Annotated in this window: 81 protein-coding genes; 50 read left to right on the forward strand and 31 right to left on the reverse strand. The window is 69.6% G+C overall.

What is annotated here, in order from left to right; translation table 11 throughout:
• Window positions 1-124: 124 nt before the first annotated feature.
• From AAG801_RS01755 to AAG801_RS01770, 4 genes are all read right to left on the reverse strand, one after another.
• On the reverse strand, window positions 125-1,027 hold the full coding sequence (locus AAG801_RS01755) for an FAD:protein FMN transferase (RefSeq protein ID WP_341886884.1): 903 nt from the start codon (window positions 1,025-1,027) through the stop codon (window positions 125-127).
• A 64-nt stretch (window positions 1,028-1,091) separates the two neighbouring features.
• Window positions 1,092-2,171 (reverse strand): hypothetical protein, encoded by a 1,080-nt coding sequence (locus tag AAG801_RS01760; protein ID WP_341886885.1) that lies wholly within the window; start codon window positions 2,169-2,171, stop codon window positions 1,092-1,094.
• 16 nt (window positions 2,172-2,187) lie between these two features.
• On the reverse strand, window positions 2,188-3,435 hold the full coding sequence (locus tag AAG801_RS01765; RefSeq protein WP_341886886.1) for a glycoside hydrolase family 6 protein: 1,248 nt from the start codon (window positions 3,433-3,435) through the stop codon (window positions 2,188-2,190).
• Between the two features lie 298 nt (window positions 3,436-3,733).
• Window positions 3,734-4,666 carry a glycoside hydrolase family 5 protein gene (locus AAG801_RS01770; RefSeq protein ID WP_341886887.1) on the reverse strand — a complete coding sequence of 311 codons (933 nt, stop codon included), beginning with the start codon at window positions 4,664-4,666 and terminating at the stop codon, window positions 3,734-3,736.
• Window positions 4,667-4,674: 8 nt separating this feature from the next.
• Between AAG801_RS01770 and AAG801_RS01775 the strand changes: the two genes are divergently transcribed.
• Window positions 4,675-4,902: a hypothetical protein gene (locus tag AAG801_RS01775; protein WP_341886888.1), complete on the forward strand. Its 228-nt coding sequence runs from the start codon at window positions 4,675-4,677 to the stop codon at window positions 4,900-4,902.
• 36 nt (window positions 4,903-4,938) lie between these two features.
• Here AAG801_RS01775 and AAG801_RS01780 read toward each other — a convergent pair whose 3' ends face one another.
• Genes AAG801_RS01780 through AAG801_RS01805 form a run of 6 tightly spaced genes read right to left on the reverse strand, consistent with a single transcriptional unit; the run spans window position 4,939 to window position 12,627 of the window.
• Complete coding sequence (locus AAG801_RS01780; RefSeq protein WP_341886889.1) at window positions 4,939-6,111, reverse strand: DUF3570 domain-containing protein; 1,173 nt, start codon at window positions 6,109-6,111, stop codon at window positions 4,939-4,941.
• Window positions 6,098-6,328: a DUF4266 domain-containing protein gene (locus AAG801_RS01785; RefSeq protein ID WP_341886890.1), complete on the reverse strand. Its 231-nt coding sequence runs from the start codon at window positions 6,326-6,328 to the stop codon at window positions 6,098-6,100. Before AAG801_RS01785 ends, AAG801_RS01780 begins: the two co-directional genes overlap by 14 nt.
• Window positions 6,329-6,358: 30 nt before the next feature.
• The gene (locus AAG801_RS01790) at window positions 6,359-6,856 is read right to left on the reverse strand and encodes a TlpA disulfide reductase family protein (RefSeq protein WP_341886891.1); all 498 of its coding nucleotides are present in this window, start codon (window positions 6,854-6,856) and stop codon (window positions 6,359-6,361) included.
• The gene (locus AAG801_RS01795; protein ID WP_341886892.1) at window positions 6,853-9,321 is read right to left on the reverse strand and encodes a choice-of-anchor D domain-containing protein; all 2,469 of its coding nucleotides are present in this window, start codon (window positions 9,319-9,321) and stop codon (window positions 6,853-6,855) included. Before AAG801_RS01795 ends, AAG801_RS01790 begins: the two co-directional genes overlap by 4 nt.
• A 4-nt stretch (window positions 9,322-9,325) precedes the next feature.
• Window positions 9,326-10,816, reverse strand: a complete 1,491-nt coding sequence (locus AAG801_RS01800) for a hypothetical protein (RefSeq protein ID WP_341886893.1) — start codon at window positions 10,814-10,816, stop codon at window positions 9,326-9,328.
• Entirely contained in the window at window positions 10,813-12,627 is a 1,815-nt protein-coding gene (locus tag AAG801_RS01805; protein ID WP_341886894.1) for a DUF1592 domain-containing protein, read from the reverse strand. The genes AAG801_RS01800 and AAG801_RS01805 overlap by 4 nt, the downstream gene beginning before the upstream one ends.
• A 324-nt stretch (window positions 12,628-12,951) precedes the next feature.
• On the opposite strand from AAG801_RS01805, the gene apbC reads away from it, so the two are divergent.
• The 5 genes from apbC to AAG801_RS01830 are packed head-to-tail and all read left to right on the forward strand — an operon-like array spanning window position 12,952 to window position 17,867.
• A complete protein-coding gene (gene apbC / locus AAG801_RS01810) occupies window positions 12,952-14,043 on the forward strand; it encodes an iron-sulfur cluster carrier protein ApbC (protein ID WP_341886895.1) in 1,092 nt (363 codons plus the stop codon).
• 13 nt (window positions 14,044-14,056) lie between these two features.
• Complete coding sequence (locus tag AAG801_RS01815) at window positions 14,057-14,542, forward strand: DUF3305 domain-containing protein (RefSeq protein WP_341886896.1); 486 nt, start codon at window positions 14,057-14,059, stop codon at window positions 14,540-14,542.
• A gap of 7 nt (window positions 14,543-14,549) precedes the next feature.
• Complete coding sequence (locus tag AAG801_RS01820; protein WP_341886897.1) at window positions 14,550-15,167, forward strand: DUF3306 domain-containing protein; 618 nt, start codon at window positions 14,550-14,552, stop codon at window positions 15,165-15,167.
• The gene (locus AAG801_RS01825) at window positions 15,064-17,235 is read left to right on the forward strand and encodes a 4Fe-4S dicluster domain-containing protein (protein ID WP_341886898.1); all 2,172 of its coding nucleotides are present in this window, start codon (window positions 15,064-15,066) and stop codon (window positions 17,233-17,235) included. Before AAG801_RS01820 ends, AAG801_RS01825 begins: the two co-directional genes overlap by 104 nt.
• Window positions 17,232-17,867, forward strand: coding sequence for a molecular chaperone TorD family protein (locus AAG801_RS01830; RefSeq protein ID WP_341886899.1), 636 nt, complete (start codon window positions 17,232-17,234; stop codon window positions 17,865-17,867). The genes AAG801_RS01825 and AAG801_RS01830 overlap by 4 nt, the downstream gene beginning before the upstream one ends.
• A 9-nt stretch (window positions 17,868-17,876) precedes the next feature.
• On the opposite strand, the gene AAG801_RS01835 is transcribed toward AAG801_RS01830, so the two are convergent.
• Window positions 17,877-19,868: a cache domain-containing protein gene (locus AAG801_RS01835; RefSeq protein ID WP_341886900.1), complete on the reverse strand. Its 1,992-nt coding sequence runs from the start codon at window positions 19,866-19,868 to the stop codon at window positions 17,877-17,879.
• 26 nt (window positions 19,869-19,894) lie between these two features.
• Entirely contained in the window at window positions 19,895-21,298 is a 1,404-nt protein-coding gene (locus AAG801_RS01840; protein WP_341886901.1) for a sigma-54 dependent transcriptional regulator, read from the reverse strand.
• Between the two features lie 271 nt (window positions 21,299-21,569).
• Here AAG801_RS01840 and AAG801_RS01845 point away from each other — a divergent pair, with 271 nt between their 5' ends.
• From AAG801_RS01845 to AAG801_RS01875, 7 genes are all read left to right on the forward strand, one after another.
• Window positions 21,570-21,776 (forward strand): formate dehydrogenase, encoded by a 207-nt coding sequence (locus tag AAG801_RS01845; RefSeq protein ID WP_341886902.1) that lies wholly within the window; start codon window positions 21,570-21,572, stop codon window positions 21,774-21,776.
• Window positions 21,777-21,835: 59 nt separating this feature from the next.
• On the forward strand, window positions 21,836-24,811 hold the full coding sequence (locus AAG801_RS01850) for a formate dehydrogenase subunit alpha (protein ID WP_341886903.1): 2,976 nt from the start codon (window positions 21,836-21,838) through the stop codon (window positions 24,809-24,811).
• A gap of 20 nt (window positions 24,812-24,831) precedes the next feature.
• The gene (fdh3B, locus tag AAG801_RS01855; protein ID WP_341886904.1) at window positions 24,832-25,464 is read left to right on the forward strand and encodes a formate dehydrogenase FDH3 subunit beta; all 633 of its coding nucleotides are present in this window, start codon (window positions 24,832-24,834) and stop codon (window positions 25,462-25,464) included.
• The gene (locus AAG801_RS01860; protein ID WP_341886905.1) at window positions 25,461-25,691 is read left to right on the forward strand and encodes a hypothetical protein; all 231 of its coding nucleotides are present in this window, start codon (window positions 25,461-25,463) and stop codon (window positions 25,689-25,691) included. Before fdh3B ends, AAG801_RS01860 begins: the two co-directional genes overlap by 4 nt.
• Before the next feature lie 22 nt (window positions 25,692-25,713).
• Window positions 25,714-26,823, forward strand: coding sequence for a formate dehydrogenase subunit gamma (locus tag AAG801_RS01865; RefSeq protein WP_341886906.1), 1,110 nt, complete (start codon window positions 25,714-25,716; stop codon window positions 26,821-26,823).
• 22 nt (window positions 26,824-26,845) lie between these two features.
• Window positions 26,846-27,151 (forward strand): hypothetical protein, encoded by a 306-nt coding sequence (locus tag AAG801_RS01870; RefSeq protein WP_341886907.1) that lies wholly within the window; start codon window positions 26,846-26,848, stop codon window positions 27,149-27,151.
• Between the two features lie 97 nt (window positions 27,152-27,248).
• Window positions 27,249-28,088, forward strand: a complete 840-nt coding sequence (locus AAG801_RS01875; protein ID WP_341886908.1) for a formate dehydrogenase accessory sulfurtransferase FdhD — start codon at window positions 27,249-27,251, stop codon at window positions 28,086-28,088.
• Here the strand turns inward: AAG801_RS01875 and AAG801_RS01880 are convergent, their stop codons facing one another.
• Window positions 28,089-28,616, reverse strand: a complete 528-nt coding sequence (locus AAG801_RS01880) for an Mpo1-like protein (protein WP_341886909.1) — start codon at window positions 28,614-28,616, stop codon at window positions 28,089-28,091.
• A 108-nt stretch (window positions 28,617-28,724) separates the two neighbouring features.
• Here AAG801_RS01880 and dcd point away from each other — a divergent pair, with 108 nt between their 5' ends.
• Window positions 28,725-29,294: a dCTP deaminase gene (gene dcd, locus AAG801_RS01885; RefSeq protein WP_341886910.1), complete on the forward strand. Its 570-nt coding sequence runs from the start codon at window positions 28,725-28,727 to the stop codon at window positions 29,292-29,294.
• Between the two features lie 36 nt (window positions 29,295-29,330).
• Window positions 29,331-30,218: a neutral zinc metallopeptidase gene (locus tag AAG801_RS01890; protein WP_341886911.1), complete on the forward strand. Its 888-nt coding sequence runs from the start codon at window positions 29,331-29,333 to the stop codon at window positions 30,216-30,218.
• Between the two features lie 25 nt (window positions 30,219-30,243).
• On the opposite strand, the gene AAG801_RS01895 is transcribed toward AAG801_RS01890, so the two are convergent.
• From AAG801_RS01895 to flgA, 9 genes are all read right to left on the reverse strand, one after another.
• The gene (locus AAG801_RS01895; protein ID WP_341886912.1) at window positions 30,244-30,510 is read right to left on the reverse strand and encodes a hypothetical protein; all 267 of its coding nucleotides are present in this window, start codon (window positions 30,508-30,510) and stop codon (window positions 30,244-30,246) included.
• Between the two features lie 104 nt (window positions 30,511-30,614).
• Entirely contained in the window at window positions 30,615-31,760 is a 1,146-nt protein-coding gene (locus tag AAG801_RS01900) for an alpha-hydroxy acid oxidase (protein WP_341886913.1), read from the reverse strand.
• Between the two features lie 67 nt (window positions 31,761-31,827).
• Complete coding sequence (locus tag AAG801_RS01905) at window positions 31,828-32,745, reverse strand: LysR substrate-binding domain-containing protein (protein WP_341886914.1); 918 nt, start codon at window positions 32,743-32,745, stop codon at window positions 31,828-31,830.
• A gap of 41 nt (window positions 32,746-32,786) precedes the next feature.
• Complete coding sequence (locus tag AAG801_RS01910) at window positions 32,787-33,482, reverse strand: plastocyanin (protein ID WP_341886915.1); 696 nt, start codon at window positions 33,480-33,482, stop codon at window positions 32,787-32,789.
• A gap of 11 nt (window positions 33,483-33,493) precedes the next feature.
• Window positions 33,494-33,832 (reverse strand): group 1 truncated hemoglobin, encoded by a 339-nt coding sequence (locus tag AAG801_RS01915; RefSeq protein ID WP_341886964.1) that lies wholly within the window; start codon window positions 33,830-33,832, stop codon window positions 33,494-33,496.
• Window positions 33,833-33,892: 60 nt separating this feature from the next.
• Window positions 33,893-35,134, reverse strand: a complete 1,242-nt coding sequence (gene dinB, locus AAG801_RS01920; protein WP_341886916.1) for a DNA polymerase IV — start codon at window positions 35,132-35,134, stop codon at window positions 33,893-33,895.
• Window positions 35,135-35,198: 64 nt separating this feature from the next.
• Window positions 35,199-35,588 (reverse strand): hypothetical protein, encoded by a 390-nt coding sequence (locus AAG801_RS01925; RefSeq protein WP_341886917.1) that lies wholly within the window; start codon window positions 35,586-35,588, stop codon window positions 35,199-35,201.
• Window positions 35,589-35,596: 8 nt separating this feature from the next.
• Window positions 35,597-35,914, reverse strand: a complete 318-nt coding sequence (gene flgM, locus AAG801_RS01930; RefSeq protein WP_341886918.1) for a flagellar biosynthesis anti-sigma factor FlgM — start codon at window positions 35,912-35,914, stop codon at window positions 35,597-35,599.
• A 121-nt stretch (window positions 35,915-36,035) separates the two neighbouring features.
• A complete protein-coding gene (gene flgA, locus AAG801_RS01935) occupies window positions 36,036-36,749 on the reverse strand; it encodes a flagellar basal body P-ring formation chaperone FlgA (protein WP_341886919.1) in 714 nt (237 codons plus the stop codon).
• 159 nt (window positions 36,750-36,908) lie between these two features.
• Between flgA and flgB the strand changes: the two genes are divergently transcribed.
• From flgB to AAG801_RS02005, 14 genes are read left to right on the forward strand one after another with little or no spacing between them, the layout of a single operon-like run.
• Window positions 36,909-37,313 carry a flagellar basal body rod protein FlgB gene (flgB, locus tag AAG801_RS01940; protein ID WP_341886920.1) on the forward strand — a complete coding sequence of 135 codons (405 nt, stop codon included), beginning with the start codon at window positions 36,909-36,911 and terminating at the stop codon, window positions 37,311-37,313.
• 11 nt (window positions 37,314-37,324) lie between these two features.
• A complete protein-coding gene (gene flgC / locus AAG801_RS01945) occupies window positions 37,325-37,729 on the forward strand; it encodes a flagellar basal body rod protein FlgC (RefSeq protein WP_341886921.1) in 405 nt (134 codons plus the stop codon).
• A gap of 23 nt (window positions 37,730-37,752) precedes the next feature.
• The gene (locus AAG801_RS01950) at window positions 37,753-38,391 is read left to right on the forward strand and encodes a flagellar hook assembly protein FlgD (protein WP_341886922.1); all 639 of its coding nucleotides are present in this window, start codon (window positions 37,753-37,755) and stop codon (window positions 38,389-38,391) included.
• Window positions 38,392-38,412: 21 nt separating this feature from the next.
• Entirely contained in the window at window positions 38,413-39,678 is a 1,266-nt protein-coding gene (flgE, locus tag AAG801_RS01955) for a flagellar hook protein FlgE (RefSeq protein ID WP_341886923.1), read from the forward strand.
• A gap of 38 nt (window positions 39,679-39,716) precedes the next feature.
• Window positions 39,717-40,442 (forward strand): flagellar basal-body rod protein FlgF, encoded by a 726-nt coding sequence (gene flgF / locus AAG801_RS01960; protein ID WP_341886924.1) that lies wholly within the window; start codon window positions 39,717-39,719, stop codon window positions 40,440-40,442.
• A gap of 31 nt (window positions 40,443-40,473) precedes the next feature.
• Window positions 40,474-41,256 (forward strand): flagellar basal-body rod protein FlgG, encoded by a 783-nt coding sequence (flgG, locus tag AAG801_RS01965; protein WP_341886925.1) that lies wholly within the window; start codon window positions 40,474-40,476, stop codon window positions 41,254-41,256.
• The gene (locus tag AAG801_RS01970; protein WP_341886926.1) at window positions 41,256-41,936 is read left to right on the forward strand and encodes a flagellar basal body L-ring protein FlgH; all 681 of its coding nucleotides are present in this window, start codon (window positions 41,256-41,258) and stop codon (window positions 41,934-41,936) included. Before flgG ends, AAG801_RS01970 begins: the two co-directional genes overlap by 1 nt.
• A gap of 19 nt (window positions 41,937-41,955) precedes the next feature.
• Window positions 41,956-43,122: a flagellar basal body P-ring protein FlgI gene (locus tag AAG801_RS01975; RefSeq protein ID WP_341886927.1), complete on the forward strand. Its 1,167-nt coding sequence runs from the start codon at window positions 41,956-41,958 to the stop codon at window positions 43,120-43,122.
• Window positions 43,122-43,958 (forward strand): flagellar assembly peptidoglycan hydrolase FlgJ, encoded by an 837-nt coding sequence (flgJ, locus tag AAG801_RS01980; RefSeq protein ID WP_341886928.1) that lies wholly within the window; start codon window positions 43,122-43,124, stop codon window positions 43,956-43,958. Before AAG801_RS01975 ends, flgJ begins: the two co-directional genes overlap by 1 nt.
• A 13-nt stretch (window positions 43,959-43,971) precedes the next feature.
• Window positions 43,972-45,957: a flagellar hook-associated protein FlgK gene (flgK, locus tag AAG801_RS01985; protein WP_341886929.1), complete on the forward strand. Its 1,986-nt coding sequence runs from the start codon at window positions 43,972-43,974 to the stop codon at window positions 45,955-45,957.
• Window positions 45,958-45,971: 14 nt separating this feature from the next.
• The gene (flgL, locus tag AAG801_RS01990; protein ID WP_341886930.1) at window positions 45,972-47,174 is read left to right on the forward strand and encodes a flagellar hook-associated protein FlgL; all 1,203 of its coding nucleotides are present in this window, start codon (window positions 45,972-45,974) and stop codon (window positions 47,172-47,174) included.
• 7 nt (window positions 47,175-47,181) lie between these two features.
• Window positions 47,182-48,381 (forward strand): HDOD domain-containing protein, encoded by a 1,200-nt coding sequence (locus tag AAG801_RS01995; RefSeq protein ID WP_341886931.1) that lies wholly within the window; start codon window positions 47,182-47,184, stop codon window positions 48,379-48,381.
• A 24-nt stretch (window positions 48,382-48,405) separates the two neighbouring features.
• Complete coding sequence (locus AAG801_RS02000) at window positions 48,406-52,026, forward strand: PAS domain S-box protein (RefSeq protein WP_341886932.1); 3,621 nt, start codon at window positions 48,406-48,408, stop codon at window positions 52,024-52,026.
• A 59-nt stretch (window positions 52,027-52,085) separates the two neighbouring features.
• Window positions 52,086-52,688, forward strand: a complete 603-nt coding sequence (locus tag AAG801_RS02005; protein ID WP_341886933.1) for a response regulator — start codon at window positions 52,086-52,088, stop codon at window positions 52,686-52,688.
• A gap of 15 nt (window positions 52,689-52,703) precedes the next feature.
• On the opposite strand, the gene AAG801_RS02010 is transcribed toward AAG801_RS02005, so the two are convergent.
• Window positions 52,704-53,969, reverse strand: a complete 1,266-nt coding sequence (locus AAG801_RS02010; RefSeq protein ID WP_341886934.1) for an ATP-binding protein — start codon at window positions 53,967-53,969, stop codon at window positions 52,704-52,706.
• Window positions 53,970-54,096: 127 nt separating this feature from the next.
• Between AAG801_RS02010 and AAG801_RS02015 the strand changes: the two genes are divergently transcribed.
• From AAG801_RS02015 to AAG801_RS02025, 3 genes are read left to right on the forward strand one after another with little or no spacing between them, the layout of a single operon-like run.
• Window positions 54,097-55,347: an Hpt domain-containing protein gene (locus tag AAG801_RS02015; RefSeq protein WP_341886935.1), complete on the forward strand. Its 1,251-nt coding sequence runs from the start codon at window positions 54,097-54,099 to the stop codon at window positions 55,345-55,347.
• On the forward strand, window positions 55,344-57,596 hold the full coding sequence (locus AAG801_RS02020) for an EAL domain-containing protein (protein WP_341886936.1): 2,253 nt from the start codon (window positions 55,344-55,346) through the stop codon (window positions 57,594-57,596). Before AAG801_RS02015 ends, AAG801_RS02020 begins: the two co-directional genes overlap by 4 nt.
• Window positions 57,597-57,615: 19 nt before the next feature.
• On the forward strand, window positions 57,616-59,271 hold the full coding sequence (locus AAG801_RS02025; protein WP_341886937.1) for a diguanylate cyclase: 1,656 nt from the start codon (window positions 57,616-57,618) through the stop codon (window positions 59,269-59,271).
• Window positions 59,272-59,292: 21 nt separating this feature from the next.
• Here the strand turns inward: AAG801_RS02025 and AAG801_RS02030 are convergent, their stop codons facing one another.
• A complete protein-coding gene (locus tag AAG801_RS02030; protein WP_341886938.1) occupies window positions 59,293-61,074 on the reverse strand; it encodes a glutamine--tRNA ligase/YqeY domain fusion protein in 1,782 nt (593 codons plus the stop codon).
• A gap of 153 nt (window positions 61,075-61,227) precedes the next feature.
• Between AAG801_RS02030 and AAG801_RS02035 the strand changes: the two genes are divergently transcribed.
• The 3 genes from AAG801_RS02035 to AAG801_RS02045 all read left to right on the forward strand — a co-directional run bounded on the left by AAG801_RS02035 (window position 61,228) and on the right by AAG801_RS02045 (window position 62,210).
• Window positions 61,228-61,695 carry a hypothetical protein gene (locus tag AAG801_RS02035; protein WP_341886939.1) on the forward strand — a complete coding sequence of 156 codons (468 nt, stop codon included), beginning with the start codon at window positions 61,228-61,230 and terminating at the stop codon, window positions 61,693-61,695.
• A 141-nt stretch (window positions 61,696-61,836) separates the two neighbouring features.
• Window positions 61,837-62,004: a hypothetical protein gene (locus tag AAG801_RS02040; RefSeq protein WP_341886940.1), complete on the forward strand. Its 168-nt coding sequence runs from the start codon at window positions 61,837-61,839 to the stop codon at window positions 62,002-62,004.
• On the forward strand, window positions 62,001-62,210 hold the full coding sequence (locus AAG801_RS02045; protein WP_341886941.1) for a hypothetical protein: 210 nt from the start codon (window positions 62,001-62,003) through the stop codon (window positions 62,208-62,210). The genes AAG801_RS02040 and AAG801_RS02045 overlap by 4 nt, the downstream gene beginning before the upstream one ends.
• Before the next feature lie 24 nt (window positions 62,211-62,234).
• Here the strand turns inward: AAG801_RS02045 and AAG801_RS02050 are convergent, their stop codons facing one another.
• From AAG801_RS02050 to AAG801_RS02060, 3 genes are all read right to left on the reverse strand, one after another.
• The gene (locus AAG801_RS02050; RefSeq protein ID WP_341886942.1) at window positions 62,235-63,050 is read right to left on the reverse strand and encodes a LytTR family DNA-binding domain-containing protein; all 816 of its coding nucleotides are present in this window, start codon (window positions 63,048-63,050) and stop codon (window positions 62,235-62,237) included.
• Window positions 63,047-64,129: a histidine kinase gene (locus tag AAG801_RS02055; protein WP_341886943.1), complete on the reverse strand. Its 1,083-nt coding sequence runs from the start codon at window positions 64,127-64,129 to the stop codon at window positions 63,047-63,049. The genes AAG801_RS02050 and AAG801_RS02055 overlap by 4 nt, the downstream gene beginning before the upstream one ends.
• A gap of 104 nt (window positions 64,130-64,233) precedes the next feature.
• Window positions 64,234-64,722: a DUF1499 domain-containing protein gene (locus AAG801_RS02060; RefSeq protein ID WP_341886944.1), complete on the reverse strand. Its 489-nt coding sequence runs from the start codon at window positions 64,720-64,722 to the stop codon at window positions 64,234-64,236.
• A 174-nt stretch (window positions 64,723-64,896) separates the two neighbouring features.
• Between AAG801_RS02060 and AAG801_RS02065 the strand changes: the two genes are divergently transcribed.
• On the forward strand, window positions 64,897-66,609 hold the full coding sequence (locus tag AAG801_RS02065) for a M14 family metallocarboxypeptidase (protein WP_341886945.1): 1,713 nt from the start codon (window positions 64,897-64,899) through the stop codon (window positions 66,607-66,609).
• A 9-nt stretch (window positions 66,610-66,618) separates the two neighbouring features.
• Here the strand turns inward: AAG801_RS02065 and AAG801_RS02070 are convergent, their stop codons facing one another.
• On the reverse strand, window positions 66,619-68,187 hold the full coding sequence (locus AAG801_RS02070; RefSeq protein WP_341886946.1) for a helicase HerA-like C-terminal domain-containing protein: 1,569 nt from the start codon (window positions 68,185-68,187) through the stop codon (window positions 66,619-66,621).
• 106 nt (window positions 68,188-68,293) lie between these two features.
• On the opposite strand from AAG801_RS02070, the gene AAG801_RS02075 reads away from it, so the two are divergent.
• The 11 genes from AAG801_RS02075 (at window position 68,294) to AAG801_RS02125 (ending at window position 82,875) form a co-directional block, all read left to right on the forward strand.
• Complete coding sequence (locus tag AAG801_RS02075; protein ID WP_341886947.1) at window positions 68,294-69,019, forward strand: YebC/PmpR family DNA-binding transcriptional regulator; 726 nt, start codon at window positions 68,294-68,296, stop codon at window positions 69,017-69,019.
• Window positions 69,016-70,296, forward strand: coding sequence for a phosphoribosylamine--glycine ligase (gene purD, locus AAG801_RS02080; protein ID WP_341886948.1), 1,281 nt, complete (start codon window positions 69,016-69,018; stop codon window positions 70,294-70,296). Before AAG801_RS02075 ends, purD begins: the two co-directional genes overlap by 4 nt.
• Before the next feature lie 4 nt (window positions 70,297-70,300).
• Window positions 70,301-70,915, forward strand: a complete 615-nt coding sequence (locus AAG801_RS02085) for a 1-acyl-sn-glycerol-3-phosphate acyltransferase (protein WP_341886949.1) — start codon at window positions 70,301-70,303, stop codon at window positions 70,913-70,915.
• Window positions 70,912-71,838: an oxygen-dependent coproporphyrinogen oxidase gene (gene hemF / locus AAG801_RS02090; protein ID WP_341886950.1), complete on the forward strand. Its 927-nt coding sequence runs from the start codon at window positions 70,912-70,914 to the stop codon at window positions 71,836-71,838. Before AAG801_RS02085 ends, hemF begins: the two co-directional genes overlap by 4 nt.
• Window positions 71,835-72,437: a nicotinate-nucleotide adenylyltransferase gene (gene nadD, locus AAG801_RS02095; protein WP_341886951.1), complete on the forward strand. Its 603-nt coding sequence runs from the start codon at window positions 71,835-71,837 to the stop codon at window positions 72,435-72,437. Before hemF ends, nadD begins: the two co-directional genes overlap by 4 nt.
• Window positions 72,400-73,086 (forward strand): ribosome silencing factor, encoded by a 687-nt coding sequence (rsfS, locus tag AAG801_RS02100; protein WP_341886952.1) that lies wholly within the window; start codon window positions 72,400-72,402, stop codon window positions 73,084-73,086. Before nadD ends, rsfS begins: the two co-directional genes overlap by 38 nt.
• Window positions 73,087-73,096: 10 nt before the next feature.
• The gene (gene rlmH / locus AAG801_RS02105; RefSeq protein WP_341886953.1) at window positions 73,097-73,564 is read left to right on the forward strand and encodes a 23S rRNA (pseudouridine(1915)-N(3))-methyltransferase RlmH; all 468 of its coding nucleotides are present in this window, start codon (window positions 73,097-73,099) and stop codon (window positions 73,562-73,564) included.
• Window positions 73,565-73,568: 4 nt separating this feature from the next.
• A complete protein-coding gene (locus tag AAG801_RS02110; protein ID WP_341886954.1) occupies window positions 73,569-74,174 on the forward strand; it encodes a Maf family protein in 606 nt (201 codons plus the stop codon).
• Window positions 74,175-74,198: 24 nt separating this feature from the next.
• A complete protein-coding gene (rng, locus tag AAG801_RS02115; RefSeq protein ID WP_341886955.1) occupies window positions 74,199-75,683 on the forward strand; it encodes a ribonuclease G in 1,485 nt (494 codons plus the stop codon).
• A gap of 176 nt (window positions 75,684-75,859) precedes the next feature.
• Window positions 75,860-77,074 carry an integrase arm-type DNA-binding domain-containing protein gene (locus AAG801_RS02120; protein ID WP_341886956.1) on the forward strand — a complete coding sequence of 405 codons (1,215 nt, stop codon included), beginning with the start codon at window positions 75,860-75,862 and terminating at the stop codon, window positions 77,072-77,074.
• 407 nt (window positions 77,075-77,481) lie between these two features.
• On the forward strand, window positions 77,482-82,875 hold the full coding sequence (locus tag AAG801_RS02125) for an AAA family ATPase (RefSeq protein ID WP_341886957.1): 5,394 nt from the start codon (window positions 77,482-77,484) through the stop codon (window positions 82,873-82,875).
• Here the strand turns inward: AAG801_RS02125 and AAG801_RS02130 are convergent.
• Entirely contained in the window at window positions 82,859-83,104 is a 246-nt protein-coding gene (locus AAG801_RS02130; protein ID WP_341886958.1) for a hypothetical protein, read from the reverse strand. The genes AAG801_RS02125 and AAG801_RS02130 overlap by 17 nt on opposite strands.
• A gap of 135 nt (window positions 83,105-83,239) precedes the next feature.
• Here AAG801_RS02130 and AAG801_RS02135 point away from each other — a divergent pair, with 135 nt between their 5' ends.
• Genes AAG801_RS02135 through AAG801_RS02145 form a run of 3 tightly spaced genes read left to right on the forward strand, consistent with a single transcriptional unit; the run spans window position 83,240 to window position 85,508 of the window.
• Complete coding sequence (locus tag AAG801_RS02135) at window positions 83,240-83,584, forward strand: transposase (RefSeq protein WP_341886959.1); 345 nt, start codon at window positions 83,240-83,242, stop codon at window positions 83,582-83,584.
• Entirely contained in the window at window positions 83,581-83,913 is a 333-nt protein-coding gene (tnpB, locus tag AAG801_RS02140; RefSeq protein ID WP_341886960.1) for an IS66 family insertion sequence element accessory protein TnpB, read from the forward strand. Before AAG801_RS02135 ends, tnpB begins: the two co-directional genes overlap by 4 nt.
• Window positions 83,914-83,936: 23 nt before the next feature.
• Window positions 83,937-85,508, forward strand: a complete 1,572-nt coding sequence (locus AAG801_RS02145; RefSeq protein WP_341886961.1) for an IS66 family transposase — start codon at window positions 83,937-83,939, stop codon at window positions 85,506-85,508.
• Window positions 85,509-85,523: 15 nt separating this feature from the next.
• Here AAG801_RS02145 and AAG801_RS02150 read toward each other — a convergent pair whose 3' ends face one another.
• Both AAG801_RS02150 and AAG801_RS02155 read right to left on the reverse strand, forming a co-directional pair.
• Complete coding sequence (locus AAG801_RS02150; RefSeq protein ID WP_341886962.1) at window positions 85,524-85,841, reverse strand: methyltransferase domain-containing protein; 318 nt, start codon at window positions 85,839-85,841, stop codon at window positions 85,524-85,526.
• Window positions 85,842-85,945: 104 nt separating this feature from the next.
• Window positions 85,946-87,156, reverse strand: a 1,211-nt coding sequence (locus AAG801_RS02155) for an integrase domain-containing protein (protein ID WP_341886963.1), incomplete at its 5' end; no start/stop codon positions are given.

Below are 87,156 nucleotides of genomic sequence, written 5' to 3' on the forward strand. Positions count from 1 at the left end.
GGAGCAGGAGCCGCCGTCGGGGCTGCGGCGGTGTCGCCGCCACCGCCGCAGCCGCTGCCGATCGCCGCGACGCCGAAAAGGCAGGCCAGGCTGGCGTGTCGCACGCGGGCGGCGCGAGGGTGCGTCATTCGGGAATCTCCTGTCGTATCTGGTTGTCTGCGTCGATCGTGAGGAATCCCACGCCCTGGCTGCGCAGCAACTCCTGTGCCCCGGCACCGCTGAGCATCGCGATCGTGCTCAACGCGCCGGCAGCCAGGCAGGCCGGCGCGACGACGCTGACCGAACGCCAGTGCTGCACCGGCCAGCCGCTGCGCGGATCGAGGATGTGGCAGTAGCGCCTGCCCTCGAACTCGAAGAAGCGTTCGTAGTCGCCGCTGGTGGCGAGCCCGCCGCTGTGCAGCGTTATGGTCGCGATCACCGCACCAGGCTCTCGTGGATGGGCGATGCCCAGCGACCACGGGTTGCCGTCGGGGTGCGGCCCGATCACGCGGATGTCGCCGCCGAGGTTGACCAGCCCGCCGGGAACGCCGTGCTCGAGCAGCAGCGTGCCGGCGCGGTCGGCCGCGTACTCCTTGCCGAAGCCGCCGAAGTCGAGCTCCATGCCGCCAAGCGTCAGTTCGACGGCCGGCCGCTCCCAGCGCACGTGGCGCCAGCCGACGCGCGCCAACTGCGCGGCCAGTGCATCCGGCAATGGCAACCGGCCGGCGCGGAAGTCCCACACGCGGCGCAGCACGCCGGTGGTGATGTCGAACAGCCCACCGCTGGCATCGTGCAGGCGGGCGGCGAAGTCCAGCAGGTCGGCCGTCTCGCCGTCGACCGGCACCGCCTGCCCGCTGCCGGCAGCGGCGTTGATGCGCGAGACGATGCTGTCATCGCGATAGCGCGAGTACTTGGTCTCGATGCGCCGTACTTCGGCGATCGCCGCATCTGCCGCGGCTGTGGCCGCGGCTTCGCTGCAGCCGGCCAGGCGCAGCCGGCAGGCCGTGCCCATGGCCTGGAACTCGAAGCCGAACTCGATGCTGTCCACGTCGCCGGGGATTGTGCCTAGCCGACGCGCCGGACCGCGCGGGGTCACGGGGCCTTCGATGTCGTCAGGACCCGCAGCCGATGCGGCTGGTGCCCAGCGCGATGTCGTCGAACCACAGCGTGTTCGCGACGTTCGAGTACTGTTCCCAGCCCAGCTTGAAGTCCATCAGCGACGGCTTCCAGTTGGCGCGCTGCAGCCAGCGGTTGTCGACGTCCGGCGTGGCCGTGCCGTCGACCTCCAGCCCCGCGACGGCCGTGCCGTCGACCCAGGTCTTCAGCGTGCCGGCATTGGAGTCGATGGCGAACTCGACGCAGGTCCAGGTCGTGGCCGGGATGGCCCGGCTCATCGAGATGCCGACCGGGCTCAGCTCGGGCAGCGTGGCGTCGTCGGACTTGCGGTTCCACATCAGGATGCCGCTCTGGCCGCCCATGCGCAGCTCGCTGTTGTTGTCGGCGCTGTCGCGCATCGACATCAGTGTGACGTGCTGGTCGGTCAGCGCCGCGCTCAGCCGCACGAAGAAGCGGCCGTAGGCGATCGGTCCGAGTGAAGCGATCGCCGAGCTCTGGATGAACACGTGGCCGCAGTACTCGCCGGGCGCCTCGATGCGCAGCGAGCGCGTGCCGGTGTGTGCCTGCGACGTGTCGATGACGGCCTTGCTGACGTCGGGCTTGGAGCAGTCCGGAGCGCCGATGCTCCAGCGCGCCGCGTCGGGCGCGGCGCCGTCGCTGCCGGACTCGAAGTCTTCGCACAGCGCCAGCGTGCCGCAGCTGGCCGATGGCGCGGGGGCGGGGGCCGGTGCAGGGGCGGGGGCCGGTGCGGGGGCAGGGGCCGGCGCGGGAGCAGGGGCCGGTGCGGGAGCGGGTGACGGTGCCGGAGCAGGAGCAGGAGCAGGAGCAGGAGCAGGAGCAGGAGCAGGAGCAGGAGCAGGAGCAGGAGCAGGAGCAGGAGCAGGTGAAGGCGCGGGAGCAGGTGAGGGTGTCGCGACCGACCCGAGCGAAGAACCCTCGCCGCTGCCGTTCCATGCGACGGATGCGCTGCTGCCGCCGCCACAGCCGGCGCCCATCGCGGCCGCCGCCAGGCAACTCAGCAGGTGCAGTCGATACAGCGGGGGCGGTGCGTCGGGAATCGCGCGAGACATGTTCATGGCCGGGGTCGTCAGTTCAGTTCAGCGGCGGGTGGGCATTGCGCAGCAGCATCAGGAACTGCTCGTGGAACCACTTGCCGGCGTGCGGTGCGCCTTGCAGCGCATCGATGTTGCCGCTGCCGCACTTCGGGTCGAAGCGCTTGCCCTCGTCGTTCGGCGTCGTCGCGCTGCTGTCGCTGGTGCCGTCGGAGGCGCCCGGCGGCTTGATGAAGACATAGGCGTCGAGGTAGGGCCGCGAGGCGTCGGGGCTGGCGCGTGGCCGCTCGCCGATGCCGGTGTCCTTCACGTTGCACCAGTTGCCGCGGTGGGCGCGGCGGTCGATGCGCATGTCGTCGACGTCGGCCGCCGCCGCCTGCGGACGGTTCGGGCCGCCCCAGCCGTTGCGGCTGGTGTCGACGATGAAGCCGAGGTCCGGCGCGAAGCCGGCCGCCACCAGTTCGGCGCGCAGCTTGTCGACGTAGCTCAGCTCGTCGACGGCGCGGTTCCACTCGTAGAACTGTGTCGTGCCGCCGGTGCCGACGACGCCGTCGGTGCCGTCGAAGAAGGGCTCGTCCAGCGGCGTGTAGTTGGCGGTGTTGGTGGCGAAGCCGCGGATGATCGTCAGGTCGCCGTTCGGCGTCGCGCCGGCCACCAGTTCCTTGAAGGCGGTGACCGCGGCGCTGCGGTTGTTGTCCCAGCCCAGCCAGCCCGAGTGCGCGATGTCCAGGTACATGTGGACGTTGGCCAGCGGCGCGAACTTCGCCATCGCGTAGCGCAGGCCGTCGCGGTAGATGTTGTTCTGGTTCACCGTGGCGCAGGCCGGCGTCGACAGGTTGGTGACCATGTTCGGGTACGAGTCCGGCTCGATCACCGTCACGAGGCGCAGCCCGGCGTAGGCGCTGCGGCCGAGGATCTCGGCGATGCGGTCGATGTACTGCGTCTTGTAGATCTGCATGCCGTTGTTGGCCGAGCTCAGCTCGCCGTTGGAGGCCAGCGCGGCGCAGTCGCGATCGGGCAGGTCGTAGACGACGATGGTCACCGTCATCGGCGCGAGCGTGCCGCCGCTGCTGCCGGCGCGCTGCTGGGCGAGCGCGGCGTCGAGGTGAGCGACCAGGCCCATCGCGCCGCCGCTGGCCTGGGCGCCGTCGATGGCGGCAAGCCGGTCGAGCCACACCGCGGTGGGGAAGCGCCGTGCGGCGGCGATGCGCGTCGCGTCGGCACTGCCGGCGCTCACCTGGGCTTGTGACGCATCGACCGCCGCGACGTACTCCGGGTCCACGTACATCAGCGCGCCGGAGAACGGGTTGCCGCTGGTGGGCGCCGGGGCCGGGGCGGGTGCCGGTGCCGGGCCTGGCGCTGGGGCAGGTGCCGGGCCGGGTGCCGGGGCAGGGGCAGGGGCAGGGGCAGGGGCAGGGGCAGGGCCAGGGCCAGGCGCTGGGGCGGGTGCCGGTGCCGGTGCCGGCGCGGGCGTGTTGCCCGAAGCCGGCGAAGACGAGTCGCTGCCTCCGCACGCAGCGATCAAGGTGGTCAGCATGAGTGCGCCAAGCCGGCGGGTCGGGTGGTGGATGGCCATGGCGGAGAACTCAGTCGAGGAAGGGGGCGAGCGTGGACATCTGCGGCTTGTCGGCCGTGCCGTTCGGCTCGATCGAATACATGTAGCCACCCCACCAGGGGCCGGCGGCCCACCAGGTCCAGCCGCTCCAGACGTCGGAGTTGCTCTCGAGGTGGCCGAGCATCTGCGTCAGCGCGGCGGCGCAGGTCGGGTTGTCGCCGCCGGCGAACTCGCCGAGCAGTGCGCGGTGGCCGTTGGTGCGCAGCCAGGCGGTGAAGTCCTGCAGGCGCTCGACGCCGATGGTCGCGCTGACGCAGTCCGCCGATCTGCCCGACGAATCGGCATCGAGGTACTGGTGCACCTCGAACAGCATGTTCGCTCCGGGATCGACGATGCCCTTCATCACCGTGGCGTTCGGCGTGCCGTACCAGTTCTGCGACCAGCTGTGCGCGCCGGTCCAGGCATTGCCCGGCACGGTGACGAGGTTGCTGGCGCCGGCCGTGCGGATGGCTGCGAGCGCCGCGTTGGCGGCCGCCAGCCACTGCTCGGTGGGCATCTCGTTCGGCTCGTTCATCAGCCCGAATGCCACACGCGGGTTGTCCTTGAACTGCACCGACAGGCGCGTCCAGAAGTCGGCGAATGCACTGTGGGGCACTGCCGCCGAACCGATCAGCTGGCCGTGGTAGCGGGCGTAGTTGTGCGGATCGAGCAGCACCGTCGCGCCGGTGGCGGTGGCATCGGCGACGAAGGTGCTCAGGCGGGACAGCTCGGTGGCGTCGAAGGCCTGTGACAGCGTCGGTTGCAGGCGTTCCCAGCGGAAGGGCAGGCGCACCATGTTCATGCCCTTGCCGCGGAAGTAGCTGACGCTGCTGAGGCTCGGGTAGATGTAGTGCGTGCCGTGGGTGCCGGGCAGGTTGCCTTCGCCGAACTCGGCGCCGGCCAGGCTGACGCCACGCCACGCCATCGCGCCGGGTGCCGGAGCAGGCGCTGGTGCTGGTGCCGGTGCTGGTGCTGGTGCTGGTGCTGGTGCTGGTGCTGGTGCTGGTGCTGGTGCTGGTGCTGGTGCAGGCGCTGGTGCGGGTGCGGGTGCGGGTGCGGGTGCAGGTGCCGGTGCCGGTGCCGGTGCCGGAGTGCCGCCAGTCGGCGCACCCGAGTCGGAGCCGCCGCCGCAGCCGCTGGCCAGCGCGGCGACGGCGATGACGTACAGGTGGATTCGACGGTTCACGGGGCAGTGGCTCAGAAGTTCGTCGACACGCCGAACTGCAGCATCGTGGCGTGCAGCGGGTCGATGCCGGGCGAACCCTGGCCGCCGGTGCGCCAGGACGATCGCTGCTCGTACTGCTCCACCTTCAGGTCGGTGGCCCAGCGCCCGAGCTGCAGCTCCGCCTTCAGGCCCACGGTGATGGCACCGAACGCAGACAGTCGCTGGTCGGGCGAGCTGTAGGTCGGCGTGCCGACCGGCCCGGGATAAAGCACGACGTCGGACACCGGGTCGTAGTAGAACCGCGCCGCGCTCTGGCTGTAGTAGCGCACGCTGGGCGTGAGCGAGAAGATCGGCGTGATCGGCTGCACCCAGGCCAGGTCCGCCGTGTGGGCGCGGATGTTGAAGCTGTCGCGGTAGTAGCGGTAGCCGCTGCGCAGCGTGCTGCCCAGGCCGCTGAAGTGGTGGTTCCAGCGCAGCAGCGCGGCGGCCTGCTTGCGTGTGTCCGGGCGGTGGTCGAACAGCTTGTACGGGTCGCTGTAGTAGCCGCGGCCACCCGCATAGCTGAGGTTGAGCTGGACGATGTCGCTGCGCGTCAGCACCCGCGTCACGCCGGCCATCAGCTCGGTGGTCTTGCGGTCTTCGTCGAGCAGGTCGTCGTTGACCGAGGTGATGCGGTCACGTGTGTGCGCCAGGCCGAGGTTGAGCGTGGTGTTGCGGTCGTCGGTCGAGATGCGGCCGTCCAGCGACACCGCGTTCGAGCGGAAGTCGTTCTCCTTCGACGCGGCCAGCCCGACGCCGATCGATGCGCGCTCGAAGTAGCGCGTCAGCTTCACGTCGCCGGCGGTGCGGCGGTCTTCCATGCCGGGCGAGGTGGTCGCGCCGGAGACGTCGCTGTAGTAGCGCGGCGTGGCGCCCGACACGTGCTCGGCGATCAGCGAGCCCTCGACCGCCCACTGGCTGCTCAGCGGCGCGACGATGGCGAACGAGGGCGCGTTCACCGAGATGCGGCGCAGCCGCGACGGCTCGTTGCCGGTGTACTGCGGGTAGCGCGTGTCGGTGGACTGGCTGTCGCGGTAGGCGAGGAACTTCAGCGAGACGCTGCCCTGCTCGGGCACCGACTGGGCCTGCGCCTGGCCCGGCAGCACGCCCGGCAGCGCCAGTGCGGCGGCAACGATCGCGCCCTTGAAAGGTTCAGTTGCAGCCACAGCCGCCTCCTCCCACGCCGTAGCCGCCGGAGGCGTTCTCGCGGCTGTTGTAGATGCGCTGGGCCATGCGGCCCTCGTGGGCGTCGCCCTCGATGGTCATTTCCTTCTTGGCGAGCTGTTCCTTCTGCCAGGGCTTGGGGGCAAGGGCGTCGAGCTGCGCACAGCCGCCCAGCAGCGACAGTGCGGTGGCCCACGCGAGGGGACGGAGGATGTTCACGGGGAGGTCTCGTGGTGGCAAAGAGGGGTGTCAGCGCCGGGCGGCCAGGGCCTGGGTGATGGCGGCTTCGAGCTCGGCGCGCTGCTCGTCCTGGAAGCCGGAGTGCATGCGCAGCACGCGGCCGTCGGCGCCGATCAGCAGGGCGCTGGGCATGGCCTTGACGCCGAAGCGCTGCGGCGACTCCTGTGCCGGGTCGTAGGCGATGGCGAACTGCGCCGGCACCTGGGCGAGGAAGCGTTCGGCGTCGGCCCGCTTGCTGTCGAGGTTGACCGCCACGACGCGCAGCCCGCGCTCGCCGTAGCGCGCCTGCATCTGATTCATCCACGGGAACGATCGGCGGCAGGGGCCGCAGTACGAGGCCCAGAAGTCGAGGTAGACGACCTGGCCCTTGAGCGCGGCCAGCGTCGCGGCGTCGGGCAGGGCGAGGCGCAGCTCGGGCGCGGCCTGGCCGGGTTCGAGCGCAAGGCTGGGCACGGCCGCGGCGAGGCCGGCGAGTCCCATGCAGAGGTGGATCAGGGTCTTCTTCATGCGGTGCGTGACGGGAGGGAAGGGGTGGTGCCGGCGCGGCGCAGCGCCGCAATGGCCAGACCGAGCAGCAGCAGCCAGCCGGCGCCGATTGCACCGGCGCCGCTGTCGGCCTGGCCGGCGTTGCTCATCGTCGTGACGGCTGCGCCGCTGAGCGCCACCTCGGTGCTGCGGCCGGCGCTCGTCTCGACGCGCAAGGTGCCCTTGGTGCTGCCGCCGCTGGTCGGCGCGAACACCACGGCAACGCGGCAGCCGGCGCCCGGCGGCAGCGTCCAGGGCACGCCGGGGCAGGCCTCGCTGCCGTCGGCCGGCGCGACCACGAAGCCGGCGCTGGTGGTCACCGCGGCGATGGTGCTGTCGGCCGTTCCGTCGTTGACGATGCGCAGCACCAGCGCGTCGCTGCGCGTGCCGGTGGCGATGTCGAGGTGGCTGTAGTCGAGCGCGGCCGGCGTCACGCCCAGCGGCGGCTGCAGGACGGCGAAGCCGGAGCCGGTGCCCGACAGCGCCACTTCGGCCGGGCTGCTGCCGGTCGAGGCGATCTGCAGAACGGCGCTGCGCTCGCCCGGTGCCGACGGCGCGAAGCGCAGGCCGACGGTGCAGCGCGCGTCGACCGCCAGCACCGTGCCGGCAGCGCAGCTGCCGCCGCCGAGCACGAAGGAGCCGGGGTCGGTGCCGGCCACCGACAGCGTCGACAGCGTCACGCTGCCCGGGCCGCGGTTGACCAGCGTGCGCAGCACGGCGGCGGTCGTCGCGCCGACCTCGGCGTCGTCGAAGGCGATCGGTGCGCTGCCTTCGCTCCAGTCGAGCACCGCCAGCGTGGCGCTGCTGCCCAGGCCGTTGAGGACGATCTGGTTCGGCGAACTCGGCGCATTGCTGCGGATCGTCAGCACCTCCGAAGCATTGGCGCCGGCCGGCGCGTAGACCACGGCGAGCGAGCAGCTCGCGCCGACGGCCAGGCTCGCCGGGCAGTCGTGCGTGAGCTTGAACTCGGTGGAACTGACCGTCAGGCCGGTGAGGTCCAGCGCGCCGTTGCCGCTGTTGCCGAGCACGACCGTGCGCGGTGCCGATCGCCCGCCGATGCTGACCGTGCCGAAGCCGAGCGCCGCCTGCGACAGCGTGACCGCCGGCGCCGGCGTGGGCACACCGGCGGCCGCCAGCGAGACGCTGGCGGTGCCGCCGGGCGCATTGCCGGCGATGCGCAGCGTCGCAGCGCGGGCGCCCAGCGTGGCCGGCGTGATGCGGATGGTGACCGTGCAGCTGCCCTGCGCCGGCAGGGGCGTGCCGACGGCGCAGGTGCCGCCGAGCGCGAAGTCGCCGGCCTGCGTTCCCGACAGGGCGATGGACGAGAACTCCAGCGCGGCCTGGCCGTTGTTGACCACACCGAGCACACGCTCGCTGCTCGGCACGGCCACCACCTGGTCGCCCATGTCGATGCGGTTGGCGTCGAGCAGCAGGCCAGGCTGTGCCGAGCTGTTGCCCCAGCCGGACAGCGCCACGCTCGAGCTGCCGCCCAGCGCGTTGTGCTCGATGGTCAGTTCGGCCCGCCGCTGGCCGCTGGCCGCGGGGGTGAAGCGCAGCGTCACGGCGCAGCTCTGCCCGCCGCCCAGCGTCGTGCCGGCGGCGCAATCACCTTCGCCGAGCGCGAACTCGCCGGCCTGCGCGCCGGTCAGTGCCAGCGCGCCCAGCCGCAACATGCCCGTGCCGCTGTTGCCGACCAGCAGCCGCAGGTCGGCCGAGGTGCTGCCCACCGTCTGCGAGAAGCTCAGCGCCGGCGGCGAGAGCGTGATCACCGGCAGCGTGCCGGTGCCGACGCCCGACAGGCTCATCGTGCTTTGCGCGGCCGAGCCGTTGTGCACGACACGCAGTTCGGCCGAGCGGTTGCCCCGCGCGGTGGGCGTGAAGGTGACCAGCACGGTGCAGCTCGCGCCCACCGGCAGGCTGTCGCCGCTGCGGCAGGTGCCGCCGCTGACGGCGAAATCGCTGCCGGCGGTGGTGGCGATCGAGCCCAGCACCAGCGGCGCGCTGGCCGAGGTGGCGTTGCGCACGGTGACCGCCTGCGCCGGGCTGGTCACCAGCAGGTCCAGCGCGCCGAAGGCCAGGCTGTCGGGCGCCAGCGAGGGCATCGGCATCGCCACCACCTGCAGGTAGCTGGGCGTGCCGCCGAGCTTGGCGGCGAGGAAGGCGGCGATGTCGTTGTACTGCGCGTCGCCGAGCTGGTTCTCGAGGAAACGCATCTGCGCGACGCGGCCGGTGGCGGCCTTGATGGTGGCCGCATGGAGCCCGTTGGCGATGCGGTTCTGCGGCTGCGTGGTCGAGCCGTGGCAGGCGTTGGCCGAGCAGCTCAGCTTGCCGGCCACCGCTGGCGTGCCGTAGAGCGTCTCGCCGCTGGCGGCACTCTGCGCCCGGGCCGGCGGCGCGGTGAGCGAGGCGGCCAGCAGGCTGGCCAGGAAGACGAATGACAGGCGCATCAGCTCAGGCCTTCAGCCAGGGCAGGTTGGTGCCCGCGGCCGCCCACATCGCGTCGGTGTGGTCGGTGTTGTCGGCGCGCACGCCGGGGTAGCCGTAGCGCGTGCTGTCGAAGTCGGCCTGGCTCACGCCCATCGCGCGGACCACCATGCCCAGCCACTGGTCGTACAGCAGGCCGCCCCACCAGTGCGGGTCCGAGGACCAGCTGAAGCCGTTCAGATCGCGGTAGTCCAGCGACTGGCCGGTGCGGAAGTAGCCGCCGGCGTTGCCGATGCTGACGACCGGAATGCAGCGGTTGTGGTGGTGGCCGGGGTTGCCGCCGCTGCCCAGCTCGAATCCGCTGGCCACCAGGCCCTTGTCGAGCAGGGTGGCGCCGTCGGCGGTGCGCACCCGGTCCAGCTTGCTGGCCATGTCCAGCAGTGCGCCTTCGAACTGGCGCTGCACCGCGGCGCCGAAGCCGGCGCGGACGGTGGGGTCGTCCTGGCCGTGGGCGTAGGCGTTGTGCCAGGAATGCTCGGGCTCGGGGCCGAAGGTGTAGGTCGTCGGCCCGCACACGTAGACGCGGCTGATGCCGGCGGCGAAGGCGGCCACGACGATGTCGTTCCACAGCTGCTCGCACTGCACCTGCGTGGCCGGCGCGCCGTAGAAGCCGGCCGACCGTTCGACGGCCAGCGTGTCGGTGGTCGGTCGCGTGAAGTCGCTGCTCACGCCGGCCGAGGCTTGCACCTTGGCTTCGACCTGCGACAGCATGTCGAGGTAGTCGCCCAGCCGCGAGCGGCAGTCGGCCGAACACGACGGGTCGCTCAGCACCAGGTCGGCGTGCTCCTTCACGCGGTCGACCAGCACCACCTGCTCCGGCGCGGGCGCCGGTGTGCCACCGGTGCTGCTCGTGCCCTTGAACAGCCGGTCGAACAGCTTGACGTTGCTGTCCGCCGACTCCTCGGTCTGCACGACCGAGCCGCTGCGCCGCGCCAGCGAGACCAGGTTGCGCACGATCGCCGGCTGCGCCACGGCGCTGCGGTAGAAGCTCGGCGCCTCGGCCAGCAGCTGGTCGAGCGTCGGCGCGACATCGGCCACGCCGCCCAGCGTGCCGCCGCGGTTGTGGCCGGTGCCGCGCGCGAAGTCCAGCCCGTTGATGACGTTGGTCAGCCCGCGCAGGCGCGGCGTCCACAGGCTGCTGCGCGCGCGCAGGATGCTGCTGAGCACGGCCTGGTCGCTCTCGGTGGTGAAGGGCAGCGGCGCGCTGCGCACGCTGATGCCGCCGTGGCTGGTGGTGGCCGTCGGCGTGGCGTTGAGCAGGCTTCCGAAGTACGGCTCCTGGAAGCAGCCGTGCCAGGTGGTCATGTGCACGAAGTAGCGCTCGGCGCTGGCCGCGCCGACCGCCTGCGCTTCGGCGGCGCGCGGCAGCAGCGAGGGCAGCAGGGGGATGGCGAGCAGGGCGCCACCGGTGCCGCGCAGGAACTGGCGGCGGGACAGCTTGTCGTAGATCGGCTTCATGGTTGCGTGGCGATCGACTTGAACTCGGGGCGCTGGGCGATCAGCGCGAACAGGCTGCGCAGGTTGGTGCCGTTGGCGGCCTGCACGCGCAGCGATTCGATGAGCTCGGCGTCGTCTTCGGTCTCGGCGCGGCCGAAGGCGTAGCGCACCTGGTGCCTGGCGAAACAGCGCTCGAAGGCGCCGCTGTCGAGCACGTACTGCTGGGCCTCGGCGGCATGGTTCAGCGGGCGAGCCGCAATGCCGTCGAGCTTGGCCGTCACTGCCGTGTCGACGGCCTTCTCGCCGAGCACCGCGCCGCCGTCGTCGCGCACCGTCTCGCTGCTGCGCACACGGCCCAGCGCATCGAAGCCCTCGAACACGAAGCCCCAGGGGTTGAGCACGGTCTTGTGGCAGCCGACGCAGCTGGTGCCGTCCATCTGCGTGATGCGCTCCGTGCGCTCGCGCGTGCTCAGCACGCCGGACAGGTCGGCCGCCTTGTTGCTCTGGTCCATCACCGGCGGCGGCAGCGACTGGCAGGTCAGCCCGCCGAGGATGCGGCTGGCGCGCTGGATCGGCAGCGTGGTGTCGGAGGCGCCGTTGGCCATCAGCCCGATGCGCGTGAGCAGGCCCACGCGCGCTGCTTCGGTGAACAGCGGCGGGGCAGCGCTGCCGCCGGCCCACACGGGGGTCTTGTAGAGGGTGGCGATGTCCTCGGTGCGGGCGAAGGAGTGGCGGTCGGTCAGCACCTGCTGCAGCGAGCCGTTGTTCGCGGCGAGGTACGAGACCATGTCCAGCACCTCGGTGATCGCGGCGTCGCGCGAGCTGGCCAGCGGCTTGTAGCCCGCGGCGAAGGCGTCGAACCTGGCGTTGCCGACCTTGCCGTCCAGCGCCACTAGCTCGTCGAGGCGGAACCACTGGCGGAAGAAGCCGCGCATGGCGCGGTCGGCCTTCGCATCGCCCAGCATGCGTGAGATCTGCGCGCTGTAGACGGCGGGGTCCAGCAGCGTGCCGTCGTCAGCGGCGGCGTTGAGCGCGGCGTCGGGCACCGAGTCCCACAGGTGCAGCGCCAGCCGCGTGGCCAGCTCGTGGGCGGTCAGCGGCGCGCAACTCATGCCGTCGTCGACGGTCTGGCCCCGCTCGAGCACGAAGTAGGTCTTCGGCGAGGCGATCATCGTCGCCAGCACCTTGGTGATGGCCGCCGCCGTGGTGGCGCCCCCGGCCGCAGCGCGGTAGACGGCCACTTCGGCATCGCTCAAGGGCTGGCGGAACAGCAGCCGGCCGGCGCGGCGGATGAAGGCGTCCAGGCACTCGGGCGTGCCGCTGCAGCCGCCCAGCATCGTCGACAGGCGGGTCGGGTCTGCGCTCAGCTCGGCGGCAATCGCCTTGGCGCTGGCGTGGATCGCCGCAGCCTGGCGGGCGTTGAGCGCCTGGTCGATGCGCTCGTAGCCCTGGTGGCGCGCGCTGTCCGGGTTGATCGCCTGGTCCGGCGGGAACTGCGCCTGGTCGACCACCAGCGCCGACACCCTGGCTGCCACCGTGCCGTCGCCGCCGGTGAGGCTGCGGCTGACATCGGTCAGCGCGTTGACGAACTGCGTGCGGGAGAGCCGGCGCGGGGAGCCCGCGGCGTAGCAGCCGGGCGAGGGCTTGATCGCCGTGGCCGGCGCGGGGGCCGATCCCGGATCCTGGCCATGCGGATCGGGTGCGGTGGTCGCCGGCGGCGGTGGCGGCGCTGCCCCCCCCGCGGTGCTGCCCGGCGCCGGCATCGACGAGCCGAAGTCGCATGCGGCCAGCGTCGCCAGCCAAAGCCATCCCACGGCCCGACGTACTTTCACGATTCTCACTCCCCGGTTCTGCGACGTTTGCGTCGGTTATGGGGGGCGAATGTAGAAGGCGCCTGACGCCGAGCTTTCTCCTGCAAACAACGATCTGTAGGTGTCTGTAAACGTTTTCATCTGCACATTTGCATGCCCCGCGCCAGGGGCGCAGACGGTGCGTCGCGACCGATCCTCGTCGACGTCCTGTTTCGATTTGGCCCGCGGTCACCCCCGACTCGCGTGGGGGCCGCGGCGCGCGTGTCGCAGTGCCCGGGTCGCCCGGAGGGCGGGAGACGCTGAGCTAGACTGCCGTCCCCCGCTCCGCCCAGTGAAATCCCCTTCATGGCCGCCACCGAATCCGCTCTGCTCGAAGCCCTCAAGGGCGTGACCGACCCGAACACCGGCAAGGACTTCGTCTCGACGAAGCAACTGAAGAACCTGAAGGTCGACGGCGGCGACGTCGCCTTCGACGTCGAGCTCGGCTACCCGGCAAAGAGCCAGATCGCCGGCCTGCGCAAGGCGCTGATCGCGGCGGCGCGCACGGTGCCGGGCGTCGAGAACGTCAGCGCCAACCTGGCCACCAAGGTGATCGCCCACGCGGTGCAGCGCGGCGTGCAGCTGCTGCCCAACGTGAAGAACATCGTCGCGGTGGCCTCCGGCAAGGGCGGGGTGGGCAAGAGCACCACGGCGGTCAACCTGGCGCTGGCGCTGGCCGCCGAAGGCGCGTCGGTGGGCATCCTCGACGCCGACATCTACGGCCCCAGCCAGCCGATGATGATGGGCATCGAGGGCCGCCCGGAGAGCGCCGACGGCAAGACCATGGAGCCGCTGGAGAACTACGGCGTGCAGGTCATCTCGATCGGCTTCCTGATCGAGCCCGACAACCCGATGATCTGGCGCGGCCCGATGGCCACCCAGGCACTCGAGCAGCTGCTGCGCCAGACCAACTGGCGCGCGCTCGACTACCTGATCATCGACATGCCGCCGGGCACCGGCGACATCCAGCTCACGCTCAGCCAGCGTGTGCCGCTGACTGGCGCGGTGATCGTCACCACGCCGCAGGACATCGCCCTGCTCGACGCCAAGAAGGGCATCAAGATGTTCGAGAAGGTGGGCGTGCCCATCCTCGGCATCGTCGAGAACATGGCGGTGCACGTGTGCGAGAAGTGCGGCCATGTCGAGCACATCTTCGGCGCCGACGGCGGCCGCAAGATGGCCGAGGAATACCAGATGGACTACCTCGGCGCGCTGCCGCTGAACCTGTCGATCCGCGTGCAGGCCGACGCCGGCCGGCCGACGGTGGTCAGCGACCCGGACGGCGAGATCGCCAGCCTCTACAAGAGCGTGGCGCGGCAGGTGGCGGTGAAGATCGCGCAGCGCGCCAAGGACTTCAGCTCGAAGTTCCCGACCATCTCGATCTCGAAGAACACCTGAGAGGCCTGCCGCGATGACCGAGCGCCCTGCCGTGACCGTCGCGGTCGTGATGGAGCGCGACTTCCAGCCCAACCGCTGGGAAGACTGGCGGCATCGCATCGTCGAGGTGGTGTCGATGGAGCCCGCCTTCGGCGATGCGCCGCGCGTGCTGCGCGAGGATCACAAGCTGCAGCGCAGGCTGCATCCGGGCTTCACGGTCGAGTTGTTCGCCGACGAGGGCGAGGGCTACTACCTGAACCTGTCCAGCGGCGCGCCGGTGTGGTTCGTCGTCTGGCGCAGCGACGACGAAGACCCGTCGCTCGCCTGGCCGGAGCAGGTCACGCTGTCCTACAACGAGGCCGGGCGACGGCTCGACGCGCAGGAGCGCGTCGACAACGTGCCGCTGCAGCCCGAGTTCCGCGACTGGCTGCAGGCCTTCGCCGACGAGCACTACAAGCCCGAGCCCAAGCAGCGCAAGCGCCCCGCCTCGTTCCAGGCGCCCGAGCGGCGCGGCCCGTGAGGCGCTGATGGCCACCGAGGAAAGCGGCTTCCTGTCGCGCTGGTCGCGGCGCAAGGCGCTGGTGCGCGAGGGCCGCGATGCCGTCGATGCCGTGCCGCCTGTGCCGGCGGCGCCTGTCGTGCCCGCGGCGCCTGTCGTGCCCGCGGCCGCCGCCGTGCAGGCTGCACCCGTGGCGCCGGCTGTCGCCGATCCGGCCGAGCACGCCGCCGAACCGCCACCGACGCTGGAAGACGCTGCCGCCCTGACGCCGGCCTCCGATTTCACCCGCTTCGTCGCCCGCGATGTCGACCCGGCAGTGAAGAACGCGGCGCTGAAGACGCTGTTCACCGACCCGCACTTCAACGTGATGGACGGGCTGGACATCTACATCGACGACTACGGCAAGCCCGATCCGCTGCCCGCGGGCATGCTGCGCCAGATGGTGCAGTCGCAGTTTCTCGGGCTGTTTGCCGACGAAGAGAAGCAGGTCGAGCCGGCGGGCGAACCGCCGTCCGCGACCGAACCAGAGGAAGTTTCCCGCGATGAAAACGCTGATCTGCGACTGCAATCGCACGATGCCGCTGACGCCTCAGAGCCTGGCCCCGGTGAGCCGGGCGCTGGCGAAGACGCCGCTGGCCAGCACTGACGGCCTCGACACCGTCCACACGCTGCTGTGCCGCCGCGAGGCCGGCGAGTTCCAGCGCGCGGCAAAGTCGGGCGAGGACCTGCTGGTGGCCTGCACGCAGGAGAGCCGGCTGTTCCTCGAGCTCAACGAGCAGACCGAGGGTGCGCTCCCGGTGGCCGAGCGGCCGATCCGCTTCGTCAACATCCGCGAGACCGGCGGCTGGTCAAAGGACGCGAAGGACGCCGCGCCCAAGCTGGCCGCATTGATCGCTGCCGCGCAGCTGCCGGACCCGGAGCCGGTGGCCACGGTGACCTACCGCTCGCAGGGCCGCTGCCTGGTGATCGGCCGGGCCGACGCCGCCGAGCGCGCTGCCACGATGCTCGCGGATGCGCTGGAGGTCACGCTGCTGCTCGACGGCCCCGGCGGCGCCGTGCCGCAGGTGCGCGAGCGCTCGGTGCAGGCCGGTCGCCTGACCGCGTTGCGCGGCTGGCTCGGCGCCTTCCACGCCGAATGGGAGAGCGGAAACCCGATCGACCTCGACCTGTGCACCCGCTGCAACGCCTGTGTCGACGCCTGCCCCGAGGGCGCGATCGACTTCAGCTACCAGGTCGACCTGTCGATCTGCAAGAGCCACCGTGACTGCGTGAAGGTCTGCGATGCGGCCGGCGCGATCGATTTCCAGCGTGCGCCGCAGCGCCTGCAGGAGGAGTTCGACCTCGTGCTCGACCTGCGCGAGGCGCCGGCCTTCACGATGCACCAGCCGCCGCAGGGCTACTTCCACCCGGGCCGCGATGAACGCAAGCTGGTCGACGCCGTGCTCAAGCTGCGCGGCCTGTCCGGCGAGTTCGAGAAGCCGAAGTTCTTCCACTACAAGCCCAAGCTGTGCGCGCACAGCCGCAACGAGCAGATCGGCTGCACGGCCTGCATCGATGTGTGTTCGGCGCGTGCCATCCACAGCGATGCCTCGCGAAAGGGCAAAGCCAAGGGCGAGACGTCCGGCGGCATCGTCGTCGAGCCGCACCTGTGCGTGGGCTGCGGCGCCTGCAGCACGGTCTGCCCGAGCGGCGCGCTGGCCTTCGGCTACCCCGGCACGGTCGACCAGGGCCGCCGGCTGCGCACGATGCTCACCGCCTACCGCCTGGCCGGTGGCCAGGACGCCGCGCTGCTGCTGCACAGCGACGGCGCGGGTGCGAAGCTGATCGGTGAACTCGGCCGCGCGGCGCGCACCGACAAGGCGCTGCGCGGCGTGCCGGCGCGCGTGCTGCCGGTCGGCCTGTGGCACACCGCGAGCGTGGGTCTCGACCTGTGGCTGGCGGCGATCGCCGGCGGCGCCAACCAGGTCTGGGTGCTGCTCAGCGAGGAGGAGGCACCGGAGTACCGCACGGCGCTGGCCGAACAGATGGCGGTGGCGCAGGCCATCCTCAGCGGGCTGGGCTTCAAGGGCGAACACTTGCGCCTGATCGAGGCGCGCGATGCGCGCGACCTCGCCGCGCTGGACTTCGCGCTGCGCGTGCCGCCGGCCCAGGGTGTGGCGCAGCCGGCCACGCTGGCGGCGCAGGCCGACAAGCGCGCCACGCTGGACATGGTGCTCGATCACCTGCTCGCCCAGGCACCCGTTGCGGCCGAGGAGATCGCATTGCCGAAGCCCGGTGCGCCGTTCGGCACGCTGCGGGTCGACAGTGCCAGGTGCACGCTGTGCCTGAGCTGCGTCGGCGCCTGCCCGGAGAGCGCGCTGGCCGACAACCCCGACAAGCCGCAGCTAAAGTTCATCGAGAAGAACTGCGTGCAGTGCGGCCTGTGCGCCACCACCTGCCCGGAGGATGCGATCACGCTGCAGCCGCGCCTGTGGCTGGCCGACGGCGGCAAGGCGCGCAAGGCGCCGCGCGTGCTGGCCGAGGCCGAGCCCTACCGCTGCATCCAGTGCGGCAAGCCCTTCGGCACGCTGCGCGCGATCGAGAACATGCTGACCAAGCTCTCCGGCCACAGTGCCTTCCAGGGCGAAGCGCTGAAGCGGCTGCAGATGTGCGGCGACTGCCGCGTGATCGACATCTACAGCAACCCGAACGAAACGAAGATCACCGACCTATGAGCGACGACAAGCTGACCGCCTTGAGCTTCGCGACGGCCGACGACAGTGAAGAACTCGCGCGAGCCGAGCTCTACGGCCTGCTCGCGCGGCTGTGGATGGCCGCGCCGGACGCGGCGCTGCTCGAGCAGTTCCGCGTCGCCGTCACTCAGGCGCCGCAGGAGGGCGCCTTCCTGGAGGGGCCGTGGGCGGCGCTGGTGGCGGCGATGCGCGCCACCACACCGGCCGCGGCGGCGCAGGAGTACGACGCGCTGTTCCTCGGCGTCGGCAAGCCGGAGGTGTTCCTCTACGGTTCGTACTACCTCAGCGGCTTCCTCAACGAGAAGCCGCTGGCGGTGCTGCGCGACGATCTGGCCGAGCTCGGCCTGGCGCGCGACGAGACCCGCGGCGAGACGGAGGACCACATCGCCGCGATCTTCGAGGTGATGCGCTACCTGATCGCCGGCGACGACGTGGCGGTGTGCAACCTCGAGGGCCAGCGCCGCTTCTTCCGCGCGCACGTGCAGCCCTGGGCCGAGAAGCTGTGCGATGCCGTTCAAGCGCAGCCGCGCGCGCAGCTCTACGGCGCGCTGGCCGAACTCACGCGCGCCTTCGTGCAGGTGGAGACGCAGGGCTTCGATCTGCTCGAGCAGTAGCGGCCGCGCTCAGCCCGCCCGCCCGTCGACCCTCAGCACCACCGTGAACACCGCGCCGTGCCCGCCGTCGGCGCGGTTGGCGGCGCGGATGTCGCCGCCGTAGCGCTCGACGATGCCGCGGCTGATCCACAGGCCGAGGCCGGTGCCGTCCTTCTTGCGCGTGACGAAGGGCTGGAACAGTTCGGCGAGCAGTTCCGGTGCGAGGCCGGCGCCGGTGTCGGCGATGTCGATCTCGACCCGTTCCTCGCCGGCGTCCCGCGTGGCGAGCGTCAGCGTGCCGCCCTCCGGCATGGCATGGATTGCGTTGACGAGCAGGTTGACCACCACCTGCTGCAGCTCGTTGCGGTTGATCGCCGGCAGCCGCGCGGTGTGCAGCCGCTTGACCAGCACGATGTTCGTGCGCGACAGCAGGTGCGCCACCAGCACCAGGCAGCTCTCCAGCACCTGCGCGGTGTCGACGTTGTCGACGTAGCCGGCAAACTCGTTGGGCCGCGCGAACTGCAGCAACTGCGTGACGATCAGCCGCATGCGCTCGACCTGCTCGTCGACCAGGCGCAGCTCGCCAGCCACGCGCTGCGCATCGTCGCCGAGCAGTTCGCGCGCCAGGTCGAGGTTGCCCTGGATCACCGCGATCGGGTTGTTGACCTCGTGCGCAATGCTGGCGGTCAGCTGTCCCACCGCGGCCAGCTTTTCGCTGCGCACCAGTTGCTGCTGAGCGGCCTGCAGTTCGCGCGTGCGCTCGGCCACCTTGGCATCGAGCTCGGCGTTCCAGCGCTCCAGCGCGCGTGTCTTGTCGGCGATCACGTCGAGCAGGTGGTCGAGGTGCCCGGCGAGCTGGCCGATCTCGTCATGGCTGCGCACGCGGCCGACGCGCGAGTCCATCTCGCCGGTCTCGACACGCTGCATGGTCTGCGCCATCTGCTCGATCGGCTTGAAGATGCCGCGCGCGCCGCGCAGCGAGACCAGCGCTGCCGACACCATCACCGCAAAGAAGGTCAGGCCGATGGCGGCGAGCGCGCCGTACTTCAGCAGCGTGAACGGCCGCTCGAGGAAGCCGACGTAGAGCATGCCCACGCGCTGCCCGGCACCGTCGGCCAGCGGCTGGTAGCCGGAGACGTACCAGTCGCTAACCACGAAGGCGCGGTCCAGCCAGGTGCTGCCGCGGCCGAGCACCGCGTCGCGCACCGTCTGCGAGACGCGCGTGCCGATGGCGCGGTTGGTCGGATCGGCGCCGAACAGGCGCACGTTGGTGCTGATGCGCACGTCGTCGAGGAACAGCGTCGCCGTGCCCTGGCTGCCGAAGGGCAGCGAGCCCTCGGGGTAGACGATGCCGTTGATGTGGTCGATGAAGGGCAGGTTGCGGTTGAGCAGCACGCCGGCCTGCACGTGGCCGAGCCGGCGCCCGTCCGGCGCGATCACCGGCGCGACGGCGACCACTGCCATGGCCCGCTCCTCCTGGGCGCGGGTGGTCGGAGCGGCATTGAGTGTGGGCACCAGCGGCACGGCCACGCGTGGCAGCAGCGCGGGCGCGAGGTGGCGCATGTCCTCGACCGACAGCACCTCGATCGTGCCGCGCCGCGAGGCCGCCTGCGGCGCGCGGAACGCGGGCGCACCGCTGCCGTCCGGCGCGGGGGAGAAATCGGTGGCGAGCAGCGTGCCGTCGTCGCTGCGCAGGTTGACGAAGTCCAGGCCTTCGCGCGCCTTGAAGCGCTGCAGCAGCGGCACGAGGTCTCCGGCCGGCTGCCGGCCGAGCGCAAGATGCAGCGCATTCGAGTCGGCCAGGGTCGCCGCGCTGGCACCCACCTCGCCGAGCACGCGCTCGAAGTAGCCGTTGGCCACGGCCAGGTCGGCGCGCACCTTGGTGATCAGCAGCCGGTCGAACGCCAGGTCGGCCCAGACCAGGAGGATGATGCCGAGCAGCGGCAGCACCACCGCCAGCGGCACCAGCACCATCGCCAGCAGCTTGCCGCGGATCGGCAGGTCGCGGAAGCGGCGCAGCATGCGGAAGTGGTGCGACGGGGCGGCGCTCAGGCCGTGCGCGCCGCGCGCAGCGAGGCTTCGCCGCTGCCCCACTCGGCCACACGCCGCTCCAGCGTGCGGCGCGAGATGCCGAGCAGCTGCGCGGCGCGCGTCTTGTCGCCGGCGACCGACTCGAGGATGGCCAGGATGTGCTGTTTCTCCAGCGCGTGCAGGTCGGTCGGACGCTCGGCGGCGCCGGCGCGGATGCCGGCCTCCATGCGCGACAGGCCCTGGTACAGCGCCGAGACGTTCAACGCGCCGAGGATCAGCGAGCGCTCGATCAGGTTGCGCAGCTCGCGCACGTTGCCCGGCCAGTCGTATTGCGCCAGGTAGGCGATCTCGTCTTCGGTGACCTCCATCGGCGCCACGCCGAGCTGCGGCGCGAGCGTGGCGACGAAATGCTCGACCAGGTCCGGGATGTCCTCCTTGTGCGAGCGCAGTGGCGGCAGGTTGATCTCCACCACCTGCAGCCGGTAGTACAGGTCGGCGCGGAAGCGGCCGGCGGCCACCTCGTCGGCCAGGCGCCGGTTGGTGGCCGCGACGATGCGCACGTCGACCGGGATCTGCTGCTCGCTGCCCACCGGGCGGATGCGCCGGTCTTCCAGCACGCGCAGCAGCGTGGCCTGCAGCGCCAGCGGCAGGTCGCCGATCTCGTCGAGGAACAGCGTGCCGCCCTGCGCGTAGACGAACAGTCCGTCGCGCCCCGGCCCGCGCCCTATCGCGGCGCCCTGGGCATGGCCGAACAGCTCGTGCTCGATGTGCTCGGGCGACATGGTCGCGCAGTTGACCGGCACGAACGGGCCCTGCCGGCGCGGGCTGTTGCGGTGCAGCGCCAGCGCGGCCAGTTCCTTGCCGGTGCCCGACTCGCCGCACAGCAGCACCGTGCTGTTAACCGCCGCCACGCGCTGCAGCGCCGACTGCAGGCCCTTGATCGCGATCGAGCGGCCGACCAGGCCGTCGGCCGCCGGCGTGCGCTGCGACAGCGCGCGCTTGAGCACCCAGTTCTCGCGCTGCAGCCGGGCGCGCTCCAGGCCGCGGCGCACCGCGTTGAGGATCTGCGTGACGCGGAAGGGCTTGAGGATGAAGTCGCTGGCACCGGCGCGCAGCGCCTCGATGGCCGTGTCGAGGTCGGCGAAGGCGGTGATCAGCACCACCTCGCCGCCGTAGCCCTGCTCGCGCAGTTCGCGCAGCCAGGCGATGCCGTTCTTGCCGGGCAGCGTGATGTCGAGGATCAGCAGGTCGAAGCGGTGGCGCTTGACCAGTTCGTCGCCGGCCTCGGCGTCGGCGGCGCTGTGCACCTCGCCGCAGCGGCTGGCCAGGGTCTTCTCGAGGAAGTTGCGCATGCCGGCTTCGTCGTCGACGACGAGCACATGGGCCAGCGGCCATTCGGGCGGGGTGGGGGTCGAGGACATCGGAGCGGGAACAGACGAGCGCGCTACTGTGGCACAGACGCCGCAACCGGCTCGATGGCGGCACCCGATGGCCCCGTGTTTACCCGCAGGCATCCTGAGTCGCGCGCGACAAGTTGTCGCACTGGGTCGGCAAAGGCCGGAGCGACATCTTGTCGCGGTTGCGATGGGGTGTTTGCGAGGGTTCGCCGCGGGCCGGAGCGGCGGATTGCATGGCTAAGATATGCAAACTCTTGCACAAGAGCCTATGTTGGATCGCGCACAGGAGCCCGCCATGGACAAGCCCACTTCGAAGCTCTCCCGCCGCACCGTCTTTGCCGGTGCCGGCACTGCCGGCGCCCTCGCCGCTGCCGCGGCCCTGCTGCCGAAGGCGACCGTCGAAGCCCCCGTGGCCGAAACGAAGCCCGAAGCCGACACCGCCAAGGGCGGCTACCAGGTCACGCAGCACGTGCTGCGCTACTACCAGACCACGCGGGTCTGAGCCCACCCACTTTCCCGGCGGGCCGCGAGCGCCTGCCGCTGCACGTCCAAGGAGTTCCCATGCTGCTCACGCGCAAGTCGTCGTCCACTGCGGGTTCGGCCTCGTCGCTGGTGTCCAGCCTCGCCCGCGGGGTGTCGCGCGCGATCCCGACGATGGATCGCCGCTCCTTCCTGCGCCGCTCAGGCCTCGGCGTCGGTGCCGGCATCGCGGTGTCCCAGCTCACGCTGGTGAAGAAGGCGCAGGCCGCCGACCCGGCCAAGGCCGCCTCGGGTGACCAGAAGGTCGTCGTCAAGCGCACCGTGTGCGGCCACTGCTCGGTGGGCTGCGCGATCGACGCGGTGGTCGAGAACGGCGTCTGGGTGCGCCAGGAGCCGGTGTTCGACTCGCCGATCAACCTCGGCGCGCACTGCGCCAAGGGCGCAGCGGTGCGCGAGCACGGCCACGGCGAGTTCCGGCTCAAGTACCCGATGAAGCTCGTCAACGGCAAGTACGAGCGCATCAGCTGGGACCAGGCGCTCGACGAGATCAGCGCCAAGATGCTCGAGCTGCGCAAGCAGAGCGGGCCGGATTCGATCTTCGTCGTCGGCTCCTCCAAGCACAACAACGAGCAGAGCTATCTGCTGCGCAAGTGGATGAGCCTGTGGGGCAGCAACAACTGCGACCACCAGGCGCGCATCTGCCACAGCACCACTGTCGCGGGCGTCGCGAACACCTGGGGCTACGGCGCGATGACCAACTCCTACAACGACATGCAGAACGCCAAGGCGGCGCTGTACATCGGCTCGAACGCCGCCGAGGCGCACCCGGTGTCGATGCTGCACGTGCTGCACGCGAAGGAGAACGGCTGCAAGATGATCGTCGTCGATCCGCGCTTCACGCGCACGGCGGCCAAGGCCGACCAGTACGTGCGGCTGCGTTCGGGCACCGACATCCCGTTCCTGTTCGGCGTGCTGTACCACGTCTTCAAGAACGGCTGGGAAGACAAGAAGTACATCGAGGACCGTGTCTACGGCATGGAGAAGGTCCGCGAGGACGTGCTCGCCAAGTGGACGCCGGACAAGGTCCAGGAGGCCTGCGGTGTCGACGAGGCCACCTGCCTGCAGGTCGCCCGGACGATGGCCGAGAACCGCCCGAGCACCATCGTGTGGTGCATGGGCCAGACCCAGCACACCATCGGCAACGCGATGGTGCGCGCCTCGTGCATCCTTCAGCTGGCACTGGGCAACATCGGCACCAGCGGCGGTGGCGCGAACATCTTCCGCGGCCATGACAACGTGCAGGGCGCCACCGACGTCGGCCCGAACCCGGATTCGCTGCCCGGCTACTACGGCCTGGCCGAAGGCTCCTTCAAGCACTTCGCGAACACCTGGAAGGTGGATTTCGAGTGGATGAAGAAGCAGTACGCGCCGGGCATGATGACCAAGCCGGGCATGACGGTGTCACGCTGGATCGACGGCGTGCTCGAGAAGAACGAACTGATCGACCAGGACAGCAACCTGCGCGGCCTGTTCTTCTGGGGCCATGCGCCGAACTCGCAGACCCGCGGTCTGGAGATGAAGAAGGCGATGGACAAGCTCGACCTGATGGTCGTGGTCGATCCCTTCCCGAGTGCCACCGCCGCCCTGGCGGCGATGCCCGGCAAGCCCGAGGACCAGAACCCGAACCGCGCCGTCTACCTGCTGCCGGCGACGACGCAGTTCGAGACCAGCGGCTCGTGCACCGCCTCCAACCGATCGATCCAGTGGCGCGAGCAGGTTATCGAGCCGCTGTGGGAGAGCCGCACCGACCACATGATCATGTACCAGCTGGCGCAGAAGCTGGGCTTCGCCAACGAACTGGTGAAGAACTACAAGATGGTCAAGGGCAAGGGCGGCATGGACGAGCCCGAGGTCGAGTCCATCCTTCGCGAGATCAACGCCAGCGTCTGGACCATCGGCTACACCGGCCAGAGCCCGGAGCGCCTGAAGGCGCACATGCGCAACATGAACGTCTTCGACGTGAAGACGCTGCGCGCCAGGGGCGGTATCGACAAGGAGACCGGCTACAACCTGGACGGCGACTACTTCGGCCTGCCCTGGCCTTGCTACGGCACGCCGGCGCTCAAGCATCCGGGCTCGCCGAACCTGTACGACACCTCCAAGTCTGTGATGGAGGGCGGCGGCAACTTCCGTGCGAACTTCGGCGTCGAGCGCGAGGGTGTCTCGCTGCTGGCCGGTGACGGCTCGCACAGCAAGGGCGCCGACCTGACCACCGGCTACCCCGAGTTCGACCATCTGCTGCTGAAGAAGCTCGGCTGGTGGGACGACCTCACCGATGCCGAGAAGAAGGCTGCCGAGGGCAAGAACTGGAAGACCGATCCGTCGGGCGGCATCATCCGCGTGGCGATGCAGGTGCACGGCTGCCACCCGTTCGGCAACGCCAAGGCGCGGGCCCTCGTGTGGAACTTCCCGGACCCGGTGCCGCAGCACCGCGAGCCGCTGTACAGCAACCGCCCGGACCTGATCGCCAAGTACCCGACGCACGACGACAAGAAGGCCTTCTGGCGCCTGCCGACGCTGTTCAAGACCGTGCAGGAGAAGAACAAGGACATCGGCAAGACCTTCCCGCTGATCATGACCAGCGGCCGCCTCGTCGAGTACGAAGGCGGCGGCGACGAGACGCGCTCCAACCCGTGGCTGGCCGAGCTGCAGCAGGAGATGTTCGTCGAGATCAACCCGAAGGTCGCCAATGACCGCGGCATCCGCAACGGCGAGTTCGTCTGGGTGAAGACGCCGCCGATGGCCGCCGTGCCCGAGTTCAAGGGCCTGCGCGTGAAGGCGCTGGTCACCGAGCGCGTCAACGAGGAGACGGTGTTCCTGCCGTTCCACTTCGCCGGCCGCTGGGGTGGCGTCGACCTCGGGCCGTACTACCCGACCGGCGCGGCGCCGGTGGTGCGTGGCGAATCGGTCAACACCGCGACGACCTACGGCTACGACAGCGTGACGATGATGCAGGAAACCAAGACGACGCTCTGCCAGATCGAGCGCGCAGCCTGAGCGACGAAGGAGAACACGACATGGCAAGAATGAAGTTCATCTGCGATGCCGAGCGCTGCATCGAGTGCAACGGCTGCGTCACCGCCTGCAAGGCCGAGCACGACGTGCCCTGGGGCGTGAACCGCCGCCGGGTGGTCACGCTCAACGACGGCGTGCCCGGCGAGCGCAGCATCTCGGTGGCCTGCATGCACTGTTCCGACGCGCCCTGCATGGCGGTCTGCCCGGTCGACTGCTTCTACCGCACCGACGAGGGGGTGGTGCTGCACGACAAGGACACCTGCATCGGCTGCGGCTACTGTTCCTACGCCTGCCCGTTCGGCGCGCCGCAGTTCCCGACCAACGGCACCTTCGGCCTGCGCGGCAAGATGGACAAGTGCACCTTCTGCGCCGGCGGCCCCGAAGCCAACGGCTCCGAAGCGGAGAACGACAAGTACGGCCGCAACCGCCTCGCCGAAGGCAAGCTGCCGGCCTGCGCCGAGATGTGCTCGACCAAGGCGCTGCTCGGCGGCGACGGCGACGTGGTGGCGGACATCTTCCGCACCCGCGTGCTGACGCGCGGCAAGGGCTCCGAAGTCTGGGGCTGGGGAACGGCCTACGGCAAGCCCGCATCGGGCGGTGCCGCACAACCGAAGGCGGAGACCACCAAGTCATGATGCAACGGACCCTGATCGTCCTCGCGCTGGCAGCCGGCCTGGCGGCTTGCGGCGAGAAGCCGCAGACCGCGACCGCCAAGAAGTCCGACAGCAAGCCCTGGGAAGCGGCGCAGAACAGCTTTGTCACCGGCGACTGGAAAGCCGGCGACCAGGCGAGCTGGGAGGCCCAGATGAAGGCGCGCGCCCAGGGCCAGAACGAGTACTCGCGCGCCCCGGCGCAGAAGTGAGCTTGCGAAGCGAGGAGAAACCATGCACCGCTTGATGCGCACATTGCTCCTGGCGGCGACGCTGGGTTGGTCGGGGCTGGTCTTCGCCCAGGCTGATGCCACTCCCAAGGCGCCGGCGGCCGATGCCGCGGCGCTGCCGCGCGCCGACGAATCCAACGCCGAACGCAGCAAGTCCCAGCCCGGCAACAACGCGCCGTTCTGGCGCGCCGTGCGCGACTCCGGCAACACCGCCGGCTACACCTCGCTGCCCGGCGCCGAGAAGGGCGTGCTGATCCAGCCGTTCGTGCAGTACCCTGGCTCGCAGTTCACCAACGCCGGCGAAGCCTGGCGGCAGGTGCGCAACCGCTGGATCGTTCCCTACGGCGGCTCGTTGCTGCTGATCGTCACCGGCGCCATCGCGCTGTTCTACTGGCGCAAGGGCATGCTCGGCGGCCACGAGCCCGACACCGGCCGCAAGGTCGAACGCTTCACGCCCTTCGAGCGCAGTGCGCACTGGGCCAACGCGATCGCCTTCGTCGTGCTGGCCGTTTCCGGCATCGTGATGGCCTTCGGCAAGTACTTCCTGCTGCCGGTGATCGGCAGCACGCTGTTCGGCTGGCTGACCTACGCGCTGAAGACGGCGCACAACTTCGCCGGGCCGCTGTTCGCGGTGTCGCTGCTGGTGGTGATCATCACCTTCGTGCGCGACAACATTCCCAACGGCTCCGACATCAAGTGGGTGCTCAAGGGAGGCGGGCTGCTCGGCGACCACGAGATCCCGTCGCACCGCTTCAACGGCGGCGAGAAAGTGCTGTTCTGGGCCGGCGTGTTCCTGTTCGGCCTGGTGGTGGTCGGCTCCGGGCTGGTGCTCGACAAGCTGATTCCGGGCCTGGGCTACTCGCGCGGCGACATGCAAGTGGCGCACATGATCCATGCGGTGGCCGCCGTGATCATGATGGCCATGTTCCTCGGCCACATCTACATGGGCACGATCGGCATGCAGGGCGCCTTCCAGGCGATGCGCACTGGCTATGTCGACGAGGCCTGGGCCAAGGAGCACCACGAGCTCTGGCACGACGACATCCGCGCCGGCAAGATCCCGGCCCAGCGCAGCACCCCGGCCGGTGGCGGTGTGCCCGCCGCCCAGTCCTGAACCCACACGACGCCGAACGACCATGCGCCAACTCCTGATCGCCCTCGCCAGCATGACCCTCACCGCAGCCGCCGTGGCCAAGCTGCCGCCGCCCTCCGACGAAGCCAAGGCCAAGGCGGCCGAGGCAGCCGCCAAGACGGCGCACGGCAACAGGGTGGCGAGCTTCCAGCTGTGCCGCTCGATGGAGAAGGTGGCGGCGCGCTACCAGGCCGAGGCTGGCAAGGCGGGCAAGACCGTCAACAAGCCGACCGAAACCGCTGCCTGTGCCGACCAGGGGCCGTTCGTGCCGCCGGGCGCGGCGTCCGCCGCACCGGCCAAGAAGAGCTGATCCGGCGTCGAAGCGCCGAACTCGAGGGCCGCTGGATCAGCGGCCCTTTCGTTTGGCGCCGAATGCCTGGCCTGCCTCGTTCCCGTAGAGTTCCGCCATGACCGTTCGTCTCACCCAGGCCAGCGCGCCGCTGATGCAGACCATCGCGGTGCGCGACGAGTTCGGCGTCACCCGCGACATTGCCATTCCCGCGGAGCGGGCGCTCACCGTCTTCGTCGACAAGCGCGAACTGGTCACGCTGATGACGCTGGGCGCTGCACCCGAACTGCTGGTGCTCGGCTACCTGCGCAACCAGCGCCTGGTCGAAGGCGTCGAGCACATCGAGTCGGTCACCGTCGACTGGGAGGTGCAGGCGGCGGCGGTGGCCACACGCGGTGGCATCGAGCGTTTCGAGGAGAAGACGGCCAAGCGCGTGGTGACCACCGGCTGCGGCCAGGGCACCGTGTTCGGCGACCTGATGGGCGACCTCGACCGGATCGTGCTGCCCCCGCCGGCACAGGCACGACTCAGCCAGTCCATGCTCTACGGCCTGCTCGATGCGGTGCGGCGCCAGGAGAGCACCTACAAGTCGGCCGGCTCGGTGCACGGCTGCGCGCTGTTCCGCCAGGACGAACTGCTGATGTTCGTCGAGGACGTGGGCCGCCACAACGCGATCGACACCATTGCCGGCTGGATGTGGCTGAACGGCGTGGACGGCGGCGACAAGGTCTTCTACACGACGGGGCGGCTGACCAGCGAGATGGTCATCAAGTCGGCACAGATGGGCGTGCCGATCATCGTCTCGCGCAGCGGCATCACGCAGATGGGCCACGAGCTCGCGAATCAGCTCGGCCTGTGCCTGTTCGGCCGAGCGACCAACCGGCACTTCATCTGCTATTCGGGCTTCGACCGCTTCGACGCCCAGCCGGAACCGCCGCGTCCCGCGGCAGCGGCTTGATCAGGCGATACGCGCCAGGTCGCGCATCATGGTCGGGCCGGCGCGCCGCTCGATTTCCGCGAGCAGTTCCTTGCCCCAGCCGAGCGAGAACAGCGCCTCGGCGGTGACGAACATCGGGCCGACCAGCAGGCCGATCAGGTCGTCGACGAAGGCCGGCTTGCGGCCCTCGTACCAGTGGCCGACGAACTGGATCGCCCAGCCGACCACGAAGAAGCCGATGCCCCAGGCCAGCCAGGCGCCGGTGCCGCTGTCGCCGACGCGATGGGCCAGAGCGATCAGCACGCCGACGGCCGCGGTGACCGCCAGGCCGAGTTGCAGGTTGCCGCGGGTCAGGTACCAGATGGCGACGGCCGCGAAGACGATCCAGGCCGGTGTGAGGGCCACGCCGGCGAGCATGAACGCCGGCTTGGCGAGCAGCACGCCGACCGCGAAGACGATCATCGGCACGCCGACGAAGTGGCTGGCGATGTTGCGCCGGTCGCGGTGGTACATCGCATACTGGCTCAGGAGTTCGGTCGCGCCGCGCATGGGTCTCTCCGCAAAACAATCACTTTCAGCCGCAACTGTGGCACAGCTTCGCCCGGGTGTGCGCCGCGTGGTCCCTAAAATGCACGCATACCACCCGGAAATGCGCACATGAGCATCAAGAGCGACAAGTGGATCCGGCGCATGGCCGAGCAGCACGGCATGATCGAGCCGTTCGAGCCGGGGCAGGTGCGTCATGCGCCCGATGGCCACAAGATCGTCAGCTACGGCACCAGCAGCTACGGCTATGACATCCGCTGCGCGCCCGAGTTCAAGGTCTTCACCAACATCCACTCGACGGTGGTCGACCCGAAGAACTTCGACGAGAAGAGCTTCGTCGACATCGAGGCCGACGTCTGCATCATCCCGCCGAACAGCTTCGCACTGGCGCGCACGGTGGAGTACTTCCGCATCCCGCGCAGCGTGCTGACCATCTGCCTGGGCAAGAGCACCTATGCGCGCTGCGGCATCATCGTCAACGTCACGCCCTTCGAGCCCGAGTGGGAAGGCTTCGTGACGCTGGAGTTCAGCAACACCACGCCGCTGCCGGCGAAGATCTACGCGGGTGAAGGCTGCGCCCAGGTGCTGTTCTTCGAGAGCGACGAGGTCTGCGAAACCAGCTACAAGGACCGGGGCGGCAAGTACCAGGGCCAGCGTGGCGTGACGCTGCCCAAGACCTGAAGCCCCTCGACATGCGGACCTGACCAGGAGACGGCGATGAAATGGGAAGGCAACCGCGAGAGCGAGAACGTCGAGGACGGGCGCAGCAGTGGCGGCGGCCGACTGCCCGGCGGCGTGCGGCTGGGCGGCGGGCGCGGCATCGGCCTGGGCACGATCGCCGTCGCGCTGGTTGCCGGCTGGATCTTCGGCATCAACCCGCTGACCATCCTCGGCGCCCTCAGCGGTGGCGACATCGGTGGCGCGCCGGTGCAGTCGGCCCCGGCCGGCCGGCCGCCGGCGGACGACACGATGGCACGCTTCGTCTCGGTCGTGCTGGCCGATACCGAAGACGTCTGGCGCGCCCAGTTCCAGCAGATGGGCGGCACCTACCGCGAACCCAAGCTGCGCCTGTTCCGCGGCGCCGAGGCCACCGCCTGCGGCACGGGCCAGGCCGCGATGGGGCCGTTCTACTGCCCGGGCGACGAGAAGGTCTACATCGACCTGAGCTTCTACGAGACCATGCGCACCCAGCTCGGCGCGCCGGGCGACTTCGCCCAGGCCTACGTGATCGCCCATGAGGTCGGCCACCATGTGCAGAACCTGATGGGCATCACCGGCAAGGTCGAATCCATGCGCGGTCGCAGCAGCGAGGTCCAGGCCAACGCGATGAGCGTGCGGCTGGAACTGCAGGCTGACTGCTTTGCCGGCGTATGGGCGCATCACGCGCAGAAGACGCGGCAGATCCTCGAGCAGGGCGACCTGGAAGAGGCGCTGAACGCCGCCAGCCGCATCGGCGACGACGCGCTGCAGCGCCAGTCCAGCGGCACGGTGCGGCCGGAGAGCTTCACGCATGGAAGCAGCGCGCAGCGCGTGCGCTGGTTCAAGACCGGCATGCAGTCCGGCAGCGTGCAGCAGTGCAATACCTTCGAGGCGCGCCAACTCTGAACTGACGCCTCGGCGCCGCGGCGTCTCAGCGCAGCAGCAGCACCCAGTCGCAGCGCAGCCGGCCGCTGCGGTGCAGGCGTTCTCGCCAGGCCACGTAGCGGCCAGGCGCGAAGACCAGCAGGGCGGCGAACAGGGCGGCCACGTCCCACTGCAGCAGCCAGGCGGTCGGCGTGCCGACCCAGCCGACCATCCACAGCGTCAGGATCGCCGTCCACACCTGGCCTTCCAGCGGATGGTCGTGCTGGTGGCGCAGGTGCCAGTCGCGCAAGTCCTGGAACTGGTCTAGGGTCACGGCGCATCCCCTTCCGGCAGTGGATGCGCTCAGTGTAAGTTTCGCGTCAGCCGCCGGGAAGCCCCGCGGCCTGCCGGAAACCCGCCCTCCGCTCTTGACCTTCGTCAGTACGTGCCGGGCACCAGGATCGAGCGGTCGACGTTGGTCAGTTGCGTGTGGCCGCAGAAGGCCATGCTCACGTCGAGCTCCTTGTGGATGATCTGCAGCGCCTTGGTGACGCCGGCCTCGCCCATCGCGCCCAGGCCGTAGACCATCGCCCGGCCGATCATCGTGCCGCGCGCGCCCAGCGCCCATGCCTTGAGCACGTCCTGGCCGCTGCGGATGCCGCCGTCCATCCAGACCTCGGTCTTGTTACCGACCGCCTCGACGATCGCCGGCAGCGCGCGGATGCTGCTCGGCGCGCCGTCGAGCTGGCGGCCGCCGTGGTTGCTGACGACGATCGCATCGGCGCCCGCATCGACCGCGAGGCGCGCGTCCTCGACCTCCATGATGCCCTTGAGGATCAGCTTGCCGCCCCATTGCTTCTTGACCCATTCGACGTCGGCCCAGGACAGGCGCGGGTCGAACTGTTCGTTCGTCCAGGCGGCCAGCGAACTCATGTCGCTGACGCCCTTGACGTGGCCGACGAGGTTGCGGAAGGTGTGCCGCCTCGTGCCGGCCATGCCCAGGCACCAGCGCGGCTTGGTCATCAGGTTGACGATGTTGCGCAGCGTCGGCCGCGGCGGTGCGGTCAGGCCGTTCTTCAGGTCCTTGTGGCGCTGCCCGATCACCTGCAGGTCCAGCGTCAGCACCAGTGCGCTGCACTTGGCGGCCTTGGTGCGTTCGATCATGCGCGCCATCGCGTCGCGGTCGCGCATCATGTAGAGCTGGAACCAGAACGGCGCGCTGGTGTGCTCGGCGATGTCCTCGATCGAGCAGATGCTCATCGTCGACAGCGTGAACGGGATGCCGAACTTCTCGGCGGCACGCGCCGCGTGAATCTCGCCGTCGGCATGCTGCATGCCGGTCAGGCCGACCGGCGCGATCGCCACCGGCATCTTCGCGGCCTGGCCGACCATGGTCGTCGCGGTGGAGCGGTTCTCCATGTTGACCGCGACGCGCTGGCGCAGCTTGATGCCCTGGAAGTCGCTCTCGTTGGCGCGGTAGGTGCCTTCGGTCCACGAGCCCGAGTCGGCGTAGTCGTAGAACATGCGCGGCACACGCTTCTCGGCGAGCACGCGCAGGTCCTCGATGTTGGTGATGACGGTCATCGCCTGTCTCCTGTTCTGGTTGACGGCGATGCTAGCGGCGAGCGTCGAGGCGAAGCCGGAAAGATTTTCAGGCGCGTCCCGAAACCAGCGCTGCCGCAGCGCGCGCGGCCTCCTCGCATTCGGCGCGCAGCCAGGCCGCAAAGTCGGCCGCCGGCCCCTGCGCGGCGTGCGGCAGCAGGTAGTAGCGCCAGGCCGGCGCCGCACCGATGCCGAACAGCGGCCGCAGCGCGCCGCTGGCGAGCCAGTGCCGCGCCAGGCTGGGCCGCGCCAGCGCGATGCCCTGGCCGCTGACGGCGGCTTCCAGTGTCAGGCCGAGGTCGACCAGCTTCATGCCCTGTGCCGGTTCGCCCCAGTCCAGCCCCGCAGCGGCGAACCACGGCGCCCAGGGCTCGAGCGGCGTGCGCAGCAGCGGCGCCTGCTGCAGGTCGCGCGGCTCACGCAGCGGCGGCAGGCGCTGCAGCAGCGCCGGTGCGGCCACCGGCACGACGCGCTCGTCCAGCAAGGGCTCGCCGCCATGCGCGGCCGGGTCGCCGTGGCGCACTTCCACGTCGGCCTCGGTCGCCGCCGCGTCGAGGTAGGGAATCGACAGCACCACCTCGAGCTCGACCTCGGGGTGCGCCGCGGTGAAGCGCTCCAGCGCCGGCACCAGGATCTGCCGTGCGAAGGTCGGCGGCGCGCTGATGCGCAGCCGCTCGATGCGCTGCGCGGTGCGCCGGTGCAGCGGCACGGCGGCGAGCAGCCCGAGCGCCGCCCCGACCTGCGCGAGGTACTCCTTTCCGGTGGCGGTGAGCGCCAGTGCCTTCGCGCCGCGGGTGAACAGCGGCGTGCCGAGCAGGTCTTCCAGCGCGGCGATGCGCTTGCCCACCGCGCTGGCGGTGACGTTCAGCTCGTCGGCCGCACGCTCGAAGCTGCCCAGCCGCGCGGCGGCCTCGAAGGCACGCAGGCCTTCGATGGAGGGGAAGCGGACGTCCGGGGAAGCGGCCATGGCGCGATTGTCGCCAAGGCCGGCGGCTTCATTGGCGGAGTTCAGTTCCGGCGGCGGCGCGGAACGAAGTTGAGCTGGCCGGCGAGTGCCAGCGGCGCCGACTCGATCTGGGCACGGATCGCTGCCTGGTCCTGCAGCTGGTCGGGGTGCCACAGCGTGAGGTCGACCGGCCCCTCGGGCACGTTCTCGATGCGCGCCACGCCGCTGGCGTCGGTCTTGGCGAACCACGGCGTCGGGCTGACGTAGACCTGCCCGCGCATCGACGAATGCAGGTGGCAGCCCAAGCCGATCGGCCCGCTCTTCTCCATCTTCACGTCGATCTGGGTCATGCCGCTCTTCTTGCGGCGCACGGCATTCGGGTTCTGATAGTCGTCGTCGCTGCTGGCAGCCCCCTCGGCAGCGTCCAGGCGCAGCTCGAAGTTCTGCACCGGTGGCACCGCACCCAGCGGCCCGGTCGGCTGCGAGCGCACGTGATGGTCGTAGCCGTCGCGGTTGACGAAGCGCAGTGTGCTGCCCATGGTCACCACGGTGAGGAAGGGCTGGAACTTCAGACCTTGCTGGACGATGGTCGCGGTCACCGGCGCGTTCGTGACGACCGGGCGGATCGGCATGTCGACCAGCACCACCACGTCGGGCGCGGGCTTGCCGTCCTTGTCGGTCACCGTGATCTGCAGCGCGCCGGCCTGGGCGAGCAGGGCGGCGCCGGCCAGTGCAGTGGCAATCAGGGGTCGCTTCATGGGTGTGTTCCTCAAGGCGTGTTGGCGATGTCGCGGTGCACCGGCGCGGGCTGCGCGAGCAGGCGATTCTGAGCGCGGAACGGGATGCCCTGCGCAGCCATCGCGTCCTGCAGCGCCTCGACCAGCGCGTTGAAGTCGCCGCGGGTGATGTCCATGCCGTCGTGCGCCTCCTTCATGCCCGGGCCGTCGCGGCGGCAGGGGCCGCCCGGGACCGCGCAGAACTGCAGCACGAGCTGCTTCTTCACGGCATCCTGGTTGGCGTCCTCGAAAAGGGGGCACATGCGTTCGTCGGTGCGCAGCCGGGTCATGACGTCGTCCATCAGGCGGGCCAGCCGAAGCTTGGCGCCGATCTCGTGCCCAGTGGCGCAGGCGAGCGTGGCACGAAGTCACGCGGCGGGCCGGCGCAACGCTCAATCGGCTGGATGCAGGTCGAACAGCGGCAGGCCGTAACGGCCCTCGGGCTCGGCCGCGCGGGGCGGCGACGGCTCGGGCGCCGGTGGCAGCGGCGCGACCAGGTCGCTCAGCCTGGCCAGCGCACCGGCGCGCACGCCGAGCAGGCGCAGCCGCCGCGACAGGTCGACACGCTTCAGGCACTCGCCCGCCGCGCGGCGGATGGCGCGTGCGTCCATCGTGTGCGCCGGCAGCGTCAGGTCGCGCGTCACCGACTTGAAGTCGTCGAAGCGCAGCTTGATGCCGATGGTCTTGCTCGCGTAGCCCTTGCGCGCCAGGTCGCCGGCGAGTTCGATGCACAGCTCGGTGAAGATGCCCGACAGCGTGTTGCGATCGCGCACCGCATGCAGGTCGCGCTCGAAGGTGGTCTCGCGGCTGATCGACACCGGTTCGCTGTGGGTGACCACTTCGCGCTCGTCGCGCCCATGCGAGATCTCGTGCAGCCAGCGCCCGTAGTTGGCACCGAAGTGCTGGACCAGGAAGGCCGGCTCGGCGGCGGCGATGTCGCCCACCGTGTGCAGGCCGAGCGCGGCGAGCCGCTCGCTCGCCTTCGGCCCGATTCCGTTGACCTTGCGCGCGGCCAGCGGCCAGATGCGCGCCGGGATGTCCTCGAAGTCGAGCAGGGTCAGGCCGTCGGGCTTGTCGAGCTCGGAGCACAGCTTGGACAACAGCTTGTTCGGCGTGATGCCGACGGAGCAGCTCAGGCCGGTGGCCTCGCGCACCGCGTCCTTCAGGCGCTGGCCGATGGCGCGGCCGCCGTCCGCCAGCGCGCCGGGCAGTTCCGTCAGGTCGATGTAGATCTCGTCGATGCCGCGGTCTTCGACGAGCGGCGCGATCTCGCGCACCGCCGCCTTGAACAGGCGGGAGTAGCGGCGGTACTCGTCGAAGTCGACCGGCAGCAGGATGGCGTCGGGCGCGAGCTGCGCCGCCTTCATCGTGCCCATGGCCGAGAAGACGCCGAGCGCTCGTGCCTCGTAGGTGCTGGTGGTGATGACGCCGCGGCCGGTGTAGTCGCGCAGCCGGAAGAAGCGGCGCGTGCCGTCGGGCAGGGTTTCGGGCTGGTGGCGGCGGCCGCCGCCGATCACCACCGGCAGGCCGCGCAGTTCCGGGTAGCGCAGCAGTTCGACCGACGCGTAGAAAGCGTCCATGTCGAGGTGCGCGATCAGGCGCCGCGTGACCGAGCTGTCGCCGAAGCTGTACATCCATACAGCATAGCGAGCGCGGGCGGCGCCGGCAAGGCGCGCAACGAACCGACAGGGGGAGGAATCAGGCCTGGATGACGCCGCCGGGCAGGCCGCGGTCGGCGCTGCCTTGCGGCGAGTAGACGGCCGCCGCGTCGCGCGGCATCAGCACGTCCATGGCGCGGTCGAGCGCGGCAGTGGCGCGCGACAGCGACTCGCGTTGCGCGGCCACCAGGCCGCTGGTGCGGGCCAGGCGCTGGCGCAGCGCGGGAGAGATCGGGCCGCTCTTCGCGGCGCGGGCGAACAGGTCGACCGCGGCGGTCAGCGTGCGGTGCAGTTCGTCGGCCTGCTGCTCGATGCCGACGGCATCGCGCTCGCGCAGGGCTTCGCCAAGCGCAGCGAGTCGGTCATCGACGGCCACCAGCGCCGCGTCGAGGCGCGGATCGGTGACGGCGGCGGGCAGCGGCGTGCTCATTCGGGCATTCAGCGCTGCGCCTTGCCCAGCAGTTCCTGGGCGTTGGCGATCAGCTTGTCGGCGATCAGCTCGGCGTTGACCTTGTAGCTGCCGTCGGCGATGGCTTGCGAGATGCGCTCGACCTTGGCGGCGTCGAAGTCCGCCGTGCTGCCGGCGGCCAGCGTGCTGGCTGCGCTGGACAGTTCGACCTTCGCGCTCGGGTCGGCAGCAGCCGCTCCGGCAGCACCAGCGGCCTGCTTGGCTGCCTCGGCCGTGGCCTTGGCCGGCGCACCGGTCTTGTCGGCCGGGACGACGTTGCGTTTTTCTGCAGGATTGCCGATCTTCATGGTGTTCTCCTGAAGGAGGAGCCGGAGCGTTCCCCGACCTTGATGTCCGGGTTATCGGAGCCGCCGTGCGTGACTTTAGGCTCTTTTCGCGGATCTCCCTCGTTCGTGGGGGTGAAGCGTGTCACGGATTCACCTCCACGCGGCGCTCGCCGACGGCTTGCGCCGTGAGGATGCGCCCACTTTCGGTACGAATGCGCACCGGCAGGCCCTCGGTGCCCGGCGTCAGCGCCTGGCCTTCGCCGGAGACGCGGAAGCCCGGGCCTTGCGCCACCACCTGAACCACCTCGCCAGCGGCGAACCACTGGCGCGGTTTCAGGTGCGACTGGCGCAGGCTGCGCCCGGCCGGCAGCGGTCGATCGATCGTGCGGCCGATCGCCAGAGCCGGCTGGAACAGCGCATTCGATGTGTCTTCGGCCAGATCGACCTCGGCTTGAGCCAGGTCGCCTTCGACCAGTGTGGTGCCGGCCGACAGCGCACGCGTGGCCACCAGGGCCGGCGCGAACACCCTCACGGTGACCGGCAGGTAGACGTTCCAGCGTGTGGGGCCCTTCAGGCAGCGAATGCCGATGCGGCTGCGCCCCCACAGGCGTGCGTTGGCAGGCAGGTAGGGCTCGATCTGATCGCAGGGGGCCAGGCGCAGCCGCGGGTCGAGCGCGCCGACCTCGATCTCGACGCGGCGGCCCTGCCCGGCTCGCAGCGCGGTGTTCGCAAACTGTCTGGCCTGCTGCTGCAGAAGGTTCTCCTGGGCCTGGGCAGGCGCCGGCAGCAGCGCGAACAGCGCCGCCAGCGCGGTGATCCGCAGCCAGACATGCCAGGTGAAAGCCCATGAGTGCATGTGATCACTGTAGGACGGCGGGCACCAGCGCAAGGGCGCGAAATGGCGCCGGAAGACCTTGCTTATCCCGCTTATGTCCGGCGGGGCGCTGAACAGAATCCTGTCACATCGCCTTACCCGGTTTCCGGACGGCGCCACTGACACAGGACGAGCGCGACCATGCTGAACCGCCTCACCGCATCGCTGGACTTCCACGGCCAGGCGCTCACGCTGCGCTCGGAGCGGCAGCGCCTGCTCGCCAGCAACATCGCCAACGCCGACACGCCGGGCTACATCGCCCGCGACATGGATTTCGCCGCCGCGCTGCGCCAGGCGACAGGCCAGTCCAACGTCGCCTCGACGCTGGCCGCGCCGGCCGCCGGCCACATCGCCGCGGCCACCGGCGCGCGCGCCGAACCCAACCTGCTCTATTCGAGCGCCAGCCAGACCAACCTCGACCGCAACAGCGTCGACATGGACCGCGAGCGCGCCGCCTTCGCCGACAACAGCGTGAAGTACGAAGCCACGCTGCGCTTCATCAACGGCAACGTGCGCACGATGCTCGACGCCATCAAGGGCCAGTAAGGAGTCGCTTCATGTCGATGTTCAACATCTTCAACGTCTCGGGCAGCGCGGCCAGCGCGCAGAGCCAGCGCCTGAACGTGGTGGCGAGCAACCTCGCCAATGCCGACACCGTGGCCGGCCCCGACGGCCAGGCCTACAAGGCGCGTCAGGTGGTGTTCCAGACCGAGCTGATGGGTCAGGTCGGCGCGGCCGGCGTGCGCGTCAGCACCATCCAGGAAGACCAGACGCAAGGCCGCCGTGTGCACGACCCCAAGCACCCGGGCGCCGACGCCGAGGGCTACGTCACCTACAGCAACGTCAACCCGGTGGAGGAGATGGTCAACATGATCTCCGCCTCGCGTTCGTACCAGAACAACGTCGAGGTGATGAACACCGCGAAGAGCCTGCTGCTGAAGACGCTGCAGATGGGTCAGTGACCCGCAAGGACTGAAAGCACCCCATGGCCGTCTCCTCCGTCAGCAACACCAGCGCCACCGACCTGGCCGCGCAGTCCGGCAACAACGCCGGCGCCGCCGACCGCTTCCTCAAGCTGCTGGTCGCGCAGATGCAGAACCAGGACCCGCTCAACCCGATGGACAACGCGCAGGTCACCAGCCAGATGGCGCAGATCAACACGGTGACCGGCATCGAGAAGCTCAATACCACGGTGCAGGGCCTGAACAGCCAGTTCGTGCAGATGCAGGCGCTGCAAGGCGCCAGCCTGGTCGGCCGCGACGTCATCGTGCCGGGCAACCTGATGGACATCGCCGACGGCGTCGGCCAGGGCGGCTTCGAGCTGACCTCCGCCGCCGATGCGGTGAAGGTCGAGATCCTCTCCGCCAGCGGCCAGGTGGTGGAGACGATGCAGCTCGGCGCGCAGAGCGCCGGCATGCACAGCTTCGACTGGAACGCCGGCACCGCCACCAACGACAGCGGCCTGCGCTTCCGCGTCACCTCCACGCTCGGCGGCACCACCACCAGCGCGACCACGCTGATGCGCGACACGGTCGATGCGGTCAGCACCAGCGGCACCGGCTTCAACCTCGAGCTCGCGCGGGCGGGCAGCGTCGGCTACGCCGACGTCAAGGCATTCAACTGATCACCCTCAGCGAGGACACCCATGAGCTTCCAGCAAGGCCTCTCCGGACTCAACGCCACCAGCAAGAACCTGGAGGTGATCGGCAACAACGTCGCCAACGCCAACACCTACGGCTTCAAGTCGGCGCGTGCCGAGTTCTCCGACATGTACGCCACCTCGATGAGCGGCACCGGCACCAACAACATCGGCATCGGCGTCAACCTCGCGGCGGTGGCCCAGCAGTTCACGCAGGGCAACATCGTCACCACCGAGAACCCGATGGACCTGTCGCTCAACGGCGCCGGTTTCTTCCAGGTGACCGACGGCCGCAGCCCGATCACCTACACGCGCAACGGCCAGTTCAAGGTCGACCGCGAGGGCTTCGTCGTCAACAACCAGGGCGACAAGCTGATGGGCTACCCGGCCGACGGCAACGGCGTCATCCAGCCGGGCACGGCCGGCCCGCTGCGCATGCCCACCGCCGGCATCGACCCGGCCGCCACCACGACGATGACGCTGGAGATGAACCTCGACGCGCGCGCCGCCACCACGCTGCCGACCGCCGGAGCAGACATCGTCTTCAGCGACCCGCGCACCTACAACAACGCCACCTCGGTGACGGTGTACGACGACAAGGGCCAGGACGTCGCGCTGACCTACTACTTCCAGAAGGCCTCGACCGACACCTGGAACGTCTACGTGACCGCCAACGGCGCGCCGATCAGCGTCGACGGCGCGGGCGACCCGGTCGCCTCGACGACGATCAGCTTCCCGTCCAACGGCGGCACGCCGACGGCGCCGGTGGGCACGGTGGCGCTGAACATCCCGGCCTCGACCAACGCCAACGGGGCGCAGACGCTGGCGATCCCGAACGTGGCGCTCGACCTGTCGGGCGCGACGCAGTACGGCTCCAACTTCGCCGTCACCGACATCAGCCAGAACGGCTACGCGCCGGGCCAGCTGGTGGGCATCCAGTTCGAGGCCAACGGCATCGTCACCGCGCGCTATTCGAACGGCCAGTCCAAGCCGGCCGGCCAGGTGGAGATCGCCACCTTCCGCAACAACCAGGGCCTGCTGCCGATGGGCGGCAACGGCTGGCAGCGCAGCTACGCCTCGGGCGACCCGGTGCTCGGCGTGCCGGGCGACGGCAACCTCGGCGGCATCCAGTCGGGTTCGCTGGAGGAATCCAACGTCGACCTGACCGGCGAGCTGGTCAACATGATGACCGCGCAGCGTGTCTACCAGGCCAACGCGCAGACCATCAAGACGCAGGACCAGGTGCTGCAGACGCTGGTCAATCTCCGCTGATCACACTGAGCGGCACCGACCCGAGCTGAAGGAACGCCATGGATCGAATGATCTATCTGAGCATGTCGGGCGCGAAGGCGACCATGCAGCGCCAGGACGTGCTCGCGAACAACCTCGCGAACGCCTCCACCGTCGGCTTCCGCGCCGAGCTGCACGCCTTCCGCGCCGTGCCGGTGCAAGGCAGCGGTGCCAGCACGCGCGTCTATGCGCTCGAGTCGACGCCCGGCCACGACAGCAGCCCGGGCGTGATCACCAACACCGGACGGCCGCTGGACGTCGCGATGCGCGGCAACGCCTGGCTCGCCGTGCAGGGGCTGGACGGCACCGAGGCCTACACCCGTGCCGGTTCGCTCGAAGTCTCCGCCGACGGCACGCTGATGACCCACGGCGGCCTGACCGTGATGGGCGACGGCGGGCCGATCCAGGTGCCGGCCAACAGCGAGGTCAGCATCGCCGGCGACGGCACCGTCAGCGCACGCGGCGCCAATGGCCGCAACACGGCGGTCGGCCGGCTCAAGCTGGTCACGCCGGAAGAGCCGCTGATCCGCAGCGAGGACGGCCTGTTCCGCGCCGCCGACGGCGACCTGCCGGCCGACGCCACCGCCCGACTGCAGGACGGCGCGCTCGAGGGCAGCAACGTCAGCCCGGTCGAGACCATGGTGGCGATGATCGCCGCCGCGCGCCAGTTCGAGGCACAGATGAAGGCGCTGCAGACCGCGGAAGGCAACGAGAAGGTGGCGGCGCAGCTGCTGTCGATGTCGTGAGCGACAACCCCATCCTGAAAGGAAGCCGATCATGATGCGATCGCTGTGGACCTCGAAGACCGGCATGGAAGCCCAGCAGACCCAGCTGGACGCCATCTCGCACAACCTCGCCAACGCCTCGACCAACGGCTTCAAGAAGTCGCACGTGGTGTTCGAGGACCTGATGTACCAGAACATCCGCCAGGCCGGCGCGAACAGCTCCGAGCAGACCACGCTGCCCACCGGGCTGCAGGTCGGCCTGGGCACACGCGCCGTCGCCAACGTGCGCAGCTTCACGCAGGGCAACCTGCAGCAGAGCAGCAACCCGCTGGACCTGGCGGTGCAGGGCAACGGCTTCTTCGAGATCCAGATGCCCGACGGCACCGTCGGCTACACCCGCGACGGTTCCTTCCAGGTCAGCGCGCAGGGCCAGCTGGTCACCAACAACGGCTACCCGCTGAACCCCGGCATCACGATTCCCGCCACCGCGCAGAGCGTGACGATCGGCAACGACGGCACGGTCAGCGTCGTGCTGCCCGGCAACGCGCAGCCGCAGTCGGTCGGGCAGATCCAGCTCGCCAGCTTCGTCAACCCGGCCGGCCTGGAGCCCAAGGGGCAGAACCTGTACGCCGAGACCGCCGCCTCGGGTGCGCCCAACACCGGCGCGCCGGGCACCAACGCGCTCGGTTCGCTGCGCCAGGGTTTCGTCGAGACCAGCAACGTCAACGTCGTCGAGGAACTGATCGGCATGATCCAGACGCAGCGCGCCTACGAACTCAACTCGAAGGCGATCCAGACTTCGGACCAGATGCTGCAAAAGCTCGGACAACTCTGATGGACGCAATGATCCGAACCGCTGTCACCGCGGCAGCCGTCCTGCTGCTGGCCGGCTGCCAGGTGCTCAACGCGCCGCCCAAGGTCGACGTCGCCGAGCCGACCTCGGCGCTGCCGGCGGCGCAGCCGGCACCGGTGGTCAACAACGGCTCGCTGTTCCAGGCCGCGCAGTACCGGCCGCTGTTCGAGGATCACCGCGCGCGGCTGGTCGGCGACACGCTGACGGTGCAGATCGTCGAGAAGGTCTCGGCCAGCCAGAAGAGCACCAGCAGCATCGACAAGAGCGGCACGGTCAGTGCCGGCATCACCGCGCTGCCGGGCATCGCGCCGAACTCCTTCGGCCGCGCCAGCGCCGCCGGAAACTCGAGCAACACCTACGCCGGCAAGGGCAGCACCGAGAACAGCAACGACTTCTCCGGCACCATCACCGCGACGGTCACCGGCGTGCTGCCCAACGGCCACCTGCTGGTGGCCGGCGAGAAGCAGATCGGCGTCAACCACAACGTCGACGTGCTGCGCTTCTCCGGCCAGGTCGACCCGCGCGCCATCCAGCCGGGCAACAGCGTGCCCAGCGCGCAGATCGCCAACGTGCGCATCGAGCACCGCGGCCGCGGTGCCCAGGCCGAGGCGAACGGAATTGGCTGGCTGGCCCGCTTCTTTTTGAACGTTCTGCCGATTTAAGGCGGCGAAGAATGGGGTCATGGACCATGACTCCACCTCCGACCGCGCAGACCGCACCGACCACGTCGAGCGCCTGATCCGCGCGCTGATCGCGGCGGCCGCGCTGATGGCCAGCGCCGCGCTGTGGTGGCCTGCCACCGCCAACGCCGCGCGCATCAAGGAACTCGCCTCGGTGCAGGGCGTGCGCAGCAACCCGCTGGTCGGCTACGGCCTCGTCGTCGGGCTCGACGGCACCGGCGACCAGACCACCTCCACCCCCTTCACCGCGCAGAGCATCGCCGCGATGCTGCAGCAGATGGGTGTGACCGTGCCCGCCGGCGCGAGCATGCAGCTGAAGAACGTCGCCGCGGTGCTGGTCACCGCGCAGCTGCCACCGTTCGCGCAGCCGGGGCAGACACTGGACGTCAACGTTTCGTCGCTGGGCAACGCCAAGAGCCTGCGCGGCGGCACGCTGATCGCCACGCCGCTGAAGGGCGCCGACGGGCAGATCTACGCGCTGGCACAGGGCAACCTGATCGTCGGCGGCGCCGGCGCCTCGGCGGCCGGCTCGAAGGTGCAGATCAACCACCTCAGCGCCGGCCGCGTGCCGGAAGGCGCGACGGTCGAACGTGCCGTGCCGACGCCGCTGAACCAGGGCGAGTACCTGCAGCTCGACCTCAACGCGAACGACTACGGCACCGCGCGCGAGGTCGTCAAGGCGATCAACACGAAGATGGGCGAGGGCATCGCGCAGGCCATGGACGGCCGCGTGATCCGCGTGCGCATGCCGGCCTCGCCCGATGCGCGGGTCGCCTTCATGGCCGACATCGAGAACCTGGCCGTCGAGCGCGCTGCGCCGGCCGCCCGCGTGGTCGTCAACGCCCGCACCGGCTCGATCGTCGTCAACCAGGCGGTGACGCTGTCGGCCTGCGCGGTGGCGCACGGCAGCCTGTCGGTGACGATCAGCAGCACGCCGGTGGTCAGCCAGCCCGGCCCGCTGTCGGGCGGCCAGACGGTGGCGCGCGAGAAGGCCGACATCACCATCAACCAGCAGCCCGGCTCGCTGATCCAGATGCCGGCGGGCACGCAGCTCGTCGACGTGGTCAAGGCGCTGAATTCGCTGGGTGCGACGCCGCAGGACCTGCTGGCGATCCTGCAGGCGATCAAGGCGGCGGGCGCGCTCAATGCGGAACTCGAGGTGATCTGATGGCCATCAACGGCTCGTCACCCCTCGCCGCGGACACGCGCTCGATCGACGCGCTGCGCGCCAGCGCCTCGAAGGACCCGAAGGCCGCCATCAAGGAGGCCGCGAAGCAGTTCGAGGCGCTCTTCATGCAGCAGATCATGAAGAGCATGCGCGAGGCCACGATGAGCAGCGGCATGCTCGACAACTCGGGCACGCAGATGGGCACCGAGATGCTCGACACGCAGTTCGCCACCAAGATGACCGGCCTGCCCGGCGGCCTGTCGGAGGTGATCGCGCGGCAGCTCGAGCGGCAGATGAGCGGCGCGCAGCCGGCCATCCCGACGCCCACCGGCACGACGGCCACGCCGCCGGCGAAGACCTCGGCCTCACAGGCCGACTTCGTGCAGAAGCACAGCGACGCCGCACGTGCCGCCGAGGCGCAGACCGGCATCCCCGCGGCCTTCATGGTCGCGCAGGCGGCGCACGAGTCGGGCTGGGGCAAGCGCGAGATCCGCAACGCCGACGGCTCCTCGTCGAACAACCTGTTCGGCATCAAGGCCGGCCCGTCGTGGAAGGGGGCGGTGGCCGAGGTGACCACCACCGAATACGTCGACGGCCAGCCGCGCAAGGTGACGGCGAAGTTCCGTGCCTATCCGAGCGCCGCCGACTCCTTCGCCGACTATGCGCGGCTGATGAAGACCAGCCCGCGCTACACCGGTGTTCTCGCCAACGCCACCAGCGCACAGGGCTTTGCGCAGGGGCTGCAGAACGCCGGCTACGCCACCGACCCGGCCTATGCCGACAAGCTGGCCCGCACGATCAACACCACGCTGCGCCTGCAGCGTGCGATGAGCTGAAGGACACCGAGTCATGGGCGCTTCCGCACTGATGTCGCTGGGCATGCGCGCGATGACCGCGAACTACGCGGCCTTGCAGGCCACCGGCCACAACATCTCCAACGTCAACACGCCCGGCTATTCGCGGCAGAGCGTGGTGCTGGAGACCAACGGCGGCCAGTTCACCGGCGCCGGCTTCTTCGGCAAGGGCGTCAACGTCGCTTCGGTGAAGCGCGAGCACAGCGAGTTCCTGACCCGCGAGGCGGCGACCACACGCGCCATCGCCGCGGCCGACGAGACGCGCAGCAACCAGATGCAGCAGCTCGAGAAGGTCTTCGCGCTCGGCGAAGACGGCATCGGCTACGCCGCCTCGCAGCTCTTCAACGCCTTCGTCGACGTGGCCAACAAGCCGGCCGACACCTCCTCGCGCCAGGTCGTGCTGGCGCGCGCAGGCGAGTTCGCGACGCGGCTGAAGGTGGCCGGCGAGCAGCTCGACACGCTGCAGCAGGGTGTCACCGAGGAACTGCGCGCCAGCATCACGCAGGTCAACATGCTGGCCGGCCGGGTGGCCGAACTGAACCAGAAGATCGCGGCGGTGAAGGGCTCGGGCCAGTCGCCCAACGACCTGCTCGACCAGCGCGACCTGGTGATCAGCGAGATGAGCCAGTACCTTCAGGTGAGCACCGTGGAGGCCGGCGACGGCAGCATGAGCGTGTTCATCGGCGGCGGCCAGAAGCTGGTGCTGGGCAGCCAGACCACGCAGCTGGTGGCGATGGCCGACGTGTTCGATCCGTCGCGGCTGCAGCTCGGCGTCAATGACGCCGGCTCGCTGCGCGAGATGCCGCAGGAACTGGTCACCGGCGGCTCGCTGTCGGGCCTGCTGCGTTTCCAGAACAGCGACCTGGTGTCGGCGCGCAACCAGCTCGGCCAGATCGCCGCGGCGGTGGCCGGCAGCGTCAACCAGCAGCAGGCGCTGGGCCTGGACGGCAGCGAGCCGCCGACCACCGGCGCACCGCTGCTGACCGTCGGCGGCCCGCTGGTGCTGCCGGCCTCGAGCAACACCGGCAGCTCGACGGTCAGCCTCGCTGTCACCGATTCGATGGAGCTGCAGGCGAGCGACTACGAGCTGTGGCGCGACCCGGCCCTGCCCGCCGGCAGCTACACGCTGACGCGCTTGTCGGACGGCAGCAGCCAGACCGTCGCCAACGGCGCCATCATCGACGGCTTCCAGATCAACATCGCGGCGCCGGCACCGGCCGACAACGACCGCTTCCTGCTGCGGCCGGTGGCGGCTGCAGCGGGCACTGCGGCGCTGGCGCTGGAGAACCCCCGCGGCATCGCCGCCGCCTCGCCGGTGACGGCGACCTTCGATGTCGACAACACCGGCACGGCCTCGGTGTCCGCGCTCAGCGCCACCGCGGTCAACGCCGCCGCCGCGCCGCTGACCGCCACCATCGCCTTCACCAACGACAGCGGCGCCTACACCTGGGAGCTGCGCGACGCCAGCAATGCGCTGGTGCGCAGCGGCACCGGCACCTGGACGGCCGGGCAGCCGATCCGCAGCGATGCCTGGACGCCGGCCACGCCGGCGCAGCGCTACGACTGGGCGCTCGACCTGAACGGCGTGCCGCGCAACGGCGACACCATCACGCTGGGCAATACGCCGTTCCCGGCGGCCGACAACGGCAATGCGCGCGCGATGATGGCGCTGCGTGATGCCGGCCTGGTCGGCCAGCGCACGCTGACCAGCGGCACCGTGGTGCCCGGCAGCAGCGTGACCGACGCCTACGCGAACATGCTTGCCGAAGTGGGCGTGCGCGTGCAGAGCGCCAAGCTCTCGGCACAGCAATCGGCCTCGATCGCCGACGACGCCGATGCGGCGCTGACTTCCAAGGTCGGCGTCAACCTCGACGAGGAGGCCGCCCGGCTGATCCAGTTCCAGCAGAGTTACCAGGCCGCGGCCAAGATGCTGCAGGTGGCGCAGTCGCTGTTCGACACGCTGCTGCAGACCGCCGGCTGATCGGGAGGAGATCCATGAGCATTCGCATCAGCACCCTGCGTGCCACCGAGGCGGGGATCGAGACGCTGCAGAAGCGGCAGGTCCAGCTGGCCGAGAGCCAGGAGCGGCTGACCTCCGGCAAGCGCGTCGACAAGGCGAGCGACGACCCGGCCGCCGCCGCGCGCGCCGAACGCGCGCTGGCCGGCGAGATGCGCGCCGGCACCAGCCAGCGCGCCGTCGACGCCAGCCGCACCGCGATGTCGCTGTCGGAGACGGCGATGGGCGACGCGGTCGAACTGCTGCAGCAGGCGCGCGAGGCGATGGTCGCCTCCGGCAATGCCTCCTACAGCGACCAGGAGCGCAGGGGCCTGGCGGAGAAGCTCTCCGCGATCCGCCAGCAGCTGCTGTCTGTGGCCAACCGCACCGACGGTGCCGGCACCTACCTGTTCGGTGGGCAGGGCGCGAGCACGCAGCCCTTCGTCGATGCCGCTGGCGGCGTGCAGTACCAGGGCATCAGCGGCGAGCGCCGCACCGAGATGGGCACCGACCTGCCGCTGACGGTGGACGGCGACGGTATCTTCATGACCGCACGCACCGGCAATGGCGTGTTCCAGACCAGCGCCGCCGCCGGTGTCACCGGCGCGTGGATCGACAACGGCCAGGTCAGCGACCCGTCCGCGCTGACCGGCTCGACCTACACGCTGCAGTTCAGCGTCGCTGCCGGCGTGACCACCTATGCGGTGCTGCAGGACGGGCTGCCGACCGCGGTCACCGCGGCGCCCTACACCTCGGGCCAGGACATCGCGGTCGACGGCATGACCTTCCGCATCAGCGGCTCGCCGGCCAGCGGCGACAGCTTCACGGTGCAGCCTTCGGCCTCGTCGCTGTCGGTGTTCGACGCGATGGACCGGGCGATCGGCGAGTTGTCGACCACCGGCCGCAGCACCGCGCAGATCGCCCAGGGAACGACCAACGCGCTGCGCGACATCGACCAGTCGATGGCGCTGCTGCAGGGCGCCCGCGCGGTGGCCGGCGAAATGCTGGTGCGCATCGACAGCGAGACCGGCCGGCTGGCCGACCAGAAGCTGGCCAATCAGGAACAGCGCAGTCTTGCGGAGGATTTGGACATGACCGAGGCAATCTCGAAGTTCCAGAACCAGCAAACCGGCTACGATGCGGCGCTCAAGTCGTACTCGATGGTGCAACGCCTGTCGCTGTTCCAGTACCTCAACACGTAAGGCCAAGATGCTCGACGTCGCGATCCTCGGCCAGGTGGCCTTCGGCTACTCGCCGTTCATCGACAAGAACCGCTCGGTGTCGGCCACCCGGCTGACGGTGTTTCCGCTGAAGCCGGACATGGCGATCGACGCGGGCCAACTGCTGCACGCCGTCGGTGGCGTGTGGCCGGCAGATGGTGCGCGCGTGTCGCTGAACATCGCCAGCGAGTCGCTGCTGCAGGACCTGCTCAATGCGCAGCCGGCCGCCAACGTGATGATCGAGATCCCGGCCTTCATGGCCTGCGACCCGGCCAACACCGCGGCGATCGTCTCGCTGCGCGCCAACGGCAATGTGCTGCTGCTCAAGGGCCGCCCGCTGTCCGAGCTGCCTCGCGAGGTGCTGCCCTGCTTCAAGTACTCGGTGATCGACATCGCCGACGACCGCCGCAGCGATGGCTCCAAGCCGCCGCCGGGTGTGGAGCGCAACATCCCGCACGTGCAGGCCGGCGTGCGCACGATCGCCGAGATGGAGCAGTCGTTCGCGCGCGGTGCCGAGGCGGTGCTCGGCTGGCCGATCGACGACGCCATCCAGTCCGGCAACGCCAAGTCGCGCGCCGGCCAGCCCGACATGCAGGCGATGGTCGAGCTGATCCGCCAGGTCGATGCGGCGGAGCCGATCGAGAAGCTCGAGAACACGCTCAAGCGCGACCCGTCGCTGGCTTTCAAGCTGATGCGCTACATCAACTCGCCGGCCTTCGGCCTGCGGGTGGAGATCAGCTCGTTCCGCCACGCCATCATGATGCTCGGCTACAAGCGCCTGAAGCGCTGGGTGGCGCTGTTGCTGGCCACGGCGAGCAAGGACGTCAACATGAAGCCGGTGATGTTCGCCGCCGTGCGCCGGGGCCTGCTGATGGAAGAGCTCGGCCGCGCCAGCGCCGACGAGGAGATGCGCAGCGAGCTGTTCATCTGCGGCGTGTTCTCGCTGCTCGACCGCATGTTCCAGCAGCCGTTCTCGGAGCTGCTGGCGAACATTCCGGTGCCCGAGCGGGTGCAGCAGGCGCTGGTCGACGAGACCGGCCCCTTCCAGCCTTTCGTGCACATGGTGCGCGCGATCGAGAACGAATCGCTGTTCGATTTCCGCGAGGCCGCCGAGGCGCTGATGATGAGCGTCAGCGAGGTCAACCGCGCGCAGCTGCGCGCCCTGACCGCGGCCAGCCAGCTGGAATGATCCAACGATGAGGGCCGCGGCCCCGTGGCGCTGAGGGGCCCGATCCGCCCCGAGACCCGGCTGCCGCTGGCGGCCTGGTTCCCCCTGCTCGATACCCTGGCCGACGCCGTGCTGCTGCTCGACGGCGCCGGGCAGGTGCTGTTCGCCAACGGTGCCGCGGCGGCGCTGTTCCCTGGCTTGTCGGGCCAGCCCTTGCAGGTGCTGGCGCAGCGGCTGGGCGAGGTGCCCACGGCCTGGCTGCAGGCCGCGCTGCGTGGTGGCCCGCGGGCCGCCGAACCGCCACGGGTCGAACTGCCCGACGGGCGCCACTTCGCGATCGCCTGGCGGCGGCTCGATTCCGGCGAAGGCGTGCTGCGCCTTGCACCGATCACGGCTTCGGCGGCGGCCGAGGCGCCTGCGGTGGTCCACGCCGTCGATCCGACTGTCCGCTTCATTTGGGAGTCGCCGTTCCCGGCCACGCTGCAGGACGCCGACTTCCGCCTGGTCGACGTCAACCCGGCCTACGTGGCGCTGACCGGCCGTACGCGCGAATCGCTGATCGGGCGCGACCCGATCGAGCTGCAGCCGCCGGAAGACCAGCCCAGCAGCCGCGCCGCGCGCGAGGCCTTCACCGCACAGGCGGGCGACACGCACGGCGGGCCGCTGTTCGAACGCCGCCTGCTCGACGCCGACGGCCGCGAGCGCTGGTACCGCGCGACGCGCCAGCGCATCACCGATGCGCAGGGCCGCGAGCTGCTGCTCGTGGTGATGCAGGACTCGACCGCCGAGCACGTGGCGCGCGACCGTGCCGACCGTTCGGCGCGCGAGCTCGACCAGTGGTTCGATCTGAGCCCGATGGGCATGGTGCTGTTCGACGACCGCGGCCTGCTGGTGCGCAGCAACCCGGCGTTCGAGGCGCTGGTCGGCAGCGTGCCGGTGACCTTGCCCGAGGCCGACGAGTCGCTGCAGCAACTGCTGTGCTGGCAGGGCGGCGCGGCCGATGCGCTGCTGCAACCCGGAGCGCCGCCGCTGGAGCGCCAGGTCTGGATGCCGCGGCCGGACGGCAGCATGCTGCGCCTGCGTTCGATCGTGCGCTGCTACAAGTCGCCCGGTGGCCATCGCCGCCACATGGCGGTGGTCGAGGACCGCAGCGTCGAGGAGGAGCGCGACCTCGCGCAGGTGCAGATCGGCGCGATGATGGACACCGCCGGCGTCGGCCTGGCCACCTTCCAGGAGTCGCTCGGCTGGGTGCGCCAGCGCCAGACCGGCGGCGGCGGATCGGGCGCGCCCTCGGCGCTGCAGGCGATCGGCCGCGACGTCGTGCTGCCCGAGTCGATTCCGGAGTACGAACGGCTGCAGCGCGCGCTGCGCCTGGGCGAACGTGCCGAGGTGCGCTACGCGGTGCGCCACCCGGAGCTCGGCGAACGCTGGTTGCTCACCCGCGTCGAGCCGGCCGTCCTGGCCTCGGGCAAGCGCACCACCTCGGTGGTGACGCTGGACGTCACCGAGCAGGAGCAGGCGCGCTCGCGCAGCGACGAGCTGCTGCGCGAGATGAGCAACATCCTCGAGAGCACGGTCACCGGCATCGCGCAGTTGCGTGGCGGCCTGCTGGTGCGCTGCAACCACCGCTTCGAGGCCATGCTGGGCATCGCGCCGGGCAGCGCCGCGGGCCGCGAGCTGCCCGAGCTGTTCGGCCAGCAGCCGCAGGTGGTGCGCATCGCCGCCGATGCGCAGCGCACGCTGGGCGAGGGCGAGGTGCTCGAGGCCGAGTTCGAGTTCGCGCCGCCCGGCCTGCCGCTGCTCTGGTACGGCCTGTCGCTGCGCCGCACCGACGGCCGGGCCGGCGTGGTCGAGCTGATCGCCGTGCTGTCCGACATCACGCGGCTGAAGCTGCAGCAGACCGAGCTGGAGCTGGCGGCGCGAGACCGCGAGCTGATGTTCAGCCTGTCCGAGGTCGGCATCGCCTCGGTGCGCGGCGGGCGCATCCAGCGTGCCAACGAGGCCCTGGCGCAGCTCGCCGGCTGGCCGGTGCAGGACCTGGCCTCGCTGACGCTGTCGACGCTGTACGCCGACCCGGCCGACTACCTTCGCCGCTGGCCTGCCCAGGAGCGCGAGCTGCGCGCCAGCGGCCGCTGGAGCGGCGAGATGCAGCTGCGCCGGCGCGACGGGCAGCTGCTGTGGGCGCAGCTCGGCCTGCGGCTGGTCAGCCAGGCCGATCCGGCGGCGGGCTTCATCGCCTCCTTCGTCAACGTCGATGCGCGGCATCGCGCCGAGCTGGCGGTGGCGCTGCAGGCCGAACGCACACGCGCCATCCTCGACTCGGTGCTGGTGGGCATCGTCACCGTCGGTGCCAGCGGCATCGAGTGGATGAACCGCTCGGCGCGGCGCATGTTCGGCGGCGACCTGGCGGACTTCCTCAACCAGCCGATCTCGACGGTCGCCACGCCCGAGCCGACGCATCCGTTCCGCCGCACCCATTACCTCGAGGAACTGGCCGAGGGCCAGGCCGAGACCTTCGAGTGCCGCGTCAAGGCGCGCGACGGCCGCGAGTTCTGGGTGGTCGGCAACGCGGTGGCGACCAGCCGCGAGTCGACCGGCCGCCAGCTCACCTACGCGCTGCTCGACATCGAGCGGCGCCGCCAGGCCGAGGCGCGCATGTCCGAGGCGCAGGCCTCGCTGCAACGCATCATCGAGGCGGCGCCGATGGCGATCACGCTGCGCGACGCGCGCACGCTGAAGATCCTGCAGGTCAACCAGGTTGCAGCACGCACCGCGCAGAGCACGGCGGAGCAGCTGATCGGTCTGACGCCCGAGCAGGTGTTCGACGCCGCGACCGCCGCGCAGCGCCGCGCCGACATGGAAGCCGCGCTCGCCTCGCGCGAGCTGACGCAGCGCGAATACCGCGTCGAGACGGACGGCGCCACGCAGGTGTGGGACACACGCTACCTGCCGCTGGCCACCCAGCCCGGCCAGCCGCCCGACCAGTTGCTGCTGGTCTCGACCGACGTGACCGAGCAGCGCGCCGCGCAGGAGGCACGCTTCGAAGCCGCCATCGCGCAGCGCGAGATGCTGGTCAAGGAAGTGCACCACCGCATCAAGAACAACCTGCAGGGCGTGGCCGGTCTGCTGCAGCAGATCGCGCAGCGCAAGCCCGAGGTGGCCGGCGTGATGTCCGAGGTGATCGGCCAGGTGCAGGCGATCGCGCAGGTCTACGGCCTGCAGGTCGGCGTGACCGGGCCGCTGCGCGTGAAGAGCGTGGTCGAGGCGATCGCCGGTTCGGTGCAGCGCACCTTCGGTCGCACGATCCGCTTCGAACTCGAAGGGCCGGTGCCGCACCGCTGGGCGCTGCCCGAGGCGGAGTCGATCCCGATCGCTTTGACGCTCAACGAACTGCTGACCAACGCCGTCAAGCACAGCGCCGGCGACGAGGTGGCCTGCACGCTGCACTGTGACGAGACCGGCGTGCGCATCGCGATCGGCAACGCCGGCCGCCTGCCGGAGGGCTTCAACCTCGCGCGCGTGCCCGGCGGCGTGTCGGGCCTCGGCCTGGTGCGGGCGCTGCTGCCCAGGCGCAGCGCCTCGCTGACCATCGAGCAGCAGGGCGAGCGGGTGCTGGCCATCGTCGCGCTGGACCCGCCGAGCATCACGCGCCTCGACCCGGCATGACGAGCGCCGGTTTGGCGGACAATTCGCGCACAACAGAACAAGACAGGACGGGACAGGCAGTGAGTGCAGCGGGCAAGGGCACGATCCTGGTGGTGGATGATGACCGGCTGGTGCTGGCCACGCTGACCCATGGCCTGGCGCAGGCCGGCTACGAGGTCATCGACGCCGACAACGGCGACGACGCCATCCTGCTGGCTCGCGAGCGCCGGCCCGACCTGGCGCTGCTGGACATCCGCATGGAAGGCAAGAGCGGCTTCGACGTGGCCGAGGCGCTGCGCGACAAGTACCGCATCCCGTTCATGTTCCTGTCGGCCTTCTCCGACGACGCCACCGTCGCGCAGGTGAAGGCGCTGGGTGCGGTGGCCTACCTGGTCAAGCCGCTGGACATCCGCCAGATCGTGCCGGCGGTGGAGGCGGCGTTCAGCCACATCGGTGCGCGGCGCGCTGCGGCGCCGGCGCCCGAACCCGCGGCCACCGGCACCGAGCCTCTGGCGCCCGTGGTGGCGATGGCGGTCGGCGTGCTGATGCACCGCTACTCGCTGGCCCGCGCGCCGGCGCTGGAGCGCCTCAAGCGCCTGGCCGAGGGCGAGCAGCGCGCCCTGGCCGATCAGGCCGAACGGCTGTTGCAGGCGGTCGAACTGCTGTCGAATCCGGGAGCGTAGTCCGGCTACCTCCGCTCAGGCGGGAGGCAGGCTGAAATGGAAGCTGGCGCCGCGGTCGACCTCGGCCTCGGCCCAGACCTCGCCGCCATGGCGCCGCACGATGCGGCGCACCGTGGCCAGGCCGATGCCGGTGCCCTGGAACTCGCTGGCGCTGTGCAGGCGCTGGAACACGCCGAACAGGCGCTCGGCAAAGCGCATGTCGAAGCCGGCGCCGTTGTCGCGCACGGTGTAGGTGTCCGGATGCTGCGGGCGCCGCTCGAGCCAGACCTCGGGGCTGCGGCACTTGCCGGTGTACTTCCAGGCGTTGCCCAGCAGGTTCTCCAGCACCAGGCGCAGCAGCGTCGGGTCGCCCATCACCTGCAGGCCGGGCTCGACGTGCAGCGTCACCTGGCGCTCCGGCGACTGGCGGCGCAGATCCTCCGCCACGTAGCCGGCGAGCTGCGACAGGTTGACCGGCTGGCGCGCCAGCGGCTGCGAGGACAGCCTGGACAGCGTCAGCAGCGCGTCGATCATGCAGTTCATGCGTGCTGCGGCGCCGAGCACGCGGTCGAGATGGTCGTTGCCGATGCGGTCCAGCACGCCGCCGTAGTCTTCCTTGAGGATCTTCGTGAACCCCTCGACGACGCGGATCGGTGCGCGCAGGTCGTGCGAGACGGTGTAGCCGAACGACTCGCGCTCGCTGTCCTCGGCGGCCGAGGCCGGCGGCGGCAGGGGGACGGGGTCGTCGACGATCCGCAGCGTGCCGGTGTAGCCGGCGAAGGCGCCCTGCGCGTCGCTCCACACGCAGCCGCGCAGCAGCGCCCGCTGCTGCGGTGCGCCGGGCGCGGCGGTGAAGTGCACCTCGACGTCGTGCAGCGCCGAGCGGCTGTCGAGCCAGCCGCGCAGCGACTCCCGCCCGGTGCAAGGCAGGCGCTCCCACAGCGGCATGCCGGTGTCCGGGGCGCCCGGCAACTCCGCGCCGGCCGGCGCGCGCAGCAGTGTGAGGCGGTGGTCGGCGTCGGTGCGCCACAGCCAGACGTCGAGCAGCGATTCGAGTTGGTGCAGGTCATCGCGGGCGCGCCGCAGTTCGTCGACGCTGCGTGCGTGACGCTGCGCAGCCCACCAGGCCAGGCCCGCGCCGATCAGCACCGAGGGCAAGGCGATGGCCCATCCGGTCAGTGCCGCAGGGGTGGCGTCGGCGGCCCAGGCCGGGGCCAGCCCGGTGGCCAGCATCACCGCGATCGCCCCGGCCGGCCGCCGGCGTGGGCCGGGAGCGACGGGGTCCGCCTGGATGCCATGCATGTGGCAGATTGTAAGGAGGCCCCCTGCAGGCCGCGGCAAGGCGCCAGGTTCAAGTTCGGGAGAGGGCCGCCGAAGACCCGGAAGTGTCGTGCGACGCCCGCGTCGCCGTGTCTTCCTGCCGCCATCGATGCTGATCCGAGTCTCACGCCTGCTGTTCTGGACTGCTGCCGCCGCGGCGGCGGTCGCCCTGTTCGGCCCGCCTTCGCTGGCCACGGTCATGACCGCCTTCGCCGGCATCGGCGTGCTGGCAGCCTATGGCGTCTGGCGGCTGCATCTGCTGCGTGACCGGCGGGCTGTCCTCGACGACGCGGCAGCGCTCGTCCCCGTGGGCCTGGACGAAGCTGCGCTGCGCGACATCGGCGAGCGCATGGTGCGGGTCATTGGAGCGAGCGCGGGTTTCGAGCCCGCGCTGCACGCCGCCGCAGCTCTGCTGCGCGCCGAGCTGGGGGCCCGGGAGGTCACCGTGCACCGGGTGCGCGCCGTGTCGCCGCCGATCGTGGAACTGGTCACGCTGATGGCCGATGGTGGGCTTGGGGTCGAGCACCGCGTCCGGCTCGAGCGTTCGCCGCTGGGCGAGGCCCTGCGCGCGGGCCGTGTCGCGGGCGCGGGGTCGGGGCCGTTCGCTCTGCCGGTGCGTCAGGGCGCGGGTTGGGCAGCGGTCATCGAGCTGGGGCCGGTCGCGCTGGTGGCGCCGGACGGTGCGCTGGAAGCCTTGTTCGATCTGACGAGTTCGCACCTGCGGGCGCGGGCCGACGCCGCCTCGGCTGCGCAGGGCCGCGATGAGCCCGCTGCGTGTGACATCCTGCCGCTGGCGCAACTCGATGCGGACGCGGTTTCCCGACCGTCCGACCCCGGTTGTGATCGACAATACGCTGCAGTGGCCTCGCCGGAGCGTCGCGCGAGCGGCGCTACGCGGACCGGGGCTGCACCACCCTTCGAATCCACCACGTCCTTCGTGCCACCGACCCCGCCCAGCCCCTCGCTGCCTCCCGGATCCGACGCCGCGTCGGGCGAGATGCCGCGGACCGTGCTCGATGCACAGGCGCTCGAGCGGCTGCGCGAACTCGATCCGAAGGGCGAGAATCACCTCATGGAGCGTGTGCTGCAGGCCTTCGAGGTCTCGGTCGCGCGGCTCGGGCCTCAGCTCGAGGCCTCGCGCCGCAGCGGCGACCGTGCCGGCATCCGCCACGTGGCGCACACGCTGAAGTCCTCCTCGGCCAGCATCGGCGCGATGAGCTTGTCGCAACAGTGCGCGGCGGTCGAGGCGATGGTCCGGCAGGACAGCACGGACGATCTGGACGCGCCTCTGGCTGCGCTGAGCGCCGAGATCGACGCCGTGCTGAAGGCCCTAAGATCGGTGCTGGACAAGAACCCATGACCAAGTCACCGGCCATCGACGACGACGACCTGCCGCGCCAGCCCAAGGTGCTGCTGGTGGACGACGACGAGGTCAACCTGCTGCTGACCTCGATCGCGCTGCGCGAGCGCGGCTTCGACATCACCGAGGCCAGCGGCGGCGAGCAGGCGATCCGCATGCTGGCCGACTGGCTGCCCGACGTGGTCGTGCTCGATGCGCTGATGCCCGGGCTCGACGGCTTCGAGACCTGCCGCGAGCTGCGCCACCTGCCCGGCTTCGAGTCGCTGCCGGTGCTGATGCTGACCGGCCTGGACGACGATGCCTCGATCACCCGCGCCTACGAGGCCGGGGCCACCGACTTCTTCGTCAAGTCGACGCAGTGGAGCCTGCTGGCCGGGCGGCTGCGCTACCTGCTGCGCTCGGCGCGCACACGCCAGGAACTGGAGCGCAACAAGTCGCGCCTGGCCCGCGCGCAGGACCTGGCGCGCATGGGCAGCTTCGACTGGAAGCGCAGCGATGGCGGGCCGATCTTCTCGACCGAAGGCCTGCGCGTGTTCGGCCTCGCTCCCGAGGAGCGGTTGCCGTTCCGCACCCTGCTGCGCATGCTGCCGGAAGACGAGCGCGACGGCCTGCTGACGGTGCTGCGCGAAGTGCTCAAGCACAGCTCGGTGCTGGCCCGCGACGTGACCGTCACCCTGCTCGACGGCCGACAGCGCATCGTTCACGTCGAGGCCGAGCCGGAGTTCAACGAGCACGGCAACCTGATCGGCTACACCGGCATCGTCCAGGACGTGACCGACCGGCGCATGGCCGAGGACAAGATCAAGCACCTGGCCAACTTCGACGGCCTCACCGGCCTGCCGAACCGCCGCCAGCTGATCTGGCGCACCGAGCGCGCGCTCGAGCATGCGCGGCGCCTCGGGCACCAGGTGGCGCTGCTGCTGATCGACCTGGACCGCTTCAAGGTCATCAACGACACGCTGGGCCACAGCTCCGGCGACGAACTGCTGATGGAGGTGTCGCGCCGGCTGCGCTCCTGCGTGCGCCACTCCGACCAGGTGATGGAGAGCTCGCTGGAAGCCATGGGCTCGCGCTCGCACCGCACGCTGGAGGCGGTCGGCCGGCTCGGCGGCGACGAGTTCGTCGCGCTGCTGCCCGAGGTCACCGACGAGCGTGATGCCGAGCGTGTGGCCAAGCGCATCCTCGACCTGATGCGCGAGCCGATCTTCGTCGGCGGGCAGGAATGTTTCGTCACCGCCAGCGTCGGCATCGCGCTGTACCCGCGCGACGGCTCGACCATGGCCGACGTGCTGCGCAACGCCGACGTGGCGATGTACGCCGTCAAGTCCAGCGGCCGCAACAGCTCGGCGCTGTACTCGCCGATGCTCGCCGGCAAGGGCCGCGAGAAGCTCGAGCTCGAGACCGACCTGCACAAGGCGATCGAGCGCAACGAACTGGTGCTGCACTACCAGCCGAAGATCGACGTGCGCAGCGCGCGAATGGTCGGCGCCGAGGCGCTGATGCGCTGGCGGCGCGGCGGCACGCTGGTGCCGCCGGGCGACTTCATCCCGCTGGCCGAGGAAACCGGCCTGATCAACCCGTTCTCGGAGTGGGCGATCAAGGAGGCTGCGCGCCAGGTGCGCATCTGGCAGGACAACTTCGGCTTCGCCGATTCGATCGCGGTCAACCTGCCGAGCCGCCTGTTCGAGCGCACCGACCTGGTCGAGAACATCCACGCCGCGGTCAGCGCCTACGGAGTGCCGCACCACGCGATCCAGATCGAGATCACCGAGACCGGGATCATGTCCGAGGACAACACGATCCCCGTGCTGCACCGGCTCAACGAGATCGGCGTCGAGATCGCGATCGACGACTTCGGCACCGGCTATTCCTCGCTCGCCTACCTGGCCACGCTGCCGATCTCCGAGCTGAAGATCGACATCAAGTTCGTGCGCGACCTCGGCCTGACGCCGCAGAGTTCGGCGATCGTCGGCGCCATCATCGCGCTGGCCCGTGCGCTCGGCCTGCGCGTGGTCGCCGAGGGTGTCGAGAGCCTGCGCCAGATGGAGGTGCTGCACCGCCTGGGCTGCAGCGTCATGCAGGGCTACCTGTTCAGCCGCCCTCAGCCGGCCGACGACATCGAGACCTGGCTGCAGCAGACCGTGCTGCCGCGCAAGGCGCCGTGGATCGGCAAGGCCGGCGAGATGGACCTCGGTGACGCACTGCGGCCGGTCGACTCGCGCGATGCCCGCATCAAGCCGGCCGGCTGAACTTTCCCTTCCGACGACGATGGACACCACCCGCACCCCGGCGGCCCGCCCCGGTGCCGAGACGCTGCCCGCGCAGATCGCCAAGGCGGCGCTGCGGCGCCTCGTGCTCGACAAGCAGGAGCCGACCCCCGAGAACTACGCCCGTGCCTATGCGCAGGAGTCCGGCGAGAACCCGCCGTCCGCCAGCGACGGTGCCGCGCTGGCCGCGCTGATCGGCAAACTGGTGCGCGGCGTCGAGCGTGGCGGCCGCCACTGGACGGCAGCGCGCCGCAAGGACAGCCTGCAGCGTGTGCTCGAGGGCAGCCGCAGCGACGCGAAGCGGCTGCAGCAGCGGCTGACACAACTGGCGGCGAGCTGGGACTCCGACACGCCGGACGCCGGTGTCGAGACCGAGCCGGCGCCGCTGGATGAACTCGGCACGCCAGCGCCGGCTGCGACGCCGGCGGCGATCGAGGCGCCGATCGCGCTGAACCTGGCCGACGAACGCCCCTGGGGCCGCATCGTCGGCACCCTCGGCCGGGCGACGCGCGAGGCGCTGCCGCCGCAAGACGCCGCCGCGCAGCAGCTCGCGCAGGCATTGAACGGGCTGGTCGAGCGCATCGGCAGCGAAGGTGCATCGACGCCGCTGGCCGAGGAGCTGGAGGCGATGTGCCGCCGTGCCGGCATCGTGCTGCAGCACCGCCATCACCTCGTCGACCAGCTCGGTGCGCTGTGCCAGGAGCTGACTGCCAGCCTGACCGACCTGGCCGAGGATGACAGCTGGGCCCAGGGCCAGTGCGACGCCATGCGCGTCAAGCTCGACGAGGGCCTGACCGCGCGCGGCGTGCGTGCCGTCAGCGAACTACTGCGCGACACCCGCGAGCGGCAGGGCGCCCTGCGCGCCGAGCGCGAGAAGGCGCGCGATGCGCTGAAGACGCTGATCAACCGCATGCTCGCCGAGCTCGGCGAACTGGGCTCGCAGACCGGCCGCTTCCACGAGAGCGTCGGGCGCTATGCCGACGTCATCGAGAAGGCCGATTCGCTCGAGAGCCTGGCCGGCGTGGTGCGCGAGATGGTCGAGGAAACGCGCACCGTGCAGGCACTGGTGCAGCAGACCCAGGGCAGGCTGCAGGAAGAGCACGCCAAGGCCAGCGAGCTGACGCAGCGTGTGGGTGAACTCGAGGGCGAGCTGCGCCGGCTGTCCAGCGAGGTCTCGACCGACCAGCTGACGCAGATCGCCAACCGCCGCGGCCTGCTGCAATCCTTCGACGTCGAGCGTGCGCGCGTCGAGCGCGACGGGCTCGCGCTGGCGGTCGGCCTGCTCGACATCGACAACTTCAAGCGCCTCAACGACGAGCTCGGCCATGCCGCCGGCGACGAGGCACTGCGCTCGCTCGCCGCGGTGGTCAGCAAGACGCTGCGCCCGACCGACATGGTGGCGCGCTACGGCGGCGAGGAGTTCGTCGTGCTGCTGCCGCAGACGCCGGTCGACGAGGGCCAGCAGATCCTGACCCGGCTCCAGCGCTCGCTGTCCGGCGGGCTGTTCATGCACGAGGAGAAGACGATCTTCGTCACCTTCTCGGCCGGGGTCACGGCCTACCGCGTCGGCGAGAGCATCGAGGCGGCGCTGGAGCGCGCCGACCAGGCGCTCTACGAGGCCAAGCGCACGGGCAAGAACCGGACGTGCATCGGCTGATGCGGCGCGCGCGAGGCGTGCCTATTTGGCCCAGGTGTCCTTCAGCCCGGTGATCCGGTTGAACACCGGCTTGTCGGGGCGGTGGTCGACCCGGTCGGTGACGAAGTAGCCGTGGCGCTCGAACTGCACGCGAACGTCCTTCGCCAGCGCGGCCATTGAGGGCTCGACGTAGCCGCTGACCACGCGCTTGCTGGCAGGGTTCAGGCTGGCCTTGAAGTCGCGCCCACCGGCATCCGGCTGCGGCTCGGTGAACAGGCGGTCGTACAGGCGCAGTTCCACCGGCACCGCGTCATGCGCGCCCACCCAGGTGATCGTGCCCTTGACCTTGACCTTGTCGGCGCCCGGCGTGCCGCTGCGCGTGTCGGGCACGACGGTGGCGAACACCTCCGTCACCTCGCCGGCCTCGTTCTTCGCGCAGCCGCTGCACTCGACCACCACGCCGTACTTCAGCCGCACCTTGTTGCCGGCGAAAAGGCGGAAGAAGCCCTTGGGCGGCACCTCGGCGAAGTCGTCGCGTTCGATCCACACAGCAGGGCCGAGGCCGAAGTGGCGCTCGCCCAGTTCGGGCCGATGCGGGTGCGCCGGTGCTCGGCAGGGCTCGCTGGCGGCTCCGCTGAACACCTCGCTCCAGTTGGTCAACGTCAGCTTGACCGGGTCGAGCACCGCCATCGCCCGCGGCGCCTTGCCCTCCAGGTCGTCGCGCAGCGCGATGTCCAGGCTGGCGTAGTCGGTCCAGCCGCCGGCCTTGCTGGTGCCGGCGCGCTCGCACATCAGGCGGATCGCCTCCGGCGTGTAGCCGCGCCTGCGCATGCCGACGATGGTGGGCATGCGCGGGTCGTCCCAGCCAGCGACGATCTTCTCCTCGACCAGGGCCTTCAGCTTGCGCTTGCTGGTGATCACGTAGGTGACGTTCAGCCGCGCGAACTCGTACTGGTGCGGCCGTGGCTGAGCCAGCAGGCCGAGGTTGGCGAGCGTGTCCAGCAGCCAGTCGTAGAACGGCCGCTGGTCCTCGAACTCCAGCGTGCAGATGCTGTGGGTGATCTGCTCGAGCGCGTCCTCGATCGGGTGCGCGAAGGTGTACATCGGATAGATGCACCACGAGTTGCCCGTGTTGTGGTGCTCGGCGTGCTTGATGCGGTAGATCGCCGGGTCGCGCATGTTGATGTTGGGCGACGACATGTCGATGCGCGCGCGCAGCACCATCGCGCCATCCGGGTGCTTGCCGTCGCGCATTTCGCGAAAGCGCGCCAGGTTCTCCGCCGGTGTGCGGTCGCGGAACGGGCTGGCGGTGCCCGGCGTGTTGAAGTCGCCGCGGTTGGCGCGCATCTGCTCGGGCGTCTGCTCGTCGACGTAGGCCAGGCCGGCCTCGATCAGCGCCTCGGCGGCGCGGTACATGAAGTCGAAGTAGTTGCTGGCGTAGTAGAGGTGGTCGACGCCGTTGGCCTGCCAGCCGAAGCCCAGCCACTGCACCGCGTCGAGGATGGAGTCGACGTACTCCTGCTCCTCTTTCTCCGGATTGGTGTCGTCGAAACGCATGTGGCACACACCGCCGTACTCCGCCGCCAGGCCGAAGTTCAGCGTGATGCTCTTGGCGTGGCCGATGTGCAGGTAGCCGTTCGGCTCGGGCGGGAAGCGGGTGCGGATGCGCGCCACGTCCAGCGGTGCCGCCGCGTGGTGCGCGGCATCGCCCGGCGAGCCGGCGAAGTGCCGCTGGGCATAGGTTCCCTGCTCGAGATCCCGCTCGATGATCTGGCGCAGGAAGTTGCTGGCTTTGGGGCTGTCGTCGGCGGGCGCGGAACTCATGGGCTGATTCTATCGATGAGGTCTGATGCAGCCCCCCTTGCGGGGGAGGTGCCGCGCAACATGTCTTTACCTGGAACCGTCAACGACGCCCCCCGCCGGCCGCGTTGTTGGCAGCAGGCACGCAACGACTGCGTGCCGTCCAAGGAGAATCGCATGAACAAGACCCTGATTGCCGCCTTCGCCACCGCAGCCACGCTGCTGGCCGCAGGCACCGCTCGGGCCGGCGACGTCCACTGGTCGATCGGCATCAACCTGCCGCCGATCGGCACGGTCATCTCCAACGTGCCGCAAGGCCCGGTCTACGCGCCCGCTCCGGTGATCTATTCGCCCCCGCCGGTGGTGTACGCGCCGCCGCCGGTGGTCTATGCACCGCCCCCGGTCGTCTACCGTCCGGTGCCGCGCGTGGTCTACCCCGCGCCGGTGGTGGTCCGCCAGCCGGTGCCGGTGGTCTACGGTCCGGGCTACTACGGCCACCGCCAGCAGGGTTGGGGCGACCGCGACCGTGACGGCATCCCGAACCGCTACGACCGCTACGACAACCGCCAGCAGCACTGGGACCGTGACCGCGACGGCATCCCGAACTGGCAGGATCGTCGCGACGATCGCAAGGGTCGCCACTGACATCCAGGCGGGTTCGAAACGAAGGGATTCGAGAACTCTCTCCAATCCCTTCCCCCCAACGAGCGATGCGCGCGAGCGGGGGTTCTCCTAGATTCAAGGCATCGGCGCAGCCTGCACCGATGCCCGCGAAGGAGAACCCGCATGAAGCACTACGAGTCATACGTGGCCGAAGCCAAGGCGCGGCGCCGCCGCCAGCTGGCCATCGGCGTCGTCGGTGCGGTGATGCTGGCCACGCTGGCCGTCACTGCCCTGGTCGTGTTGAGCCCGCCGGAGATTGCCCAGGTGGCCCTCGGGAGCAACGCCACATGAACCGCCACTCGCCGTCCCCCGATGTCATGTGGCCCTACCGGCCGCGCAACACGCACCTCGCCGCAGCGCCGGACGACGCTCCGGCGCTGCACGACGCAGGCTTCGACGACGTGGCCGCCCGCCTCGCCGGCCCGGGCCGAACGCTGCAGCAGATGATGGATGCGATGGTTCGCAGCGCTGTTGCGCAGTGCGAACTCACGCACTGAGGCATTGAGCCCGCCCCGCGGCCGTCACATCGGCTTGAAGCGGCTGGCGTAGAGGCGGCTGACGGTCAGCCGCTCGGCGTGGCCGCGCAGCGTCAGCGTGATCTTGCCGGCCTCGTCGCGCAGTGCGGTGGCAATCGCGTCCGCCCTCACCACGGTGCCGCGGTGCACTTGCCAGAATCGATCCGGATCGAGCTGCGGGAGCAACTCGCGCAACGAGGTGCGGATCAGGTGCTCGCGCTCAGCGGTGATGACGCGCACGTACTTGTCGGCCGCCTCGAAGTAGATCACCTCGGCGATGGGCACCAGGTGGATGGCCGAGCCGTTGCCCGCCTGGATCACGCTCAGCCGTGACGGCGAGCCTGCCGCCGCGCCCAGCCCTGGCGCCGCCAGCAGCGTGCGCAGCTGGGCGAGCGCGTGTTCGACACCCTCGCTGCCGGCCGGCGACGAGCGCTGTGCCAGGGCGGCACGCAGGCGGGCGCAGGTCTGTGCCAGGCGCTCCGGCTGCACCGGCTTGAGCAGGTAGTCGACGGCGGCCTGCTCGAACGCCTGCAGCGCGTACTGGTCGTAGGCGGTGACGAAGACCAGCAGCGGTGGCGGGCTGCCCTCGGGCCAGTCTTCGCCGATGGCCTGCGCCGCCTCGAGGCCGCCCATGCCGGGCATGCGGATGTCGAGGAAGACAATGTCCGGCCGCAGCGCCAGCGCCTGTTCCACCGCCGCGGCACCGTGCGGCGCCTGCGCCACCACCTCGAGTTCCGGCCACAGGCGCGCCAGTTCGGCGCGCAGGTGCTCGGCGAGCAAGGTTTCGTCTTCGGCAATCAGGGCCGTGGTGGTGTTGTTCATGGTGCGATCGGCAGTCGGATGACGGCCAGCGTGCCGCCGTCGGCGTCATCGGCCGGTTCGAGCGTCAGCGTGCCACGTTCGCCGTAGAGCGTGGCCAGGCGCTCGCGCACCTGCTGCAGCCCGAATCGGGTGCCGTCGGCGGCGGGCTTTGCCAGCCCGTTGCCGGTGTCGCGCACGCGCAGCACCAGCGTGTCATCGCAACGCTCGGCAGTGATCTCGATGCGGCCGCCGGCGATCTTCGGCTCGAGCCCGTGACGGATGCTGTTCTCCACCAGCGGCTGCAGCAGCAGCGGCGGCACCGGCAGGCTGGCCAGCTCGTCGGGCAGGTCCAGCCGCGTGTGCAGCCGCTCGCCCATGCGAACCTGCATCAGCGCGAGGTAGTCGGCCAGCCGGGCGAACTCGGCGGACAGCGCATGCCGGCCGACCCGCGAGGCACTCAGCGTGGCGCGCAGGAAGGCGATCAACTGGTCGAGCATCGCCTGCGCGCGCGGCGGGTCGAGCGCGATCAGCACGCGCAGGTTGGCCAGCGTGTTGAACAGCATGTGCGGCTCGAGCTGCGCCTCCAGCAACCGGAGCTGCGCCTCGGTGGCCTGGCGCTGCGCCTGCTGCGCGCGTGCCTCGGTGGCGGCGAGTCGGCCGCGCGTGTAGAAGAACCAGGTGGCGATCACGCCGGGCACGAGCGAGAAGAACACCAGCGACGCGGCGCGCACCGGACCTTCGAACAGCAGTCCCGGCGCGTCGCGGCCCGTGATCAGGTTGCCGATCGTGTGGCCGCTCTGGTACCCGAGCACGGTGCCGAGCAGCAGCACCGGCACCATCCAGGGCCAGCCGGGCCAGTGCGCGTCGGCGGCGACGCGCCTGCGGTTCACCCAGCGCGCTGCCAGCAACCGGCCGCCGTCGATGAAGAACCAGCAGCCGAACGTGATCGGCACGGCATAGGCCAGCGACACGCCCAGGTTGCGCGGCGTCATCAGTGCGAACAGCAGCGCGATGCCGCTGCCGACGCCGATCACCCTGAGCCCGCGCAGCATGAAGCTGCGCCAGACGGGCGTGGAGACGGCGTCGAGGGCAGGGGGCATGGACGGCATTCTGGCGTGGTCGCGCCCCGGTGGTGTCCGCGGTGCGACCGGCGGGGCGCCGGCGGCGCGAAACGCCGCCACGGCGGCGCGAACGGGACGAGCGCTCAGCCGCCCGTCAGCCGCGCGCGGATCGCCTCGATGCGCTCGCGGTTGACGCCGAAGTCCTTGCGGCCGATGCGTGACGCCGAGCGCACCTGGATCACGCCGGCGCGCGGGTCGAACCAGAACTCGCAGTCGTCGACGAACTTCATCCAGCGTGTCGTGAACTGCACGTAGAGGTAGCCAGGGTCGCTCTTGACCACCTTGGCGCCGTCCATGCTCTCGACGATGCGGCGTATGCGCTCGAGCGTCTGCGGGCCGCCGTCGGCGGCCGGGAAGGGCGCCACCTGCGCGTAGGCGCGCTGCGGGTTGTCGGGGTACAGACCGGCCTGGCTGCTGACGCTGTTCGGAGACGTCGATGGCGGCTTCAGGCGACCGTCGCGCGCGCCCAGGTCGTTCGGCATGCGGCCGCGCAGCAGGCCGAACTGGGCGGCCAGCGCCACCGCCAGCGCCAGCAGCACGATGGCGAGGAGGATTGTCTTCAGCAGTGGCATGGCGTCGGAATCGGAGGCAGGACGCCCGATTGTGCGGTGTCCGGCAGACCCTGGCCTATAGTTCGCGCTCCGCCCCTGGCAGACCGTTCGACCGACCGATCGACCGACCCCGCAATGCCGATGCTCCGACCGCTGCGTGATCGCCCGGGCCGAGGCCCATCGAACCGCTTGCCGATGCGGCTGCTGACCGCCGGGCTGTTGTGCAGCGTTGTCGTCGGCTGCGCCACGCCGCCACCGGCCAGACCGAGGCCGGCGGCTCCGATTCCCCCGACCACCGGCAGCGTGCCGGCGCTGCCGCCGGCCGCTGCGCTGCCCGTATCACCACCGGCAGCGCAGGCTGCGGTCGCCGCGGTTCCCGCCGCACCGGCCAGTGCGCCCGAGACTGCCGGCGTGGCGGCGCGCTTTCCCGACCCGCCGCTGCGCGAGGTCACGCCGGCGCTGGTCGACGGTCGTCCAGGCTTCACCAGCCAGGCGGAGCTGCAGTCGCTGCTGCGCACGCTGGCGGCGGAGCCGGCTGCCGGAGGAACGCGCATCAGGCTGCTCGTGCCGGGTGTGTCGCAGTCGGGCCAGCCGATCGAGGCGCTGCTGCTGTCGCGCGCCGCAGAGCTGGCGCCGGCGGAGCTGCACGCCTCCGGCCGGCCGACGGTGTTGCTGATCGGTCAGCAACATGGTGACGAGCCTGCAGGCGCCGAGGCGCTGCTGGTGCTGGCACGCCAGATCGCCCAGGGCCCGCTGGCGCCCTTGCTCGACCGGCTGAACGTGATCGTGCTACCGCGAGCCAATCCGGACGGCGCCCAGGACGGCCGGCGCGCCACCGCCAGCGGCCTGGACGCCAACCGCGACCACCTGCAGCTGCGCACGCCCGAGGCGCAGGCGATCGCCGCGCTGTGGCGCGACTATCAGCCGGCCGTGGTGGTCGACGCCCACGAGTACCCGCCGATCGAGCCCTACCGCGAGCGCTTCGGGGCGGTGGCACGTGCCGACGTGCTGCTGCAGTACGCGACCACGGCCAACATGCACGAGTTCGTCACCCGCGCCGCGCACGAGTGGTTCCGCCCCCCGCTGCTGGACAGCCTCGCACGCGAAGGGCTGACGGTGGATTGGTACCACACGCTCGCCACCGCGCCCGGCGACCGCCGCGTCGCGATGGGCGGCCCGCGGCCGGACACCGGGCGCAACGCTGCCGGGTTGCGCCATGCCGTCAGCCTGCTGATCGAGACGCGCGGCGTCGGCCTGGGCCGCGCGCATCTGGCGCGCCGTGTACACGCGCAGCTGGTCGCCGCGACCAGCGTGCTCAACACCACCGCGGCGCGTGCTGACGACCTCGCGCGGCTGCGCCGCTTCGTCGAGACCGAGACCACCACGCTGGCGTGCAGCGGCGAGGTGGTGGTGGAGGCGGCGCCCACCGCCAGCGAGTACGTGCTGAACCTGCTCGACCCCACCTCCGGCACCGACAAGTCAATCGGCGTGGCCTGGGAGTCGTCGCTGCAGTTGCAGCCGCTGAAGACCCGACCCCGCCCGTGCGGCTACTGGCTCGCCGCCGGCGAGCGCGAGGCGGCGCTGCGCCTGCGCGGCCTCGGCCTGGCGGTGCAGCGCATCGAGGCCACCGGTGTCGTGCGTGGCGAGGCCTACCGCGAGACCTCGCGCTCGGCCGTTGCCGACACGCCCGGCGCGGTGCTGCCGCAGGTGGAGACGGTGCCGGCGCTGCTGGATGTCGTGCCGGGAAGCTGGTACGTGCCGCTGGACCAGCCGTTGGCGAACCTCGCCGTCGCAGCGCTCGAGCCGGACACGCCGAGCAGCTACGTCGCCAACGGGTTGGTCAGCGGCGTGACGGCGGTGTCGCGCGTGCTGGCCCGGCCGGGTTTCCGCACCAGCCCGCTGCCCTGAAGCGGCGGCTTACCGGCGCCGGGAGCCGCCACCGAGGATGCCGCCGAGCACGCCGCGGATGATCTCGCGGCCGACCGCCGAGCCGACGCTGCGCATGGCAGAGCGGGCGGCCGATTCGGCCAGGCCCTCGCGCTTGCCGCCGCGCGGGCCGGTGGAGCCGAACAGCACGTCCTTCAGCCCGCCAAGCAGCCCGCCGCCTTCTTCCTGCGGCGCCTGCTGCGAGGCCTGGCCGGGCAGCGTGCGCGGCGCCTTCGCGGCGCGTTCGGCCTCGGCGGCCATGTCGCGGGCCGTATCCGCACTCTGCGCGGCGCGGCCCTTGAGCTTCTCGTAGGCCGACTCGCGGTCGACCGTCTTCTCGTACACGCCGGCCACCAGCGAGCCGGCGATCAGCGCCTTGCGCTGCTCCGGCGTGATCGGCCCGATCTGGCTGCCCGGCGGGATCACGAACACCCGCTCGGTGACGCTCGGCCGGCCCTTGGCGTCGAGGAAGCTGACCAGCGCCTCGCCCACCGCCAGTTCGGTGATCGCCGTCTCGATGTCGACCTTCGGATTGGCGCGCATCGTCGTCGCCGCGGCCTTGACCGCCTTCTGGTCGCGAGGCGTGAAGGCGCGCAGCGCGTGCTGCACGCGGTTGCCGAGCTGGGCCAGCACGGTGTCGGGGATGTCCAGCGGGTTCTGCGTCACGAAGTACACGCCCACGCCCTTGCTGCGCACCAGGCGCACGACCAGCTCGATGCGCTCGATCAGCGCCGGCGGCGCCTCCTTGAACAGCAGGTGCGCCTCGTCGAAGAAGAACACCAGCTTCGGCTTGTCCAGATCACCCACCTCGGGCAGCTGCTCGAACAGCTCGGACAGCATCCACAGCAGGAAGGTCGCGTACAGACGCGGCGCGTTCATCAGCTTGTCGGCGGCGAGGATGTTGATCACGCCCTTGCCGCTCTCGGTCTGCATGAAGTCCTGGATGTCGAGCATCGGCTCGCCGAAGAACCTGTCGCCGCCCTGTTCGTCGATCTGCATCAGGCCGCGCTGGATGGCGCCGACGCTGGCCGCGCTGACGTTGCCGTACTCGGTCTGGAACTCGCTGGCGTTGTCGGCCACGTACTGCAGCATCGCGCGCAGGTCCTTCAGGTCGAGCAGCGCCATGCCGTGGTCGTCGGCGATCTTGAAGACCAGCGACATCACGCCCTGCTGGGTCTCGTTGAGCGCCAGCATGCGCGCCAGCAGCAGCGGGCCCATGTCGCTGACGGTGGCGCGCACCGGGTGGCCCTGCTCGCCGAACACGTCCCACAGCGTCGACGGGCAGACGAAGGGCTCGGGTTCGGGCAGGCCGCGTTCCTTCAGGATCGCCTGCACCTTGGGCGGCAGCGCACCCTTCTGGCTGATGCCGGTCAAGTCGCCCTTCACGTCGGCCATGAACACCGGCACGCCGAGCTTGCTGAAGTTCTCGGCCAGCGTCTGCAGCGTGATCGTCTTGCCGGTGCCGGTGGCGCCGGTGATCAAGCCGTGGCGGTTGGCCAGGCCGGGCAGCAGGTGGCATTCGATGTCGCCGTGCTTGGCAACCAGGATCGGGTCGGGCATCGTGGGCTCCTGTGGCGGGGCGGTGCAGGGGGCGGGACGTAAAATCGCAGTCTAGCCAACTACACAGGCTGCCACCGACCGAAGTGGCGCCATCGCAGAGGAACCTATGGCCGGTCATTCCAAGTGGGCCAACATCCAGCATCGCAAGGGCCGCCAGGACGAGAAGCGCGGCAAGGTCTGGACCCGCATCATCCGTGAAATCATGGTCGCGGCCCGTCAGGGCGGCGGCGACATGGCCATGAACCCGCGCCTGCGCCTGGCGGTGGACAAGGCCAAGGCCGCGAACATGCCGGCCGACACGATCAAGAAGAACATCGACAAGGCGACCGGCAACCTCGAGGGTGTCAGCTACGAGGAGATCCGCTACGAGGGCTACGGCATCGGCGGCGCGGCGATCATCGTCGACTGCATGACCGACAACCGCGTGCGCACGGTGGCCGAAGTGCGCCACGCCTTCAGCAAGTACGGCGGCAACCTCGGCACCGAAGGCTCGGTGGCCTTCCAGTTCAAGCACTGCGGCCAGTTCGTGTTCGCGCCGGGCACCAGCGAGGACAAGGTGATGGAAGTCGCGCTCGAGGCCGGCGCCGAGGATGTGGTGACCGGAGAAGACGGCTCCATCGAGGTGCTGTGCGCGCCGGCCGACTTCGAGGCGGTGAAGACGGCGCTCGAAGCCGCCGGCCTGAAGCCCGAGATCGCCGAGGTGACGATGCGCGCCGAGAACAGCATCGTGCTGGCCGGCGAGGACGCGCAGCGCATGCAGAAACTGCTCGACGTCATCGAGGATCTCGACGACGTGCAGGACGTGTTCCACAACGCCGAGATCGAAGAATGAAGGTTCTCGTCATCGGCAGCGGCGGCCGCGAGCACGCGCTGGCCTGGAAGCTGGTGCAGTCGCCCAGGATGCAGACGGTCTACGTCGCGCCGGGCAACGGCGGCACCGCGCTCGACAAGCGGCTGCACAACGTCGCCATCACCGACCACGACGCACTGGCCGACTTCGCCGTCGCCGAGAAGATCGTGCTGACGGTGGTCGGCCCCGAGGCGCCGCTGGCCGGCGGCATCGTCGACACCTTCCGCGCGCGTGGCCTGCGTGTCTTCGGGCCGACGAAAGCGGCGGCCCAGCTGGAGAGCTCCAAGGCCTTCGCCAAGGAGTTCATGAAGCGCCACGGCATCCCGACCGCGGCCTACGAGACCTTCTCCGATGCTGCCGCGGCGCACGCCTACGTGGATGGCCGCGGTGCGCCGATCGTCATCAAGGCCGATGGCCTGGCCGCCGGCAAGGGCGTGGTGGTGGCAACCACGCTGGACGAGGCGCACCAGGCGATCGACTGGATGTTGCTGGACAACAAGCTGGGCGTCACCCACAACCAGGGTGGCGCGCGCGTGGTGATCGAGGATTTCCTCGAGGGCGAGGAAGCCAGCTTCATCGTGCTGGCCGACGGCAAGAACGTCGTCCCGCTGGCCACCAGCCAGGACCACAAGCGCCTGCACGACCACGACCAGGGGCCGAACACCGGCGGCATGGGTGCCTACTCGCCCGCGCCGGTGGTCACCCCCAACGTGCATGCCCGGGTGATGCACGAGATCATCCTGCCGACGCTGGCCGGCATGGCCGCCGACGGCATGCCCTTCACTGGCTTCCTCTACGCCGGCCTGATGATCGACGCGCAAGGCCAGCCGCGCACGGTGGAGTTCAACTGCCGCATGGGCGACCCGGAGACGCAGCCGATCATGATGCGGCTCAAGAGCGACCTGTTCGACGTGCTGATGCACGCCACCGCCGGCACGCTGGACCAGGTCGAGCTCGACTGGGACCGCCGCGTCGCCCTCGGCGTGGTGATGGCCGCGCATGGCTACCCGCTGACGCCGCGCAAGGGCGACGTCATCGCCGACATCCCGCCCGAGGCGGGCGACGCGATGATCTTCCACGCCGGCACGACGCTGCAGGACGGCCACCTCGTCGTCTCGGGCGGCCGCGTGCTGTGCGTGACCGCGCTGGGTGATTCGGTCAAGCAGGCGCAGGCGCGCGCCTACGAGGCCCTGCGCCCGATCCAGTTCGACGGCGCGCAGTACCGCAGTGACATCGGCTTTCGCGCCATCAAACGCTGATGCCGTGGCGGCACCGGTCGAGCTGATGCAGCGCCCGGTGCAACTGCGCGGCAGCCGGCTGGCCAAGGCCCTGCTGCGCCTGGCCGGCTGGCGCGTTGTGTTCGACGGACTGCCGGCGGCGCAGGGCGTGGCGATCGCCTACCCGCACACCTCGAACTGGGACTTCGTCGTCGGCATCCTGGCCAAGTGGGGCATCGGCCTGCCGGTCACCTTCTGGGGCAAGGACAGCCTGTTCCGCGTGCCGCTGCTCGGCCGCTGGATGCGCTGGATCGGCGGCGTGCCGGTGGATCGGCGCAACGCCAGCGGCATCGTCGGCGAGATGGCACAGGCGCTGCAGAAGGCGCGTGCCGACGGCCGCTTCCTCTGGCTCGCACTCGCCCCTGAGGGCACGCGCGGCTACGTCGAGGGCTGGCGCAGCGGCTTCTACCACGTGGCCGTGGCGGCGCAGGTGCCGCTCGGCCTGGTTTTCTTCGACTATGCGCGCCGCGAGGTCGGCTTCCGGCGCTTCCTGCAACTCAGCGGCGATGCCGTCGCGGACATGGCGGCCATCGCGCAGGGCTTCGACGCCTGCACCGGCCGCCGGCCGCAGCTCGCCGCACCGATCCGCTTCAAGCCATGACCGACATCGCCCGCGTTCGCAGCTACCTGCTTGGCCTGCAGGACCGCATCGTCAGCACGATGCAGGCCGAGGACGGCAAGACCTTCATGCGCGACGGCTGGCAGCGCGAGCCCGGCGGCCGGCTGGAGGGCGACGGCCTGTCGCAGCTGGTGGAAGAAGGCCATCTGCTCGAGCGCGGCGGCTGCAACTTCAGCCATGTGAAGGGCAAGGCGATGCCGCCCTCGGCGACGGCGCACCGCCCCGAACTCGCCGGCGCACCTTTCGAGGCGCTGGGAGTCTCGCTGGTGTTCCACCCGCGCAACCCATACGTGCCGACGGTGCACATGAACGTGCGCATGTTCGCGGCCATGCCCGAGGGCCGCGAGCCGGTGGCCTGGTTCGGCGGTGGCATGGACCTGACCCCCTACTACGGCTTCGAGGAAGACGCGGCGCATTTCCACCGTGTCAACCGCGACGCGCTGGCGCCATTCGGCGAAGACAAGTTCCCGCGCTTCAAGCAGTGGTGCGACGAGTACTTCTTCCTCAAGCACCGCAACGAGCCGCGCGGCATCGGCGGCGTGTTCTTCGACGACTTCTCCGAGCTCGGCTTCGAGCGCAGCCTCGGCATGGTGCAGGCGGTGGGCGACGCGTTCCTCGATGCCTACCTGCCGATCGTGCGCCGCCGCCGCGACACGCCCTACGGCGAGCGCGAGCGCGACTTCCAGGCTTACCGCCGCGGCCGCTACGTCGAGTTCAACCTGGTGTTCGACCGCGGCACGCTGTTCGGCCTGCAGTCGGGCGGGCGCACCGAGAGCATCCTGATGTCGATGCCGCCGATCGTGAAGTGGCGCTACGACTGGCACCCCGAGGCGGGCTCGCCGGAGGCGAAGCTGTACAGCGACTTCCTGCGGCCGCGCGACTGGGCGGAGTGGACGTCGGCTTGATTCACGTTCGGCGCAGGATCGGGTTGTTCGGCGGCACCTTCGACCCGCCGCACAACGCCCACGTCGCGCTGGCCACGCTGGCGCTGCACGAACTGGCACTCGACGAGCTGCGCTGGATCCCCGCCGGCCAGCCATGGCAGAAGGAGCGTGTCATCACCCCGGCCGCACACCGCGAGGCCATGGTGCGCCTGGCGATGGGCGAGGAGCCGCGCTTCGTGCTCGAACGCTGCGAAGTGCAACGCCGCGGCCCCAGCTACACGCTCGACACCGTGCGCGAGCTGCAGGCAAGGCAGCCCGGCGCCGAGTGGTTCCTCGTCATCGGCCAGGACCAGTACGCCGGCCTGCACACCTGGCGCGACTGGCGCGAGCTGCTCGGCCGCGTGACGATCGCGGTGGCCAACCGCCCGGGCGTGGCGGTCGAGCCGCACGGCGACGTCAAGGCCGTCGCCCACCGCGCCGTGCCACTGGCGATGCTGGACATTGCCTCCACCAACATCCGCGCGCGTGTCGCTGCCGGGCAGGACATCGCCTCGCTGGTGCCCGTCAGCGTCGCGCGATATATTGAAGCGAACCATCTTTACAACGCCCCTCGGGGCTGAACTGGAGCCCACCCTGGACATCCGCAAGCTGCAACGCGCCATCGTCGACGGTCTCGAAGACGTGAAGGCACAGAACATCGTTGTCTTCAACACCGAGCACCTCTCGCCACTGTTCGAGCGTGTCATCGTCGCCTCGGGCACGAGCAACCGGCAGACCAAGGCACTGGCCGCCAGCGTGCGCGACGCGGTCAAGACCAAGGGCTTCCCGCTGCCGCGCACCGAGGGCGAGGACAACGGCGAATGGATCATCGTCGACTGCGGCAGCGCGGTCGTGCACGTGATGCAGCCGGCCATCCGCGACTACTACCGCCTCGAGGAAATCTGGGGCGGCAAGCCGGTCAAGCTGAAGGTCGACACCACGCCGGTGAAGCTGGTGAAGGCCTCGGAAGAGGCCGCCCCGGCGAAGAAGGCCACTGCGAAGAAGCCGGCACCGGCGGGCAAGACCACCGCGGCGAAGAAGACGCCGGCCGCGCCCAAGGCCGCTGCGGCGAAGAAGGCTGCGCCCGCGAAGAAAACTGCACCGGCGCGCAAGGCGCCGGTTGCCAGGAAGGCCGCGCCTGCTGCGAAGAAGCCGGTTGCGGCGAAGAGGGCCCCGGCCAAGAAGGCACCGGCCAAGAAGGCGCCGGCCAGGCGCAGCAGCAAGGCGTGACGCCGCACCGATGAAGCTGGTGCTCGCCGCCGTCGGCCAGCGCCAGCCCGCCTGGGCCGATGCGGCCTACGCCGACTTCGCCAAGCGCTTCCCGCCGGAGATGCGGCTGGAGCTGAAGGCGGTGAAGGCCGAGCCGCGCGGCTCGAAGACGGCCGAGCAGCTGATGGCGGCGGAGGCCGCACGACTCGAGGCCGCGGCGCCGAAAGCGGCGCGGCGCATCGTGCTCGACGAGCGCGGCGACCGCGTGACGACGCCGCAGCTCGCCCAGCACTTGCAGGCCTGGCAGCGCGACGGCCGCGACGCGGTGATCTTCATCGGCGGGCCCGATGGCCTGCATCCCGAGTTGAAGGCCAGCGCCGACGAGACGCTGCGCCTGTCCGACCTGACGCTGCCGCATGCCTTCGTGCGCGTGCTGCTCGCCGAGGCGCTGTACCGCGCCTGGACCGTCATGGTCAACCACCCCTATCACCGCGAGTGAGCGGATGGCCCACGACTGGATCTACCTCGCCTCGCAAAGCCCGCGCCGCCGGCAACTGCTCGAACAGATCGGCGTTCGCCACGAGCTGCTGCTGCCGCAGCCGCACGAGGACGCCGAGGCGCTGGAGGCCGAACGCGAGGGCGAGCTGCCGGCCGACTACTGCGAGCGCGTCACGCGCGCCAAACTGCATGCGGCGCGCGCCCGACTGCTTGCGACGAAGCGCGAGGCGGCACCCATCCTCTGCTCCGACACCACCGTGGCGCTGGGCCGGCGGATCCTCGGCAAGCCGCGCGACGCCGCGCACGCGGTCGAGACGCTCGCTGCCTTGTCCGGCCGCACCCACCGCGTGATCACGGCAGTGGCCGTGGCATCGGGCCGCCGCGAATGGCTGGCGGTGAACGTCTCGCGGGTCCATGTCGCCGCGATTCCCGCGCGCGAGATCGAGCGCTACGTCGCCGGCGGCGAGCCGTTCGGCAAGGCCGGTGCCTACGCGATCCAGAGCGGCATCGCGGCCTGGATCAGCCGGATCGAGGGCAGCTACTCCGGTATCATGGGTTTGCCTCTCTTCGAGACGGCACAACTCCTCAGGCAGGCCGGCGTGCGCTTCTGACGCACGCCCACGACGTACCGCCGCATGCAAGACATCCTGATCAACTGGGCACCGCAGGAAACGCGCGTTGCCATCGTCGAGAACGGCGCGGTGCAGGAGCTGCACATCGAACGCGCGCTCGAGCGCGGGCTGGTCGGCAACATCTACACGGGGCGCGTCGCACGCGTGCTGCCGGGCATGCAGTCGGCCTTCGTCGACATCGGCCAGGAACGCGCCGCCTTCCTGCACGTGGCAGATGTGCACGTTGCCGGAGCCGCGCACGGCGGAGCGCGCGGCGACGGCAGTGGCGCGCAGACGCCGATCGAGCGCCTCGTCTTCGAGGGGCAGACGTTGATGGTGCAGGTCATCAAGGACGCCATCGGCACCAAGGGTGCGCGCCTGTCCACGCAGATCAGCATCGCCGGGCGGCTGCTCGTCTTCCTGCCGCAGGACGACCACATCGGCATCTCGCAGAAGATCGGCTCGCACGAACTGCGAGAGCAGCTGCGCGCGCGCATGACGGCGCTGGTCGCCACCACCGACGGCTCACCCACCGGCGGCTTCATCCTGCGCACCAACGCGGAGGAGGCGAGCGACGAGGAACTCGCCGACGACATCGCCTACCTGCGCAAGACCTGGGGTGTGGTGCGCGAGCGCGGCTTCAGCTCGCCGCCGGGCACGCTGCTGCACCAGGACCTGAGCCTGGTCGAGCGCGTGCTGCGCGACCTCGCGCACGACGCCACCGGCGCGATCCGCATCGACTCGAAGATGCAGTTCGACATCCTCAAGGCCTTCGGCGAGGAGTTCACACCAGGCTCGGTGGCCAAGCTCGAGCACTACAAGGGCGAGCGGCCGATCTTCGACCTGTTCAACATCGATGCCGAGGTCGCCAAGGCGCTGGCGCGGCGTGTCGACCTGAAGAGCGGCGGCTACCTCATCATCGACCAGACCGAGGCGTTGACGACGATCGACGTCAACACCGGCGGCTTCGTCGGTGCGCGCAACTTCGACGACACCATCTTCAAGACCAACCTCGAGGCGGCGCTGGCCATCGCGCGGCAGCTGCGGCTGCGCAATCTCGGCGGCATCATCATCATCGACTTCATCGACATGTCGCGCGAGGAGCACCAGAACGCGGTGCTCGCCGAACTGCGCAAGCAGCTCTCGCGCGACCGCACCAAGATCACCGTCAGCGGCTTCACGCAGCTGGGGCTGGTGGAGATGACGCGCAAGCGCACCCGCGAATCGCTCGCCCACATGCTGTGCCAGCCCTGCCCGGTGTGCGAGGGCAAGGGCCAGGTGAAGACGGCGCGCAGCGTCTGCTACGACATCCTGCGCGAGATCCTGCGCGAGGCGCGGCAGTTCAACCCGAAGGAGTTCCGCGTCATCGCCAGCGCGGCGGTGGTGGAGATGATGCTCGACGAGGAGAGCCAGCACCTGGCCGGCCTGTCGGACTTCATCGGCAAGCCGATCTCGCTGAAGGCCGAGCCGTTCGCCTCGCCGGAGCAGTACGACATTGTTCTGATGTGAGGTTTCACGGCGTCTCTTGCCGACCCACTTGCCACCCGCAAACCCGCGTGAATCCTGGCGTTTCCGGGTTTCAGCGCTTCTCCAGGGCTCTTGAAGTCCCACCCTGTCCCACCAGAATTTGGTAGCTGGAATGGTAGCTAGAGAGGTAGCTGCGATCCGGTGCCAAGGAGCTGGGCATGGCAGGAGAGCGGGGCAGGCTGACGGACCTTCAGATCCGTCACTGGATCAAGGCGGGCGAGCCGCTGGCGAAGGCTGACGGTGGTGGGCTGACCTTCACCCTGTCGGCCGGCGGCGCGGCGGGCTGGGTGCTTCGCTACAGCCACGGTGGGCGGCGCCGCGAGTTGACCATCGGACGCTACCCCGACATTGGCCTGGCCGACGCGCGCGGCATTGCCACCATCAAGCGCGCCGAGATCATGCAGGGTCGCAACCCGGCCGCCGACAAGCAGAAGGCCAAGGCCACGGCCGCGAAGGACTGGACCGTGCGCGAGCTGGCCAAGGACTACCGCGCGAAGAAGCTGGTGAACCTCGCGCACAGCACGCAGGTCAGCTATGGCCGCCACCTCAAGCGCGTGGAGAAGAAGCTCGGCGCGCTGACGGTGCGCGAGATCGAGGCCTCCGACGTGGTCGCGCTCATCGAGGCCAGCGGTCTGACCTGGGGCGAGTCGAACATGCTGTTGATCACCACCAAGTGCCTGTTCACGCATGCCTGCGGCAAGCGGCTGATCAACGTGAACCCGTGCCACGGGATCATGTTGTCGGCGCTGCTGGGTGAGCGCCCGCCGAAGCGACAGCGGTTGATGCTGACGCGCGACGAGATCCAGTTGCTGCTGGGTGCCGAGCTGCGCCGGCGCAATGCGCTGGCCATCCGCGTCCTGCTCGCTACCGCCGTGCGCAGCGCCGAGATCTACCAGGCGAAGTGGGTGGACGTCGACCTGGATGGCGCGCAGTGGCACATTCCGAGGAGCAAGACCGGTGCGGCGATGGACATCCCGCTGGCTCCGGTCGTCGTCGACTGGTTCAACGAACTGCGCACGCTGGCCGGCGAATCGGCCTACGTGCTGCCCGCGCATTCACGCAGCCGTGCCGCGCGCCACGGTGGCGACACGCATCTCAACAAGGACACCTTGCGCGAAGCCATCGACCACTGGCTGCGGACCGAGGAGCCCGCCGTGCGGCGCTTCACGCCACACGACCTGCGGAGCACGGTGAAGTCGCACATGCGCGCGCTTGGCGTACCGCGCGACATCTCGGAGATGTGCCTCAATCACAAGTTGTCGGGTGTCGAAGGGATCTACGACAGGCACACGTACTTTGAGGAGAGGCGAGCGGCGCTGGAAAAGTGGGCGGAGTTCCTGGAGCGCTGCGAGACGAAGCACCATCCGATGTAGCAAAGGTTCGCCGCGTCCGGGCAGAAGGCCCGCCGGTCTGCCGGGACTTCGCACAGGAAGGCTGAATGTACGAACGGGGGGCTGTTCGAGTGATGGCCATAGACTGCGTGCAGTCGCTCGGACCTGGCGAGCGAACGTCGGCGGCTGCCGACACCGGGCGCTCAGGGTTCGCCGGGACGGCCGAGCGCTTCACCTTGAATATTTGCGTTCGGGACACGCCGAGCGGATCGCAGCTCAACTTGCCGAAGATGAGATTCGGCGATTCGGCGTCCCAACGGCTTACGTTTCTGCACTGGCGCTGTCGAGCCCAAGACCAAGCGGCCCCTCTAGAGTTCCAATCGAACTGCAGAATGCAGCCGCTCGACCGTCCGTAAGCGCCGCTGGCGGTGTTCACTACCATCTAGGGCATGACATCACCAGAATTGACCGGAGGTGCCGGCTTCACGTTTGAGGACGTCGTTGCCGCACGCTACCTGGCCGCCCTTGTATGCGGAACGACCGCGCCGGGTCTTGCCTCTCGAGTCGTCCATCGAGTCGCGCAGCAGCAAGCCGACTTCGGTGAACCGCTCGACGATATTGTTGTTGACGCCTTCTCCCTCGGGGACGGCTCGATGATGAGGGTCTCCCTCCAGGTGAAGCGCTCATTGACGATTTCAGGCGCGACCAGCAACGTGGACTTCCGGGAGGTTATACAGCGTAGCTGGCTCACGCTGCAGAAGGCCGACTTCCGAAAACATGCCGATAGGGTAGGCGCTGCGGTTGGGACCATTGCAGACGATGCGTTCCGCAACTTCACGACCGTTTGCGAACTGGCCCGCTCTTGTGAGACTGCCACTCACTTTGCTGCGCGCTTCAAGGACGAAGGCAACGCTTCGCAAGCCCAGCGAGATGCGGTTGAGACGGTTCGGGCTCTCGTCCAGGAGATGTCGAAGGAGCCTTTCACCGATGACGATCTGCATCTCCTGTTTGCTCACCTCGTCCTTATCAAGTTCGACGCTCTCCATGAGGGGTCGTCTGTAGAAGCGGAGGTGCTCACCGCGCTGCAGCAAGCGGTGGCGCCAGGTCAAGCTGGGAGGGCAGCTGAGCTGTGGGTGCAGCTGCGTCAACTGGCGCGCGCTGGCGCCGGGCGCTGCGCCGAATTTACCCGCGCAACGATTCTTCGGCAGCTGACCGGTGGTATTCGCTTCGCCGGCACGCCGGCGCTTGCCGGCGATCTTCAGGTGCTCCAGGAAGGCGCACGAAACTGGCTGAACCAACTGGCCGACAACATCGGCGGCGTCCATGTCGCGCGTGACAAGTTGCGGGCCACTCTCGCCAACGAGATGGCCAGCCATCGCCTGACAATCGTCAAAGGCCTACCTGGCACGGGCAAGACCGTACTTCTTCGGAGCCTGCTCGCCGACTATTCCGCCGACGGGCCAACCTTGCTGCTGGCGGCAAACAGGCTGACGGGGCGCAGTTGGCTCGAGTACGCGCGTGCGATCGGCCTCTCTCAGCTCGCACTCGAGCCGCTCCTGGTCGAGATTGCCGCTACTGGTCACGATGTGCTGTTCATCGACGGGCTCGATCGCGTCAGCCCTGAACAGCGCGCGGTGGTCACAGACGTACTCGGGCAGATCCTGGAGAACCCCGTACTCAGCAACTGGCGCGTCGTTGCTACTGCCCGCGACGCGGGGATTGAACCGCTGCGCAACTGGATTCCGTCGGCTCTGCTCTCCGGCGCTGGGGTCGGATACTTAGACGTTGGAAACTTGTCTGACGAAGAGGCTTCGGCGCTGGGCGCTTCAGTCCCGGCACTGCGATCGCTTCTGACAGGCGGCGACGAGCGAGTCCGGACACTGGCGCGACGGCCCTTCTTCGCTGCAGTACTGGCACGCGGCTTCTCCAGAGCCGGGTATCCCGCAGAGTTTGCCCCTCAAACCGAGGTCAGCCTCATCGACGCATGGTGGACTCGCGGGGGATACGACGCACAAGCGCCGCAGGCGCTTGCCCGACAACTTGCGCTCGTCGAGTTAGCTCAACGAAGTGCTCCCGATCTCGGCCGCAATCTGCGGATCCGAGATTTGACTGCCGCAACCCAGGCGGTGCTTCCAGCACTCGAGGAAGACGGCCTCGTCCAACAGGTGCGCGTAGGTCACACGGCTCAGTTCAGCCACGACATCTTCTTCGAGTGGTCGGTCTACCACTTGCTGCTGGATCAGGGCGACGACTGGGTTCGTGTGTTGACGGATACCGGGGAGCCGCCGGCCCTTGGTCGTGTGGTGGAACTACTGTCGCAATCAACCTATCTGGATCCTGACGCGTGGTCTCGCAACTTGAAGGCTCTCACGACCGCGCCGTTGCGCCCCCAATGGCTGCGGGCATGGCTCCTGGCGCCGATATTCAGTCCGGACTTCCGCAAGCACGCAACCGTCTTTGCTGCGTCGTTGTCCGATGACGACCACAGGTTGTTGGGCAAGCTGCTGGTATGGATGCAGGCCGAGAAGACAACACCGAACCCATTGGTGCTGTCCGGGCAGCTGGGCGCACAGGATCTGCAAGCAGCAGCCCGCATTCGCTTGGCCGACACGCTGGGCTGGCCCTCCGACTTTCCTGCATGGCAACGTCTACTGCATTGGACATTGGACACGCTGGACTCGATTCCCGAGGAGATCCTTGCCGATGTGGTGACGCTCTTCGAGACTTGGCAGATGTTTGCTGCTGACTATGCGAATCCCATCTCAGAGAGAGTCGTTCAGCAATGTACAAGCTGGTTGCACAAGATCGAGGACGACCATCAGTCCGGGCGCCGCTGGCGCCTCCGGAACGACACTGCTCCAGAGGCGCAGGAGCACGAACGAGTACCTACCCATCTTGAAAGTGAACTGCGCGGCTTGGTGCTGAGGTCTGCGCGCGCCTACCCGGCCATTGTCGCGGCCTACCTTGCCAAGGTGGCTTCGATCCGCCGTTGGGGCGATAAGGGTTTCGTCGAGCTAAACCGGTACTCGCCCTTGCTCGCGCAAACGCACCCAGCAGATCTGGCGCAGGTGGCGCGCAGCTACCTGATGCAAGAACTGCCAGACGACACGGCGGTACGTTGGCGCAACGAGGCACGCGAGCAGGGGCGCCGGCGCAAAGAGCTGATGGCCAAACCGCCCGAGCAGAGGACGCGGCTGGATTCGCTCGCCTTGGATAGCCCGATGCTGCCGAACACCTTCCAGCATCACGACTGGGACCGGCTGTCGACAGGAGGCGACCAGCAGGGCTACTTCCCGGCCTCACCGCTGCGCGAGCCCTTTCACTCACTCCTGTCCAGAGACGCCCCAGTCGGCCTGGCGCTTGTACGTGACTTGACCAACCACGCAACAATTGCATGGCGGCAGTTGCATCGCCACCTGCGCGGCAACGGGACGCCGATACCGCTGACCCTCGAGTTTCCTTGGGGGCGACAGGAGTTCTGGGGTACCTCGCTGCAGTACAGATGGTTCCGTGGCCACGGAGGGCCACAGGCCGTTGAGGCTGCCCTGATGGCCCTCGAGCGCTGGGCGCTTGATCAACTCGACGCAGGCCGACCGGCAGCCGAAGTCCTGCAGCAAGTTCTTGAAGGTCACTCGAGTGTCGCCACTCTGGGGCTGGTGGTTCACCTCACACTGCGAGCCAGCGAGGTCTCGGCGGCGACACTCCCGCTGGTCACCAGCCAGCGGCTTTGGCATCTTGACGTCCAGCGGTGGGTGAAGGAGTCGGAGTTCAGAACGGCCGGTCTCATCGGATTCGATGGCCGCGGGGGCGACAGCGAGCACAGGAGCGCTGTCGCGCAGACCGGCGCGCTGGAGTCGCGCCGCATGGAACTTCGCTCTCTGGTGCCGTTGTTTGTCCTGGGCCACGATGTGGCGCTTCGAGACGCATGCCGAGCAGCCATCGCACGGTTTCCGGATGCACTGGAGTTCGAGTTCGAGGAAGAGCAGGCGGATGAGAGCCGAGTCGCCGAACTGCGACGCACCGCCGAACTATGGGCTGAGTGGGGCCGCTCAGAGAACTACGCCGCTTCGAAGGTCCCCGGCCGGAATGACGTGGTTGGGATCGAACTGCGCAACCCGCGGCAGGCCGACCCGGATGTCCAGGCGGCGCGCCAACGCCACGCTCAGGTGACGCAGGAGGCCGAGCTGTGGCTCTGGGTGACGAAGTGCTTTGAGTCGGGGCAGTGGGCGCCGGGGTCCACGCTTGCCGAAGCCGTCGCTCGTGCAGACGCATTGTTGTCGGCTGTGGAGTCCGGTGCTGCCGCCTCCCTGATGCCGGGCAACTCGATCGCGCATGGCGCGGTCTCAGGGACCGCGGCGGCGGTGCTCTGTTTCGCAGAGTCGTGCGACTGCGACGCCTGGGCTGACGCGACGATCGACAAGTACAGCGATGAGCAGGAACGGCCCAGCGACGACGACTTCCCGCACGCTGTAATCCCGTGGCATCCCAAGATATTCGTTGCACATGCCTTGGCTGCGCGGGTTCGCCGCGGACGTGCTACCGCGGTAGATCGTGTGAACCTCTGCAATCTGGTCGCGCATCCCCTAGAAGTCGTTTCCCTGACAGCAGTTGATGGCTTGGCGAACTGCTGGGAGCGAGACCATCGCTTGGCTTGGTGCGGTATTGGCCTGGGTCTCCGGTTGGCACAAGCACAGCGATCTGCCGATCGGTATGACATGCCAAGAGAGGTCAGGCACGCTGCTGAAGGGTTGCGACGCAGCACGGCTGTCGAGCAGACCGTTCGGGATTACGAAAGCACCGGCAGTCTTCCGGCCTGGACGCTACCTCTTCCGGCATGGGCTCAGACAGCCGAAGGCACCGAAATGGATCGCGGCCTGGAGGATGACGAAGACGGCTGGCATCGAACGGACGACGTCTGGCTTAGCGGCCAGGCAGCCAAGGTCCTGCAGCGAGCGCCGGTCGACGTCATCATGCAAAGCCCGGCAAGAGGCCTCTTCGTCGAGGCCCTGGAAGGCTACCTTTCATGGACGCTGGACTCGGTCAATCCGGCCTGGCGAAGGGAGGGGCGCCGCAGCCGAGAACGGGAGAGCACTGAACTCTTCGAGTGGGAGCGTGAGCTGGGCCGGCTTGTTGCCCGGGTATCGCCATTCCTGCCGGCAAGAGACGTCCGGTCAAGACTGCTTGATCCCATCTTGCAGCAGCCCGACGAAACGGCGATGCGCTTGCTCAGGCCTTTCACGACCACGCTAACTTGCGCCGAAGTCATTGATGCGCGTACGGTCAGCAGCTCCACGCTGGAGTTGCTCGATATGGTGGTGGAACGAACCCTTCAACATCGCGACCTGCGGCGGTCTCGCTACAACGACGGGCGCCTTGGCGGCTTTGACCTGCCGGACCTGATCAAGTCGCTGTTGTTTGTCTACGTCGAGCGGGCAGATCTATCTACGCGGTTTGCGAATGGTGACTGGAGCCAGTTGGCGACGGTGATGCCACTGGTCGACAAGCTCGTTGGGAAAGCGGGATGGAATCCCTATGTCGCCACTCAGTTCACGACTCTTTGCGAGCGTGCTGGTGGCGCGTACCCAGCAGAGACATTCGCGGACCAAGTCCTGGTCCAAGTTGCGGATGGCAATCTTCCCAGTGGATGGAAGGGAACACTTATACCAGCGTCGATTGCAGGACTTGTTCAAGCGCATGCTGACCTGCTACACCCAATGCCGCAGCGCTTGGCTAGAAAGCTTTTGCGCATCCTCGATTCCCTCGTCGACCTTGGAGACCGCCGCAGCGCGGCGCTTCAGCTCAGCGAATCATTTCGGGGAGTGAAGCTCAAGGACGAGAACTGAGAGTGCCGCGGGTCGGCCCTTGAACTGATTCGCGAGCGCGCATCGGCGCACCCTTGGGCAGTTGGCGCACATCGGACAGGCGGCCGAACCACTGGCGGAGCGAGGCCTCATCGGCATCGGTGAACCGTCGCTCGCCGTGGAGGCGCTCGCCGGTGCCGTGCTTGAAGCTGACGTAGAGGGTGCCGCCTGGGCGCAGCGCGTTCCACAAACGCGCAAGGGCATCGGGCATCGCCGCGAGCGGTACATGCAGCAGGCTGGCGCAGCACCAGATGCCGTCGTACTGCGTAAGCGTCCGGTGATCCCATCTTGAACTGAGGCTGCGTGGCGATAACGATCGTGTCCAGTTAACGAATAGCTGGACACGATGGATACGGAGAACAGTCGCAAGCGCCGGCGCCACGGCGCAGAGCTGAAGGCGCGGATCCTGGCCGAGTGCGCTGTGCCGGGCGCTTCGGTGGCCAAGGTGGCGATTGCGCACGGGATCAACGCCAACATCGTGCACGGCTGGCGCAAGCTGGCACGCGAGGCAGGTGCAGTGACTGTGTCGCAGCAGTTCGTGCCAGTGGCCGTCGCGCCGACCGCGGATCAGGCGGCGGACAAACGCTCCATCGAGATTGAGCTCCGCCGCGGCGGCATCACGGTGAAGTTGAGCTGGCCGATGAGCGCGGCGATGGACCTGTCGGGCTGGATGCGCGAGTTGCTTCGGTGATCAAGGTTGAGGCGGTGTGGCTGGCCGTGGAGCCACTGGACATGCGTGCAGGCACCGAAGCAGCGCTGGCGCGCGTGGTCACGGTGTTCGGCGCCGCCAGGCCGCACCACGCGTACTTGTTCGCCAACCGTCGCGCCAACCGCATGAAGGTGCTTGTGCATGACGGCATCGGCGTGTGGCTGGCGGCCCGGCGCTTGAACAGCGGTCGGTTCGTCTGGCCCAAGGATGTCGGCGGCACGCTGGCGCTGAGCCGAGCACAGCTTGATGCGCTGGTGCTGGGCCTGCCCTGGCAACGCATCGGAGAGGCGGGTGTGATCACGTTGCTGTAGCGCGTCCATTGCGGCATCTGCCGATGGTGCTGGTAGCAAGCGCTCGGGCACTATCACACCCCGTGATCGCCGAAGACATCGACACGCTGGAACCTGAGCAACTGCGCGAGAAGCTGCGGACCTCACGCGCCGAGCTCGCGTTCAAGCAGGTCGTCATCGACAAGCTCACGCACGAGAACGCGATCCTCAAGCGGCTGAAGTTCGCCGCCAAGTCCGAGGCCTACAGCGCCCAGCAGACGAGCCTGCTGGAGGAGACCCTGGACAGCGATCTGGCGGCGGTGGCTGTCGAGATCGAGGCGATGGATCCCTCGACCAAGGCGGCAGGCCAGAAGCAGACACCGAAGCGCGAGAAGCTGCCGGCGAACCTGCCGCGCCGCGAGATCCGCCACGAGCCCGAGAACACCACCTGCGGCTGCGGCACACCGATGCAGCGCATCGGCGAGGACGTGGCCGAGAAGCTGGACTACCAGCCCGGCGTGTTCACGGTAGAGCGGCACATCCGCGGCAAGTGGGTGTGCAAGTGCTGCGAGAAGATTACCCAGGCACCGGTGGCGCCGCACGTCATCGACAAGGGTCTGCCGACCACGGGCCTACTGGCCCAGGTGCTGGTAGCCAAGTACCTGGACCACCTGCCGCTGTACCGCCAGGAGGCGATCTTCGAGCGTGCTGGGCACCTGATCGCCCGCTCGACGCTGGCGCAGTGGGTCGGTGAATGCGGCGTGCAGTTGCAGCCGCTGGTGGACGCCTTGGCAGCAGAACTACTGCGCCAGCCGGTGCTGCACGCCGACGAGACGCCTGTTGCGATGCTCAAGCCGGGTCATGGCAAGACCCACCGGGCCTACCTGTGGAGCTACTGCACGACGCCGTTCAACCCGGTCAAGGCCGTCGTCTTCGACTTCGCTGAGAGCCGCGGCGGCCAGCATGTGCGCGGCTTCCTCGGCTTGCCGGGAACGCAGGACAAGCCGGGCTGGCAAGGCAAGCTCGTCACCGACGACTTCAGTGGCTACAAGGCCTGCTTCGAGCTCGGCGTGACCGAGGTGGGGTGCCTGGCGCACGCACGGCGCAAGTTCCACGAGTTGTGGGTCAACCACGGCAGCCAGGTGGGCGAGCAGGCGCTGAAGTTCTTCGTTCAGCTCTACGACGTGGAGCGCGAGGTGGCCGATGCGGACAGCCAGGCACGGCTTGATGCGCGACGACGATCACGACCGGTTGCCGATGCACTGCACCAGTGGATGCGCCAGCAGCGCCAGAAGATCCCGGACGGCTCGGCCACAGCCCGGGCGATCGACTACAGCCTGAACCGCTGGGTGGCGCTGACGCGCTTCCTGGATGACGGCGATCTGCCGATCGACAACAACTGGGTGGAGAACCGCATCCGGCCGATCGCGCTGGGGCGGCAGAACTGGCTGTTCGCCGGCAGCCTGCGCGCGGGTAAACGCGCCGCCGCTGTAATGAGCCTGATCCACTCGGCCAAGCTCAACGGACTCGACCCGTACGCGTACATGCGCGAAGTGCTCGAGCGGCTGCCTACGCAACCCGCCAACCGCATCGCTGAGCTATTGCCGCATCACTGGCAGCCGACCACCTCGGCCTGAGCTCAGCTCCCGTCGTCAAGATGGGTTCGCCGGACGCTTACCGTACTGCGCCGTCTCGTCGATGTCCTCGACGCGCCGCACCGCGACTTCGAATCCGCAGTGCTCGCTGGCCAGCTTGGCCAGTTGCTCGGAGGCGTCGAAGGCCGTGACGCGGTATCCCATGCCCGCGAATGCCTTGGCGTCGCGCCCCGAGCCACAGCCGACGTCGAGGATGTGCGCCTGGGGCTGCAGCCCGGCCAGAAAGCCCCGATAGATCGGCGTCATGTCCACGCCGACCGTCGAGCTGAAGAAGTCCGCAGCGAACCGGTTGTAGTAGTGGTCGTTCTCGTCCATCCCTGGCTGACGGTGCGATTGATCGGTCAGTTCGTGACCAGGTTACCAGGCCGGATTGGCAACGCAGGAGTTCGCTTCATACGTTCGGGTGGACAGGAACCGGGTCATGTCGAGTTCGAGCTTTCCGTCTCCTCAGGGTCAACGGGGCGCGTGGTCGTCTCGCTGCCCACGACAACTGACCGACCCAAGTACATGCCTGCGATCCTCGTTCGCCCGTGCCCGAGCCGCTGGGCGATCTCCTGCCGAGCCTTCGCATCGACCTCCTTCGCGACGGGCCGCCCACCCGCGACGGGCGGCTTCTCACCGGTCAACTCCTCGTAGTCCGTCGCCGCTCCCTGATGCCGCAGCCCGTGCGGCGTCACGCCGAGGTCGGCCCGGGTGATGCCGAAGCGCTCCATCACGTAGCGCAGCCTTCGCATCGCGCGCTTCAGGTCCAGTCGAGGGTCGCCGATGCTGTCGTTCGGACCCGGCGCCACCCGGCGGGCGAACTCGATCGCGCTGCGCCGCAGGTCGTTGTCGATCGGGAAGAGCCGCGGCCGGCCACCCTTCGTGCCGCGGTGAACCCGCAGGTACGCGTCCACCCCTGCGTCCTTTCGGCCCGCCTGCGCCGCGGTGAGCACATCGCTGTTCGGCCGGAACATCAGGCTCTCCTTGAATCGCAGGTGGAAGGCGTGCATCAGTCTCAGTGCCGCTGCCGCGTACCGGTCGTAGCCCTCGACATCGCCGACCACGGTCATCACATCGACGCCTTTCGCACGCCACGCCTTGTCCTCGGTCGCGTTCTGATGTCGTGCGTACAGCGCCGCGTCGTCGAAGTACGCGCTCATCGGCTTCACCAGCCTGGGCTTGCCGATCCAGCCGGTGAAGGTGCGCAACTGGCTGGCGTAGGTCTGGATCGTCGAGGGCTTCAACCGCCCGGCCTTGACCTCCTGCGCCCAGTGGCCCATCACGCAGTCGACGTGGCGGCCGGTGAACGAGCGCGGGTCGAGTCGATAGCGTTTGGGGTGCTCGCGCAGGAAGCGGAACATCCACACGATCAGGCGCCCATGCTCGGCGATGGTCTCGTAGCCGACGCCCTTGTTGCGGGTGCTGTGCCGCCAGGCATGGCGCGCGAGGATCAGGTTGAGCACGTAGCGCCAGCGCTTCGGGTTGAGCGGAACGCTGTCCAGGTCCGGCTGCTCGTAGGTGCGCGGCCCGAACGGCCGAGTAGCGGGCTTGCGGGTGGGACGGTCTGAGGTCATCGCTGTCTCCAGGGGTCGAGGGTTGGTGGGTTCATCGGGTGACGGGATCGCGACATCGGCGGTTTCCAGTCGCC

It is taken from the genome of Variovorax sp. YR752, assembly GCF_943372545.1.

Coding starts and splice junctions, on each gene's coding strand:
- AAG801_RS01760 (WP_341886885.1), bottom strand. CDS start 2,171: ATGAACATGTCTCGCGCGATTCCCGACGCACCGCCCCCGCTGTATCGA.
- AAG801_RS01765 (WP_341886886.1), bottom strand. CDS start 3,435: ATGTACGTGGACCCGGAGTACGTCGCGGCGGTCGATGCGTCACAAGCC.
- AAG801_RS01770 (WP_341886887.1), bottom strand. CDS start 4,666: ATGGCGTGGCGTGGCGTCAGCCTGGCCGGCGCCGAGTTCGGCGAAGGC.
- AAG801_RS01790 (WP_341886891.1), bottom strand. CDS start 6,856: ATGAAGAAGACCCTGATCCACCTCTGCATGGGACTCGCCGGCCTCGCC.
- AAG801_RS01795 (WP_341886892.1), bottom strand. CDS start 9,321: ATGCGCCTGTCATTCGTCTTCCTGGCCAGCCTGCTGGCCGCCTCGCTC.
- AAG801_RS01800 (WP_341886893.1), bottom strand. CDS start 10,816: ATGAAGCCGATCTACGACAAGCTGTCCCGCCGCCAGTTCCTGCGCGGC.
- apbC (WP_341886895.1), top strand. CDS start 12,952: ATGGCCGCCACCGAATCCGCTCTGCTCGAAGCCCTCAAGGGCGTGACC.
- AAG801_RS01815 (WP_341886896.1), top strand. CDS start 14,057: ATGACCGAGCGCCCTGCCGTGACCGTCGCGGTCGTGATGGAGCGCGAC.
- AAG801_RS01820 (WP_341886897.1), top strand. CDS start 14,550: ATGGCCACCGAGGAAAGCGGCTTCCTGTCGCGCTGGTCGCGGCGCAAG.
- AAG801_RS01825 (WP_341886898.1), top strand. CDS start 15,064: ATGAAAACGCTGATCTGCGACTGCAATCGCACGATGCCGCTGACGCCT.
- AAG801_RS01830 (WP_341886899.1), top strand. CDS start 17,232: ATGAGCGACGACAAGCTGACCGCCTTGAGCTTCGCGACGGCCGACGAC.
- AAG801_RS01835 (WP_341886900.1), bottom strand. CDS start 19,868: ATGCTGCGCCGCTTCCGCGACCTGCCGATCCGCGGCAAGCTGCTGGCG.
- AAG801_RS01840 (WP_341886901.1), bottom strand. CDS start 21,298: ATGTCCTCGACCCCCACCCCGCCCGAATGGCCGCTGGCCCATGTGCTC.
- AAG801_RS01845 (WP_341886902.1), top strand. CDS start 21,570: ATGGACAAGCCCACTTCGAAGCTCTCCCGCCGCACCGTCTTTGCCGGT.
- AAG801_RS01850 (WP_341886903.1), top strand. CDS start 21,836: ATGCTGCTCACGCGCAAGTCGTCGTCCACTGCGGGTTCGGCCTCGTCG.
- fdh3B (WP_341886904.1), top strand. CDS start 24,832: ATGGCAAGAATGAAGTTCATCTGCGATGCCGAGCGCTGCATCGAGTGC.
- AAG801_RS01860 (WP_341886905.1), top strand. CDS start 25,461: ATGATGCAACGGACCCTGATCGTCCTCGCGCTGGCAGCCGGCCTGGCG.
- AAG801_RS01865 (WP_341886906.1), top strand. CDS start 25,714: ATGCACCGCTTGATGCGCACATTGCTCCTGGCGGCGACGCTGGGTTGG.
- AAG801_RS01870 (WP_341886907.1), top strand. CDS start 26,846: ATGCGCCAACTCCTGATCGCCCTCGCCAGCATGACCCTCACCGCAGCC.
- AAG801_RS01875 (WP_341886908.1), top strand. CDS start 27,249: ATGACCGTTCGTCTCACCCAGGCCAGCGCGCCGCTGATGCAGACCATC.
- AAG801_RS01880 (WP_341886909.1), bottom strand. CDS start 28,616: ATGCGCGGCGCGACCGAACTCCTGAGCCAGTATGCGATGTACCACCGC.
- dcd (WP_341886910.1), top strand. CDS start 28,725: ATGAGCATCAAGAGCGACAAGTGGATCCGGCGCATGGCCGAGCAGCAC.
- AAG801_RS01890 (WP_341886911.1), top strand. CDS start 29,331: ATGAAATGGGAAGGCAACCGCGAGAGCGAGAACGTCGAGGACGGGCGC.
- AAG801_RS01900 (WP_341886913.1), bottom strand. CDS start 31,760: ATGACCGTCATCACCAACATCGAGGACCTGCGCGTGCTCGCCGAGAAG.
- AAG801_RS01905 (WP_341886914.1), bottom strand. CDS start 32,745: ATGGCCGCTTCCCCGGACGTCCGCTTCCCCTCCATCGAAGGCCTGCGT.
- AAG801_RS01910 (WP_341886915.1), bottom strand. CDS start 33,482: ATGAAGCGACCCCTGATTGCCACTGCACTGGCCGGCGCCGCCCTGCTC.
- dinB (WP_341886916.1), bottom strand. CDS start 35,134: ATGTACAGCTTCGGCGACAGCTCGGTCACGCGGCGCCTGATCGCGCAC.
- AAG801_RS01925 (WP_341886917.1), bottom strand. CDS start 35,588: ATGAGCACGCCGCTGCCCGCCGCCGTCACCGATCCGCGCCTCGACGCG.
- flgM (WP_341886918.1), bottom strand. CDS start 35,914: ATGAAGATCGGCAATCCTGCAGAAAAACGCAACGTCGTCCCGGCCGAC.
- flgA (WP_341886919.1), bottom strand. CDS start 36,749: ATGCACTCATGGGCTTTCACCTGGCATGTCTGGCTGCGGATCACCGCG.
- flgB (WP_341886920.1), top strand. CDS start 36,909: ATGCTGAACCGCCTCACCGCATCGCTGGACTTCCACGGCCAGGCGCTC.
- flgC (WP_341886921.1), top strand. CDS start 37,325: ATGTCGATGTTCAACATCTTCAACGTCTCGGGCAGCGCGGCCAGCGCG.
- AAG801_RS01950 (WP_341886922.1), top strand. CDS start 37,753: ATGGCCGTCTCCTCCGTCAGCAACACCAGCGCCACCGACCTGGCCGCG.
- flgE (WP_341886923.1), top strand. CDS start 38,413: ATGAGCTTCCAGCAAGGCCTCTCCGGACTCAACGCCACCAGCAAGAAC.
- flgF (WP_341886924.1), top strand. CDS start 39,717: ATGGATCGAATGATCTATCTGAGCATGTCGGGCGCGAAGGCGACCATG.
- flgG (WP_341886925.1), top strand. CDS start 40,474: ATGATGCGATCGCTGTGGACCTCGAAGACCGGCATGGAAGCCCAGCAG.
- AAG801_RS01970 (WP_341886926.1), top strand. CDS start 41,256: ATGGACGCAATGATCCGAACCGCTGTCACCGCGGCAGCCGTCCTGCTG.
- AAG801_RS01975 (WP_341886927.1), top strand. CDS start 41,956: ATGGACCATGACTCCACCTCCGACCGCGCAGACCGCACCGACCACGTC.
- flgJ (WP_341886928.1), top strand. CDS start 43,122: ATGGCCATCAACGGCTCGTCACCCCTCGCCGCGGACACGCGCTCGATC.
- flgK (WP_341886929.1), top strand. CDS start 43,972: ATGGGCGCTTCCGCACTGATGTCGCTGGGCATGCGCGCGATGACCGCG.
- flgL (WP_341886930.1), top strand. CDS start 45,972: ATGAGCATTCGCATCAGCACCCTGCGTGCCACCGAGGCGGGGATCGAG.
- AAG801_RS01995 (WP_341886931.1), top strand. CDS start 47,182: ATGCTCGACGTCGCGATCCTCGGCCAGGTGGCCTTCGGCTACTCGCCG.
- AAG801_RS02010 (WP_341886934.1), bottom strand. CDS start 53,969: ATGCATGGCATCCAGGCGGACCCCGTCGCTCCCGGCCCACGCCGGCGG.
- AAG801_RS02015 (WP_341886935.1), top strand. CDS start 54,097: ATGCTGATCCGAGTCTCACGCCTGCTGTTCTGGACTGCTGCCGCCGCG.
- AAG801_RS02020 (WP_341886936.1), top strand. CDS start 55,344: ATGACCAAGTCACCGGCCATCGACGACGACGACCTGCCGCGCCAGCCC.
- AAG801_RS02025 (WP_341886937.1), top strand. CDS start 57,616: ATGGACACCACCCGCACCCCGGCGGCCCGCCCCGGTGCCGAGACGCTG.
- AAG801_RS02030 (WP_341886938.1), bottom strand. CDS start 61,074: ATGAGTTCCGCGCCCGCCGACGACAGCCCCAAAGCCAGCAACTTCCTG.
- AAG801_RS02035 (WP_341886939.1), top strand. CDS start 61,228: ATGAACAAGACCCTGATTGCCGCCTTCGCCACCGCAGCCACGCTGCTG.
- AAG801_RS02040 (WP_341886940.1), top strand. CDS start 61,837: ATGAAGCACTACGAGTCATACGTGGCCGAAGCCAAGGCGCGGCGCCGC.
- AAG801_RS02045 (WP_341886941.1), top strand. CDS start 62,001: ATGAACCGCCACTCGCCGTCCCCCGATGTCATGTGGCCCTACCGGCCG.
- AAG801_RS02050 (WP_341886942.1), bottom strand. CDS start 63,050: ATGAACAACACCACCACGGCCCTGATTGCCGAAGACGAAACCTTGCTC.
- AAG801_RS02055 (WP_341886943.1), bottom strand. CDS start 64,129: ATGCCCCCTGCCCTCGACGCCGTCTCCACGCCCGTCTGGCGCAGCTTC.
- AAG801_RS02060 (WP_341886944.1), bottom strand. CDS start 64,722: ATGCCACTGCTGAAGACAATCCTCCTCGCCATCGTGCTGCTGGCGCTG.
- AAG801_RS02065 (WP_341886945.1), top strand. CDS start 64,897: ATGCGGCTGCTGACCGCCGGGCTGTTGTGCAGCGTTGTCGTCGGCTGC.
- AAG801_RS02070 (WP_341886946.1), bottom strand. CDS start 68,187: ATGCCCGACCCGATCCTGGTTGCCAAGCACGGCGACATCGAATGCCAC.
- AAG801_RS02075 (WP_341886947.1), top strand. CDS start 68,294: ATGGCCGGTCATTCCAAGTGGGCCAACATCCAGCATCGCAAGGGCCGC.
- purD (WP_341886948.1), top strand. CDS start 69,016: ATGAAGGTTCTCGTCATCGGCAGCGGCGGCCGCGAGCACGCGCTGGCC.
- hemF (WP_341886950.1), top strand. CDS start 70,912: ATGACCGACATCGCCCGCGTTCGCAGCTACCTGCTTGGCCTGCAGGAC.
- rlmH (WP_341886953.1), top strand. CDS start 73,097: ATGAAGCTGGTGCTCGCCGCCGTCGGCCAGCGCCAGCCCGCCTGGGCC.
- AAG801_RS02110 (WP_341886954.1), top strand. CDS start 73,569: ATGGCCCACGACTGGATCTACCTCGCCTCGCAAAGCCCGCGCCGCCGG.
- rng (WP_341886955.1), top strand. CDS start 74,199: ATGCAAGACATCCTGATCAACTGGGCACCGCAGGAAACGCGCGTTGCC.
- AAG801_RS02120 (WP_341886956.1), top strand. CDS start 75,860: ATGGCAGGAGAGCGGGGCAGGCTGACGGACCTTCAGATCCGTCACTGG.
- AAG801_RS02125 (WP_341886957.1), top strand. CDS start 77,482: ATGACATCACCAGAATTGACCGGAGGTGCCGGCTTCACGTTTGAGGAC.
- AAG801_RS02130 (WP_341886958.1), bottom strand. CDS start 83,104: ATGCCCGATGCCCTTGCGCGTTTGTGGAACGCGCTGCGCCCAGGCGGC.
- AAG801_RS02135 (WP_341886959.1), top strand. CDS start 83,240: ATGGATACGGAGAACAGTCGCAAGCGCCGGCGCCACGGCGCAGAGCTG.
- AAG801_RS02145 (WP_341886961.1), top strand. CDS start 83,937: ATGGTGCTGGTAGCAAGCGCTCGGGCACTATCACACCCCGTGATCGCC.
- AAG801_RS02150 (WP_341886962.1), bottom strand. CDS start 85,841: ATGGACGAGAACGACCACTACTACAACCGGTTCGCTGCGGACTTCTTC.